Below are 111,889 nucleotides of genomic sequence, written 5' to 3'. Positions count from 1 at the left end.
CGAAGCCGTCGATTTCCTTGAGTTCGGTGATCTCGCCGAGGCGGCGGTAGAGCGCCATGCGCAGATGCAGATCCGGCACGTAGTTGTCCGGGATCATCACAGGCGTGCCGACGGAAATCTGGGGTGACCAGCCGGTATCGGCGATCTCGTCGACACCCTTCACTTCGGCAACCGCTTCCTCGAGCATCTGCTGATAGAGCTCGAAGCCGACCTCTTTGATATGGCCGGACTGTTCCTCGCCGAGCAGGTTGCCGGCGCCGCGGATATCGAGATCGTGGCTGGCCAGCTGGAAGCCAGCACCCAGCGTATCCAGCGACTGCAGCACCTTGAGGCGGCGCTCGGCGGTCGCCGTCAGCACCTTGTTGACAGGCAGCGTGAAGAGCGCGAAGGCGCGCACCTTCGAGCGGCCGACGCGGCCGCGCAGCTGGTAGAGCTGCGCGAGACCGAACATGTCGGCGCGATGGACGATCAGCGTGTTGGCGGTCGGCACGTCGAGGCCAGATTCGACGATGGTGGTCGACAGCAGCACGTCGTAGCGGCCTTCATAGAAGGCGTTCATGATGTCTTCGAGTTCACCGGCCGGCATCTGGCCATGGGCGACGGCGACCTTCAGCTCCGGCACGTCGGATTGCAGGAAGGCGTGAACGTCTTCCAGATCGGCGAGACGCGGGCAGACGTAGAAGCTCTGACCGCCGCGATAGTGCTCGCGCATCAGCGTTTCGCGGATCACCAGGCTGTCGAAGGGCGAGATGAAGGTGCGGACCGCCATGCGGTCGACCGGCGGCGTGGTGATCAGCGAGAGCTCGCGCACCCCGGTCATCGCCAGCTGCAGCGTGCGCGGAATAGGCGTAGCCGAGAGCGTTAGGACGTGAACGTCGCTCTTCAGTTCCTTCAGGCGTTCCTTGTGCTTGACGCCGAAGTGCTGTTCCTCGTCGATGATCAGCAGGCCGAGATTGGCGAAGTTGATACCGGCGCCGAGCAGCGCGTGAGTGCCGACGACGATATCGGTCTTTCCGTCGGCGACTTCCTTCTTGGTCAGCGCCAGATCCTTGGAGCCGACAAGGCGCGATGCCTGCTGGACTCGGATCGGCAGGCCGCGGAAACGCTCGGAGAATGTCTTGAAATGCTGGCGCGACAGCAGCGTCGTCGGCACGACGACCGCGACCTGTACGCCATTCATCGCCGCGACGAAGGCAGCGCGCAGCGCCACTTCGGTCTTGCCGAAGCCGACGTCGCCGCAAACGAGGCGATCCATCGGACGGCCGGCTGCGAGATCACCGCGCACGGCCTCGATCGCCGTGTCCTGATCTTCCGTCTCATCGTAGGGGAAGCGGGCGGCGAACTCGTCGTAAAGGCCCTCCGGCGTCGTCAGCACCGGCGCATGGCGCGTCAGGCGTTCGGCGGCGATGCGGATCAGCGCATCGGCCATATCGAGCAGGCGCTTCTTGAGCTTGGCCTTGCGCATCTGCCATGCGCCGCCGCCGAGCTTGTCGAGGCTGGCTTCGGTCCCCTCGCCGCCGTAGCGCGACAGAAGATCGATGTTTTCGACCGGCAGGAAGAGCTTGGCCTCATCGGCATATTGCAGCTCAAGGCAGGCATGCGGCGCGCCGGCGGCCTCGATGGTTCTGAGGCCGATGAAACGGCCGATACCGTGTTCTGCGTGGACGACGATCGAGCCTTCGTCGAGGCCCGCCACTTCCGAGATGAAATCGGCGGCGCGCTTGCGGCGCTTCGAGCGGCGCACCATGCGGTCGCCGAGAATATCCTGTTCGCCGATGACGATCAGATCGCCGGTCTCGAAACCGGCTTCCAGGCTGAAGACGGCCGCGGCCGCCTCGCCCTTCCCAAGGCTGCCGATATCCTTCAGCGCCTCGATCGGCTTGACGCGTTCCAGCCCATGCTCGTTCAGCACCTGCAGGAGCCGCTCCAGCGAGCCTTCCGTCCAGGCCGTGATCAACACCTTGGCGCCGCCGGCGCGCTTGTCGGCGATATGCTTGACGACGACGTCGAAGACATTGACGCGTTCGGCATTACCGGCGCCTTCAGCGTTCGAGCGCGCCCAACGCTCGCCCTGGCGGGCGTCGATGTTGACGACGCGGCGCGCTTCGCCCTCATGCTCGTTGAAGGGCGACATGCGGATGGCGTTGAAGGCATCCAGCGTTGCCGCGAAGGTCTTGCTGTCGAGATAGAGTTGGCCGGGGGTGACCGGCTTGTAGGGTGTCCCCTGCGACATCTGGCCCTTGGCTGGCTGGCCGGAACTGAGGCGGGCATCGTAATAGTCGAGGACCAGCTTGGAGCGCTCTTCGGCGGCTTCTCGAACCGTATGGTCGGTGACGAGCTGAAAACCCTTCAGGTAGTCGAAAACGGTATCGAGCTTCTCATAGAAGAGCGGCAGCCAGTGTTCCATGCCCGGATAGCGGCGGCCTTCGGAGACGGCCAGATAAAGCGCATCGTCGCGAGTCGCGGCACCAAAGGACGAGAGATAATTCTTGCGGAAGCGGCTGATCGTATCCGGGGTCAGCGTCACTTCGCTCATCGGATTGAGATCGAGCGAGCGCACCTGCCCCGTCGTCCGCTGGCTGGCCGGATCGAAGCTGCGGATGCTCTCGAGCGTATCGCCGAAGAAATCGAGGCGAACAGGCTCTTCCGAACCCGGAACGAAAACATCGAGAATGCCGCCGCGCACGGCATACTCGCCGACTTCGCGTACGGTCGCGACACGATCGAAGCCGTTGCGCTCCAGGCGGCCGGCGATGTCGTCCATGCGGACCTGATTGCCGGGACGGGCCGAAAACGCCAGGCTTTCGATCACCTCCTGCGGCGCGACCTTCTGCAGCATCGCATTGACGGTGACGAGAACGATCGCCGCATGCGGCTTCTTCTGATGCGCGATCAGCCCGCTCAGCGCGGCCAGACGGCGGGCCGAGGTATCGGCGCTTGGCGAGACGCGGTCATACGGCAGACAGTCCCAGGCGGGCAGCGTCAGCACTGGGATATCGGGCGCAACGAAGCTCAGCATCTGTTCCAGATCGGCCATCCGATGGCCGTCCGAAAGCACATAGGCGACCGGGCGGCCGGCGCGCGCCACTTCGGCGAGCAGCATCGGTTCCATGCCCGCAGGCACGTTGCCGATCGTCAGCGGCTCGGCGGCGGCTGCAAGCTTCCTTGCGTCAAATCCTGAAATCATTCCGGTGTCCTGGAGGCGGTATCGGCGGGATATTCGAAGTCCGGCTTGAAGGCGGCGATGCGTTGGAACATCGGCGTCTGGAAACGCTCCGGTACCGGCCAGGTTCCCATCACCCAGCGCACCAGATCGTTGTCTTCCTCGCCCATGATGGTCTCGAGCTCATCGAGTTCGGCGTCCGATAGCGTCGCGATCTCGGCTTCGGCGAACTGGCCGAAGACCAGATCCATTTCGCGCAGCCCCCGGTGCCAGCAACGGAACAAGATCCGGCGGCGGCGCGGATCAAGCCCGGCGCTCGAGAGTGTCACACCTGTCATGGCAGTACCTTCCTGTTGATGCGCCTCTATAGCCCCTCGAAAGCGCGTTGTCAGCCTTGCCAAGGCCCTATTGTTCATCGCATTTTGCCGGCATGCGTCCCACCATTCTCGATCCGCTGTTTTCTCCCGTTTCGGCTCTTGCAGGCGTTGGTCCGAAGATCGCGGAACTGCTGGTCAAGCTTCTCGGCCGCGAGACGCCCGAGGATACGCGGATCGTCGATCTGCTGTTTCATGCGCCGTCTTCACTCGTCGACCGGCGCAATCAGCCGGGCATCGCACGGGCGCCGCAGGGGGCGATTGTGACGATCACCGGGCGGGTCGACCGGCATCAGGCGCCACCGCGCGGCAAGAGCAACATTCCCTACCGGGTGTTCCTGCATGACGAGACCGGCGAACTTGGCCTCGTGTTCTTCCGCGGGCAGGCCAACTGGCTCGAAAAGCAGCTGCCGCTCGATGAAGAGGTGACCGTCAGCGGCAAGGTCGACTGGTTCAACGGCCGGGCGACGATGGTGCATCCCGATTATATCGTGAAGGCAAGCGAGGCCGAGAACCTGCCGCTGGTCGAGCCGGTCTATCCGCTGACCGCGGGCCTATCGCCGAAGACCCTGCGCAAGATCATCGAGGCCGGCTTGCCGCGCATGCCCGAGCTTCCGGAATGGATCGATCTGGCCCTGACGCAGAAGCAGGCCCTGCCGACCATTCGCGACAGCTTCCATATGCTGCATGAACCGCAGGATGCGGCCGATATCGATCCGCAGGCGCCGGCACGCCGGCGCCTTGCCTATGACGAATTTCTGGCCGGCCAACTGTCGCTCAGCCTCGTCCGGCAGCGGTTACGCAAAGTCTCCGGTCAGCCCGTAAGTGCTACTGGAGAAATCAGCGGCAAGATATTGCAGTCGTTGCCATTTTCTCCAACAGGGAGCCAAACGCAAGCAATCGCCGAAGTGCTGAAGGATATGGCGAGCGAAGACCGGATGCTCCGCCTTCTGCAGGGCGATGTCGGTTCCGGCAAGACGCTTGTGGCACTGCTGGCGATGGCGGCGGTGATCGAAAGCGGCGGCCAGGCGGTGCTGATGGCGCCGACGGAAATCCTGGCGCGGCAGCACCATGCAACGATCTCGAAATTCGGTGCGGCCGCCGGCCTTCGCATCGAGGTGCTGACCGGCCGCACCAAGGGGCGCGAGCGCGAGGACATTCTTGAGCGCATTGCCTCCGGCGAGGCTCAGATCATCATCGGCACGCATGCGCTGTTCCAGGACAGCGTCAGCTACAAGAACCTGATGCTGGCGGTTGTCGACGAGCAGCATCGCTTCGGTGTTCACCAGCGCCTGCGGCTGACCGCCAAGGGCATCTCGCCGCACATGCTGGTGATGACCGCGACCCCCATCCCGCGCACGCTGGTGCTCGCCGCCTTCGGCGACATGGATGTCTCGAAGCTCACCGAGAAGCCGGCGGGGCGCAAACCGATCCATACGATCACCATTCCGAACGAACGTACCGGCGATATCGTCCAGCGGCTGAAGAGCGCATTGACCGAGGGCAAGAAAGCTTATTGGATCTGCCCGCTGGTCGAAGAATCCGAAGAGCTGGATCTGATGTCCGCCGAAGAACGGCATTCGACCCTGACCTCGGCGCTCGGCCCTGGCATCGGGCTGATCCATGGGCGGATGAGCGGGCCGGAAAAGGATGCCGTGATGATGGCGTTCAAGAATGGCGAGATTCGGCTGCTCGTGGCAACGACCGTCGTCGAAGTCGGCGTCGATGTGCCCGACGCGACGATCATGGTGATCGAGCATGCCGAGCGTTTCGGGCTGGCGCAGCTGCACCAGCTGCGCGGCCGTGTCGGGCGCGGCGACGAGGCGTCCACCTGCATCCTGCTCTACAAGGGGCCGCTCGGGGAAACAGGGCACGCGCGCTTGACGATCATGCGGGAGACCGAAGATGGATTCCGGATCGCAGAGGAAGATCTGAAGCTGCGCGGCGAAGGCGAATTGCTCGGCACACGGCAATCTGGAACGCCGGGCTTCCGCATCGCCAGCCTGGAAGCGCATGCCGATCTGCTGGAGATCGCCCGCAAGGACGCGGCCTATCTGATCGAGCGAGATCCGGAACTGACCAGCGAGCGCGGACAGGCGGTCCGCACCCTGCTCTACCTATTCCGGCGCGATGAGGCGATCCGCTTTCTTCACGCGGGCTGAGAGCTTCGGCTTGACGTTCGGCTGCGGCTCAGCGCCCGGTATGACCGGCAGATGCTCAGGCGTGACCAGGCCGCCTGATATCAGCAGCTTGGCGCCATCCTCGGCACTCATATCCAGCACGAGGATCTTTTCCCGCGGCACGAAGATCAGGAATCCGGCGGTCGGCACCGGCGTTGGCGGCAGAAAGACGCTGACCATGTCCTTGCCCATCGCATTGAACTTCGAGGCGATCTCGCCCTTGGCATCGGTGGCGATGAACACCAGCGACCAGAGGCCGGCGCTCGGATATTCGATCAGCCCGACCTTCTTGAAGGAGTTGCTGCGCTCCTTGAGCACGGTCTCGAAGATCTGCTTCACGCTCTTGTAGATGCTGCGCACCAGCGGCACTCGGCGCACCAGCGATTCGCTGAACTGCACGATCGTCTGGCCGATCAGGTTCTTGCCGAGAAAACCGATGATGGTGATGAAAATCATCGCGATCAGCAGGCCGGAGCCCGGGACCGCGAAATTCAGATAGCTGTCCGGATCATAACGGGCCGGAATATAGGGTTTCACCCAGCTGTCGGCCCAGCGCACGACAGACCATGTCAGCCACAGGGTAATAGCGATCGGCGCGCAGATGATGAGGCCCGCGAGGAAATTGTTTCTGATGCGCGTTGCAATCGGCAAACGGGGAATCTTGTTCGTCATCGCTGGCGATGAACTCCCTTGAGTCTATCGGCTTTCGTGATCCGGCGCTCCCCCGTACCTTCGAAACGAAGCTGCCAGAATTCGGTTCCCCGGACAAGCCTCGTCCGGGGATTTCCAGGTTCACTCCACCGTGACCGACTTGGCAAGGTTGCGCGGCTGATCGACATCGGTGCCCATGAAGACGGCCGTGTGATAGGCGAGCAGCTGGATCGGCAGCGAGAAGATCATCGGGGCGATAATCTCATCGACGTTCGGCAGGGTGATGGTAGCCATGGTCGGCAGCTTCGAGGCGCCGGCACCGGCCTCGTCAGTGATGAAGATGATACGGCCGCCGCGGGCTGCTACTTCCTGCATGTTGGAGACCGTCTTGTCGAAGAAGCGGTCATAAGGGGCGATGACGATGACCGGCATGTTCTCGTCGATCAGTGCGATCGGCCCATGCTTGAGTTCGCCGGCGGCATAGCCTTCGGCGTGGATATAGGAAATCTCCTTGAGCTTCAGCGCACCTTCCATGGCCAGCGGGAAGCTGGTGCCGCGGCCGAGATAGAGCACGTCGCGGCACTTGGACAGCTCGCGCGACAGGCTCTCCATCTGCGGCTGGATGAGGTTCAGCACGCGGCTCATGATGCGCGGCATCTCGGCCAGATGCTTGACGAGCTCCTTTTCGTCCTTGGCGGTCAGCGTGCCACGAGCCTTGGCGGCGCCGAGTGCCAGCGAGGCCAGCACGGCCAGCTGGCAGGTGAAGGCCTTGGTCGAGGCAACGCCGATTTCCGGACCGGCCATGATCGGGAAGACGGCATCGGATTCACGGGCGATCGTCGATTCCCGGACGTTCACGACGGCGCCGATCTTCAGGCCGTTTTCCTTGCAGTAGCGCAGCGATGCCAACGTATCGGCGGTCTCACCTGACTGCGAGATGAAGAGCGCGGCCTGTGTCGGTTGCAGCGGCATTTCGCGGTAGCGGAACTCCGAGGCGACGTCGATCTCGACGGGCAGGCGCGCATAGCGCTCGAACCAGTATTTGCCGACAAGGCCGGCAAGATAGGCCGTGCCGCAGGCGGAGATCGCCAGGCTGCTGACCGACTTGAAATCGATACCTGCGGCGTTGGCGCCGACAGTGTTGTCGGCGAAGTTTACGTAGTGGCTAAGCGCGTGGGAGATGACCTCCGGCTGCTCATAGATTTCCTTCTCCATGAAGTGGCGGTGATTGCCCTTGTCGACGACATAGGCTGTTGCCTGGGAAATCTGGCGCGGGCGCTTTACGACGTTGCCGCTGAAATCGAGGATCGTCGCGCCGTCGCGGCTGATGATCGCGCAGTCGCCGTCGACGAGGTAGGTGATCTCGCTGGTGAAGGGAGATAGCGCAATGGCATCCGACCCCAGGAACATCTCGCCCTTGCCGTGACCGATGGCGAGCGGCGGGCCCGAGCGGGCAGCCATGATCGTGTTTGGATGATCCTTCAGCATCACCGCCAGCGCGAAGGCGCCGGTGACGCGGTTCAGCATCTTCAGCAGTGCTGCCTGCGGCTGCAGGCCTTCACCCAGATATTTCGCCATCAGGTGGGCGATGACCTCGGTATCGGTCTGGCTTTCAAAGACCGAACCTTCGGCGGTCAGGTGATCGCGAATTTCCGAGAAGTTTTCGATGATGCCGTTATGAACGACGGCCACGCCTTCGACGAAATGCGGATGGGCATTGGTTTCGTTCGGAACCCCGTGCGTTGCCCAGCGGGTGTGAGCGATGCCAACAGTGCCGTCGAGCGGCTCCGAATCAAGGCGTTTCTCGAGATTGAAAAGTTTGCCCTCGGCCCGGCGGCGATCCATCACGCCGTCATAGACCGTGGCGACACCGGCCGAGTCATAGCCCCGGTATTCCAGGCGCTTCAGCGCATCGACCAGACGCCCGGCAACCGGCTTGCTACCGACGATCCCAACAATACCACACATGAAATTATCCCCAACCGCTTCGAAATAGTGACGCCACTCCTATCGATTTATTCTTATTTCTCAATCGGTCAGGTGGTCACTTTGGATTTCGGGCCGTAACTCAGCCCTTGGCCTTCTTCTGAGCCTTGATCGCCAGCGCCCGCTCGCGCAAAATCCTCGCACGCTCCGGCTTTATTTCCTGGCGCGCACGTCCAAATGCAAGCGCTTCGTCCGGAACATCATCGGTGATGACGCTGCCGGACGCAATGTAGGCGCCATCCCCAATCTGGACAGGTGCAACCAACGAACTGTTCGACCCAATGAAGGCGTTGGCACCGATCCTGGTCTCGTGCTTGTTCACCCCGTCGTAATTGCAGGTGATGGTCCCTGCCCCGATATTGGTGTGAGCGCCGACGACGGCGTCGCCGATATAGGTCAGATGGTTGACCTTGGCGCCCTCGGCGATCTTGCCATTCTTCACTTCGCAGAAATTGCCGACCTTCGAGCCCTCGCCGAGATCGGCGCCTGGGCGCAGGCGTGCAAACGGGCCGACCGTGGCGCCGGCGCTGACATGGGCACCCTCGATATGCGAGAAGGCGTGAATGACGGCGCCGCTGTCGATCGCCACACCGGGTCCGAAGATGATGTTCGGTTCGATCAACGCATCCTGGCCGATCACTGTGTCATGCGACAGGAAGACAGTTTCAGGCGCGATCATCGACACGCCTGACAGCATCAGTTCGTGGCGGCGGCGCTCCTGCCAGAGGCGCTCAATGTTAGCAAGCTCGGCGCGGTTGTTGCAGCCAGTCATCTCGACTTCCGGCGCATCGACCGCCGTGACCCGGCCGCCCAGCGAGCGGGCGATCTCGACGAGGTCGGTCAGATAATATTCGCCCTTGGCATTGCTGTTACCGATGCGGGAAAGCAGATCCAGCGCCTTGCGGCCGTTGATCGCCATCAGGCCGCTGTTGCACCAGTTTACGGTGCGCTCGGCATCGGTCGCGTCCTTTTCTTCGCGGATGGCAATGAGTTCGCCGTCCTTGACGAGCAGACGACCGTAGCCGGTCGGCTTGTCCGTATGGAAGCCGATGACGACGATGTCGCTGCCATCAGCGAGCCCCTGACGTGCCGCCTTCAGCGGTCCGTCGGTCTGCAGCGGAACATCGCCGTAGGTGACGAGGATGTCGTCATAGCCGCGGGCGATCGCCTCGCGGGCAGCGAGAACCGCATGACCGGTGCCAAGCCGCTCCTTTTGCAAATGCGCCTCGACGGCAACGCCGCTGACCGATGCGGCTTTTGCCACTTCGTCGGCGTCGCGGCCAACGACAAGTGCCACTGAGGAAATGCCGGCCTTCGAGACCGCGTCAACTACATGGGCGATCATCGGCCGGTTGGCGACGGGATGCAGCACCTTCGACTTCGAAGACTTCATGCGGGTGCTGTCACCGGCGGCGAGGATGACGGCAAGGCAGGTGCGTTCCATATGCAGGCTCCGGGAATCCGTTGTTCGGCGCTTTTGCTGTGACATAGCAGCAACGCGAAGCGACGACAAAGATGAAAAATGGATTTACGCCGCTAGGCCGATGCGCGGCTCATCGTGAGGAATGCTTCGTGGACGTGATCGCGCCCATCGATGATCACATCCTCCATCGCCTTGCGCGCGCCGGCGACGTCGCCAGCGGCGATCGCATCGACGATCCGCATGTGGGTATCGGCGATATTCGAAAAGCCGTTCTGCGATGGCGGTGTGCTGATGCGGAACATGCCGACAAGGGCTGCCTCGATCAGGCTGCCGAGCGTGCGCATGAAGGGGTTGTGCGAGGCATCGGCGACCGCCAGATGGAACCTGAGGTCGGCGAGCGCCAAGCTCTCGGTGGTGTGGCCGGGTTCCGCCATGACCAGTGCCAGTTCGCGCAGATGCGCGATGTCATCGCCGGTGGCGCGCTCGGCGACGAGGCCAGCCGCGAAGGGTTCGAATGCCAGGCGGATATCGTAGAGCTGCAGCAGGAATTCTTCGGTGGCGCCGTTATCGAAGTGCCAGGCGATGATCTCGCTGTCGAACATGTTCCAGAGGTTCTTCTCCGTCACACGCGTTCCGACGCGCGCCTTGGCAACGACCATACCCTTGGCGGCAAGCGTCTTCATGGTTTCGCGAAGCACCGTGCGGGAAACCTTGAAGCGCTGGGCGAGCTCCACGTCACCGGGCAGGATCGAGCCGACCGGATATGTTCCGGCGACCATGGCTCTGCCAAGCTCGTCCACGACCTGTGCGTGGCTTGTCCGTGTCTTCCGCCCCGTTCTGCGGGTATCAATCATTCTGTTGCGCAAGCAACACGTCCTCCGTCAGGCCTACCTCTTGTTCAGGCTGGAAAGGAACAGAATGGCCTTCTGCATCAGAATGAATGCAAAGAGCAGAAGCCCGATCAAGATCTTCGTCCACCAGCTCGACAAGGTCCCGTCGAAGGTGATGTATGTCTGAATGAGCCCCTGTATCAGGAGACCGATGAAGGTCCCTGCTACAAATCCTGCACCCCCAGTCAGCAGCGTCCCTCCGATGACGACCGCTGCGATGGCATCGAGCTCGACGCCCACCGCTGCAAGGGAATAACCGGCCGACGTATAGAGCGAAAAAACGATTCCGGATAGGCCCGCGAGAAAGCCCGAAAGCGCGTAGATCTGGATGGTCGTCTTGGCGACCGGAACCCCCATCAGCTCGGCGGTCTGCACCCCGCCGCCAAGCGCATAGACGTTGGCGCCGAAGCGTGTGCGGTGGGCGACAACGATTCCGGCGATGAAGACGATGAGCATGATGCCGCCGATCAGCGTCAGGCGGCCGCCGCCCGGTAGGCGGTAGTAGATGCTGGTCAGCGTCGAATAGTAGTCATGTTCGATCGGGATGCTGTCGATCGACAGCACATAGGACATGCCCCGCGCCAGGAACATGCCGGCGAGCGTGACGATGAAGGGCGGCATCTTCAGATAGTGGATCGCCGCGCCCATCAGCCCGCCGAAGACGGTGGTGATAACAAGCACCAGCACGAAGGCGAGCAGCGGGTGAATGGAGGTGTCGCGCAGAATGACGGCGAGGAAGACGCCGGTGAAGGCGATGACCGAACCGATCGACAGATCGATGCCGCCGGAAATGATGACGAAGGTCATGCCGACGGCGGCGATGCCGAGAAAGGCATTGTCGGTCAGAAGGTTTCCGGCAACGCGCGTCGACAGCATGTTGGGATACTGCAGCGCGCAGGCCGCATAGGCCAGGATGAAGATGACGATGGTCGCGAGCAGCGGCAGGTATCGGGAATTCATTTCGGCTGCTCCGCTCTGGACTTGCGGCTGAAGAAGACAGCGGCAGACTGCAGCGCCGGCGACTGGATGATTAGGATCACCAGGATGATCACCGCCTTGATGATGAGGTTGAACTCCGGCGGGAAGCCCGACAGCAGGATGCCTGTGTTGACCGACTGGATGATCATCGCGCCGATCAGCGAACCGAGAATGCTGAACCGCCCGCCGAGCAGCGAATTGCCGCCGACGACGACAGCCAGGATGGCGTCGAGCTCCAGCCACAGCCCGGCGTTGTTGGCATCCGCGCCCTTGATATCGGCGGCGACGATGATGCCGGCGATTGCTGCGCAAAGGCCGCTCAGCATATAGACGGCCATCAGCAAGACAGGTGTGCGAACGCCGGAAAGTGTGCTGGCTCTTCGGTTTATGCCGACTGCTTCAACCAGCATGCCAAGAGCGGTGCGGCGGACCAGCGCGATAACGATCGCCCCGGCCACCAGCCAGATGACGACGGGCATCGGCAGGAAGGCGAAGGAGCCGCTGCCGAAGAAGATCAGGCCGGGATCGTTGAAGGTCATGATCACGCCTTCGGTGATCAGCTGGGCGATGCCGCGTCCGGCGACCATCAGCACCAGTGTGGCGATGATCGGCTGAATGTTGAGGACGGCAACCAGGAAGCCATTCCAGACGCCGCAAAGCAGACCGACGACCAGCGCTGCGATCAGCGTATAGCCGAGCGAGTTCCCTGAAACGATCGAGGATGCCGCGACCGCGCCGCAGATGGCGATGACGGCACCGACTGAGAGATCGATCCCCTTGGTGGCGATCACGAGCGTCATGCCGATCGCCAGCAGCGCCACCGGCGCCCCGCGGTTCAGCACGTCGATCAGACTGCCATAGAGGCGGTCATTTTGAATAACGACATTAAAAAATTGCGGAAACATGATGAAATTCAACAAAAGAATGACAGCAATCGCAATCAATTGCGGCGCTAGGCGTATGGCAAGCGCCTTCAGCGAGGAACTCATGCATCCTCCGTTTTTTTGTCAGCCGCAGCAATGGCATCGACGATGCCGGATGCGGTTATGCGGTCGCCGGTCAGCTCGGCAATATGCTCGCGGTCTCGCAGCACGATGACGCGCGAGCTATAGGCGACAAGTTCTTCCAGTTCCGAGGAAATGACGATCAACGACATGCCCTTGGCACAGAGCTCTTCGATCAGCCGGATGATCTCGGCATGGGCGCCGACATCGATACCGCGCGTCGGCTCGTCGAGGATCAGGAAATCCGGATTGGTGGCCAGCCAGCGCGCCAGAATGGCTTTCTGCTGGTTGCCCCCTGACAGCAGCCGGATCGGCTTCTCGCGGTCCGTGGTGCGGATATCCAGCGCCTTGATATATTGGTCGGCCAGAGCATTCTGCTCGCTGCGGGAGAGCGGCCTCGCCCAGCCGCGGCGCGCCTGGAGCGCCAGCGCGATATTTTCGCGGATCGACAGGTCGCCGATGATGCCATCGGTCTTGCGATCCTCGGGGCAGAAGCCGAAGCCATGGCGGATTGCCGCCCTTGGATTGGCCAGCGCGACCGGCTTGCCGTCAACTTCGGCCTTGCCGCTATCGGCATTCTCGATGCCGAACAGCAGTTCCGCGGTCTCGGTGCGGCCGGATCCGAGGAGACCCGCGATGCCGACGACTTCCCCGACGCGGACATCGAGGTCGAAGGGCTTCACCTTGCCGCGCTTACCGTAACCCTCGAAGCGGTACTTGACCGCGCCCGCGGCAATGCTGCGCTCCTTGGCGGCCTCTTCGGCATGCGCCAGTTCGCGGCCGAGCATCATCGAGATCAGACCCTGCCGGGGCAGGTCCGCCTTGTCGCGGGTGCCGACCAGCTTGCCGTTGCGCAGCACGGTGATGCGATCGCTGATCTCATAGACCTGCTCAAGGAAGTGGGTAATGAAAACAATGCCTAGTCTCCGCTCCTTCAAGTTCTTGATGATGCCGAAGAGCATCGCCACTTCCTGGGTGTCCAGGCTGGCGGTCGGCTCGTCGAGGATCAGGACCTTGCCTGAGAGATCGACGGCGCGGGCAATGGCGATGACCTGCTGCACGGCGACCGAGAAGCGATCGAGCTGTGCGGTGACGTCGATGGTAAGACCGTATTGTGCCAGCAGGTCGCGCGCCTGCCGGTTCATCGCGCGGATATCCAGCATGCCGAAGCGGCGCGGCTGGCGGCCGAGAAACAGGTTTTCTGCGACGCTGAGATTGGCGAGGAGGTTGACCTCCTGATAGACCGTGCCAATGCCGAGCTTCTGGGCTGCCAGCGTATCGGCAGGATCGATGTGTTGGCCATCGAGCGACAGCGTGCCTTCATCGCGGCGATAGGCGCCCGTCATGCATTTGATCAGCGTCGACTTGCCTGCCCCGTTTTCGCCGAGCAGCGCATGCACTTCGCCCTTGCGCAGCGTGAAATCAACCTTATCCAGCGCCACCGCGCCGGGGAAGAATTTCGATATGCCAGACGCGACGAGGACGTTCTCGAAATCGTGAATCATGGTCCGGTCTTTTCCTGATATTCAGCCGTCTTGCCGTTGCAGGCGCGAGACATGATGTCCCGCGTGCAGAGGCAGGTCCGCACCGGTCCATGATGGGCCGGTGCGGGTTCAGTGCCGATCAGTAACCGAGACCCTTCTTGGACTCGTAGACCTTCTTCGGATCGTCAGCCTGGGTATAGAGCTTCGATTCCGTCTGGATCCACTTCGGCGGCGCCTTCTTGTCCTTCAAGTAGGCGTCGAGGGCGTCGAAAGCCGGGCCTGCCATGTTCGGCGTCAGCTCGACGGTCGCGTTGGCCTCACCTGCGGCCATGGCCGTGAAGATATCCGGAACGGAGTCGATCGAGACGACGAGGATATCCTTGCCCGGCTTCAGGCCGGCTTCCTTGATCGCCTGGATGCCACCGACGGCCATGTCGTCGTTATGGGCGTAGAGGGCGCAGATATCTTTGCCGCCATTCTCCGCCTTCAGGAAGCTTTCCATGACTTCCTTGCCCTTGGCACGGGTGAAGTCACCCGTCTGGCTGCGGACGATCTTGAAGTTCTTGTGGCCGGCAATGGCTTCCTCGAAGCCCTTCTTGCGGGCGATCGCCGGCGAGGAGCCGGTGGTGCCCTGAAGCTCGACGACGTTGCACTTCTTGTCGCCAACATTCTTGACGAGCCAGTCGCCGGCAACCTTGCCTTCGTGGATCTGGTCCGATGTCACAGCCGTCAGATATAGATCATCCGGAGCCTTGATCGTGCGGTCGAGAAGGATGACCGGGATTTCGGCTTCCTTGGCTTCCTTCAGGACATCGTCCCAGCCGGTTTCGACAACCGGTGCGAGAAGGATGGCGTTGACGCCCTGCGCGATGAAGGAGCGGATCGCCTTGATCTGGTTTTCCTGCTTCTGCTGAGCATCGGAGAACTTCAGGTCGATGCCGCGCTTCTCGGCTTCCTGCTTGGTGACGGTCGTCTCCGCCGCACGCCAGCCCGACTCCGAGCCGATCTGCGAAAAGCCGACGACGAGCTGGGCCGCGTTGGCCGAACCGAACATGCAGGCAGCCAAAACCGTGGCACTCAAAAGTGCAGTTTTCAATTTCATGATTGTCTCTCCCAATTGCCGCTCCTCGCGGCAGGCTCAAAAAATCATATAGTATTACTTTTGTAAATGGACATTTTAGCATGCGCTGCAGCAAAAAAGGCGCTCCTTTCGGAGCGCCTTTCGCAATCGCAAAAGTTGCGGCCAAATATTATTGCGGCAGCTTGTCGTCGACGCCTTCGACGTAGAAGTTCATGCCGAGCAGCGTGCCGTCGTCAGCCTTTTCGCCAGCCTTGAGCCACGGCGTACCGTCCTGCTTGTTGATCGGGCCGGTGAACGGATGCAACTCGCCGGACTTGATCTTGGCTTCGGTTTCCTCGGCCATCTTCTTCACGTCATCCGGCATGTTCGTGTAGGGCGCCATCTTCAGGATGTTATCCTTCAGACCATCCCAGCTCTGCTCGGACTTCCAGGTGCCGTCGAGCAGCGCGTGCACGCGCTTGGAGTAGTAGTTGCCCCAGGTATCGACGATTGCCGTCAGCTGCGCCTTAGGGCCGGCCGCGATCATGTCGGATGCCTGACCGAAAGCGTGGATGCCGCGCTCTTCGGCAACCTGCATCGGCGCGGTCGTGTCGGTGTGCTGGGTCAGAACATCGACGCCCTGGTCGATCATCGCCTTGGCAGCGTCGGCTTCCTTGCCCGGGTCGAACCAGGTGTTCACCCAGATGACCTTGAGCTTGAACTCCGGATCGACGGACTTCGCGCCCTGCTCGAACGCGTTGATACCCATCACGACTTCAGGGATCGGGAAGGAGGCGATGTAGGCCGCGCCGTGCTTCTTCGATGTCTTGGCGGCGATCTGGCCGAGGATATAGCGGCCTTCATAGAAGCGCGAGTTGTAGGTCGCGAGATTCGGGCCGGACTTGTAGCCAGTGCCGTGCTCGAACTTCACATCCGGGAACTTGGCAGCAACCTTGACGGTCGCATCCATGAAGCCGAACGAGGTGGTGAAGATCAGCTTGCAGCCCGAACGGGCGAGACGCTCGATGGCGCGCTCGGCATCCGGACCTTCCGGAACGTTTTCGAGATAAGGCGTGTCGATCTTGTCGCCGAATTCCTTCTGGATCTGCTGGCGGCCGAGATCGTGCGCCTGCGAGTAGCCGCCGTCGGTGTGCGAACCGACATAGACGAAGCAGATCTTGGTCTTGTCCGCAGCCTGAGCCGAGCCGACGCTGATCAGCGCGGCAGCGGAAGCAGCGAGTGCGAGTGCTATTTTCTTCATGGTGACCCCTGTTGGTTTTGAAGAGATTTCCGGAAACCCGTCTGATTCTTGTTCTTTTATCGCTCCGGGACGAAGGCTTTGCCAAGCGACGCGGGCGTGTTGATCAACGTCGTGCGCCGATTATGAGAAATGATGATGAGAACCACAATAGTGGCCGCATAGGGCAGCATCGACAGGAACTGCGCCGGAATGCCGATGCCGAATGCCTGGGCATGCAGCTGCAGAATGGTGACGGCGCCGAAGAGATAACCGCCAGCAAAGACGCGTAGCGGCCGCCAGGAGGCGAAGACGACCAGTGCCAGCGTGATCCAGCCGCGCCCGGACGACATGTTCTCCACCCATTGCGGCGTATAGACCAGCGACAGCTGAGCGCCCGCCAGACCGGCGCAGGCGCCGCCGAAGATGACGGCGAGATAACGGGTTCTGATGACATTGATGCCGAGTGCATGGGCCGAGGCGTGATTGTCGCCAATGGCGCGCAGCTTCAGTCCGGCACGGCTGCGAAACAGGAACCAGCTGACGCCGATCAGCAGTGCAATCGACAGGTAGAAGGTCAGGTCCTGGCGGAAGAGCACCGAGCCGATCACGGGAATGTCAGACAGGAACGGGAAGACGATCGGGCTCAGCCGGATGCCGGGGACGCTGACGAAGGATTCGCCGAGCATGCCTGAAACACCGAGGCCGAGGATCGTCAGCGCCAGACCTGTCGCGACCTGGTTGGCGACCAGCGTCAGTGTCAGGAAGCCGAAGAGCAGCGAGAAGAGCGCACCGGCAGCGATGCCGCAGATCAGGCCGATATAGGGCGAACCGCTCAGTTGTGCACCAGCAAAGGCGGCGACGGCACCCATGATCATCATGCCCTCGACGCCGAGGTTAAGGACGCCGGAGCGCTCCGCCACCAGTTCGCCGAGTGCCGCGATGACGAGCGGTGTGGAGGCGGTGATGACGGTGAGAAGAATGGCTTCGAAGATGCTCATGCCGCACCTCCCCGGACCCGCGACCAGATAATGCGGATCTTGTAATAAATCAGCGTATCGCAGGAAAGCACGAAGAACAGCAGCAGCCCCTGGAAGACGCGCGTCACCTTGTCGGAAACGCCGATCGAGAGCTGCGCCGCCTCGCCGCCGAGATAGGTCAGCGCCAGCACCAGGCCCGAGAGAATGATGCCGAGCGGGTTCAGTCGCCCGAGGAAGGCGACGATGATCGCGGTGAAGCCATAGCCCGGCGATATCGCCGGCTGCAGATGCCCGATCGAGCCGGAGACTTCCGAAATACCGGCAAGCCCCGCAAGCGCGCCGGAGAACAGGAAGCCGAACCAGATCATCCGCTTCGAGGAAAACCCTGCAAAGCGCCCTGCCCGTTCCGACTGGCCGAGCACAACGACCTCGAAGCCCTTCAGCGTGTATTTCATCATGAACCAGACGAGCACGGCGGCGACGATCGCGAAGATGAAGGCCCAGTGGGCGCGGCCGGATTCCTCCCATATCGCCGGAAGCGTTGCCTCCGGCGGGAAGCTGACGCTTTCAGGGAAGTTGAAGCCCTGCGGGTTGCGCCAGCGGCCGCGGATCAGCCAATCGAGGAACAGCTGGGCGATATAGACCAGCATCAGCGAGGTCAGGATTTCGTTGGTATTGAAATGCGCCTTCAGCAGCGCCGGGATCGCGGCAAACAGCGCGCCACCGATCGCGCCCATTATCAGCATCAGCGGCAGCACCATCGGCGAATGCCATTCGGTAAAGACGATCGGCAGGATAGAGCCGGTAATGGCGCCGACCGTGAACTGACCTTCGGCACCAATATTCCAGTTATTCGAGCGGTAACAAACGGACAGGCCGACGGCGATCAGGATCAGCGGTGCCGCCTTGATCGCCAGCTCATGCAACGACCAGACCTCAAGCAGCGGCTCGATGAAGAAGGCGTCGAGCGCCTGGATCGGGTCCTTTCCGAGGATCGCGAACATGATCGCACCGGCAATCAGCGTCAGTGCCAAAGCCAGCAGCGGCGAGACGAAAGCGTAGAGCTTCGAGACCTGCGGGCGCTTTTCGAGTTCAATGCGCATGTGCGGCCTCCGCAGCGGGCTTGCTGTCGTGCAGGCCGCCCATCAGCAGGCCGATCTTTTCGCGCGTCAACTCGCCAGCCGGGAACGGCGGCGACAGACGTCCCTCGGAGATGACGGCGATCTCGGTCGCCACCTCGAAGATCTCGTCGAGATCCTGGCTGATGACGATCACGGCCGAACCGGCGCGCGCCAGATCGACGAGCGCCTGGCGGATGCGGCTTGCCGCACCGGCATCGACGCCCCAGGTCGGCTGGTTGACGACGAGTACGGCCGGCTGGCGGTCGAGTTCGCGGCCGACGATGAATTTCTGCAGATTGCCACCTGAGAGCGATCCGGCTGCGGGATCCTCACCGCTCTTGCGTACGTCCATAGCTTCGGAGATACGGCGCGCAGCATTTTTCACCGCACCATGGCGGATGACGCCGAGAAAGCCGCCACCAAGGAACGACTTGCGGTCGGACTGGCAGCGCGCCAGGACGAGATTGTCGGAAAGCTTCATGGCTGAGACAGCCGCGTGGCCGTGGCGTTCCTCGGGAACGAAGCCTGCGCCCAGCAGGCGGCGCGCGGTGATCCCCACGTTGCCGACGGGCTTGCTGCGGATGACGACGGCCGATGGCTCGGAGACCGGATACTCGCCCGATAGCGCGTCGAAGAGTTCGCCCTGGCCATTTCCGGCAACACCGGCGATCGCGAGGATTTCACCGGAGCGCACCGCAAGCGAGACATCCCTCAGAGGCATCGCAAAGGGCGTGCGCGCGGCAACAGAGAGGCTGCTGACTGCAAGCTGCACCTCGCCCTTGTTGCCGCGATCGGGATGCGTGACGGCTGCGACATCGCTGCCGACCATCATGCGGGCGAGCGATGCCGGCGTCTCCTGCTTCGGATCGCAGGCACCCGTCACCTTGCCGTGGCGCAGCACTGTTGCGCGGTCGCAGATGCGCTGCACTTCCTCGAGACGATGGCTGATATAGAGAACCGACCGGCCCTCGGCCTTGAGCTTGAAAAGCGTTTCGAACAGCTTGTCGGCTTCCTGCGGCGTCAGCACCGACGTCGGCTCGTCGAGAATGATCAGCTTGGGGTTCTGCAGCAATGCGCGGACGATCTCGATGCGCTGGCGCTCGCCGACCGAGAGATCGGCAACATGGGCATGCGGATCGAGCGGCAGACCGTAAGCTGCCGACAGCGTGCGCGCCTCTTCGGCGATCTTGCCGATCGGAATGGTGTCAGCGAGGGAAAGCGCGATGTTTTCGGCAACGGTCAGCGCCTCGAACAGCGAGAAGTGCTGAAAGACCATGCCGATGCCGAGATTGCGGGCTTCACCGGGAGAGCCGATCGATACAGGCTTGCCTTGCCAGAGGATGTGACCTGCCGTCGGCTCCAGCACGCCGAACAGCATTTTCACCAGGGTCGATTTGCCGGCACCGTTTTCTCCAAGCAGGGCATGGATTTCGCCGGGCGCAATATCGAGGTCGATTTCATTGCAGGCAGCAAAGCTGCCGAAGTGCTTGGTCAGCTTCTGGACCGACAGTAACGCACCAGACGACGGCGCATTGGATGACGACACGTTCCCCTCATTTCTCTCTGCCGATCCGTCCTTTTTGCACGGAATCCCTATGGGATCAGCAGCGTAGTTCCAGTCGTTTTTCTTGTTTCCAGATCCGCGTGAGCCCGTCCCACCTCACGCAACGGATAGGTTTGATTGATATTGATACGCACTTTGTTGCTCAGCACAACAGCAAATAGCGCGTTTGCACAATCCTTAAGCTCCTGCGGTGTCGCAATATAGCTGAAGAGCGTCGGCCGGGTGGCGTAGAGCGAGCCCCGTTGCGCCAGCGCCGACATGGTGAAGTTCTCGATGGCGCCCGAGGATTGGCCGAAGGAAACGAACAGGCCGCGCGGCTTCAGGCAATCGAGCGATTGCGGAAAGGTGTCGCGGCCGATCGAGTCATAGACGACGTCAACGCCCTTGGCCGCTGTTATTTCCTTCACACGGTCGAGGAAGTTTCCGGCCTTGTAGTTGATGACGTGGTCATAGCCGTATTCAAGCGCCAGCTTGACCTTGTCGTCGGAACCGGCCGTGCCGATAACCGTCGCGCCAAGTGCCCTTGCCCACTGGCCGGCAATCAGGCCAACGCCGCCGGCGGCGGCGTGAAACAGCAGCACCGTTTCAGGTCCAACCTTGAAGGTGCGGTTCAGGAGATATTCGGCGGTCATGCCCTTCAGCATCATCGCCGCCGCGGTCTCCAGGCTGACACCGTCGGGAACCTTGACGAGATGCTTGGTCTCGACGTTGCGCTCAACGCTATAAGCGCCGTCCGCGCCGGCATAGGCAACGCGGTCGCCGACGGCAAAATCGGTGACGCCGGGCCCGACCGCGGTAACAGTTCCCGCAGCTTCCTTACCGGGAACGAAGGGCAGATGCGGCGCCTTGTAGGTGCCGTCGCGGAAATAGACGTCGATGAAATTCAGGCCGATTGCGGCATGCTTCAGCTGCACTTCACCGGCAGATGGCGGCGGCAGATCGACATCAACATATTCCAGAACCTCTGGTCCGCCATTGCGGCTAAATGCGACTGCCTTCGTCTTTGCCATCATGCCTGTCCTTATGCCGATTTTCCGAGCGCCGGGAAAAACTGCAGCACGGCGCCGATGCAATAGAGATAGATACCGCTGATGATGAAGAGAACAACCGCCCAGTGCGGAATGCTGAAATGCATCAGCAGCGCATAGATGCCGATCGCTGACCAGAGGAAGAAGACGCCGAGATTGAGCGGCCGCAGCCGCTTGACGCGGACCGGGTGCAGGAAGTTGATCGGCAGGAAGGTCAGGACCACAGATACGGTGACGACGATCATCGCGGTCAAGGCGCTGGCATCCATGACGAACAATGTGAAGACGATCATGTTCCAGACGACGGGGAATCCGGAGAAGAAATACTCTTCCGTCTTCATGCCCATGTCGGCATAATAGATGGCGCTGGAGACGACGATCATGCCGGCCGCGGCAAAGGACCAGGGCTCGCCGATCATGCCGCTCTGATAGAGCGCAAATGCTGGTAGCAGTACGTAGGTGACGTAGTCGATGATGTTGTCGAGCGTATCGCCAGACCAGTTGGGCAGCACTTCCTTGACGCGGACCTTGCGTGCGATCGGGCCGTCGATACCATCGACGAGCAGTGCCAGACCCAGCCACCAGAACATATCGATGAAGCGATGCTCTGCAGCGGCGACGACACCGAGAAAAGCCAGAAATGAGCCGGAAGCCGTCAGAATGTGGACGGAAAAGGCGCGCATTTCCGCATAGGGCACGCGCTTGTAATTGAAAATCTTCATGTTTCCCCGTACCGCCTGCCGCCCCCATTACTACCGGGCGCGTTTTGGCCCTAATATGCATCCTTTGCCCCGCTCCGCCAGATCAAAAGCGAAAAGAGCCCACAGGGCATTGAATCATGAGAATGACATGCATATTTCGCGGCTGGCACGCGGCAGAGAATGGATTGCCTTTAATTTGCGGTGGTTTTGTAATATCAGCCTCGCAATAGAATTATCGTGCGATGAATACGGGATCCGATACCGAAATGAACGCCCCTGCAAAGACCGAAGACTTCGCCTCCTCCATTCCGGCAAACGTCTATGCCGAAACGGTGCTGAGCGTCACGCATTATACCGACCGGCTGTTCCGCTTCACGATGACCCGGCCGCAGGGCTTCCGTTTCCGCTCCGGCGAGTTTGCGATGATCGGCCTGATGGTCGAAGGCAAGCCGGTGTTCCGCGCCTATTCGATCGCAAGCCCCGCTTGGGCCGAAGAGCTCGAATTCTTCTCGATCAAGGTTCCGGATGGTCCGCTGACCTCGCATCTGCAGGGCATCAAGCCCGGCGACCAGGTGCTGATGCGCAAGAAGCCGACCGGTACGCTGGTTCTCGATGCGCTGACCCCCGGCAAGCGTCTCTACATGTTCTCGACCGGCACCGGCATCGCGCCCTTCGCCAGCCTGATCCGCGATCCCGAGACCTATGAGAAGTTCGAGGAAGTCATCCTCACCCACACGACCCGCGACGTCGCCGAACTGAAATACGGCTTCGACCTCGTCGACGAGATCCGCAACGACGAGCTTCTCAGCGAAGTCGTCGGCGACAAGCTGCGCCACTACGCGACCGTCACCCGCGAAGATTTCGAGCGCACCGGCCGCATCACCGACCTGATTGAATCCGGCAAGCTGTTCACCGATCTCGGCATCCCGCCGATCGACCCGGCCATCGACCGCGGCATGATCTGCGGCTCTTCGGCGATGCTGAAGGACACCAAGGAACTGCTGGAAAAGGCAGGCCTTGAAGAAGGCGCCAACAGCAAGCCGGCAGAATTCGTCATCGAGCGCGCCTTCGTCGGCTGATAGGCCCAACTGGATTTCAGGATAATAACGGCTCCGGAAACGGGGCCGTTTTCATTTCTGGCTGAGATAGTCGATCAGCACGGTCATCGTATCGCGAGCAGCGTCGGTGCGGCCTTCGCGGATCGCCTCGATCGTTGCGACGTGAAGCGCGATGGAACGCTCCATGCGCGACGGGTTTGCCGTCGAGTACCAGATGCGGCGAGCGTGGGTCTGGACCGGGCCGAGCGCTGACGTGATGAAGCGGTTCGGGCAGGCCTCCTCCAGCACTTCGTCGAACGCCTTGTCGGCGGCAAAGAAGGCGGAGAGATCGCCGCTGTCGGCGCAGGCGCGCATGGTGTTCTCGCAGCCGGCCAGCGCCTCGCGCTGGTCCTCGTTCGCATGCTCGGCGACCAGTGCAGCGGCAATTGGTTCCAGCTCGCGACGCACCTGCATGACGCTCGCGTGATCATCGGGGCCGATCTCGGCGATCTGCAGGCCGACGCGCGGGCGCACGATGATCAGTCCCTGCCAGGCGAGCTTCTGGATCGCCTCGCGGACCGGCGTACGGCCGTGGCCGGTCATGTCGATCAGCTGCCGTTCGGTCACCATGGCGCCAGGCTTGACCGCGAGCGTGACGATCGCGTGCTCCAGCGCCAGATAGGATTGGTGACTTTGCGAATTCTGCATCTCAGATCCGGGGCACAAGTTACTGATATATCATCCCTTGCACGCATCCCGCGCGATGGCAAGGTGACGTTTGAGGGATGACATATCAAACTGCGGTGACGTCACCTCACTCATGGCGCAGGGCCTCGATCGGGTTCAGCTGGGCGGCGCGGCGGGCCGGGAAATAGCCGAAGATCATGCCGATCGCTGCCGAGAAGGCAAAGGCAACACCGATCATCAGCGGGCTGACGACGAAGGGAACCTTGAGTAGGGTCACCGAGACGAAGCCGATCCCCATGCCGAGCACGATGCCGGTGATGCCGCCGAAGAGCGACAGCGCCACCGCCTCGACGAGGAACTGCATCAGCACCTGCGTTTCCAGCGCGCCGATCGCCAGGCGAATGCCGATCTCGCGGGTCCTCTCGGTGACCGAAACAAGCATGATGTTCATGATGCCGATACCGCCGACCAGCAGGCTGATGGCCGCGACCGCGCCGAGCAGGCCGGTCAGCAGCGTCGTCGTGCCGGTCATCGCCTCAGCGATCTGCGTCATGTCATTGACGTTGAAATCGTCCTCGCGGCCGGGAATGATCTTGCGCCGCTCACGCAGCAGGTTCTCCGTCTCATCCTGGATCTTCGACGTCGGAACGCCGTCGCGGGCCGAGATGACGATCATCTGCACGTTGGCGTTCGCCTTGCCGCCGATGCGGCGCTGGTAGACCTTCACCGGCATGATGACGACATCGTCCTGGTCGTTGCCCATGCCCGACTGGCCACGCTTGGCGAGAACGCCGATGACGCTGCAGGAAACCTTGCCGACGCGGATCTGCTGGCCGGTCGGATCGGCTGCTCCGAAGAGCTGCGAGCGTACGGTCTCGCCGAGAATGCAACGCGCCCTGCCGCGTTCTTCCGCCGCATCGAAGGTGCGGCCAAGCGCCATGTCCCAATCCTGCGCCACGAAATAGTCGTTGGTCGTGCCCATGACGCTGGTCGAATGGCTCTGGCCCCCATAGATGACCGTCGCGGTCGTCTGGTTGAGCGGGGCAACGGCGCGCAGGCCGCCGACCTGATCGCGGATCGCCTCGACGTCCTTGACCGTGAAGCGGCGCGCTTCGGTACTCGCGCGTCCGGGACCGAACTGGCCGGGCCTTGCGAAAAGCATGTTGGTGCCGAGGCGCTGCAATTCGGTCGTGACCTGTGCCGTCGTGCCGTTGCCGATCGTCACAAGGGCGATGACGGCGGCGACGCCGATGACCACGCCGAGCACAGTCAGGAACGATCGCAGCATGTTGCGGGTGATGGCCCGCAGGGCAAGTTTCAGCGTTTCAAGAAACATGGCCTGCCCTCGCCTGATGCACAGTTTCGGTTTCGAGCTTACCATCGACGAAGCGCAGCAGCCGCCGCGCATAGGCGGCGATGTCAGGCTCGTGCGTGACCATGACGATGGTGATCCCCTGTTCCCGGTTCAACCGGGTCATCAGGTCCATGATTTCGACGCTGGTCCTGGTGTCGAGATTGCCAGTCGGTTCGTCGGCGAGCAACAGCGCTGGCTCGGTGACGATGGCGCGGGCGATGGCGACGCGCTGCTGCTGGCCGCCGGAGAGTTCCTGCGTCTTGTGGTTTTCGCGGCCAGACAGGCCGACCAGCTTCAACGCCTCCCTGGCACGCTCGTGCCGTTCGCCGGCCGCCATGCCGCGATAGATCAGCGGCAGCTCGACATTCTCGACAGCTGATGTGCGCGACAGCAGGTTGAAGCCCTGGAAGACGAAGCCCAGCATGTGGCGCCGCAACAGGGTCAGCTGGCTGCGATCGAATCCGCCGGTGGAGATGCCCTGAAAGACATAGTCGCCCGATGTCGGCACATCGAGGCAGCCGAGGATATTCATCGCCGTCGATTTGCCGGAGCCCGAGGGGCCCATGATGGCGACGAACTCATGGGCATTGATCGTCATGTCGACATGGTCGAGCGCGCGGATTGCCGCCTCGCCCTCGCCGTAGACTTTCGACACCTGCTTGAATTCCAGAAGCGGCGGATTGCTCATCGCTCTGCCGCCTACCGGGTCTTCGCCGTGGCGTCGGTCACAAGCGCGTCGCCTTCCTTGACGTCGCCCGGCGCCACCTGCGTGAACTGGCCATCGGAGGAACCCACCTGGATCACCACGGGTACCTGCCGCTCTCCCCGGAGAACCCAGATGCGGCGCTTGTTTCCCGTCAGCGCTTCACCGCCGGCACCCGAACGCGGACCCATGCGCGGTGGCCGGAAGAGACCGAGCAGTCCGCGGTTGCGGCCGGAGCCCGCTTCCGGCGGGGCATAGCGCAGCGAGGCGTTCGGCACCATCAGCGTGTTCTTGACGGCCTCGACCGTCACGTCTGCGGTCGCCGTCATGCCGGGGCGCAGCAGAAGATCTGCATTGTCGACCGACAGTACCGCCTTGTAGGTGACGACATTGTTAGTGGTCTCGGAGGCAAAGCGGATCTGCTCGATTTCAGCCGGGAACGTGCGGTCGGGATAGGCGTCGACGGTAAATGTCGCCTTCTGCCCAACGGCGATCTGGCCGACATCGGCCTCATCGACATCGACCTGCAGCTCCATCTTCTTCAGATCGCCGCCGATGACGAAGAGAACGGGCGCCGACAGCGATGCGGCGACCGTCGCGCCGGGATCGACGGAGCGGGTCAGGATGACGCCGTCGATCGGCGAAACGATACGCGACTTTTGCAGATTGACCTCGGCAAGCTGGAGATCGGCCTCGGCAGACAGGACGTCGGCCTCGTTGATCTGTTTGGCGGCGACGGCGGAATCATACTTGTAGGTCGCGTCGTCGAGGCTCTGGCGGGTCGTGACGTTGCTCTGCACGAGGTTCTTCACGCGATCCAGCGAGGTGCGGGCCGATTCGAGATCCGCGCTAGCCTTGGTGACATTGGCCTGTGCCGATGCCAGCTTCGCTCGTGAGCTCTTGGCATCAGCCTCCAGCTTGGTGGTGTCGAGAACGGCAAGCACGTCGCCTGCCTTGACGGTGCTGTTGTAATCGACATTGACGTCCCGGACGGTGCCGGACAGCTCGCTCGATATATCGACCTGCTCGGTCGGCTGGACGGAGCCGGTCGCGGTCACCAGAACCGTCAGATCGCCGCGCTTCACCGGCTGGGTCGTGTAGCTATATTCGTTGCCGCCGCGGCCGGCATAATAATAGGCCGCGCCGCCGCCGATGATGATGATTGCCACCGCTGCCAGCAGCCTGCCGCGCCACCGGCCGGACCGGCGCTGCTTGCCCGACGCGGCGAGAACGGCTGCCAGATCGGCATGGCCGGGCGCTTGCGGGGCAGACAGTTTCGGGCCGGTTCCAGATTCGGAATCGCTCATGAAAGTCCTCAAACAGAGATATAAGAGCATCTGCTCGGTTCAGCCCTAGATACATAGGCAAGATGAACCGGAGATTAGCGATAGAGGCGCATTGCCACGGAAAGCGGGCGATGTGCAATTAAATCTTGGTAATGAAAATCCGGTTTTAATCCGCATCGCCGGGAAACTGACCAGCACCGGCGATTGGATGCAGCCAGCTTTCGCGCCGCTTCGTCCAGATCTCGTGGTCGGGCTGGATCTCGCCCGGCGCGTCATCGAGGGAACCCAATCGAATCTCAGCCTTGTCTTCCGTCAGGCAGAAAAGCCGGCCGCCGCAGAGCGGGCAGAAACTGCGGCCAGCAAAGACCGATACTCTACCCGAATAGGACAGCGCGGCGCGTGGCCAGATGGCGAAGGCTGAAAACAGGGAGCCGCTTTCCTTGCGGCAATCCGCGCAATGGCACAGACCGGAGAGCAAGGGCGCGCCGGCAATGACGTATCGGACGGCGCCGCAGAGGCAACCGCCTGTTTGCGATAGGCTCACATGCGGACACCCGGCGCCGGGAGCGGCGGCTTGCGCTTGGCCGCCATCAGCAGGTCGAGTTCGGTCGCCGATGGTCCGAATTTCTCGAACAGCCGTTTCGCCTCTTCATCGTCGAGCCGGTATTTGCGGGCGAACTCGCTGATGCTGTAAGGGCGCCCGCGCAGCACTTTGCGGGGCGCAGTGATCCCCTCGCCCGATTGCTCTGACATGAAACATCCCTCCTTCGGTTCAAAAGGAAACTAGGGCGCGGCCACATGATGGAAAGGACAGCCCAGCCAGGAAGGTGAAAGTGCAACCTTCAATATTTTCAGGAATTATACTTATGGTTGGTGAGATGAAATGCCACGTTGACTAAGAATTTCGTCCGGACCGATAGTTTACCCGTACAAGGTACAATCGGAGGATGGACCAATGCTTAATCGTGCAGTTCTGCTGACCTCGCTTGCGTTTCTCGGTGCCACCGCCTTCATGGCAACGCCGGCTTCGGCACTGACGATGAAGGAATGTAGCGCCAAGTATAAGTCCGCGCAGACGGATGGTTCGGCCAAGGGCGTCAAGTGGAACGACTTCCGCAAGGCGCAGTGCGGCGCGGATGCTACCGCCGAGCCCGATGTCTCGCTCAACACCAACGAAGAGCCGGAAAAACCCACCACGGCAGCTCCGTCAGGCGTCAAGTTCCCGACGGCGATCTCGACGAAATATGCCAGCGAAAAACCCGGTAAGGCACGCATGCATACCTGCGTCGACGCCTATAACGAGGACAAGGCCAGCAATTCGCTTGGCGGTCTGAAGTGGATCCAGAAAGGCGGCGGTTACTACAGCCTCTGCAATGCGAAGCTAAAGAGCTGAGCATAGCCTGATGTGATGCCATGCCCCGCTGCGCGTTCAGCGGGGCATCCCCAAATCTCACGATATCCTGAAACGCGGCCTTCGATCATAACTATGCCATCCAAACGCGCGATGGCGGTCGCGCCAGGATAGAGCGGTACCCGAGGCGGGGCCGCAAAACGAGGGATCAGGCCATGTGGGATATCATTACGATCGTCGCAATCTTCAGCATCTTGTTCATCGGCCGCGAGGCGCAGACGGTGGTTGCGAAGGCACGCGCCTCGGGCTGGAACGACTTTCCCCGGCGCTGATCCAGCAATTTCTTTTGACAGCTGGAAACAAAAAAGCGCGCCCTGACGGCGCGCTTTTCTTTTGAGGCTTGTCTGCGATCAGCGGCAGACGCGCATGCTCTCCATATGCCAGCCGCCATCATAGGCGTTGGGTACGCGACGGTCCTCGAACCAGCAGCGCGGCGGAGGCGGTGGTGGCGGCTCGACATAGCGCGGACCATTGTTATTGACGATCGCGCCACCGATCATGCCACCGATCACACCGGCAGCCAGGCCACCGGCAATCGCAGCACCGGTATTGTCATGGTGGCGGCGGCGCGGCGGTGGTGGTGGCGGGTAATAGCCGCGGTCACGCCGCTGCCATCCATAATCCTGAGCGACGGAAGCCGGCGCGGTCGCCAGCATGGCGCTTCCCGCGATGACCGCCGCAAGGGTCGAAATGAGTATCTTCTTCATCATGTCTCCAGTCGAGCTTCCGCGCTTCGCGCACCGCACTCAAACATGGAAACAATGGCATCATTGCGATTAATCCAGCATTAACGACGTGCGCACCGTGCACGCCTTTCCTACCGCATCGCGGTCACGAGAACTCGCCCGCCCGAGGGCCTGCAAGCGTCACGCGCCAAACCGATCGCGCCCGGAAATCTTGGGTTGCCAGGAAGGTGTAAGGCGTACGCTGCCAAGGCCGCACCGCATTCGTCAGATTATCGAGCACGTAGTCGCTGCCATCGGTGCGGGCAATCAGCACGACGTGATTCTGATCGTGCGGGCCAATCACCACCGACAGCGCCAGCCGGTCCGCCGGGAAACCCGCATCGATCAGATCCTTCATCTTCTGCAGCGCGTAGTCTTCGCAATCGCCGCGGCCGCCTGTCGGCAGCGACCAGTCGTCGCCATTTGCGGCCAGCGGACCATCATTTTGCGGAATGACCCGTCCGTTTACGGCACGGTTGACTTTTTGCAGCAACGGCACACCGGCGCCCTCACCGGCCTGATGCGACGACGTCTTGTGACAAAGCCACCTGTACTTGGCGCAGGCCGACGCGAATCCGACGGGCGCGCCGATACTGCGCGTGACCGGCAGGAACTGACCCGCAAAGGCTTGAAATTGCAGAGAAAGAAACAAAGCGAAAACAGCAGCAATAAGACGAATCATATGTAAGCCCCTCTATTTGCGGCGGGACAATAACATGCTTTTTATTAGAGCTTTAGTAAAATTTTATACTTACGTAATTAACTATAGATTAAGATCTCATCCGGTTATCCACAAATATTTCTTCATATTAATTAGTTGCTAATATAAGAATTGTCTCCGTTAGCATTTCGTTAACCTTGGGAGACAAATCAATGATCCGCAAAGCAGCGAAGTACAGCGTCGCCGTTGCTTACCTATTGGCCAGCAGCAGTCTCGCATTTGCAGCGCCTACCACCCTCCTGAACTGCAGAATTGCCAAGCCAGGCACGCTTGAATACCGGCTCTGCAAGCCGACGGAGTCGATCCCGGACGCTGGTTACGGCGGGTCGAACGATAGCAAGGGCGGCAGCCAGGGCAGCAGCAGAGGCCAGCAGTCATCCAACGCCGGGACGGCCGGCGGCGATGGCAATGGCAATGGCGGCAATAGCGACAACGGCGGCGGCGGTGACAACGGTGGCGGCGGTGACAACGGTGGCGGCGGTGACAACGGTGGCGGCGGTGACAACGGTGGCGGCGGAAAGCCGGGCCATGACAAGCCCGGCGATGGAAAGCCTGGTCATGGCAAGCCCGGCGACGGAAAGCCTGGCCACGGCAAGCCCGGTGACGGAAAGCCTGGTCATGGCAAGCCCGGCGACGGAAAGCCTGGCCACGGCAAGCCCGGTGACGGAAAGCCTGGCCACGGTAAGCCCGGTGAGGGAAAGCCTGGCCATGGTAAGCCCGGTGAGGGAAAGCCTGGCCATGGTAAGCCCGGTGAGGGAAAGCCTGGTCATGACAAGCCGGGCAATGACAAGCCTGGTCATGACAAGCCGGGGAATGACAAGCCAGGCAATGACAAGCCAGGCAATGACAAGCCGGGCAATGACAAGCCGGGCAATGACAAGCCAGGCAATGACAAGCCAGGCAATGACAAGCCAGGCAATGACAAGCCAGGCAATGACAAGCCAGGCAATGACAAGCCAGGCAACGACAAGCCGGGCAACGACAAGCCAGGCGACGACAAGCCAGGCAACGACAAGCCAGGCAACGACAAGCCAGGCAACCGCGGCGGTTCCGGCCCCTCACCGGTCTGACGCAGCCTGACCGGAAGACGCTAACCGGCTATTCCATGGGCTTGCACCGGCGCTACGGTGCAGGCCCATTGCATTTCAGGCAAAGCTTAGAACGACACGCGGACAACCCGGCGCATCGATTGCGAAAAACAAAGCTTGAAGTGTGTGGTGGCTGCGCTGGGGTTCGAACCCAGGACCCTTTGATTAAAAGTAAAGTGCCACCCATAAATTCGGGTAACATACCCTAACATCAATTACACGAAACGTATTGCGCTACATGGGTTTTTCGAAATATGTTAGCACTTGATATAAACAATGGATAACGTCTGCTAACACGAGATTTGTGTTACCCCGCGTTACCCCAGAGGGCAGTTGTCATATGGCTGGACGGGTCGCAAAATCGCTCACAATGCTGACTGTAAAGGGCGCTCAGGGTAACGGGGTAACGCGCCAGGAATTGCCAGATGCCGCCCTCCCCGGTCTCTATCTCGTCATTCAGCCAGGCGGCCGCAAGAGTTGGGCCTTGCGCTATCGTCAAGGCGGCAAGCCTGCCAAACTAACTCTTGGCCCGGTGCTCTCAGAGAGAGAAACGCCCCTCGATGAGGAACCGAAGATCGGCTCCGCGATGACGTTGCCGGAAGCCCGAGCCGTCGCGCGTCGCCAGATCCAAGCCCTCACCGAAGGACAAGATCTTGCTCGGCGGAAAAAGGAGGAAGTCATCCAGGCCGCGCATGCCGCCGACAGTGAGAAGGATTTTCTAGTCGAGGCCCAGGCTCAAAAATTCATCGAGCGCTATGCCAAAAAGAAGAACAAAAGCTGGCAGGAGACAGAGCGTCAATTCGCGAAAGAGATCGCCGGCTACGAGCCGAAGCGGGATGAAGATTACAAGCGCCGGCCGTGGGAGGGGCGTGACGTCCGAGACATCCGCAAGGCCGACGTCGTGAAGCTGCTCGACGCTATTGTTGACCGCGGGAGCCCGGTCACGGCCAACCGCATTTTTGCGACGCTTCACACATGGTTTGACTGGATGATTGGGCGCGACGTGCTCAAGTCTCACCCTATGGCCGGCATGAAAAAGCCGACCCCTGAAAACTCACGCGAGCGTGTTCTCACCCATGATGAGCTGCGTGTGTTCTGGCAGGCCGCTTCGGCAGCGGAATACCCTTTTGGGCCAATGTGGAAGCTGCTTGCCCTTACAGCCCAACGCCGACAAGAGGTTGCCGGAATGGAGTGGAAGGAATTGACCCTGTCGGGTAACTCGCCACGCTGGCTAATCCCTGGGGAGCGCACGAAGAACGGCCGCGAAAATCTCGTCCACTTGTCCGCGACCGCGCTAGCGCTCATCAAAGGCGTCACTCGAATAGGCAAATGCGCTTTCGTTCTTACGACTACGCTGAAAAGCCCGGTCTCTGGGTTCTCACGTTCGAAAGCGCGTTTAGACACCGCAATGCTTGAGATCATGAAGAAAGAGGCGGCAGAGCAAGGACGCGATCCCGATGATGTCAAACTCCCACAGTGGGGCTTACATGATCTCAGGCGCACGGCGGCAAGCGGCATGGCGAGTCTCAAAATAGGCCCGCATGTTGTCGAAGCGATCTTGAATCACAGCAGCGGCGAGATTTCTGGGGTTGCCGCTATCTACAATCGTCATTCCTACGAAGACGAAAAAAGAGAAGCTCTCGATAAATGGGAAAGCTATCTTCTGCAGATCGTGGGCGAAACTACATCGAACGTTGTATCTCTTAGAGCGTAAACAAATACTAATTGTAGTCGAACCAACAAGTTATAAGTTTATGCCAAGCGATATGAACTTTCTTTGCATATTTTAATATGAACCAGTATTTTCAATACTATGCGTATTAAGATTGTTGTTTACAGAACGAAAAAAGAGACAATTATGCAGATCACCCGAAACCAAGGAGTGATCAATGACAATCAACCTCTCCCCGAAAGAAGACGCGTCCCCCCTGCCCGGCGCCAATAGGCGCTATCTCACCGCCTCATCGGTCCGTCGCCGCTACGATGATATCAGCGATATGACGCTTTGGCGCTGGATCAAAGACGAGAGTGTTGGGTTCCCCGCACCAATCAAGATCGGGCAGCTACGGTTTTTCGACATTGAAAAACTGGAGGCTTTCGACGCTGCTCGGGGAAAAGCACAATGACCAACCTCGCCCCAGAAATAGCAGAGTTCATCGTAAGAGCCCGGCGTCGCGGAAGCTCGCGCGCTGTCACGGCCGAAATGCTGAAGTTCTACTTCCCTCGCGCCAACGAAGAGCAGATCGAGGCGGCAATCTTGCTGGCTGTTGAAGCGAATGACGCGGAGGTTGCCCAAGATGCCAATTGAAAATGAAAAGACCGGAGCGGTTTGCCCTCCGCTCCGGTCTCAAACAAGACATCAAACTGCAACATCTGATGCGAAAAGAATAATCCGAAGCCCCTTTGGAATCAAGGGGCAAAGGTCTTTTCACTGGCTGAAAGTGACTGCACGCCAGCGCTTTAACGAGCTTGGCCGGTTGATTTCCTATCGCAGGGAGCACGGACTCGACATGGGACCGGTTACCGGGTGGGCCGTCGTCTTGGCTAACCTTACGGAATGCCTTGGCGTTACCGCCGACGTTCAGACCGTTGGCGAGCTTTGCCAGCGCCTCCGCCTTCCTGTCATCGATCCTGACGTCGTCGCACCGGTCTGCACTCCAGCCGGGTTCAAGCTGCTTGGCCAGGCATATGTCGGCGCCTTGCTGGAGGTCACTGCCCTTGAGCGCGAGGATCTTCGGCTGCTTCGGATCGAAGCCTGCGACGAGCCCGCGGCCGATCGTCGGCGCCGTCTCGATCGCGCCCGCAAGCGCCGTGTCCGCCGCACCCTTACAGGGAACAAGATATGTGGTGCGGACAAACGGCCATCATTGGCTTCGCCCCGCCTTCGGCGACTTCGATCTACGATCTCGTATGGCCTTCCGGCAGCGCATGAACCGCACCCTTTTCTTTTCCCTTATGGGAAAAAAGATCGGGGACGCACAACAGCAGGCGGGGCCGAGCATCGCGAGGACGTATGCGAAGCATGGCCGAAGGCCCAGACGCCGGACCACATCACCAATCACGAGGTTACCGAATGCACTCCCTTACCGCGCGATATGAAATCCAACGTTGGCGAGGCGGAACGACAGTCTGGAAATACGAGATCCTGCGGTGGGGCGTCGTCGTCAAGACGATCCAAACCCATGACATCACAGTCAGCTGGAAGATCGAACGCTACCTCGCCAAGGCAAACATCGAGCGCATCTACGGTCTCGGAGAACAGATATGAAGCTCACTCCCAGATCGTTTGACCAGATGGTCCAGCCGAAGCCCCGTAGCCGCATTCTCTGGGGCGCCAAGCGCATCGCCCGGCATCTAGGCTGCAGCGAAGACTTCGTCACGGGCTCGCTCGCTGAAGAACCCGGTAGCCCGATTCGGAAAAGAGGTAGCCGTTGGTGCGCCCATGAAGACGCGCTGATGCGTTGGTTTGGTGATGAGCGGTAGATAGACCTGTTTGAGCGGTGTCTGGCCGAATAGTTCTCCCGGAGCTGTTCGGCCAGAATCGTCTCATGAGATTTTGGCCATCCCGATCAGAACCTATCGAGACCCGTGACACGCCCGTCGCCGACCCTAACGTCGCCGATGTAGACGATGTCCTTCATGCCCTATGGTCGGGCATGGCAAGCGGCTCTGTGGCCGTCTCCGGCGCCGCTGCGCTACGAGTGCCAGCCGTTGCCGCTGCCGTCCGGGTGATCTCGGAAGCTGCCGCTACTCTCCAAGTGCGTGTCATGAAGCGCGCTGCCGACGGCACCGAAGAGGAAGACGTCAATCATCCGATCGGCACCATGCTCCGGGCAGACGTCAATCCCTGGACATCCGGCTTCGAAGTTATCCGAGATCTTACGGCCGACGCGCTGACTCGAGACTGGGGCGGCCTGGCTTACATCAACCGGATCGGCGGAGAGATCCGCGAGGTGATCCGATATCAGCCGTCCGCTATCAGCGTGCAGCTTGATCCACATACCGCAGAGCCAACCTACCGGCTCGACGGCCAGATCGTCCCGTCCAGCTCTATCCTTCACGTTCGCGGCCCGTTCGACCGGTCACCGCTCACGCTCGCGGCAGAAGCCGTCGGCGTGGCTCAGGTGATGGAATCGCACGCATCTTCACTCTTCAAGAACGGCGCGAAACCGGGCGGCCTCATCGAGACGCCTTCCAAGCTCGGCGCTGCCAGCGTCAAGGCGATGCTCAAAAGCTGGAAGCTGTCGCAGGAAGGGCCTGCCAACGCTGGCCGAACCGGCATCCTCTGGGAAGGCGCCACCTTTAAGCAAATGGCGCTGACAAGCGTGGACTCTCAGTTCCTGGAGCTACGCAAATTCCAGATCCTCGAAATCTGCCGCGCCTTCCGTATCCCGCCTTCCATGCTCTTCGAGCTCGATCGCGCGACGTGGTCCAATAGCGAGCAAATGGGCCGCGAGTTCTTGGTTTACTGCTTGGAGCCATGGCTCCGGTCGCTGGAGACAGCCTTCACCCGCGCGCTGCTGACACGCGAAGAGCGGCAGACGCACCGCATCCTCCTTGATCGCGACGATCTCACCCGCGCCAGCCTGACAGAGCGCGCCACGGCGATTAGCTCTCTCGTGTCTGCTCGAGTCATCAATCCGAACGAAGCCCGCGGGTGGCTCGATCTCGCGCCTTATGCCGGCGGCGACGAGTTTGCAAACCCTCACATCAATCCGACCGAAGCTCCGAAAGCAGCCGAGACCGAACCCACGAACAAGGAGCCGGTCGAATGACGCTCGAAGAGATTGAATGGAACACTGAAGACCAGGGACGCGGCGCCGACTGCCATATCGTCAGCCCGTTCGATGGCCAGCCGACCGGGATCATCTTCCGCATTTGCGGTCCGGACTCTTTGGCCGCGCAGCGCGCGCAGCTCCTGTTCAACGATGAGCGCGTCGAAGCGGCGGAGGGCTCTACCGGTCGCGTCAGCGCCGCCGAGTTCGAGAGCCTCTACATTCGCCACCTCGCTCGCCTCGTGGTCGATCTGACTGCCGAGGAGACCGCTGGAAAGCGCCTCGCTCTCTCGACCGAAAACCTCACCAAGCTTTTGCGCGTGCCGTGGCTTCGTGCCCAGGTCGATGAGTTCGCGGGTAACCGCGCCAACTTTGCTCCGGGGGGGCGCTGATGTCCGAACACCTCGCATGGTTCGCGTTCGGCATCCTTGTCGCGCTCTTCCTCACCTCACTCTGCCGCCGGAGACCGTAATGGATCATTTGGACCTGACACTTCGCTTCGAGGCGCCGAACGATGCCGGTGAGTTCTCCGGCTACGCGGTGATCTGGGGTGAGAGAAATGCGCACAACGAGATTGTGCAGCGTGGCGCGTTCTCGAAGAGCCTCCTTGAACACCGCGCCGCCGGCACCAAGCCGGTCATGCTTTGGGCACACGACCCGTCCGCAATCATCGGCGTCTGGACGGAAACCCGCGAAGACGACAAGGGCCTTTTCGTCCGCGGCCAGCTTGTCATCACCACCCCGCGCGGCCGCGAGGCGTACGATCTCTTGAAGGCGGGAGCGCTGAACGGCCTTTCCATCGGCTTCCGGGCTCGTGGCGACAAGCGTGGGCCTGCCGGCGTGCGCCTGCTCACTGACATCGACGTCCGCGAAATCAGCCTCGTCGGTATGCCGTCGGCCGGCAATGCCCGTATCACCTCAGTTCGCAGTACTGGCCGCTCAAATGAGAGCGCGGCGGCCTTCGTCGAGGCGTGCCGTAAGGCCGCTGCTGCTCTCGCAACCAAGGGAAAGTAAAATGGAACACTTCAAGCTTGAAACCCGAGCCGTGCCGGACAATCAGGACGATCCGATGACGGCCGCAACGCAGGCTGTGGAAGCTCTGCGCACCGGCTTCACCGAATTCCAGACTCGAGCCGACCAGCGCTTTGCCGGCCTCGATGCGCTCACCCAGCGCCTGACGGATCTTGAGACGCGCGCGAACCGACCGAACGGCGGCACGGCCGTTAATCAGGAAATCACGATCGAGCGCCGTGCTTTCACGAACTTCATGCGCTACGGCCGCGAAGTCATGGAACTCGAAGAGGTCCGCGCGCTGATCGTCGGCGAGGACGTCAAGGGCGGATACCTGGCACCGGCGGAATTCCAGGCGGAAGTCATCAAGGGCATCCTCGATATTTCCCCGATCCGCCAGGCGGTCCGCGTAGGCTCAACGTCGGCCGGTTCTGTCATCCTGCCCAAGCTCACAGGAATGCCGGATGCGCAGTGGGTCGGCGAAGAGGAAACCCGCCCGGAAACCACGGCCACATATGGTCAGCTGGAAATCCCGATTCACGAGCTCGCTTGCTACATCGACGTGTCGAACCGTCTGCTCGAAGACTCGGCCATCAACATCGATTCCGAGATTTCTTCGATGCTCGCTGAGAAGTTCGAGGAGAAGGAAAGCCTTGCCTTCTCGAACGGTGACGGCGTGAAGAGGCCGCTCGGGCTCCAGAAGGCTGCCGGCATCGCCGAAGTTCTCAACGGCAGCGGCACGACGCTCAATGCCGACAAGCTCATCGGCCTGATGTACTCGCTGCCGCTGGCCTATCGCAACAGCGGCTCCTGGATGATGAACGGCACCACGCTCGGCATTGTCCGCACGCTGAAGGACGGCCAGAACAATTATATCTGGCAGCCAGGCCTCCAGGCCGGCCAGCCTTCCACGCTGCTCGGCCGCCCGGTGATCGAGGACAAGACCATGCCGGACATCGGCGCCGGTGCTTATCCGATCCTCTACGGCGATTTCTCGAAAGCTTACCGGATTTATGACCGCGTTGGCCTCTCGGTTCTTCGCGATCCGTTTACGCAGGCGAACCGCGGGATGGTTCGCTTCCATGCCCGTCGCCGTGTCGGTGGTGGCCCGGTCCTCACCGAGGCGCTGCGCAAGCTGAAAATGGCCTAACCGCCAGAACCCCAACAGGAGTATTCACCGTGCGTGATATTGTGAACAACCTCGCCGTCATCTCGGCAATTGCACCGGCGGTCTACGCTGCCGACAACACCCCCAGCGTCATCGATTTGCTTGGCTTCGACTCGGCAATGATTGCCATTCATGTCGGCGCCGGCGGCATCACCTTCACGGCCTCGAACAAACTCGAAATGGTTCTGTCGCACTCCGACGACGGCACCAACTTCGATCTCGTCACCGACGCGGATCTTCAGGCCATCACGGGCGTAGCGGGTGGCATCATTGCCTCGTTCAAAGCCGCTCACCCAGACCCGACGGTCCACGAGGTCGGCTACAAGGGCAACCGTCGTTACCTGAAGCTGCTGGCCGATTTCAGCGGCACGCACGGCACCGGAACTCCGCTCTCTGCCGTCGTCATCAAGGGCAACGCTGCCGTCCGTCCGGTATCGTAAGGGGCGAGCCATGGTCGATACCGTCACTGTAAAAAGAACGACCCCAGGTTCTCAGTTCGAGCGCGAGCTGGACGTGAGCTTGAGCGACCTGGCTCGAAATACCTTTGCAGATCCGGAGTGGATCCCCGCCGGGCCGCTCATCCTATCGGCCAAGCATCAGGGAAAATGCCTCGTCTTCGCAGGGGCGAGCACCGTGACCATTCCGTCCAGCCTCCCGGAAGGTTTCTCGTGCGGTTTCGTCCAGGCGGGCGCCGGCCAGGTCACTTTCGTGGCTGGGGCCGGTGCCACCGTCAACTCGCAAAGCGGTCTGCTCAAGACTGCCGCACAATGGGCGGTCGGTGGAATGTCCTCACTCTCTGCCGGCACGTTCCTCCTGTACGGAGGCCTCGCCTGATGCCAACCCGCGCACCTCGTATTTGTTCATGCGGCAAGACGGTCCCGTCAGGGGCCCTTTGCGCCTGCCAAGAGATGCGCGCCAAGCAACGCAAGGCTCGCTTCGACGCAAAGCGACCCAGCGCCCGCGAGCGTGGGTATGACGCTGAATGGCAACGGGAATCGAGGAGTTTTCTCTCCGTTTACAACTCGTGCCGCCGTTGCGGTCAGCGTGCCACGCTCGTGGATCACATCAAGCCTCATCGAGGCGACAAGATCCTCTTCTGGGATCGTTCGAATTGGCAGGCGCTCTGTGTTCCCTGCCACAGTTCATGGAAACAGTCGCAGGAGCGACGCCCTAACAAGGAAACAAGCAAATGACCCTCATGGCCACAGGTGGTTCCAAGGTATTCATCGGCGGCGTGCTGGCGTCGAAAAATTCCGATTTTGTCGTAGCTGATTTCAGCGCTGTCACATGGGTGGAGATTGGCCAGCTCGAGTCAATCGGCACCTTCGGCGATACCGCCGCCGAAATCACGTTCGACAATATTGGCCTTGGCCGAACGCAAAAGCTCAGAGGCAACAAGAACGCGGGCAACATGGAGCTGGTGATGGGTATCGATGCGGCCGATGCCGGTCAGATTGCCCTGCTTGCCGCGTTCAACACGAACTATGACTACGCCTTCAAGGTCGAATTCACCGACAAGCCGAACACAGGTGCGAGCCCCAAGAACAGCACAAGACAGTTCATTGGCAAGGTCATGTCGGCTTCCGAGGCGCTCGATACGGCTAACAGCGTTGCAAAGATGACCGCGTCTATCGGCGTCAACAGCAACGTGGTGAGAACCGCAGCATCGGCAACGTAATCGACCATTGGTGAAACACGACGCCGAAGGCGGAGAGACACATGGCTCAGTACGTTTACACAGTGAAGACAACACGCGCTCCAGAGGTTCGCGAGGCGCTCGCCTCGCACCTCAAGGGCATGCCCGTTGCCATAGCCGAGCGGTCACTCGCTGATATCACAACGTTCCTGATCAAGACGCGTGCTCGCTTCAGTCTGGATGTGTCTCTGGTCAGTGACATCTTCACTCGCCATGGGGGGTGGTCCTGAACTTTGGACCATCTCTAGGGACCGGCGGGGACAGTCACGCGCGGGATATATCCAATTAAGGACTACTTTTTTAACAGCCAAAAAGGCCGGTTTCGATGATCGTCACAGTCGCAGAACTTCGCGAGCAGCTGAACATAACGGACGATCTTGGCACCGCGGATAACGCCTTGATCGGCCGTACGATCGCGGCCGCTCAGAGCTTGCTGGAAAGTCAGCTCGGTTTCGCGATCGAGGCGACCTATGGGGGCACCGATCAGGAAGCCATCCCGCCGGCTCTCGCGCAGGCGGTCTCGCTGCTGGCCTGTCATTGGTACGAGAATCGCGAGGGCACGTTGATCGGCGTCACGGCGTCGGAACTGCCGTTCGGGATCTGGGAAATCGTCCGTGAATTCCGGAGTTATCAGTTTGGCTGACGACGGCGGGCTAGGCACTTTCCAGCGTCGTATGCGTGCTATCCCCGTGGCCGTGAAAGAGGCAGCGCGTGCCGCCATGGCAAAGGGTGCAGACGAGATCGTTGCCGCGGCTAAGGCCTACGCTCCGGTTGATGATGGTGCTCTTCAGGACTCGATCGGCTGGACGTGGGGCGATGCGCCGGAGGGATCATTTGCCATTGCCACGCAAGGCACGGGCGATCTGCGGATCACGATCTACGCCGGGAACAAAGACGCGTTCTACGCTCGATGGGTCGAGTTCGGAACCACCGAAAACACGGCACAGCCATTCTTCTTTCCGGCCTATCGGCTGCTGAAGAAGCGCACGGCCAACCGGGTGAAGCGAGCGATCAACAAGGCCATCCGCAAGGCTTGGGCGAGCTAGTGCGGTGGTTTCATTACACCGCAGCCATCGTTCTGGCCTTTGGCGCCGGGATGCTCCTGACAGCAATCTTGAGGGTTTGAAATGACAGCAGAACTTGCCCTTCAGAAGGCCCTCTATGACCGGCTTCTCTCGGAGACCGGCGTCACCAGCCTTGTGCCGGCAACGAATATCCGCGACCGCAGCCAGCGCCCGGTGATCAATCCGTCAATCATCATCGGTGAAATGACCGCCCGCGATGACGGCGATGCGATCAGTCGCAACCGCGTCCACGTCTACGCCGATCTCCACGTTTGGAAAAAAGAGGAAGGCACCACCGGCGTAAAAGCCGTGGGGGGCGCTATTCGGGCAGCGGTAAAGCGCGGCCGGCTGCTTCTGGACGCGGGATTTCACTGTGTCGACGCCTTCGTTTCGGGCGTTCGCGTGCTTCGAGACCCCGATGGCGAGACCGCTCATGCCGTCGTCACCGTCGAAGCCATCGTTCAGGAGCTGTGAAATGCGCTCTGGGAAGCTCGATCGCACCCTCCGAATAGATCGTTTCAGCTCGGATTCAGCCGACGAATACGGCGTTCCGGTCAATGGTTTCACGCCGCTCGCCACGCTTCGCGCCCAGATTATCCAGGCGAATACCGAAGAGGCGATCCGCAACGGCGCTGAAGACACGACGCTCGTCATCTTCCGGACCCGCTGGCTGGCCGGGGTGACGACTGCCGACCGCGTCGTCTACGAGGGCCGGTTCTTCAATATCAAGGAAACGCGCGAAATCGGGCGCCGCGAGGGCCTCGAAATCAGGGCGGTGGAGAAGGTATGAGAGGCAAGAAAGCCCACCTCAAAGCAGTAGACGGTGGCCTAAGCGGCGTTCCGAAGGCACCGGCTTGCATTCCCGACGAGCTCGTTGCCGAGTGGGATGCGTGCGGCGCCGATATGGCGGCACGGCAGATACTCACGGCCTCCGCACTCGGCTTGCTCGAAACCTATATCCTTGCCCGCTACCAAGTCCGCGAGTGCCATGCGGCTATCAAGGATCATGGGCTCCTCGTGCCGACGGCGCACGGTATGCGAAAGCCCAATCCCGCCTCCGGGATGCTGAAGGCCGCCCTGGAGGCCGTAGCGCGCCTTTCCGCCGAGCTTGGTATTTCGCCCGCCGCTCGCTCGAAGCCTGCTTTCAACCCAAAGGAAGGAGGCAAGGACGATGGATGGTCTGACATGGATCTCTGATGACAGCCCGATTGCCGATCCTTTCGGATATGGCGAGCGCGCGGTGAAGTTTCTGCGGATGCTGAAGCACCCGAAATCCCGCCTGCCGGACAAGGCATTTCAGCTTGATCCGCCGTTTGAGCGCATCGTGAGGGCTATATACGGGCCAGCCGACCAGAACGGCGCCCGCACGGTCCGGACTGTCTATCTCCAGGTCGGCAAGGGGAGCCGCAAGACGTCGCTCAGCGCGGCGCTGGCACTCCTGCATACCTACGGGCCAGAGCGCGTGCCACGCGGCCAGAATTTCGTCGTCGCGGCTGACAAGGGCCAGGCTCGCGTTGCCTTCGAAGAGGCCATGAGCATCGTGGACGAAATCCCACAGCTCGCCGGCGCGTCCCGTCCCGTCGACTCGAAGAACCGTCTCACGCATCCGAAGAGCGGCAGCTTCTTCGAGGCAATGGCAAGCGATGGCTCCCGAGCCCATGCGCGTACACCGATGTTTGTGCTCGTTGATGAGCTTTGGGCGCACAAAAAGGCCGACCTTTGGCAGGCTATGAGGCTTGGTGCGTCGAAGGTTGCCGGATCTTTGGTGATTGTTGCCACTACGGCAGGACGCGGCAACGAGAGCCCGGATTTCCCGGTCTACGAATATGCAAAGAAGGTCCAGCGTGGCGAGATCATCGACCCGACCTTCCTGCCGATCATCTTTGAGGGTGACCCGGACGAGCCATGGGACGACGAAAGCACTTGGGCCAAGGTGCTGCCCGGCCTAGCCTATGGATACCCCGATCTCCCGTCTCTCCGACAGCTTGCGATCGAGGCGAAGGAACGGCCGTCGGACCGCGCCGCCTTCGAGCAGTTCTTTCTCGGCATTCGCCAGGACAACAGCCTCTCGCCATTTGTCGAGATGCGTATCTACGACGAAGGCTTCCGGCCGGTCGATCTGGAGGAGATGGAAACCGAGCAGCATCCTTGCTGGCTTGCGGTGGATCTGTCGAGCACGAGCGATTTGACGGTGATCGTCGCCTGCTGGCGCATCGATGACGAGTTTATGGTGTGGCCTTGGTATTTCTGCCCGGGTGATAACCTCCAGCGCCGTGCGGACCGCGACGGGGTGCCTTATCCGCAGTGGGCCAAGGACGGATTCATCACCGCGACGAGCGGCAACGTGGTCGATTTCGACGCGGTGGAAAATCAGGTTCGTGAGCTGGCCGCTCGCTTCAACGTCCAGGAAGTCGCCTTCGACCCTCATCTCGGACGGCAGATGATGAGTGCGCTCCTCGCGGACGATATCCCGGTGGTCGAATTCAGGCAGGGATGGGTATCGATGGGCCCGGCAGTCAAGGAGCTGGAGCGGGCCATCGTCGGCCGCAACTTCCGACACGGCGCGCACCCGGTTCTCCGGTGGAACTTTGACAACGTCGCCATGGACACGTCGAAGACGGACGTGCCGACCTTCCACAAAGGCAAATCGAAAGATCGCATTGACGGTGCCGTCGCAACCGCGATGGCCGTCGCCCGATGTGCTGAAGGCGATACCGGGATCTCGTCTTACGAAACATTCCAGGGTGACCTGGAGGAATGGAGCTACGTCTGATGGCTAGAGACGACGAAACACAGCTGTATCTGTCGCTCGAAGCACGCTTCGCGGACTTCGAAAAGAGGATCCAACGCGCCGAGCGGACGGGCACGCGATCATTCCAGGAGCTTCAGCGCGCCTCGCGCACGGCGACGGCGGCACTGGAGCGCGATACCATCCGCGCCACGACGCGCATTAATCAGGCTATGGCGACGACGTCACAGCGCATTGGTGGCTTCGGAAAGGCTTTCGCGCTGGCATTCGCTTCCAGCCTTAGCTTCGCGTCCTTCCAGAAGTTCTCTGACTCGGCCACGAAAATCACCAACGCGCTCCGGGTTGCCGGTCTCGAAGGCGAGAAGCTCAATGACACCTTCGAGACCCTGTATTCGTCCGCCCAGCGCAACGGCGCGCCGATCGAGGCTCTCGCACAGCTCTATAGCCGCGTTAGCCTCGTGCAAAAGCAGCTCGGGGTGTCGAGTGAGCAAATTCTTGGGCTTACGGACACCGTCGCCAAGGCTATCAGGGTGAGCGGCGGCGATGCCGAAAGTGCGTCCGGAGCGCTTCTACAGCTTGCGCAAGCCCTTGGCTCCAGCCGTATCCAGGCGGAAGAATGGAATTCTCTGATCGATGGCATGCCGGCGCTTCTCCAGGCGGCCGCTGCTGGCATCCGGCAGGCGGGTGGCGACGTCTCGAAGCTCACTCAACTCGTGAAATCCGGCAAGATCTCGAACAAGGCATTCTTTGACGGTATCGCGGCGGGCGCGGGCGTGCTGGACGAAAAGCTTGCCGGCACCACGCAAACAATCGGCCAGATGGGGACCGAACTTGACAACGCCCTGACCCGGTTCGTTCGCAGCTTCAACGCTGCTTCCGGCTCGGGCACCGCATTCGGCAATACCGTCGAGGGGATCATCAACTACCTCAACACCGTGAACGTGGACAATCTTGTCGAGCAGATTGGCCGCATCGTGAGTGCTGTCGAGACCGCGACGGCAGGATTCATGAAACTGCTGAACGCTGCCAACCAGGCCGCCGGAATCGACACGAACAGAATCCTCGACTCCATCGTACCGAAAGCCGGAGACACGACGGGCTCGTATCTATATCGCAGCCTATTTGGCACCGACCCAGCGCAGGACAAGGCTAAGAGCAACGCTGAAGCTCGACTTGAAATCGAGCAGAAGATCGCGGAGCTCCGAGAGCAATCAGGTGGCGCCGATGACTTGAACGTCCAGCTCAATATCCAGCGCCTCGAAGGCGATCTTGCGCAAATCAAGTCCGACTTCGTCCAGCCGCGGCGACCAATCTCGCTTACGCCTGCCCAGAAGCCAGCCCCTTTCCAAGGTCCGAACAAGCCCGCCTTCACGGCAACCCCGATCGATATCAACGATCCGAAATATGCTCCGGGCGGGAGCGCGTCGGGGAGCAAAGGCAGTAAGTCACGCACCAGTGACTTTGACCGTGCGACCAAGTCGATACAGGAGCGTATCACGGCGCTGAACGCGGAAACCGCTGCGCAGGCAGGGGTCAATCCGCTGATTAATGATTATGACAGAGCCATCAACCGGGCATCGGTCGCACAGGATCTGCTATCCGCCGCCCAGGAGTCGGGAACGGCTGCCGGCAAGGAACTACACGACGTTGCGCAGCTTCTGGCTGGCAACTTCGACGGCCTATCACCGAAGGCCCGCGAGCAGGCGCAGGCGATGCTTGCGCTGGCGAATGGCTACGCCGATGCCCGCGCCCAGGCCGACCAACTGGCCGAAAAGCAGGAGCATCTCCGCCGCACGGCAGAAGAATGGCGCGATGTCAGCCAGTCGGCGACGAAGGCCTTCATCACCGATCTTATCGAGGGCAAGAGCGCCGCTTCTGCCCTGACAGGCGCTCTGCAGAAGATTGCCGACGTACTGCTCGATCAGGTGCTCGACTCCATCTTCCAGGTGAAGAGCGCCGGGGGAGCTGGCGGCGGCGGTATCGGCGGGATCTTTGGCAGTATCGTTTCCTTGTTCTCCGCAAAGGGCAACGCCTTCGACAACGGGCACGTCCAGCATTTCGCCAAGGGCGGCGCTTTCACCAACGGCGTCGTCAACCGGCCGACTAACTTCAATATTGGACAGATGGGCGAAAAAGGTCCGGAGGCGATCTTGCCGCTCGCCCGGGATGGGAGCGGCCGTCTCGGCGTCTCCGCTCACGGTGGTGGCGGCCAAGGTAGCACCAACGTCCATGTCACGGTCGGTATCGATATGGACGAGGACGGGCGATGGCAGGGCTACGTCAAGAACGTCGCGCAGACCGAGGCCAGCAGCGCAGCAAACGGCGCTGTCGGCCAGTATGACAAGGCTTTGCCCGGCCGCGTCCAGCAGATTCAACGAAACCCGAGGAGACGCTAATGACCGTCACCTATCCTTATCCGCTGCCGTTCCTGGCCGATCTGCTTTCAATCGAGAGCGTAACGTGGGACATCCAGCGCAACGACGAGCTTTCGGGCTCCGGCGACGGCCGTGTGTGGCAGGCGGAGCTGGCGCCGCCGCTTTGGACCGGAAACGTCTCGCTGAACATCGGCTACCACAATGATCTGAAGCAGATCGCTGCCAAGATCCGAAAGCTCCACGGCGCGCAGAATTCGTTCTTCCTCTGTGATCCGTTGTCGGAGTATCCACAACTAGACCCCGATGGATCGATCCTGGGGGCCTCTGTGGTGCGCGTCGGCGCAATCGCCACCGATCGGGCGGGAATGAGCCTCACGGGCTTGCCGGAGGGCTACACGCTCCTGCCTGGCGACAAGATGGCGATCAGCTACGGCACGTCGCCCGTGCGGTATGCATTCCTCGAGTTTTCGGAAGTGGCTATAGCCGCTCCAGACGGCACAACAGACGTCGTCGGCGTCTTCCCGAACATTCCGCTCGGCGTTGTCGCCAACGCTGTCGTGACGCTCGCAAAGCCCGCCTGCAAAGTCATTATCCTGCCGGGCTCGCATAACCCGGGATCTGGCAGCGGACTATTCACGTCGGGCGCCGGCTTCAAGGTGATGCAGAAGAAATGACCCGTGACCGACTAAAGAAACTCCTCGTCGAGGAACTGAAGCGCAACATGGTCCAGGGCGGCCGCCCACGCCTGCCAGAAGGCGGGAAGCTGCTCTGGGGCATCTTCCTCGATCTTGACCGCGGGAGAAGCCTGCACGCCTCCGGTGCCAATCCTATCGCGGCCACCGATATCGAGGCGTATGCACGGCTTCACCGGTGGCCGTTGCAGCCTCACCATGTCGATATCCTCGTCGCCATGGACCGCGCCTTCCTGGAGGTCAGCTATGAGCAGATGCGCCAAGCGCGGGACGGCAAGACGTCCGACGGAACGAAGGTGCTCCCGCGCCGCTCCTCGCACGCGGTGACTCCGCAGGTATTCGACGCAATGTTTGGGTGATTCATGGCATACCTCGACGGCTACCTCCGCAACGCACGCTCCCAACGCCTGAAGGCCTCGCAAGGGATCATCAAGGGCGATCGCCGCCGGCATGTCATTCATCGCATCATGGATATGCTGGAGGACTTCGAGGTTACGCCCTGGGAGCACGAGGGGGCGATCCGGCATAATATGCGGTCAGCCCTATGCCTTCTTGGACACGATTGGGCTCCGGCCGATCACGAGGCGGCTGGCGTCATAACCGCGGCTCTGAACAAGCTCGGCGTATCGACACGGCCGACATGGGCGGAGGGGCAGCGCGATTACACGGTGTCACGGGATTACTGCCTCCGCTGCCATACCGGCCTAACTACCGACCAGCAGGCGCAAGGGATGCCGTTCTGCAGTTCGGCTTGCGCTAGGTTGATGCTGGACTACCGCGGCTACGAGCGCGGCTGGATGGAAGATCCAATCGGCCGGAAGGCATACGACATGATCCGCAAGAGCCGGACCGTACCTCGCTCGTGCGAGGGATGTCAGAAGGAATTCAGGGTGAACCATGAGTCGAAGGAGAACCGCTTCTGCTCAAAGCCTTGCCGGAATGCCTCCCTGCGGACTCGAGAGCTTCGGCCGTGCGAGCTTTGCAGCATGCCCTTCCTGCCGTCGTTGAAGATCAACCGCTTCTGCTCAAAGGCTTGCGCTGCCGAGGCAGGCCGATCGCAGAAATACATCCGGACTTGCGAAGTGTGCGATACCGCCTTTGCATCCGCCATGCCGTACGCCAAGCACTGCTCAGGACGCTGCAACGCCAAGGCTCATTATTGGCGCAAGAAGGCTGCCAAGTCGGCACCATCGTCCAAAATCAGGACGATGGCAGACACCACTGCGTCTGAAATCACGACGCAGTCAGCAGGCAACGTCGTCTACCTGACGCCCCAGATCTTCGACGGGTGGTTTCGGGAGGCGGCTTGAGATCAATTCGGCTTTATAACGTCAGCCCTCTGCAGATCCACGAATTTCATGAAGTCTTGACCGAATTCTGAAACCGACGCCACGTTATCGTTGAGGTTGATCAGCCCTTGGCCAAAGAGGAAGGCTGACCACTTTTCAAAAGTCATTTCGACTGATGGATGCCAAAGCGGCGGAACGTGGTCGTCGAACCATTTAACAACGTCCGGCATAGGTGTGTGACCATTCCCTATGAGGAATCGGAGAACACTAAGCTGGCTCCCGAAGATGGCACCAAATACGAACTCGAAGCGCGCTACCGCCTGCGTTTCCGCGAGCGCTCTCACCAGACGCACTATGTGCTCTTGTTGCGGGATCTTTTCGAGATCGTCCTCAATGCGTCTTTCTTGATCATAGACAACTTGAAACACAGGCTCGTGTAGCGGCTGCGACGCAGGCCCGGTCGTTACTGGAGGTTGATCCGGTTGAATTGGTTCTTTGAATTTTGCTCCAGTCGGGCCTGCCTCGATGAGATCCTTGAGTTTTTCCGCGATCTGAGTTTTGAACATGCGAACCATGAGGAAGATCGCCAGGGGCCAGGCGATACCCTTGATGAGGTCAAAGACGAGCTTCGCCCATTCCATCCAAACAATGCTGTTGAGCCAGATCCAAACGTTGCGCACAGTGTCCATGAATCACTCCTGTGGAGCGAATTAGTTCACGGCCGCGCGCAACTGGCAATCGAGCCTGTGGATAACGCTCGCCAAAACGGGCGAGCGTTTGATCCGCCAATTTTGGCAAATCAATTAACGCCAGACCTGGCGTTAATTCCCGAGAGGCATTTTGCGACCTTCCCGTAAAACCCGCTCGCCCCTTTTGGCGACCGGGACTTTAGGTCTTTTCTGACCGAAAGGGGGTGGCGGATCACCACCCCCTTTTTCGGCTTTTCCCGAAATAGTCACGCGAAGGTTTCCTCAAATTGAGGAAGCCTGAAAGCGCGAGCCGGCAACTCTCCCCGTTGGGGGAAGTTAACTTCCTCAAACTGAGGACGTTGATCTTTCACCAATGGCGGGAGATCAAAAAGGGGGTCGGGAAATGCGACCCCCTATGTCCATCCGCGAGACTCCCACCATTGGCGGGAGTGTGAGATGCGTCCAAACTTGGATGCATCTCGCAAGCCCTCAAATTGAGGACATCCACCAACGGTGTACGTCCGCCCTCAGATTGAGGATGAACCCCCAACGGGGGAACACCGGTACCACCCCCAATGGGGAATGGAGGTTAAACCTTACCGTTTCTATCTTCCGAAAACTTAGTGACCGCGTCTTGGAAATCGGAGAAGCTCTCGCCCCATTTCCTGTAAGCTACCTGGAAACCATCGTTGACTTTATCTAGCTGGAGGTTCAGCCGGCGAAATCCAGCCTCCGACATCCAAGCCTGATATTGTGTCGAGGCGAGATCAAGCGCTCTCAGGGGTCCGACGAGTTCGCGGAAATGTAAGAGAGCGATCGCCATCGCTTTGTTGATAGGCGCCGGTCCGGTAACCGTGCCTTCTCCGAAAACTTTTGCAAGCTTTTGCAATTCGAGCCAGTGCTCGTGTTCGTACGCGGCCGCGAGCATCTCTTCAAAACGACGGCGCCGCTCCGCTTGGTGCGCGCTTTTTACGCTGAAGTAGTGCGCCACAGCAGGGACGATAACGCTGCCCGCCAGCGTTAAAACTCCACCCACCAAGGCAGGGATTAGCACCGGCCAAACTTCAGTTGTAGACGATACTACTTCGCTCACGGAAATCTCATCCTGTCGCGCGGGCCTCCGAAATCGAAAGTTACCCTATACGTTACCCTGGTTGGCCTGCGAACTTTCAAAAATACCGTTCGGAAAGTCTAAGTATTTGATTGGAATGGTGGCTGCGCTGGGGTTCGAACCCAGGACCCTTTGATTAAAAGTCAAATGCTCTACCAGCTGAGCTACGCAACCTAACCCCAAGAACAGCATTTTTGCTGCCCCTGCCGGAAGTGCGCGGAACATAGGCAGGCGACCCATTGCGGTCAACCGAAAAATCATGACTTTCACAAGCGTTAGGCACATTTCTTGCGGGAGCGCAAAAAGGTGATTGGCAATCGGCAGGTCGCAGCGCTAGACAACGGCCTGGATTGCAGCCGGAGAGAATGCGTGTCGATTGCCGATATTTCCTTGTGGAGCGCGTTGATCGCCGGCGCCCTCTCATTCCTGTCTCCCTGTGTCCTGCCGCTCGTTCCGCCCTATCTCTGCTATATGGCAGGCATTTCCGTCGATCAGTTCCGTGGCGGCGCGGCGGTGACCGTCGCGCCCGATGTACGCCGCAGCGTGTTCTTTTCGGCGCTGTTCTTTACACTTGGATTTGCCACCGTTTTCGTGGCGCTGGGTGCCGGCGCCTCCAGTATTGGCATGGCTCTTCGCCAGCACCTTGATCTGCTGTCGAAGATCGGCGGGCTGATCATCGTCATCATGGGGCTGAATTTTCTCGGCCTCTTCCGAATCGGCCTGCTGGCACGTGAGGCGCGGTTCCAGAGCGGCGGCAAGCCGGCGACGCTGACCGGTGCCTATGTCATGGGCCTTGCCTTCGCCTTCGGCTGGACGCCGTGTATCGGTCCGGTACTGGGTGCGATCCTTGGTGTTGCCGCTTCGCGCGAAACGGTCGGTTCCGGGGCTGGCCTGCTGGCGATCTATTCGCTCGGGCTTGCCATTCCGTTCTGGATTGCTGCGGGCTTTTCCGGCGCGTTCATGCGCTTCCTGGCACGCTTCCGCCGTCACCTCGGCACTGTCGAGAAGGTTCTCGGCGCATTTCTGGTGTTGACGGGGCTGGCCTTCATGTTCGGATTCATCAGTCAAGCCGCAATCTGGTTCCAGCAGACCTTTCCAATCCTGATGCAGATCGGCTAAGCCGGAAGCATAAGCTTCGCACTGCAACATCATCGGACGGTCCCGTGACCGACATCATTAGCCTTCTTCTGCCGTTCTTCGGCCTGATCCTGATCGGCTATATTGCCGCAAAGGCGACCAAGCAGCCTGCAGAGGCGCTCGGGTGGCTGAACACCTTCATCATCTATGCCGCGCTGCCTGCGCTGTTCTTTAAGCTGGTGTCGCGGACACCGGTCGAGGATCTGGCGCAAATCGACTTCATCGCCACCGATCTCGCCGCCACCTATTCGATCTTCATCGCACTCTTCGTCATCGGCCGTTATGTCCGGAAAAGCCGCATGGACGAATCGACGATCCAGGCCTTCGCGGGTGCTTACGGTAATATCGGCTATATGGGGCCGGGTCTGGCGCTGATCGCCTTCGGCGACAAGGCGGCCGTCCCGGTGGCGCTGATCGTCTGTCTGGAGAATGCGATGCATTTCATCGTCGCGCCGGCGATGATGGCGGCGGCTGGAGATGACGATCGTTCACGCGGCCAGATCGCCGCCGATATTATCAGGAAGGTAGCGCTGCACCCGTTCATCCTTTCGACGGCAGCAGGCTTTCTCGCAGCCGCATTGCAATTCGAGCAACCGTCAGCGCTGCGGCAGTTCGTCGATTATCTGGCGCAGGCCGCCGCGCCCTGTGCGCTGTTTGCGATGGGTGTGACACTGGCGCTTAGACCGCTGAAGCGAATCCCGCCCGAAATCGGCTATATCGTTCCGGCAAAGCTGATCGTGCACCCGCTCGTCGTCTATGGAGCGTTGACACTGGTCGGCGGGTTCGATCCGATCTGGGTTTATGCCGCGATTCTGCTCGCGGCGCTGCCGACCGCGACCAATGTCTTCGTCATCGGCCAGCAGTATCACGTCTGGCAGGAACGCGCCTCGGCAACGATCCTCATCGCAACGGCCCTTTCCGTCGTGACGGTGTCGGTGTTTCTGATCGCGATCAAATCAGGCTTTCTGCCGGCTTAGCCTTTCCTTCAGCGCAGCCGGTATGCCGCGCAGACCCCGGCCTGGCTCTATGCCCTCGCGCATCACGATGCTGCGCAGCGGCGGGATGGCTGACAGAATATGCAGCCCAGCGGCCCGCAGCATCTGTACCGGCAGGAAATCGGACAGCAGAGACCGGTTCAACAAGTCGACGCTGGCGGTGCGCGTCATGATGTCGGCGCGGCGTTTGCGGTCGAACTGATCGCCCGAATCGGCTGCCACCGGCAGCTCGGCGCGGCTGCAGAGAATGTCGGTCAGCGCCATGATATCGCGCAGGCTGAGATTGAGGCCCTGAGCGCCGATCGGCGGGAAGACGTGCGCGGCCTCGCCGATCAGCGCGATCCGGCCCTTGCCGAAGCGATGCGCCATCATGCCGGACAACGGCCAGACCTGGACGCCCTCCTCGACGCTGACCCTGCCAAGCATCGACTGCATACGCTCCTCGACGAGGCGGCTCAAATCCTCCAGGGAGAGCTCCGCATTCGCAGCCGCCTCCGCCGGGTTCTGGACCCAGACCAGGCTGGAGCGGCTTCCGGGAAGCGGGACCTGTGTGAACGGCCCATGCTCGGTGTGGAATTCGGTGGAGATATTTTGATGCGGCACGGAATGACTGAAATTCAGCACCATGGCCGACTGCGGGTAGGACCAGTTGCGCACATCGATACCGGCCGTCTCGCGCAACTTCGATTTGCGGCCATCGGCGCCGATGGCGAAATCCGCGTTCACCATGTCGCCATCCGCCAATGTGATCGTCACCGTATCTGCGCCGATCTCGATCGTCTCTGCGAAGGCCGTGAAGCGGGTGATATTGCCCTCGCCCGCGATGGCGGCCTCAAGCACCGCCATCAAGGCGGCATTCGGGAAATTGTAACCGAAGGCATCGAGGCCGACTTCTGGGGCGCGGAAGGTCGTCGCCGGTGCGCGCAGCAGGCGATTCGTGCCGTCGATGATGCGCATGCTGGTCAGCGCCGCAGTGGCCGATTTCAGCTTGTCCCAGAGGGTCAGGCGGTCAAGGAAGCGGATCGACTGATCCATCAGCGCCGTGGTGCGCCGGTCTTCCTTGGGCGCAGGCGGCGCAATCAGCGCCACATTGCGGCCGCCGCGGGCAATCGCAACCGCGGCAACCATGCCGGCGAGACCGCCACCGATCACCGCCACTTCGAAATTCTTCATCGCATCGCTTCCGTCATCAGATGACGGCGAGCCGGCCTTATGCCGCCGGTTTCGCCTGACGGCGCCAACTATAGCCCTTGCCACTGTCCGCGTCACGCACAGCAGGCTGATAATGATGCTGAATTCCCGGAAGACGGTTTTCGGACAGACGCTTCAAGGCCGTCTCGTTGGTGACAGCAAAGCTGTCGATACCGACGCGCAGCATCAGCGGCACCTGGTCGATCAGCACGTCGCCGACGGCCCGCAATTCGCTCTTGTAGTCGAGGCGATCACGCAGCAGCGAAGCATGGCTGAAGGCGCGGCCATCGTTGAATGCCGGAAAGGCAACCGCGATGATCGCGAGGCGGTCGAGATAGGGCTCGAGCTTGCGGACATCGTCGGCCGGCTTGATCAGCACGCCGAGGCCGACATCGTTGCTCTCCTGCACTTTGGCAAACAGCTCATCGAGGGGAAGCAGCGGCTTCTGATCGCCCGTTGCCTTGACCTCTTCGGTTTCGATCACCCAGGCATCGTTTTCGACGAAGCCGGTTTCTCTCCAGATCTTGGTCATCATCCCCTCCTTATGCCGCTTCCGCTGCCGAGCCGTAGAGCGCATCCTTGAAAGGCTGCGGTCCGACGCGGCGGTAGGCTTCGAGGAAGATTTCCGACTGGTCCTTGCGGATCTTCAGATAGGTATCGACGATCGTCTCGATCGCATCCGTCACCTTCTCGGGCTCGAAGCCGCGGCCGATGATTTCGCCGATCGAGGTGTGCTCGTCGCCCGATCCGCCAAGGGTGATCTGATAGAGTTCGGCACCCTTCTTTTCCACGCCCAGCAGGCCGATATGGCCGACATGGTGGTGACCGCAGGCATTGATGCATCCCGAAATCTTGATCTTCAGCTCGCCGATCTCGGCCTGACGCTCGGCATCGCCGAAGCGGCGTGAGATTTCCTGCGCTAGCGGGATCGAGCGCGCATTGGCAAGCGCGCAATAGTCCAAGCCGGGACAGGCAATGATGTCGGTGATCAGGCCGGCATTGGCTTCGGCCAGATTGATGGCGACGAGGCCGCGATAGACGGCTTCGAGATCGGCCAGTGCTACATGTGGCAGAATGAGGTTCTGCTCGTGGCTGACGCGAATCTCGTCGAAGGCGTATTCCTCGGCGATATCGGCGATCGAATCCATCTGGCTGTCGGATGCGTCACCCGGGATGCCGCCGATCGGCTTCAGCGAGATCGTCACCATGCCGTAGTCTGGGTTCTTGTGCGGCTGGACATTCTGCTGGACCCAGCGGGCGAATGCCGGATCGGCCTTCTTCCAGCGAGCCAGATTTTCCCAGCCTTCGGCGCGCTGCGGCAGGGCGGGCGGCGCGAAATAGGCGGTGATCGCCTCGACATCCTGCTCGGGAAGCCTAAGCTCGGTATCCTTCAGCTGCGCGAACTCGACCTCGACCTGGCGGGCGAGTTCCTCGGCGCCGGTCTCATGGACGAGGATCTTGATGCGCGCCTTGTACTTGTTGTCGCGGCGGCCGTGCAGATTGTACACGCGCATGACTGCGGTCGTGTAGGAGAGCAGATCCTCTTCCGGCAGGAAGTCGCGGATCAGCTTGGCGACCATCGGCGTGCGGCCCTGGCCACCGCCGACGTAAACAGCAAAACCGATCTCACCCTTGTCGTTCTTCTTCAGATGCAGGCCGATATCGTGGACCTGGATCGCCGCGCGGTCACGCTCGGCACCGGTCACTGCGATCTTGAACTTGCGCGGCAGGAAGGAGAATTCCGGGTGGACCGACGACCACTGGCGCAGGATTTCCGCATAGGGCCTGGGATCAGCGACTTCGTCAGCGGCGGCACCGGCGAAATGGTCGGCTGTGACATTGCGGATGCAGTTACCCGACGTCTGCATCGCGTGCATCTCGACGGTTGCCAGCTCGGAGAGAACCGCCGGCATGTCGGAGAGCTTCGGCCAGTTGAACTGCAGATTCTGGCGGGTGGTGAAATGGCCGTAGCCGCGGTCGTAGGTGCGGGCGACATGGGCGAGCATGCGCATCTGCTTGGAGCTCAGCGTGCCATACGGGATCGCGATTCGCAGCATGTAGGCATGCAGCTGCAGATAGACGCCGTTCATCAGGCGCAGCGGCTTGAAGGCATCTTCGGAAAGCTCGCCGGCGAGACGGCGCTGGACCTGATCGCTGAACTGCGCAACGCGCTCGGCGACAAAGGCGTGGTCAAATTCGTCGTAACGGTACATCTGCTTCCTCAGACTGCAATGAATTCCGGATCGGCAGGCTTGTAGCCCGGCGCATATTCCATGGTCGGCCCTTGCGCGCGAATACGTTCGCGCAGGCGCAGCGGCCACAGAACTCCGTTGGTTTCCTGAACTTCGATGACATTCACGTCAACAACCTTGTTGTCGGCGTAAGCCTTCTTGCCGATTTCCTCCAGCGCCGTCACCGCTTCGGCATGGCGGGCAATCAGCGCATCTTGCAACGAGGTGACCCAAGCGCCATTGGCATCGAGCCAGACGGCAATGCCATCTGTCAGGCGGTTGGCGGTCAGTACCTTGTCTACCATAATCAGCTCCTTGCAAGTTCCGGCACGGTCGCCTGACGGCGCACCAGAGGCTCGGACAGTTCGAAATTGGCGCCTGCGACCGCATCGCCGATAATGACCATGACGGGACCCGTCAATTCGTCACGATGCTGCAGGTCGGGAAGATCGCGCAGAATGCCATGCAGCAGGCGTCGATCGGCGCGGCTGGCATTCTCGATGACGGCGACCGTAGTCTCCGCCGGAATGCCGGCCTCCATCAGCCGCTCGGCAACCGAGGCCGCAACGGTGCGGCCCATGTAAACGGCAATTGTCGCGCCGGAGACCGCAAGGCTTGCCCAATCGGGCAGCACATCGCCGGTCAGATCGTGGCCGGTGGTGAAGACCAGCGACGAGGCAACGCCGCGCAGGGTCAGCGGCAGCTCGAAATCGGCGGCGGCAGCGAAAGCCGACGTGATGCCGGGGACGATCTCATAGGCGATGCCGGCAGCGCGTAGCGCCGCCATCTCCTCGCCTGCCCGGCCATAGACCAGGGGATCACCGGACTTCAGGCGCACGACGCGCTTGCCGTCGCGGCCAAGCTGCACCAGCAGATCGTTGATCTCTTCCTGCGACTTCGAATGGCAGCCCTTGCGCTTGCCGACAGAAATGCGCTCGGCATCGCGGCGGCCCATATCGACGATCGCCTGCGGGACCAGCGCATCGAAAACCAGAACATCGGCTTCCATCATGACGCGCTGGGCACGCAGCGTCAGAAGATCTTCGGCACCCGGACCGGCGCCGACCAGCCAAACGCGGCCCTGCGCCTTGCCGGTTTCCTGCAGCAGCGCATTGGCGGCGCGCTTGGCTTCGGGCAGATTGCCGTTTGCAACCGCATCGGCCACCGCTCCGGAAAAGAAACCGCGCCAGAAGACGCGGCGGGAAACGCCGCGCGGAATTAGCTGCTCGACGGCGCGGCGGTAGCTGGTTGCCAGTGTTGCAAGGCGTCCAAGCGACGGCGACAGCAGCTGATCGACCTGCGCGCGGATCATCTGCGCCAGCACGGGACCGGCGCCTTCGGTGCCGATCGCAACGGCGACGGGAGCGCGATTGACCAGGGCCGGCGTATAGAAATCGCAATAGTCGGGCTGATCGACGGCATTCGCCGGGATCTTTGCGGCGCGCGCGGCATCGACGATCGCGCGATCCTGCCCGGCCTCGCCGGTGGCGGCAAAGACGAGCGCTGCGCCATTCACCTGATCAGCGCTGAAATCCGCGCGAACCGTCTCGATGCGATTGGCAATGAGGAAGGCGTGATAGCTGGCCTCAGGGCGGTCGGCATAGGCAACGATCCGCGCCTGCGTGTTCAGCAGCAGGCGCACCTTCGCATAGGCCTCGTCTCCGTTGCCAAAGACGGCTGCGACCCGCCCTTCCACACGGAAGAAGGCAGGGAAAACCGATAGCTGTTCGCTCTTGGAAGGCATTATCATTCCACTTCGAAGTTGCGCCAATATGCCTGTAACGGGCAAGGCGTTGAAGAAACAGAAATTCGAAAGCCTACGCGGTCCGCGTAATCTTTTGCCTGCATGCCACTGATTTGAGAAAAGTCGCCCGAGCGACGCCGTTGTCGCTGCAGTGCAATGTAAAGCCTGTGATCAAAAACGTCCATCTGGCATTTCGGCATTTTTCTTCTTGCCCGGGCGGGATAGACTTCGGGGCATAAGGAGAAAGCCATGGCCTCAAAGACGATCGCCCCTCGCCTGCTCGACGTGATGGAGCGCGATATCCTGCCGCTGACCGAGCGCGGTGTCGCGTCCGGGAACAAGGTGTTCGGCGCGGCGATCCTGCGCAAGTCCGATCTCTCGCTTGTCATAGCCGAAACCAACAACGAGCTCGAAAATCCGCTCTGGCATGGCGAGGTCCATACGCTCAAGCGCTTCTACGAACTTGGCGAGAAACCGGCGACGAAGGACCTGATTTTCCTGTCGACCCACGAGCCCTGCACGATGTGCATGTCGGCAATCACCTGGGCGGGTTTCGACAATTTCTACTATTTCTTCAGCCACGAAGATTCGCGCGACGCATTCGCGATCCCGCACGACCTGAAAATCCTGAAGGAAGTCTTCGGGCTGGAGCCCGGCGGCTACCGCAAGCAGAACGCCTTCTGGAACAGTTTTGCGATTGCCGACCTGGTGGAAACCGAGGAGCGCGCGCTGGGCGCTGAACTCAAGGAACAGACGGCCAGAATCAAGGCGCGCTACGCCGGGCTGTCCGAGAGCTACCAATCCTCAAAAAGCGCCAACGACATTCCCCTGAATTGAGCGATCATGGAACCTTCGAAAGACATTTCACGCCTCATCGAGATCATGGCGGCGCTGCGCAATCCTGAGACCGGCTGCCCCTGGGACATCGTCCAGACCTTCGAGAGCATCAAGCCCTATACGATCGAGGAAGCCTACGAGGTCTCCGACGCGATCGAGCGCAACGATATGGACGATCTCTGCGACGAACTCGGCGACCTGCTTCTGCAGGTGGTCTTTCATGCGCGGATGGCCGAGGAGGCCGGCGAGTTTTCCTTCGGCGATGTCGTGGAAGCGATCACCCGCAAGATGATCCGCCGCCACCCGCATGTGTTCGACCGCTCGGATGCCGATACGCCCGCGCGGGTGAAGCAGCAGTGGGACGAGATCAAGCAGGCCGAAAAGCGCGAACGCGCTGAACGCCGCGCCAAGCGTGGCCTGAGCGAGGATTTCAATGCCGGACATCTCGGCTCCGTACAGCGCAGCTTTCCTGCACTGACGGAAGCGCTGAAGCTGCAGGAGCGCGCCGCCAAGGTGGGTTTCGACTGGTCGGCGCCGGAGCCGATCCTCGACAAGATCGAGGAAGAGATCGGTGAGCTGCGGGAGGCGCTGGCGCATGGCGACAGGGCCAAGGTCAGCGACGAGCTAGGCGATCTGATTTTCGCCGTCGTCAATATCGGCCGCCATGTCGATGCCGATCCGGAACAGTCTCTGCGCGGAACAAACACCAAGTTCAGGCGCCGTTTCAATCATATAGAAACGGTTCTTGAGAAAGAAGGCGAGACGTTGCAGGTTGCCAGCCTGGAGCGGATGGAAGAAATCTGGCAGGCCGCCAAGGCCATCGAACGGCAGCTTGGCTGAGGCGCCATGAAGCTCGCCGGCCTTGAGATCGCGATTGCAGGCGCCGGGATCGGCGGACTGTCGCTTGCGGCACTCTTGGCGCGGCATGGTGCCACCGTGACGATCTACGACCAGATGGCGGCACCACAGCCGGTTGGATCGGGCTTCGTGTTGCAGCCGACGGGATCGGCCGTTCTCTCTGCGATGGGTCTGCTTGATAAGGTCGATTAACGCGGCGCCAGGATACGGCGCATGCACGGAAAGCTGTCGACGACGGGCCGCACCGTGCTTGACGTGGGCTACCGCAACGGCGCCTCCGGCATCGCCATCCAGCGTGTCGCACTTTTCGACCTGCTGCTTGATGCAGCGGTCGCCGCCGGCGTCGGCTTCGAGACTGCATCGCGGGTGACGGCGATCGAGCCAGGCGTGCGGCCACGGTTGAAGCTCGGCAATGGCAAGACATCAGCCGCATCCGAACTCGTCGTCGATGCCATGGGTGCCAGTTCGCCGATCGGTTACAAATCGTCAACAGAACTCGACTATGGCGCACTCTGGGCCACCGTTCCCTGGGATGGGTCCGGCACCTTCCGCTCCGACGAACTGGAGCAGCGCTACCACCGCGCCAGCCAGATGGCGGGTGTCCTGCCGGTCGGTACGGCGAAGGATGGCGCGGCGCCAATGGCAACCTTCTTCTGGAGCATCCGCAACAAGGATGTGGCGGCTTGGCGGGACGCCGGGCGCGAGGCCTGGATGGAGGCCGTGCATCGCTTCTGGCCCGAGGCGGCGCATTTCGCGGCGGCGGCCGAGCCAGTCCATGCCCGCTACCGGCATCATACGCGGCTACCGCTTGCGGCAGTAAACAGCGTCAAGATCGGCGATGCCTGGCACGCGACAAGCCCGCAGCTCGGACAGGGTGCCAATATGGCGCTGCTCGATGCTGCCTCTCTTTGCGCGGCGCTCGCCCGTGAGCCATCGGTCAGCGACGCGATCGCCCGCCATCTCAGGCAACGGCAATTGCACATCCGGTTCTATCAACTGTTGAGCCGGGTGCTGACGCCCTTCTATCAGTCCGACAGCCGTCTCCTGCCGATGAGCAGAGATGTGATGATCGGTCCGGCGACCAAACTGCCACTGCTCCGAAACCTGATCACGACGCTGGTCACCGGCGAGCTACTCGATCCGGTCGGTCGCATTGGCCTAGAGTGGCTTTCGCCCCGCAGCGAACTGCCTTGAGTAATCAGACGGCGCTGCTATAGCCGAGCGCGGAGAACTGCTGCTGGAACCACCAGTAGCCTGCGGCCGTCAGAGCGGCGACGATGGCAAACAGTATCCAGCCGGTTACCGTCAGCTTTTTCGCGGCGGCATCGCGATAGTTGAGCTTCGCACCGGCGACCAGAAAGCCGAGGCCGAAGACGAGGCAGGCGGGTACGGCAAGAAAGGCTTTCAGCTGATAGCTGACTTCGGGAACACCGGCCTGCGCTTCCTCAAGCGGCTGCAGGAGAAAGAACCAGGCGATCGCGCATCCGAGCGCAATCAGCAGCAGCCCTCCGGCGCGCGCCTTGATCTCAGCCATGCCATCCCCTCCATGAACCGGAAATACAGCTAGAGCCTTGGAGCGCTCAGCGCTCCCAATCTTCCTTGGCCTTCGATCCGCTGCCGAGCCGCCCTTCGAGGGCGGTAGCTTCCGTCTCCGACAGGCGCAGATCGAGCGTGATCGACCCGTCTTCATTGTCTTCGCGGGCATCGACGATGGCGTGCTCGTAAATCCATGGCAGAAGAGCAAGCTTGCCGACCGGGATCGTGATGGTTGCTTCGGTCATGACGCCGGACAGGCGGCGGCTGATTTCTTCCATCAGCTGATCGACGCCCTCGCCGCTGACGGCCGAAACCGCCACGACATTCTTGGTACCGCCGGCCTTCTGGACCATGACGTCATGCGTTTCCGGTTCCAGCCGGTCGATCTTGTTCCAGACCTCGATGATGCGCTTGGCGCCTTCCGCCTCGTCGATGCCGAGGTCGTTGAGGATGCGCAGAACGTCGGCGCTCTGAGCCGGATTGTCGTCATCGGCCATGTCGCGGACATGCAGGATGAGATCGGCTTCCAGCACTTCTTCAAGCGTCGCGCGGAAGGCTGCGACCAGATGCGTCGGAAGATCGGAAATGAAGCCGACCGTGTCGGAGAGAATGACGGTGCGGCCATGTGGCAGCTTCATGCGACGCAGCGTCGGATCGAGCGTTGCGAAGAGCATGTCTTCGGCGAGCACGCCAGCACCGGTGATGCGGTTGAACAGCGTCGACTTGCCGGCATTGGTATATCCGACGAGAGCCACGATCGGATGCGGCACCTTGCGGCGCTTGGCGCGATGCAGCTGGCGGGTGCGCACCACCTGCTCCAGCTCGCGCTCGAGCTTGATGATCCGGTCTTGCAGCATGCGCCGGTCGGCTTCGATCTGGGTTTCGCCCGGACCACCCATGAAGCCGCCACCGCCGCGCTGGCGCTCAAGGTGGGTCCAGCTGCGGACCAGACGGCCCTTCTGGTAGTTCAGATGCGCCAGATCGACCTGCAGCGTGCCTTCCTTGGTGGACGCACGGCGGCCGAAAATTTCAAGGATCAGCCCGGTCCGGTCGATGACCTTGACGTTCCATGCCTTCTCGAGATTGCGCTGCTGTACCGGGGTCAGCGGGTGATCGACGATCACCAGGCCCGAATCGTATTCCTCGAGCTTGGCCTTGATCTCTTCGATCTTGCCGGTCCCGAGCAGCGTTGCGGGCCGCGGATCGCTGATCGGCACGATGGCGCCGTAGACGACATCGAGGTCGATGGCTTCGGCGAGGCCGCTGGCCTCTTCGAGCCGGCTTTCAGGAGAGCGGGTGACGGTGATCGCACCGTCAGCGGATGCGCCGCGTCCGCGTGCCTGCTTGAGAACAGGCACGACGACGGTCGCGTTCATATCGTCCCGGAGCTTTTCGGCTTCCGGGATGATGGAATCATTCTTCGTATCGCGTGTCGAAATAACGTCTGATCCTATCAGGAAGCGGCTTCTTCGCTCTCGAACATCTGCATCGGCTGGCCCGGCATGATGGTCGAGATCGCGTGCTTATACACGAGTTGCGAATGACCGTCACGGCGAAGAAGAACACAGAAGTTGTCGAATGAAGTGACAACGCCGGTCAGCTTAACGCCGTTAATAAGAAAAATTGTCAGGGAAATCTTTTGTTTGCGAACAGTATTGAGAAATAAGTCCTGCAAATTCTGAGAACGTTCCGCCATCGCGCCGCTTCTTTCTTTATTGCCGACATGTCTCAGCCGGTGGAATACTAATCAGCCTCTCCAAGCCATCAGCAGGTACCCTCATCCCCTGCGTCCAGCAAATCTTGGTATCAAATCGCAATCTTTTCCGCAACGTCGAAAAAGGCTTCCCGGATATTCTGGGAGACGCTGCCGGGGTGACCGTTGGCAATCGTCTCGCCATCCAGGGAAACGACAGGAAAACAAATGCTTGTCGCGGCGGTGATGAAGACTTCACGGGCCGCCAGCATGTCGGCGACGGTGAACTTGCGCTCGGCGATCTTGAGGCCGAGCTTGGCACCGACATCGATCAGCGTCGTGCGGGTGATGCCGCGCAGGATGCCGTGTTCAGCCGGACGGGTGATCAGCGTGCCATCGGCATCGACGATCCAGACGTTGGTGGCAGCGCCCTCAGTAACGAAGCCGTCGCGATCGACATAGATCGCTTCCTGGGCACCGGCTTCCTTGGCCTGCTGGCGGGCCATCGCATTCGGCAGCAGGCCAACGGTCTTGATATCAACACGGTCCCAGCGGTTGTCAGGCATGCTGATGGCCTTGATGCCGCCGGCATTCTTTTTGGCAATGATCGACGGATCCGTGCTCTTGGCGGTGATGACGATTGACGGCTTGGTGCCCTCGGCCGGAAAAACGTGGTCGCGCCGCGCCACGCCGCGCGTCACCTGCATGTAGAACAGGCCGTTCTTCACCTTGTTGCGGCGAAGCGTCTCGCGAATCACGGTGACCAGTGCCGCGCGGCTCATCGGCGCTGCGATCCGGAGTTCACTCAACGAGCGGTTCAGGCGGTCGAGGTGGCGGGTGATATCGACGATATAGCCGTGCCTGACTTCGCAGACCTCATAGACCCCATCGGCGAACTGGTAGCCACGATCCTCGATGTGAACGCCCGCCTGGGCATGGGGAACATACTGGCCGTTGACGTAGGAAATTCTTGGCATCGGGAAACCTGGCTGTGGGGCAATGAAGAGAGCCGGCGCGGGCTTGCGCGCCGGAAAATGATCAAACGCCGAGCGACTTCAGCTTGCGATGCAGCGCCGAGCGCTCCATGCCGACGAACTCGGCCGTGCGCGAGATGTTGCCGCCGAAGCGGTTAATCTGGGCGATGAGATAGTCCTTCTCGAACATCTCGCGGGCCTCGCGCAGCGGCAGCGTCATGATGTGGTAGTCGTTCTTGGCAGAGACCTTCGGCAGCATGTCGCCGAGATCGGTCGGCAGCATGTCGGCGGTGATCGGCGCGTCGGGACCGTCGGAGCGGGCAAGGATCATCAGGCGCTCGATATTGTTGCGCAGCTGGCGGATATTGCCCGGCCAGTCATGGGCCTGCAGCACCGCCATCGCGTCGTCGCCGATCCGGCGCAAACGAATGCCGGCCTGTTCGGAGATCTGGCGCATCAGCTGATCGACGAGGAACGGAATGTCCTCGCGGCGCTCGGCCAGTGCCGGCACGCGAACCGGGACCACCGCCAGGCGATGATAGAGGTCTTCGCGGAACCATCCTTCGGCAATGCGGCTTTCGAGGTTATAGGCCGTCGAGGAAATGATGCGGACATCGACCTTGACGCGCTTCGAGCCGCCGACGCGTTCGAACTGCTGGTCGACAAGCACGCGCAGGATCTTGTTCTGTGTCTCGCGGGGCATCTCGCCGACTTCGTCGAGGTAGAGAATGCCGCGATGCGCTTCCTCGAGAGCGCCCGTCTTGCGGGCCTGGCCGGGTGAACCTTCCGTGCCGAAAAGCGCGATTTCCATGCGATCTGGCGTAATGTTGGCTGCATTCAGCGCGACGAACGGGCCGCTGGCGCGCGTCGACTTCTTGTGAATCATCCGCGCCACCAGCTCCTTGCCGGAGCCGGATGCGCCGAAGATCATGATGCGGCTGTTGGTCGGCGACACCTTCTCGATCGTCTGGCGAAGCTGGGAGACGGCAACCGAAGTACCGATCAGCTCGACGGCATCGCCTGCCCGCTTCTTCAGTTCCGAGACTTCGCGCTTCAGCTTGGAATTCTCGAGCGCGCGCTCGGCAATCAGGATCAGGCGATCGGCCTTGAACGGCTTCTCGATGAAATCGAAGGCGCCGCGCTTGATGGCGGAAACCGCGGTTTCGATATTGCCATGGCCGGAAATCATCACCACCGGGATATCGGGATGGCGGGTCTTGATCTCGTCGAGCAGTGAAAGGCCGTCGAGCTTGCTGCCCTGCATCCAGATATCGAGGAAGATCAGCCGCGGGGCGCGATCGGAAATCGCCGCCAGCGCGCTGTCGCTGTCATGCGCCGTGCGCGTTTCGTGACCTTCATCCGAAAGGATGCCCGAGACGATCTCGCGAATATCGTGCTCATCGTCGACGACGAGAATATCAGAGGCCATAAACGCTTTCCTTGTCGGTTTCAGCAGGGGCGGACGAAGCCGGCTCGAGACGCGGCAGATGCACGCGGATCATGGCTCCTCTCCCCTGGTCAAAATCTGCGGGCGCATCATGCAGCTCAAGCTGCCCGCCATGCTCTTCAATAATTTTCTTGACGATCGCCAAGCCGAGCCCGGTGCCCTTCTCGCGCATCGTCATATAGGGCTCCAGAATGCTGTGCCGGTTTTCGACAGGCAGGCCGCGTCCGTTGTCGATGACATCGACGGTGAAGCGGTCCCGGCCCTCGTCCATCCCGGCGCGCACAAGCACCTTGCGCTCGTCGCGCTCCTCGCTCGGCACCGACTCGATGGCCTCGACGGCATTCTTGATGAGGTTGCCGAAGGCCTGGCCGAGCATCCGGCTATCGAACATGCCTTCGAGCGGCCGTTCGCCGAGATCCTGCAGGAAGCTGACATGGGTATTGCCCATCTCGCGCAGGAACATCGCGTCGCGCAGGATATCGCGCAGGTCGCTCTGCTCCTTGGTCGGCTTCGGCATGCGCGCAAAGGCCGAGAATTCGTCGACCATGCGGCCGATGTCGCCGACCTGGCGGATGATCGTATCGGTACACTGGTCGAAGACGGTCTTGTCGTCCTGATTGATCTGCTTGCCATAGCGGCGCTGGATGCGCTCGGCCGATAGCTGGATCGGCGTCAGCGGGTTCTTGATCTCATGGGCAATGCGGCGCGCCACGTCACCCCAAGCGGTCGAGCGCTGGGCAATGACCAGATCGGTGATGTCGTCGAGCGTGATGACGTAGGATTCGGCGCCATCGCGCACCTCTTCACGCGTCACCTGGACGCTGAGAGTACGAACGGTACCGCCCCGCACCAAGGCGATCTGCTTGCGGAAATCGCCGCGATAGCGCTGGGCGGCTTCGGTCAGCACCTGATCGACCTCGGGGGCGATCTCGGCCAGCTGCTTGCCGAGCATGTCGGACGCGTCGAGCGTCATCAATGCCTCGGCCGAACTGTTGACGATGGTGATTGCCCGGTCGCCCTCGACACCGATGACCGCAGCGGTGACACCGGATAGGACCGCCTCAATGAAACGGCGGCGGTCGTCGACCTCGTCTTTCGCTTCCAGAATTTCGTCCCGCTGGGTGCGGATCTCGGAGATCATCTTGTTGAAGGTGCGCGACAGATTGGCAACGTCGCCATCGACGGCGTGCACGGGCACGACGATGTCCATGTTGCCCGAGGCAACGCTGTCGGCTGCCGTGATCAGCAAGCGGATCGGCCGGACGATACGGTCGGCAACGGCAATCGCCGTCCAGATGGCGGCAAGCAGAACGATCAGTGCGAAGCCGATATAGAGAACCGCGAAGGCGATCTGCAGCGAGACCCGGCCCGCCTCCATCGACTGATATTCGTTGGCGTTTTCCTGCATGAGCCGCATCGCGCCCATGACCTTCGGATCGACCGCACGCACGGTGTAGAGGAAAGCATCCGGAATGGACTCGAGCTTGATGATGGCGCCGACAAGGTTGGTCACGCCCGGCGGAATCAGCGTCGGCTGGCCGGCAGCGGCCTTGGTCAGCGCATCCGGCGGGATCGCCGGCAACGGCTTCTCGGTCTTGATATCGGCTTGCGTGATGACATCGCCGTTGCTTTCGACGAGGAAAGCTCCGAGCAGGCCGCGGCCACGCGCCTGGCGGGTCATCAATTCCGCAAAGCCGGTCCGATCGAGATTGTAGAGCGTGCGATTGCGCTCCAGATCATTGGCCATCGATACGGTCTGGCCCTGGAGATAACTTGCGTTCTCCATCATGTAGGCCTGGCCGACATTGCGGGACGAACTGACGATCGACTGAGTGCGGAGCGCGAACCAGCGATCGAGACCGGCATTCAGCGTGATACTGGCGAAGAGTGCGACGAGGATCGCCGGCGTGATTGCCACGAGCGAGAACAGCACGACGATGCGGATGTGGAGGCGGGCGGCCGCCCTTCCGCGCGTACGCGCCTTCATCAGCCGTGCGACCTCGCGGCCAATCAGCGCCATCAGGCCGAGAACGAAGAACGAATTGACGACGACTGAGGTGATGACCACGCGGGAGGTCGGTTCGATCGGCGTGAAGCCGAGAAGCACGAAGAGTGTGGCGGTGGCACAAAGAAGCGCACCACCGGCCAGCATGAGACCGGGCAATGCAAAGAGCGCGCGACGATCGGTGACGATTGCCACTCCTTCGTCTTCTGCCGCAGGCGATGCCGCATCCTGCTTCATCTGGTCATTCTCCTGGCGGCAAGCCGCCACGCCACATCTGCAATCACCGGGCCGAAAAACCATCAGCGCCCGCGCAATCCCGGTCTATCGAGATCAGCGGCACAGACCATCTGTTATGGTTACGATTGTCCAAACCCTATGCGTGACCTTTAAGCAACGCATTGTGGCGAAAATGCAACGCATGCCGCCACATTGTCAAGCTGTGCGGGAGCTCCGGTAGACCGAAACGCCAAGCTCGCGGATCTTTTTGCGCAGCGTATTGCGGTTCAAGCCCAGCAGATCGGCTGCCTTGATCTGGTTGCCGCGTGTCGCCGTCAGGGCCGCGAGGATCAGCGGATATTCGAGTTCCGTCAGTACACGGTCATAAAGCCCAGGTGGCGGCAAATTCTCGCCAAAACTTGCAAAGTATGTGCGCATATTCTCTTCGACAGCCTGCGCGATGGTCATCGAACCCGAGCGGATCGGACCCTTGTCGATCGGGCTGTCGGGGACGTCGGAGCGCAGCTCGCTTTCGATGATTTCGCGGCTGATCACATCCTGTGGATAAAGTGCCATCAGACGGCGAATAAGGTTCTCAAGCTCGCGCACGTTGCCGGGCCAGGCATAGGCCTTCATCAGCTCCAGCGCTTCCTGATCGAATCGCTTGGTGCCTAGGCCCTCCTTTTCAGCCTGCTGGATGAAGTGGCGGACAAGATCCGGAATATCTTCGGCGCGATCGCGCAGCGGCGGCAGGCGCAGCGGCACGACGTTGAGGCGGTAATACAGATCCTCGCGGAAGAGGCCCTGGTTGATCGCCTGCTTCAGGTCCTTGTTGGTGGCGGCGACGATGCGGACATCGGTGCGGATCGGCGTACGGCCGCCGACCGTGGTGTACTCGCCCTGCTGCAGCACGCGCAGAAGGCGGGTCTGTGCATCCATCGGCATGTCGCCGATTTCGTCGAGGAACAGCGTGCCGCCCTCGGCCTGCTCGAAGCGGCCGGTCGAGCGGTTCTGCGCACCGGTAAAGGCGCCCTTCTCGTGACCGAACAATTCGGATTCGATCAGGTCGCGCGGGATTGCGGCCATGTTGATGGCGACGAAGGGGCCATTGCGGCGCTTGCCGTAATCGTGGAGCGCGCGGGCGACGAGTTCCTTGCCGGTACCGGATTCGCCGGTGATCATCAGCGTCAGGTCGGTCTGCATCAGACGCGCGAGGACGCGGTAGATTTCCTGCATTGCCGCCGAACGGCCGACCAGGGGCATGCCGTCCTGCATGTCCTCGTCGAGTTTCGCGGGCTTCTTCTTCGGCTCGGAAAGCGCCCGGCCGATGATGCCGATCAGTTCCGTCAGGTCGAACGGCTTCGGCAGGTAGTCGTAGGCACCCTTTTCGGAGGCCTTGATCGCCGTCATGAAGGTATTCTGGGCGCTCATGACAAGCACCGGCAGGTCCGGCCGCGCCTTCTTGATGCGCGGCAGCAGATCGAAGGCATTCTCATCGGGCATGATAACGTCGGTCACCACAAGATCGCCCTCGCCTGCCGAAACCCAGCGCCAGAGCGTGGCGGCGTTCGAGGTAATGCGAACATCGTACCCGGCCCGGCTGAGCGCCTGATTGAGCACCGTACGAATGGCCGCATCATCATCTGCGACGAGGATCGTTGCTGTCATCGAGAAGTTCCTGTGGGGTTTGCAATTGCCGCGTCATCGGAAGAGGCATCCTTGGATGCGGGCATCAGGACGCGGAAGGTGGTCTTGTTGTTCTGGCTGTCACATTCGATGATGCCGCCATGGTCGCCGATGATCTTGGCGACCAGCGCCAGACCGAGGCCGCTGCCATTGGTCTTGGTGGTGATGAAGGGATCGAAGAGATGCGGCAACAGGTCGGAGGGAACGCCGGGGCCGTTGTCCTGCACGCAGAATTCCAGCGGCAGCGAAATCTTCTCGCGGGTTCCGGCGACGGAGAGGCGGATACCCGGACGATAGGCCGTCGTCAGCAGGATTTCGCCATCCTGCCGTTCGCCGACGGCTTCTGCCGCGTTCTTCACCAGATTGAGGAACACCTGCACCAGCTGGTCGCGATTGGCGTAAACGGCCGGAAGCGAAGGGTCGTAGTTCTCGGTGATGCGAATCTGGCGGGCGAAGCCAGCCTTGGCCACGGCTTTCACATGATCGAGAACGGAGTGGATATTGACCGGGACGCGATCGACGGGGCGCTCGTCCGAGAAGACTTCCATGCGGTCGACGAGCGATACGATGCGGTCAGTCTCGTCGCAAATCAGCCGCGTCAGCGCCCGGTCCTCATCGATGGCGGATTGTTCGAGAAGCTGGGCCGCGCCGCGGATGCCCGACAGCGGGTTCTTGATCTCATGCGCCAGCATCGATGCAAGGCCGGTTACCGAGCGGGCAGCGGCGCGATGCGTCAGCTGGCGGTCGATCTTGTCAGCCATCGAGCGCTCCTGGAAGACGACGACGACGGAACCCGGCGCGCTGATCACCGGCGCCACATAGAGATCCACCAGCTTGTCCTGGCCAAGGCGGGGCGAGCTCAGATCGACGCGGTATTCATTCACCGGTGCGCGGCGTTCGCGGACCTGATCGATCAGCGCCAGCAGCGGACTGCCGAAGGGAATGAAGGTCGAGATTTTGTAGCGCGCCAAATGCGAGGCGCTGGCGCCGAAGAAAGCCTCGGCCTCCCAATTGGCAAAGGCGACGAGACCGGCCTCGTCCACCATGATGACAGGGTTCTGGATGGCATTCAGAACCGCCATCGCCACACCACCCGTCTGATCCGCCTGCGTCTTGTCGGTCATGCCGCCTCCCGGCTTTCAGCTGCTTCTGCCTCTGCAGAGAGCGCATCGTAAAGCCGCCGCTCCACCTCCAGCGGCTGCTTCGAAGTCATGATCACGGCTTTGTCGTCCTTTGACAGCGCTGGCGCATAGCGCTCCAGGTACCAGCCGAGATGCTTGCGCGAATGGCGAATGGCGACATGTTCGCCGTAGAATTCGAGCATCATCCGGTAATGTTCGACGGCGATATCAGCGATTTCCGGGCGCTTCGGACCGGCGGCACCGGCAATGACGCCCGCGTGCCAGGGGCGGCCCTGACAGCCACGGCCGAGCATTACCGCATCGGCGCCCGAGCGGCGGAGGATTTCCTCAGCATCCTCAGGCGTGTTGACATCGCCATTGGCGATCAGCGGCACGGAAATGACATCGCGGACGGCGCGGATCGCATCCCAGTCCGCCTTGCCTTCGTAAAATTGCATGCGGGTGCGGCCATGGATGGTGATCAGCTGGACGCCGGCATCCTCGGCGCGCTTGGCAATCTCGGGAGCGTTCAGCGAATTCTCGTCCCAGCCGAGGCGCATCTTCAGCGTGACAGGCACATTGACGGCCTTCACCGTCGCCTCGATCAGTGTGAGAGCATGATCAGGATCGCGCATCAGCGCCGAGCCCGAATAACCGCCGATGACCTTCTTTGCCGGGCAGCCCATGTTGATGTCGATAATATCGGCACCTGCGTCGGCAGCGACCTTTGCCGCCTCTCCCATCCAATAGGCCTCGCGACCGGCAAGCTGCACCATATGCGGCTTGAAACCGGCGGCTTGCAGCCGTGACCAGGATTCGGCGGCGTTGTTGACCAGTTCACGGCTCGCAACCATCTCGGTGACGACGAGACCGGCGCCGTATCGCCAGGCCAATTGCCGGAACGGCATATCGGTGACGCCGGACATGGGCGCCAGCGCAACACGGTTGCGCACGGAGACGTTTCCGATCTGCAAAGGCGCTGCTAGGTTCACTCGATGCAATTGATTATCTTTCAGGCACACAATATGGCTGCACTATTTTTAGCCATAGACGAATGGCTTGCCAAGAGGCTTTGGTTAGAATTGATATTTTTCGGGCAGAAGCTGGAAAGCCGGTAGCCGAGCCTATAGAGCACATGTGTCGCTTTCTGCTTATTTTAGGGATTTATGGCGCAAATGCATTCGAAGCAACCATTATCGGCCGGTATCGTCGTCGTTGCCGCCGGGCGCGGCGAGCGTGCAGGCGCGTCCACCGAGGGTCCGAAGCAGTACCGGATGATCGGCGGCAAGCCGGTTATTGCCCACACGCTTGAAAACTTCATGACATGGGAACATGCCTCGCAGATCGTCGTCGTCATTCATCCCGACGACGAGGCGCTGTTCGACAAGGCGCTGCGCCATATCCTCTCGGCAACGCCGATCGTGGCAGTTCATGGCGGCGCGACGCGCCAGCAGTCGGTCCTGGCGGGTCTCAGGCATCTCAAGGACAGGGGCATCACCCACGTGCTGATCCACGATGCGGTACGGCCGTTCTTCGACCATGACCTGCTCGATCGCATTGCCGGTGCGCTAACCGACGGCGCGCCCGCGGTTCTCCCGGCAACACCGGTCGCCGATACGCTGAAGCGCGCCAACAAAGACGGAACGGTTCTCGAAACCGTCTCGCGCGACCATCTCTTCGCAGCGCAGACACCGCAGTCCTTCGCCTATGATGCCATTCTTGCAGCTCATGAGAAGGCCCATTCCGCAGGCCGCATCGATTTCACCGACGACGCATCGATTGCCGAATGGGCCGGAATGCCGGTAACCATCGTGGAAGGATCGGCTGACAACATGAAACTGACCGTCAAACGCGATATCGCCCTTGCCGACAACCGGCTGTCGTCGTCTGCCTTACCCGATGTTCGCACAGGCAATGGCTACGACGTCCACCAGCTCGTGCCCGGCGACGGGGTGACGCTCTGCGGGCTGTTCATTCCGCACGACCAGAAGCTCAAGGGCCATTCGGACGCCGATGTCGCGCTGCATGCCTTGACGGACGCGCTGCTTGCCACATGCGGCGCCGGCGATATCGGCGATCACTTCCCGCCATCCGACCCGCAGTGGAAGGGTGCCGCCTCGCGGATTTTCCTTGAGCACGCGGCGAAAATCGTCCGCGACTGCGGCGGCACGATCATGAATGCCGACGTCTCGCTGATCGCCGAAGCGCCGAAGGTCGGCCCTCACCGCGATCAGATGCGCGCCAATCTGGCCGAATTCCTCGGTATCTCGATCGGCCGCTGCTCGGTCAAGGCGACCACCAACGAAACGATCGGCTTCGTCGGCCGCCGTGAAGGCATCGCGGCAATTGCCACGGCCACGGTTGTCTTCCGTGGCACGAAGGAGTGACGATGTTTCCGGCTGATATCCTTGCTCTCTCAGAAAAGATCATCCGGGAGTTTTCGGCCGCCGGCCTGATGGTCTCGACGGCCGAGTCCTGCACCGGCGGATTGATCGCCAGCGCCCTGACGGAGATTTCCGGGTCGTCAGCCGTCGTCGACCGTGGCTTTGTGACCTATACGAATACCGCCAAGATGGAGATGCTCGGCGTTCACGACGAGGCGCTCGCCCGCTTCGGCGCGGTCTCCGAGGAGACGGCGAGGCAGATGGTGCATGGCGCCCTCTTCCGCTCGCGCGCCGCTGTGGCGGTTGCCGTTACCGGCATTGCGGGCCCTGGCGGCGGCTCGCCGGAGAAGCCTGTCGGTCTCGTGCATCTCGCAGCAAAATCACGGCGCGGCGAACTCCTCCATCGCAAGATGCTCTATGGCGATATCGGCCGCGAACAGGTTCGGCTCGCGACCGTTGCGACAGCACTGGAAATGCTGCTGTCGCTGAAGTAGCATGCCGGAACAAAAGTCTTCTGCTACCGTTCCTGCCGCGTTGCCGGCCAATGCCGGTTTTGAAGGATTGTTCCCATGCGATACTTGGCCGTCTTCGGCGTTGCATTGAGCCTCGGCTGCATTTCCGCCGCGGAAGCACCGTCCAATTACCAGACCTATACCGGCATCCGTGTCGATTCCGATCCGGTGCTGCTGGCGCGTTACGACCGCGCCCTCTCCTATTGCGAGCGAGAATCGGTGTCGTGGCGCGGTTCACCCGACACGCGCAGCCTGCGCTACAATACCGCGCTGAGGAACTGCCTCTACCGCCGTAGCTTCGTCGATCGCGGCTACTATGCCTATCCGGCAACGCAGGTCTTCGACCACTTCCTCGACCGCTGAGCTCAGCTGCCGTAGATCGCCGCCGCGCGCTTTTCGAAGGCTTCCGTGAACATGCGGAACGCCCTGTCGAACATCGTGCCCATGAGCGCGCCGAGAATGCGGCTCTTGAACTCGTAGTCGATGAAGAAATTCACCGTCGAGCCGTTGGCGGCGTCGGTGAAGCTCCAGCGGTTGTCGAGATACTTGAACGGGCCGTCGATATATTTGACGTCGATGACGTGTTCGGCCTTGTTGAGCAGCACCTGGGTCGTGAAGGTTTCGCGGATCGCCTTGTAGCCGACCGTCATGTCGGCCACGAGCAGGATCTTGCCATCGCGCTCCTTGCGGCTGCGCACGGTCAGTGCCTCGCAGAGCGGCAGGAATTCCGGATAGCGTTCGACATCGGCAACGAGGTCGAACATCTGCTCGGCACTATGGGGAACGGGGCGATGCGTTTCGAATTGCGGCATGAAGGGCAGTTAAGCGGGCGCATCGAGAAGATCAAGAAGGCGGCTCACCTCTCGCCGGCTTTTCAGCTGGAAAACCGGGACATCGGGGCCGTGGCGATCGATACCGGCGATGACGAGCGGTGCGAACCGCCGCTCGAACGTCCAGATATAGGTGAGGAACTCGCGATCCGGCAGCTGTTCCCGGCATCCGGGCGCCATATCCGGCCGCGTCTTGCCGAGATGAAGGAAAGCGCGCTTGCAGATGCCCCATAGGCAAAGCCAGCGCGGCATGCGCACCCAGAGGATCAGTTGCGTGCGCGGGACGCGGATATCGAAGGTCGATGGGCCGGTTCCGTCCATCAGCCACCCATCGCCGTTGACGGTATCGGTGATCAATTGCCGTTCCTCGGCTTTCTGGCGCTTCACCCAGCCCGGCAGCCAGAAGAATTCCCTGTCCATCGAGATATGGGTGAGACCCAGCCTGGCGGCAAGCTTTCGTGACAGCGTGCTCTTGCCGCCGCCAGAGCAGCCGATGACCATGATCCGGGAGGACCGGCGCGCAAGGCGGACGGCTTCACCGATATCGTCGATATAAGCAGGCATCGCGTCTCTCGCTCGCAAACAAAAAGCCGCGGCGAAAATCGCCGCGGCTTTCAGAAAATGCAAGCAGGGATTTTATTCTGCGGCGATCAGCGTCTTCTTTTCGCGCGCAGCTTTCAGACGGGCGAAGTCGTCGCCGGCGTGATGCGAGGAGCGCGTCAGCGGGCTGGAGGCGACCATCAGGAAGCCCTTGGTATAGGCGACCGTCTCGTAGGACTTGAATTCCTCCGGCGTGACGAAGCTCATGACCGCATGGTGCTTTTTGGTCGGCTGCAGGTACTGGCCGATCGTCAGAAAATCGACGTCGGCGGTGCGCAGGTCGTCCATCAGCTGGAGGACTTCATTCCGCTCTTCCCCGAGACCGACCATGATCCCTGATTTGGTGAACATCGTCGGGTCCAGTTCCTTGACGCGCTGCAGCAGCCGGATGGAGTGGAAATAGCGGGCGCCCGGACGAACGGTCAGATAGTTGCCCGGCACGGTTTCCATGTTGTGGTTGAAAACGTCAGGCTTGGCGGCGACGACGCGCTCCAGGGCACCCGGCTTCTTCAGGAAGTCAGGCGTCAGGATCTCGATCGTCGTCTGAGGAGACGCGGCGCGGATGGCCCAGATCACCTTTTCGAAATGCTCGGCGCCGCCATCGGCCAGATCGTCACGATCGACCGAGGTGATGACGACGTGCGAAAGGCCCATCTGCTTGACTGCCTTGGCGACATTCTCGGGCTCGGCCATATCCAGCGCATTCGGCTTGCCTGTCGAGACATTGCAGAAGGCGCAGGCACGGGTACAGATCTCGCCCATGATCATGAAGGTGGCGTGCTTCTTGTCCCAGCACTCGCCAATATTCGGGCAGCCGGCTTCCTCGCAGACCGTGACGAGCTTGTGCTCCTTCACGATCGAGCGCGTCTCGGAATACCCCTTCGACGTCGGCGCCTTGACGCGGATCCAGTCCGGCTTGCGCAGCACTTCCTGGTCCGGCCGGTGGGCCTTTTCGGGATGGCGCACGCGCTTTACATCGGGATTGATCGTGTCGAGGATAGTGACCATTGCAGTTTCAACTTTCCGCCGCCCCATGCGGCTTCATCATCAGTCTGCACATAAGTGTTTTACTCAGATCTTACAATCGAGCCGTCATGTGCATCATCGCCGGACGAGCCGGGCGAGGAAAATCAGCAGGCAGGCGCCCAGGAAGCCGGTGACGAAGTAGCCGAGCCGCCCGCCGGCCACTTCGATATGGAATTGCGCCAGAATGGCGGTGGCGACGACGGAGCCGACGATGCCGAGCACGATGTTCAGCAGAATGCCGTACCGTGCCTCCATCAGCTTGCCTGCGAGCCAGCCCGCAAAACCGCCGATGATGATTGCCGCTATCCAGCCGACGCCTTCCATATGGATCCTTTTCCCTACGCTATCGCCCTTGCGATCAGCACCACGATGATGGCACCGACCGTGGCGTGAATGATCTGTACCACCAACGCATTTTCAATGCCGAGCGAGATGCCCAGTGCATTGAACAGAAACCCGCCCACGAAGGCGCCGATGACGCCGCTCAGCAGGCACCGTTCAGCCCGCCCCCACCGACCACGAGGCTTGCCAGAAAACCGGCGACAAGCCCGATCAGCAGGAAGATGAGCAATGCCTGCGTACTCATTGACATGATGATTTCCTTTCGTTTTTCCCTCTTTCAGGGATGGCCTCTGCCATCCTCAAGAAAGAGGGCGGAAACGGAAATTATCAAGCGTTCAGCACGCGTCCGTAAGCGTCGAGCACGGCTTCCTTCATCGATTCTGAAACGGTCGGATGCGGGAAGATCGTGTGCATCAGTTCTTCTTCGGTCGTCTCCAGGTTCATGGCGACGACGAAGCCCTGGATGAGCTCGGTGACTTCGGCGCCGACCATGTGGGCGCCAAGCAGTTCGCCGGTCTTCTTGTCGAAGATCACCTTGACCATGCCCTGGTCTTCGCCGAGCGCAATCGCCTTGCCATTGGCGACGAAGGAGAAGCGGCCGACGCGGATATCGCGGCCCTCAGCCTTGGCCTTGGCTTCCGTCAGACCGACGGAGGCGACCTGCGGGTTGCAATAGGTGCAGCCGGGAACCTTGCTCTTGTCGGTCGGGTGTACGTTCGGCAGGCCGGCGATCTTCTCGATGCAGACGACGCCTTCGTGTTCTGCCTTGTGAGCGAGCATCGGCGGGCCGGCGACGTCGCCGATGGCGTAGATGCCGGGGACATTGGTCTTGCCGTAGCCGTCGATGACGACGCAGCCGCGGTCGGTCTTCACGCCGAGCGCCTCGAGGCCGAGGTTCTCGATATTGCCCTGAACGCCGACGGCGGAGATCATGCGATCGGCGGTGATCTGCTGCACCTTGCCGTCAGCCGTCTCGACATGCGCCGTGACGCTGTCCGCCGATTTCTCGACCTTGGTGATCTTGGCGCTGGTGAAAATCTTCAGGCCGCGCTTTTCCAGCTGCTTGCGGGCAATCGCGGTGATCTCGGCATCTTCGACCGGCATGATGGTCGGCATGACTTCGACGACGGTGACGTCGACGCCCATCGAGCGGTAGAAGCTGGCGAACTCGATGCCAATGGCGCCCGAGCCCATGACGATCAGCGACTTCGGCAGAACATCCGGCTTCAGCGCTTCGAAATAGGTCCAGATCAGCTTGCCATCCGGCTCGATGCCCGGCAGCGCGCGCGGGCGGGCACCGGTGGCGATGATGATGTGCTTGGCAGTGTAGGTGCCGCCTTCGGCCTTGATGTTCCTCGGCAGCGGATGCTGCGGCTCGACGACCGGCTTCGACGACTTGGAGACGACAATCTCGCCGGGCTTGGTGATCTTCGCCTCGCCCCAGATGACATCGACCTTGTTCTTCTTCATTAGGAAGCCGACGCCGGCATTCAGGCGGCCGGAAACGGCGCGCGAGCGGGCGACGACAGCCTTGGTGTCGGCCTTGACCGAACCTTCGAGAACGAGGCCGTAATCCTTCAGGTGGTTCGAATGATCGAGGATTTCGGCGGAGCGCAGCAGCGCCTTGGTCGGAATACAGCCCCAGTTCAGGCAGATGCCGCCCAGATGCTCGCGCTCGACGATCGCGACCTTCAGACCGAGCTGACCGGCGCGCACCGCAGCGACATAACCGCCCGGACCAGAACCGATGATGATGACGTCGTAATTCTCAGCCATGTTTTCCTGCCTTTTTATCCGGCGAGGCGGGTCAAAAGCACCCACTCGTGTTTCTTGCTGCTCTCGAAAATCGGCACGGCATCCGCGCGATCCGCTTCCGAGAAACCATTCTTCTTGTACAGCGCCAGCGCTGCCTCATTGTCGCTCGATGTGATCAGGCTGACCGGCAAGCCATTTGCCTTGTCGATCTGATCGCCGAGCAGTTTCATTCCAATGCCGATGCCGCGCAGATGGCGGTAGACGGCCAGCGTACCGATGAACCAGCCGCCGGCGACCGTCTTCTGCATGGTGATCACAGGCACCAGCGCCGGACGATCCGTTTCGATGGCGCTGATGCCGGCGCCGAGTTCGTAACCCACCGCCGCTCCGGCGATCTCACCATAGGCTTCGGCGACAACAGCATTCTGCCAGCTGCCCCACTCGCCATCCCGGCTCATCTTCAGCCGGCCCTGCTCGAGGGGTGTATCGACCTTGCCGCCGGAGACTTCGGAGAACCAAAGCCAGGAGGCGAAACCGTGAGAGCCGATATCGACGAGGATCGCGAGTTCCGCCGCATCCCGCCGTTCCGCCGGCCGCAGCGCGGCGAAGGTGCCCACGGTCACACTCCCAGCATCATCCGGACGACCGATTCCAGACCGCGCCCGAGAGCGCGGGTATTTTCCGCATCGAGATGCACGCCATCGAGCGGCGTGGTTCTCGCAACCGAACTGCCGTCGAAGAAACCACAGCCGAGTTCGTCGGCGAGATCGCGATAGAGGGTCGCGAGCTTTGCAGACTCCTCGACACCACCGGCAAAGGACGCGGCAAACGGCGCGTTCGCCGTCTCGCACAGAACCGGCGGCGCGACGATCAGGATATCCGGCCCGTCGAATTCGAAGGGCCAGGCATGATTGCGGATCAGCCGCACCAGGCGGGCGATGCCCTGGCAGGCGGCAAAGGCCGAACCTGCCACCACGGGCTTCATGTCGTTGGTGCCGAGCAGCAGGATGACGAGATCAAGCGGCGCATGCGTCTGCAGGATGGTCGGCAACACACGGGCACCGTTGCGGTCGCAATCGGCCAGATGGTCGTCGAAGGCGGTGGTCCGGCCGTTCAAGCCTTCAGCGATGACGCGCGTGCCGTTGCCGAGCGCTGCCTGCAGCACGCTCGGCCAACGATCCTCGTAGGCATGGCGGCCGATCGTCTCGGCGCTGTAGCCCCAGGTCAGCGAGTCACCATAGCAAAGAACGGTCTTCGTCATTTCCGCCTCCGCTCAATGCTCAGACGAGCATGCCCATCGGGTTTTCGATATAGCCCTTGAAGGCCTGCAGCAGCTGCGCGCCAAGCGCACCGTCGACGCAGCGATGGTCGGTTGACAGAGTGACGCTCATAACCGTTGCAATGGCCATTTCGCCCTTCTTGACGACAACGCGCTGCTCGCCTGCGCCGACCGCCAGGATCGTTGCATGCGGCGGGTTGATGACGGCTGCGAAATCCTTCACGCCCATCATGCCCATGTTCGAAACCGAGGTCGTGCCGCCCTGATATTCCTCAGGCTTCAGCTTGCGATCCTTGGCGCGCTTGCCGAGGTCCTTCATCTCGTTGGAGATGGCAGACAGCGTCTTCAGCTCGGCCTTGCGGATGATCGGGGTGATCAGACCGCCTGGGATCGAGACCGCGACGCCGACATCGGCATGCTTGTGCTTGACCATGTTGTTGTCGGTCCAGGAAACGTTCGCATCCGGAACGTCGCGCAGCGCCAGAGCCATCGCCTTGATGACCATGTCGTTGACCGAGAGCTTGTAGGCCGGTGCGCTGTCCTTGCGGGGCGCTGCATCGTTGAGCTGCGCACGAAGCGCCATCAGCGCATCGAGTTCGCAATCGACGGTGACGTAGAAGTGCGGCACGGTCTGCTTCGATTCCACCAGACGGCGGGCAATCGTCTTGCGCATGTTGTCATGCGGCACAAGCTCGTAGGAACCCTGCTCGAAGAGCTTGAGAACGGCTTCTTCCGAAGCACCCTTCGGGGCTGCGGCAGGAGCGGCAGCGGCCTGAGGTGCAGCGGCAGAAGCAGCAGGCGCAGCCGCCTTGGCACCACCACCGGATACGGCAGCTTCGACATCGCTCTTGACGACGCGGCCATGCGGGCCGGAGCCGGTGACAGCGGCGATATCGATACCGGCTTCCTTCGCGAGGCGGCGTGCCAGCGGCGAAGAGAAGGTGCGGTTGCCAGACGATGCGACAGCAGCAGGCGCTGCGGCCGGAGCGGTAGCGGCAGGAGCGGCGGCTGCCGGGGCAGCTGCGGCTTCAGCCTTCGGTGCAGGGGCAGCTTCTGCCTTCGGAGCCGGCGCGGACGAACCGGCGCCGCTTGCGGCAGCCTTCACGTCTTCGCCATCGGCTGCCAGAACAGCGATCAGCGCGTTGACCTTGACGCCTTCCGTACCAGCCGGAACGACGATCTTGGCAACCGTGCCTTCATCGACAGCTTCGACTTCCATCGTCGCCTTGTCGGTTTCGATCTCGGCGATGACATCGCCGGACTTGACCGTGTCGCCTTCCTTGACCAGCCACTTGGCCAGGTTGCCTTCTTCCATCGTCGGAGAGAGGGCAGGCATCGTGATGTTGATAGGCATCGAAATACCCTCCCCTTATTTGTAGCAGACGGTCTTCACTGCCTGGACGACTTCGTCGACATTCGGCAGCGCCAGCTTTTCGAGGTTTGCGGCGTAGGGCATCGGAACATCCTTGCCGGCGATCGTCAGGACCGGTGCATCGAGATAGTCGAAGGCCTGCTGCATGACGCGGGTGGCGATTTCGGTGCCGACCGAGTTCTGCGGGTAGCCTTCTTCGACGGTGACCAGACGGCCGGTCTTCTTGACCGATTCGATAACCGTCGGAAGGTCCATCGGGCGCAGCGTGCGCAGGTCGATCAGCTCGACATCGATGCCGATCTTTTCGAGTTCGGCGGCTGCCTTCGTGGCATAGGTCATGCCGATGCCGAAGGAGACGATGGTGACGTCCTTGCCCTGGCGGTGAATGCGGGCCTTGCCGATCGGCAGGACGAAATTGTCGAGCTTCGGCACATCGAAGTGCTGACCGTAGAGAATTTCGTTCTCGAGGAAGACGACCGGGTTCGGATCGCGGATCGCAGCCTTCAGCAGGCCCTTGGCGTCGGCTGCCGTATAAGGCATGACGACCTTGAGGCCGGGGATCTGGCTGTACCAGGAAGCGTAATCCTGGCTGTGCTGGGCGCCGACGCGTGCGGCTGCACCGTTCGGGCCGCGGAAGACGATCGGAGCGCCCATCTGACCGCCAGACATGTAGAGCGTCTTGGCAGCGGAGTTGATGATCTGGTCGATCGCCTGCATGGCGAAGTTGAAGGTCATGAACTCGACGATCGGCTTCAGGCCGGCCATCGCAGCGCCGACGCCGACGCCGGCAAAGCCGTGCTCGGTGATCGGGGTGTCGATGACGCGGCGGGCGCCGAATTCCTGCAGCAGGCCCTGGGTCACCTTGTAGGCGCCCTGATACTCGGCCACTTCTTCGCCCATGACGAAGACGTTGTCGTCAGCGCGCATTTCTTCGGCCATGGCGTCGCGAAGCGCTTCGCGAACAGTCATCGAGACCATCTCGGTGCCAGCGGGGATTTCCGGATCGTTCGGTGCTGCTGCCTTCGGCTCAGCCGGAACCGGTGCTGCGGCAGGCTTGGCTTCTGCGGCCGGTGCGGGAGCAGCGGCAGGTGCCGGTGCAGCAGCGGGTGCTGCCGACGAGATGTCGGAAGCCGATTCGCCGTCCTGCAGGAGGATCGCGATCTTTGCGTTGACCTTCACGTTTTCGGTGCCGGCCGGAACCAGCAGCTTGCCGATCACGCCTTCATCGACAGCTTCGACTTCCATCGTCGCCTTGTCGGTTTCGATTTCGGCAATCACGTCACCCGAGGCGACCTTGTCGCCTTCATTCTTGAGCCACTTGGACAGCGTGCCTTCTTCCATCGTCGGAGAGAGGGCGGGCATGAGGATATCGATAGGCATTGGTTCCCTCCCCGATTAGAGCAGAATGTCGGTGTAGAGCGCGGATGCATCCGGCTCCGGATCGTTCTGGGCGAAATCGGCGCTGTCGGCGACGATGTCGCGGACGTCCTTGTCGATCGCCTTCAGATCGTCTTCGGAGGCCCAGCCCTTTTCGACGAGGCGCTGGCGCACCTGCTCGATCGGGTCATGCTCCGAGCGCATCTTCTGCACTTCGTCCTTGGAACGGTACTTGGCCGGGTCCGACATGGAGTGGCCACGGTAGCGGTAGGTCAGCATTTCCAGGATGATCGGGCCCTTGCCGGAGCGGCAATGCTCGAGCGCCTCGTCGGCGGCAGCCTTGACGGCGCGCACATCCATGCCGTCGACCTGTACACCCGGAATGCCGAAGCCGGAGCCGCGCAGCGAATAGTTCGACTGTGCGGTGGCGCGAGCCGTGGAGGTGCCCATGGCGTAGCGGTTGTTTTCGACGATATAGATGATCGGCAGCTTCCAGAGTGCCGCCATGTTGAAGCTTTCGTAGACTTGGCCCTGGTTGGCCGCGCCGTCGCCGAAATAGGCAACGCTGACCGAGTCATTGCCGCGGTAGCGGTTGGCAAATGCCAGACCGGTGCCGAGCGAGACCTGCGCGCCGACGATGCCGTGTCCGCCGTAGAAATGCTTTTCCTTGGAGAACATGTGCATCGAACCGCCCTTCCCGTGGGAATAGCCGTTGCGGCGGCCGGTCAGTTCGGCCATGACGCCGCGGGCGCTCATGCCGGTTGCCAGCATGTGACCGTGGTCGCGATAGGCAGTGATGACCTGATCTCCATCCTTCTGTGCCATCTGCATGCCGACGACGACAGCTTCCTGGCCGATGTAAAGGTGACAGAAACCACCGATGAAGCCCATGCCGTAAAGCTGACCGGCCTTCTCTTCGAAGCGGCGGATCAGCAGCATCTCGCGGTAAGCCTTGAGCTCCTCGTCACGATCGAAATCGGCGACAGGACCACCATTCGAGGCCTTGGCTGCGGATTTTGCGCTGGTCTTGCGGCTGGAAACGGTCGCGTTCTTTCGCGGCGCCATTCAACCCTCCCTATGGGTTTGTGGTTCTTAGGTGGCGCGTACCATAGGGAAGAAATATGGCCACAGCAATGCCATAAATGCATGGCACGTATTCAGGATTAAGCCACTGATAATTCTATATAATTAACGATTAACTTGTTTTCGGTTAATTGGAATATGAATTGAATATGACGACCTCGTCGGCACGTGACATGTTCAGCTGGTAACGGGCTTTTTCGTCCAGCATATCCTTGTCGAGAGAGCCATCACTCAGGAGCGCGACCTGCTGCTCGATATGCTCGCGCTTGGCTTTCAGCGTCGCAAGCTCCTTCTCGCGGGCGATGCGCCGCTGCTCGAAGACTTCGGTCGCACGCAGGCCGTAATCGCCATGGATGCAATGATAGCCGAAATAGGAGAGAAAGGCGACCGTCATAGCCGGAACAACGAACCGGCCGATCTTCTTTTTCTTATGATGCTTTGTCCACATACGCACACATGCTCTAAAACGCATTACCTATGCGATGAGAGTAGCGCCCAGAGATTAACCGTCCGTTGACTATGAATTCTTGCGGACAAGAAAAAACCCGCGCTGGTGAAGCGCGGGTTTCAAGGCATTGATCGCTAACGGCTATCAGCCGCGGATGATCGAGCGGCCGGCGTAGCGGGCCTGCGGGCCGAGGCCCTCTTCGATGCGGATCAGCTGGTTGTACTTTGCCAGACGATCCGAGCGCGACAGCGAGCCGGTCTTGATCTGACCGCAGTTGGTGGCAACTGCGAGATCGGCGATCGTGGAATCTTCGGTTTCGCCAGAACGGTGCGACATGACGGCGGTGTAGGCAGCCTTGTGCGCTGTGTTGACGGCGTCGAGCGTTTCCGTCAGCGAGCCGATCTGGTTGACCTTGACGAGGATGGAGTTGGCAACGCCCATCTTGATGCCGTCGCGCAGGCGGGCCGAGTTGGTGACGAAGAGATCGTCGCCGACCAGCTGGACCTTCTTGCCGGCCAGATCGGTCAGGGCCTTCCAGCCGTCCCAATCGTCTTCAGCCATGCCGTCTTCGATCGAAATGATCGGATACTGGGCAGCGAGCTGCGCCAGGTATTCGGCCATTGCGCCCGGCTCCAGCGTGCGGCCTTCGCCTTCCAGAACGTACTTGCCGTCCTTGAAGAATTCGGTCGAGGCGCAGTCGAGGCCGAGATAGATGTCTTCGCCCGGCTTGTAGCCAGCCTTTTCGATCGACTTCATGATGAAATCGAGGGCTTCAGGCGCGCTCTTCAGGCCCGGTGCGAAGCCGCCTTCGTCGCCGACGTTGGTGTTGTGGCCCTGAGCCGAGAGTTCCTTCTTGAGGACGTGGAAGACTTCCGAACCCATGCGGACGGCTTCACGGATCGAGTCGGCACCGACGGGCAGGATCATGAATTCCTGGAAGTCGATCGGATTGTCGGCATGAGCGCCGCCGTTGATGATGTTCATCATCGGAACCGGCAGCAGGTGGGCGGAAGCGCCACCGACGTAACGATAAAGCGGCAGGCCGGCAGCTTCAGCGGCAGCCTTGGCGACAGCGAGCGAAACGCCGAGGATGGCGTTGGCGCCGAGGCGCGACTTGTTCGGCGTGCCGTCCAGCTCGATCATGATGTTGTCGATCTGGATCTGGTTTTCAGCGTCGATGCCGCCGATGGCGTCAAAGATTTCCGTGTTGGCGGCTTCGACAGCCTTTTCAACACCCTTGCCGAGATAGCGCTTGCCGCCATCGCGAACTTCGACGGCTTCGTGCGCGCCGGTCGAGGCACCCGACGGAACAGCCGCGCGGCCCATGCTGCCATCTTCCAGATAAACGTCGACCTCGACGGTGGGGTTGCCACGGCTATCGAGAATCTCGCGGGCGATGATATCGGTAATTGCAGTCATGGGTTTCTTCCTGCTCGGTGGGTGGGATAAATCGTTTGAAATCGTCTTAATCGAAGGCACGCAAATTACAATGGCCGTTTTTGAGCCGCCTAACATGCCTTCGTTTCCGGCCTCATCCGAGGCCTATTACAGGATCATGTCAGCCTTTTGAACGTCAGGCCGCTTTGGCGATGGCGTCGAAGGCGAGAAGCTTTTCGAGAAGCCGCGGCATGTCCTTCAGATAGACCATGTTCGGTCCGTCAGACGGCGCATTGTCGGGGTCTTCGTGCGTTTCGACGAACACACCGGCGACACCGACGGCAACGGCGGCACGCGCCAGGGTCTCGACGAATTCGCGCTGACCACCGCTCGAGCCGCCCTGCCCGCCCGGCTGCTGCACGGAATGCGTGGCGTCGAAGATAACAGGAGCGCCAAGTGCAGCCATGATCGGCAGCGAGCGCATGTCCGATACCAGTGTGTTGTAGCCGAAGGAGGCACCGCGTTCGCAGAGCAGGATGTTCGGATTGCCGCTGGCATTCAGCTTGGCGAGAACATTCTTCATGTCCCAGGGCGCCAGGAACTGGCCCTTCTTGACGTTGACGATCCGGCCGGTCTTGGCGGCGGCAACGAGAAGGTCGGTCTGGCGGCTGAGGAAGGCCGGGATCTGCAGGATGTCGGCGACGGTTGCCACCTGCTCGCACTGCTCTTCCGTGTGGATATCGGTCAGAACAGGAAAGCCGAATTCCTTTTTCAGATCGGAGAAGACTTCGAGCGCCTTTTCAAGACCGATGCCGCGCTCGGCGGAAAGCGATGTCCGGTTCGCCTTGTCGAAAGACGACTTATAGACGAGGCCGATACCGAGCGACTTGCAGAGTTCGCTCAAAACACCGGCGACCATGAAAGCGTGGTCGCGGCTTTCCATCTGGCAGGGACCGGCGATCAGCGACAGCTTGCCCGTATTCGAAAAGGTAACGCGGCCAGCACCCTCGCCGGCGACAACTTCTGCATTGGTATTTGTCATTGGGTCTCCTCGAAGGCGAAGATTGCGCCCTGTCCCGGCGCCGGCTTCACCAACAGACGATTGTTCATACTGACATGGGTGATCCCGTTAGCAGCCAAATGCGCCGCTGTCACGGCCAGATCACCGACCGAAAAGACGATTGCGCGCGCCCTGAGGCCGTTATCGGTGACAAGTGGCTCGGCATCGAAATAGGCCTCCATGCCCTCGTTCGAGAAGATGGAAAGTCTCCCGTTCGGCAATTCGAAGGATAGGCCGAGTGCCGCCTCCTTAGGCTCCACTCCACCGCTGGCCGTCTCCAGAAATTCGGCGAAGGCCTGCGGATCCTCAGCGCTCAGCGCGATCTCGCTGATGCCGGTGACGCCGTTTGCATGGGTTTCCAGTGCATTGCGATCGGCCGGAAAGGCGTTGATCCGCTGGCAGGCGAAGAAGAAGACATCGGGTGCCCGAAGATCGGCGGCAAAGGCGAGCTTGAAGGCGCCTGTCGCCTGCGTTCCGTCGGGCATGACGATCGGCCGCGAGAATTCGACCATATCGCCGCCGCTCAGCTGCGCGCCGTCATAGGCAGCCTTGTCCGCATCGGCACTATCGGTGCCGAAGACAACAGCCGAAAAGCCGTCATCGCCGCAGCGGAAGCGGAAGGCCTGATCGCGGGCGACAAAGCTGTTGCCCTTTGCGACAGCCGCGTCGCAGTCCGCCTGGCTCGCAATACCGAGCGGTTCGAGATAGGTCTTGTCGGCCAAGAAGACGCAGGCATTCTCCGTTCCGAACGGATGACGGCCATCGGCCGCGACGGTGAAACCGAGACGCCCGAGTCGCTCGCGGGCAACGTCGATATGGGTCACGGGCAGTACCAGATGATCGAGCGGACGCGTCATGGCGGTTCCTCCGGTGAAGCCGGCAGAGATTTGCACGCCCTGCCCGGCAAAGCGCAAGCGTGGATCACCAATCCGGCAAATAAACTTTCAAAAACGACGAAAAATCATCGGAAGTTTTACCGATATTTAGGCACTTGCGGAACACATATGGAACATATAGTGTCCGTTCTGGCTTTGTTTCACGAATCTGGGGAAAAACTTCGATGCTGACGCGCAAACAACAGGAGCTTCTCCTCTTCATTCACGAGCGCATGAAGGAGTCCGGCGTTCCGCCATCCTTCGACGAAATGAAGGATGCGCTCGATCTGGCTTCCAAGTCGGGCATCCATCGCCTGATCACGGCTCTGGAAGAACGTGGCTTCATTCGCCGCCTACCGAACAGGGCGCGCGCACTCGAGGTCATCAAGCTTCCGGAAGCCTACAGCCCGAGCATTCAGCCGCGCCGCGGCTTCTCGCCGAGCGTCATCGAAGGCAGCCTTGGCAAGCCGCAGCCCGTCGCGCCGCCGAAGCCGGCGAACGAGGACAATCACACGTCGATCTCCGTGCCGGTCATGGGCCGGATCGCAGCCGGTGTGCCGATTTCGGCGATCCAGCAGAACACCCACGACATTACAGTTCCCGCCGACATGCTCGGAAGCGGTGAGCACTATGCTCTTGAGGTCAAGGGCGACTCGATGATCGAGGCCGGCATCTTCGACGGCGACACGGTCATCATCCGCAACACCAATACCGCCAATGCCGGTGATATCGTCGTTGCTCTCGTCGATGACGAAGAGGCAACGCTGAAGCGCTTTCGCCGCAAGGGTGCATCCATTGCGCTCGAAGCTGCCAACCCGGCTTACGAAACCCGTATTTTCGGACCGGACCGCGTCAAGGTTCAGGGCAAGCTCGTTGGCCTTATCCGCCGCTATCACTGAGCGTCTCGCTTTCACCAAAAGTGCCGCTGCGCCAATCGTAGGCGCGGTGGCGGGTCCAGGGCCGCTCGAGACCCTCGAATGATGTGGTGATTTCGGCGATCCCATTGGGGAAACGAAGCTCGACAGCGCCTGTCTTTCGCAGTGTCTCCCCGGTGAAAAGCAGGGCGCCTGAGCGGCAGGTATCGAGGCGCAGGCGCACCGGTGTGACGACGATATCGGATATGTCGCAAGCTGGGCCAAGGAACGCCGCATTCTCGATCACGGTCAAGATCGAACCGTTGTCGAGCTTCGCTGTACACCAGGCCTTTTTCACGCATGAGAAGCGCTCGCCCGTCGCACTGGCCTTGATCGCGTCCATCGTTTCGTTCTGCTGTGCCTCCGTCAATTTCAGCCTTTCACCGCGCGGTGCGGTGGGAATATCCGGGAGCGCCGGGAACGCCGGTGGTAGATGCTCATCGAGCACCAGCGCGCGCCTCCATTGATCAAAGATGAAGCCCGGTGGCCGCTCGCGATTGGTGGCGAGGCCGTTGTCGCTGACGATGCCCGCCATGCTCCCGTCCTCGGCAATCACGATTTTCGGCGGCGGAGGACCTCCAAACATCGCGGCGGCTGTCGTCGATGCCATCAAGATCGCGGTGCCGAGATGCCGCATGCGGCTGCGCAGCAAAGTCAGCAGCAGGAAACCCGTCACCGCCGCGGGAAAGTACCAGGACGCCAGGCGCCCGACGCCGATATCGCCGCCCCATGAGGCAACCGTCCTGGCGATGGCGATCACCAGATCGAGCCCAAAGCCCGTCACCTGCCACGCCCATGCATCGAGACCGAAGGGCATCAGCAGCATGGCAATGAGGCCGAACGGCATGATGATGAAGGAGATGATCGGCATGGCGGCGAGATTGGCTGGCAGGCCATAGGCTGTCAGCCGGTGGAAGTGCTCGACCGAGAACAATGCAGTCGAGAAGCCGCCGATGACGGAGGTCAGCAGGATGCCGCCGAAGAACGCAGCGGCGGAAGACAGCATCCTGACGACGCGAAACTTTGCGAAGGGCCGGTCGCGCACCGGCCTCTCCTTCCAGAGCGCATAGCCGGCGACGAGGGCCAGTGTCGCGGCGAAGGACATCTGGAAGCTTGGCCCCATGATCTCCGAGGGTGAGAGGACAATGATCACCAGCGCCGATAGGGCGACGTTGCGCAGACTGATCGACGGCCGGTCGAAGAAGACCGCCGCCAGCATGATCGCCATCATGATGAAGGCGCGCTCGGCGGAGACTGCGAAGCCCGAGATCAGGAAATAGGCGGTGACGGCGGCAAGCGCACCGGCTGCGGCGATCTTCTTGACGGGATAGGCCTGGACGACAGCCGGAAACAGGCTGAGCACGGTGCGGAAGCCGACGAAGAAGATGCCTGCCGACAGCGCCATGTTGAGACCGGAAATGGCGATGATATGCGCAAGGCCGGATTGGCGCAGCGCCTCGGTCGTCTCGCTCGAAATGGCGCGGCGCTCGTCCGTGACCAGAGCGGCGGCAAAAGCGCCGGTGTCGCCAGGCAGGATGCCTCTAATACGGTCGCCGATGCCGCTTCTCAAGCGGTAGAGCCATTCAAGCGCGCGATCCTGCATCGATGCGGGCCCGGGTTCGACCGCCGGAACCACGGCAGGGGCACCATAAAAGAAACCGTTGCCACCGACACCGTCGAAATAGGCACCGAACGAAAAGTCGTTGAGGCCGGGAAGAGCGGGGCCTGACGGCGGCGTCAGCCTTGCCCTGCCCTTCAGCCAAGTCCCGGTTTCGAACTCCGCTTTCTGGCCGCGCGCAATCACGGTCACCTGCTCTGGCGGCCGCTTCAGCGCCGGGTTCTCCGTCGCCTTGAGCGCCAACAGATACCGCCAGCCGCCGCGGCCATCGCTTTCCCGCCGCTCTACGCGGCCTGTCAGCGTCGTCGTTACCGCCGAATCGAGAACGACAGTACCGGCTCTCCAGGTCTCGAATTGTGCGGCGAGGATGCCAACAGCGATCAACATCATGGAGACCAGGCATATCCGGCTCCACTCCCTGCCGCGATCCGTCACTGCGAGCAGCAGAAGTAGCACGACCGCGCATGAAAGCGGCACAGCCGGTGAAATGTCTGCGCCGCAGGCAAACCAGAGAACGGAGCCCAGTCCGAGCGCCACCGGCGCAAACAACATGCGGCCGCCATAAGCCAGCTCTTCGACAGCGCAGGCCGGCAGGCTTTGCACAACACGGCGCTGCAGCGACCGAAGAGCATGAATAGAAAGCTGCCGGCGGTGACCTAGATTAACAGGTGCGAGGAGAGTCCCCGCTGCAGGCGGCATCAGCGGCGTCTGCGGCAATTTGGCCGCGGCACCGATGGTGATCGTGCTGACGTCGCTGGTTTTCAACTCCGGCATGCAAAGAGCCTGATGACCCGATAGAATACAACCAGAATGCAACCCTGCGCGCGTTTCAGCAACAATAATCGATTGAAAAATGATGAAAAAACGTGAGTGCAAAAAGCCTAAATAAATCATCAGCTTCCGCTATGCGTTTACAGCATCGCAGGAGTGCCTAAAAGTTGATACTGCGATGCACAAAATGGCGTCACGGTAACTTGGCATTAGGCGCGCTATCATATAGCAATCTGAGCGGACGCTTAACCCTATGGCGCTTTTATGGCGCCGCCGCCAATTTGGAGGATCAGAATGACGGATCAAAGCGCAACAATCAAAATCGGCGACAAATCCGCCAATCTTTCCGTAAAGAGCGGAACGATTGGGCCTGATGTCATCGATATCGGCGCACTCTACAAGAACACCGGTTCCTTCACGTACGATCCTGGTTTTACCTCGACCGCATCCTGTGAATCGAAGATCACCTACATCGATGGCGATGAAGGCGTTCTGCTGCACCGCGGCTATCCGATCGAGCAGCTGGCCGAGCACGGCGACTTCCTCGAGGTCTGCTATCTGCTGCTCTACGGCGAACTGCCGACCGCAGCGCAGAAGAAGGACTTCGATTACCGCGTCACGCACCACACCATGGTGCACGAGCAGATGAGCCGCTTCTTCACCGGCTTCCGCCGCGATGCGCACCCGATGGCCGTCATGTGCGGCTGTGTCGGCGCCCTGTCAGCCTTCTATCACGACTCGACCGACATTACCGATCCGCACCAGCGCATGGTCGCTTCGCTGCGGATGATCGCCAAGATGCCGACGCTGGCCGCCATGGCCTACAAGTATCACATCGGTCAGCCCTTCGTTTACCCGAAGAACGACCTCGACTATGCGTCGAACTTCCTGCGCATGTGCTTTGCCGTCCCTTGCGAAGAGTACACGGTCAATCCGGTTCTCTCCCGCGCCATGGACCGCATCTTCATCCTGCATGCGGACCACGAGCAGAACGCTTCGACCTCGACCGTTCGTCTCGCGGGCTCTTCGGGCGCAAACCCGTTCGCCTGCATCGCGGCCGGCATTGCCTGCCTCTGGGGCCCTGCTCACGGCGGCGCCAACGAAGCAGCGCTCAACATGCTCTCGGAAATCGGCTCCGTCGATCGTATCCCTGAATATGTCGCACGTGCCAAGGACAAGAACGATCCGTTCCGCCTGATGGGCTTCGGTCACCGCGTCTACAAGAACTACGATCCGCGCGCCAAGATCATGCAGAAGACGACGCATGAAGTTCTCGGCGAACTCGGCATCAAGGACGATCCGCTTCTCGAAGTGGCGATGGAACTCGAGCGCATCGCGCTCACCGATGAGTATTTCATCGAGAAGAAGCTCTACCCGAACATCGACTTCTATTCGGGCATCACGCTGAAGGCTCTCGGCTTCCCCACGACCATGTTCACGGTTCTCTTCGCTCTCGCCCGCACCGTCGGCTGGATCGCGCAGTGGAACGAGATGATCGAGGATCCGCAGCAGCGCATCGGCCGTCCGCGCCAGCTCTATATCGGCGAGGCGGAGCGTAACTACGTTCCGGTTTCCAAGCGCTAAGCTCCTATATCAGCTAAGCAAAAAACCCGGTCATTTCTGACCGGGTTTTTTCTTGTCCAGAGTCTCGAGAACGACCTCGGCCGCCTTTTGTCCCGGCGGCTTGTCCGTCTGCATGCGCTGCCAGACGAGATCGAAACCCTCGATCATCGCGCGGCGCTGCAGCGTATCTGCCGACAGCCGCTCCATCCATCGCGACAGGCTGCCGCCGCGGACAACCTCGTTGATATATTCAGGCACGACCGCGTAGTCGGCGATCAGGTTCGGAATGGCAGCCGTCCAGGTCTTGATGCGACCCGTCAGCAGTTTCATGATCCAGTCGATCTTGTAGGCCGACACCGTCGGCACGCCGGCAAGTCCCAGTTCTAGGATCACCGTTCCGGATGCGGCCATCGCTGCGTCGGCTTCGGCGAATGCCCGCCACTTCGCCTCGCCGCCGACAAGTATCTCCGGATTCACCGGCCAATCCTTGATCATCTCGCGCACCTGCGCCTCGCGCCTCGCAACGGTAGGCAACATGAACCGCATCTCGCCGTTGCGCGAGACGAGCTCATTCACCGCATCGCCGAAATGCGGCAAAAGACGGTTGATCTCCGAGGCCCTCGAGCCCGGGAGCAACATGATCGACTTGACGGCGGGCTGGGCAGCGTTTGCCCTTGCGCTGCGCGCGTTTCGTGTCGCGATGAGATCCTGATCTGCCGTCAGCCGGTGGCCGACATAGGTCGTCGGCGGCCCGCCGAGTTCCTTCATCACGCCGGGCTCGAATGGCAGCACCGCCAGAACATGATCGACATATCCCAGCATGCGTTGTGCGCGGTATTCCTTCCACGCCCAGACACTCGGACAGACATAGTTGACGACAGGCAGATCCGGGAGAGCCACGCGTACGCGTTTGGCGACGCGATGGGTAAAGTCGGGACTGTCGATGATGACGAGAACATCAGGCTTGGCGGCGATGATTGCCGCCGTGGTCTGGCGGATCAGCCTGTAAAGCGTCGGCAGCTTGGCGAGCACCTGGCTGATGCCCATGATAGACAGTTCGGAATAGTCGAAAAGCGATTTCAGGCCCTGGGCTTCCAGCGCTTCGCCGCCGACACCGACAAGCTCGACCGGGCCGTTGTGGATCTGTTTCAGAGCAGCGATCAGATCGCCGCCCAGCAGGTCGCCGGAGACTTCTCCGGCAATGATGCCGATTTTCAGATTAGTGCTCACGTCAGCCCCCATCCCGGCAGGCCGCGGTCGATGCCGCACACGAAAAGGCCAGCCTGATCCGCCGCAGCGATCATCTCATCTCTCTCCAGAATCAGTGCCCTGCCAGCCTCGACGGCGACGCCTGCAAGACCGGCTTTCTGTGCATTCACAATTGTCGACACGCCGATCGATGGTAGATCGGCGCGCAGATCCTGCTGCGGCTTGCAGAGCTTGACGAGAACGCCCTTGCGGCGCGCCGATATCCGCCCTGCATTGCGCAGCGACGCGACCCGCTCCAGCATACCGTCGGTACCTTCCGGTCCCTCTAGCGCGACGACGCGTCCACCCACAGAGACGGCACCCTGCCCGACATCGAGCAATCCCAAGGCATTGGCGGCCTCGGCAGCCTTCAGCATGTCGGAGATATCATCCTTGCCCGGCGCCACCGCACCAAGAGAGCCGACAGAAGCCAGAAGATCGGGGGCAATCTCCTGGGCGCCGATCACGCGGCGGCCGTTATTTTCGATAAGCTTGATCACCATCTGCAGCACGGTGTCATCGCCGCCGGAGATCAATGTTCTGACGACCGACGGGATCTTGACGATGGACTTCCAGGTCGGGCGTATTTCCCGCCATTCCGGACGGCGGCGGACGCCACCGGACATCACGACGCGGCGGATGTCATGCTTGCTGAAGATCCCCTCGAGCGCGGAGACATCGCCGACGCCGATGACGGCATGGTCGTAGCCCTGCCAGGAACGGTCGACCTCGCCCTTCAACGAGATCACGAAGGGCTCATCGCCGGCGGCACGTGCAGCCTGGGCGACGTAAGCCGGCAAAAGGCCGTTTCCAGCGATGATCGCAAGACGGCCCTTCGCGGTGTCGCCGGAAACGGACACGCTCAGCCTTTCTGTCCCCGCGTCGGCGAAGACAGCGCCCGATCGCTCTCGGCGGCAATGAAATCGAGGATTTCGACAACCTGAGGGCAATCGGCGTATTCGGCGCGGATTGCGGCTGCGTTATCGCGAACCGAACCGGAGCCTTCGAAAATCGCCTTGTAAGCGCGTCGTACCGTGTGAATGACAGCGCGATCAACGCCGGCACGCGTCATGCCGACGACGTTCAGGCCGCCGAGCAGCCCCGGATTGCCGTTCAGCATGCCGTAGGGAATGACGTCGTAGCTCACGGCGGAGAGGCCGCCGACAAAGGCCTGACGGCCGACGCGCGTGAACTGATGCACCGCCGAACCGCCGCCGAGAATGACGCGATCTTCGATCGTCACGTGACCTGCAAGCATGACGTTGTTCGACATGATGACATTGTTGCCGACGCGGCAATCGTGGGCGACATGCGAATTGGCGAGGAACAGATTGTTGTCGCCGACGATGGTCTTGCCGCCGAAATCGCTGGTGCCGGTATTGATCGTCACACCTTCGCGCATCGTGCAATTTTCGCCGACGGTCAACGTCGTCTCTTCACCGGCGTGATGGACGCTTTGCGGATCGCCGCCAATGACGGCCATCGGAAACACCCTCGAACCCTTGCCGAGAATGGTCCGACCGGTGACGATGGCATGGGGATGAAGCTCGACATTGTCATGAAGCGTCACCTTCGGACCGACATAGGCGAAGGGACCGATGGTCACGTTCTCACCGACGACGGCGCCGTCTTCAACGACGGCCATCGGGTGAATGCGTGCGCTGGCAGCAACCGTGCTCATGCCTTGTCCTTGCGTAGGATCATTGCACCGATATCGGCTTCCGCGGCCAGGTTACCATCAACCTTGGCGTCACAGTGGAACTTCCAGATATTACCGCGCTGTTTCAGCTTCTTGACGTGAAATTCGACGCGATCGCCGGGGATGACAGGCTTGCGGAAGCGGGCATTGTCGATCGTCATGAAGTAGACGAGATTGCCGCTCGTGCAGTCCTTGCGCGCACAGATCGCGCCGGCCGTCTGAGCCATGCCCTCGACCAGAAGCACGCCTGGCATGATCGGCGAATCGGGAAAATGGCCGGTAAATTGCGGTTCGTTGGCTGTGACGTTCTTGATACCGATCGCGGAATCGTCACCGTCGATCTCGATGATCCTGTCGACCATCAAGAAGGGATAGCGATGCGGCAGGAGTTTCATGATCTCGATGATGTCTGCCGACGAAAGAGAAGCCTTTGCTTCTTCAGTCATTCTTGTCTCCCGTTTTGTTCGCCCGTGCCGCCGAACGTGCCATGATCTCGGCAGATTCGCGCAGGAAGTGCTTGATCGGCCTGGCCGGAATGCCACCATAACGCTCGCCGTCCGGAATGCTTTGTACCACACCGCTCTTGGCAGCGATCTGAACGCCGTTGCCAATGGTAATATGGCCATTAATCCCGGTTTGACCACCGATCTGCACACCATCGCCGATCACGGCACTGCCGGCGATGCCAACTTGCGAAACAACCGCGCAGTGGCGGCCGATCTTGACGTTGTGACCGATCTGCACCTGATTGTCGATCTTGGTACCTTCACCAATGACCGTGTCGTCCATCGTACCGCGATCGATCGTCGAGTTAGCACCGATCTCGACATTGTCCTGAATGATGACACGGCCGATCTGAACGATCTTGATCATGCCACGCGGACCCGGCGCATAGCCGAATCCATCCTGGCCGATACGTGCGCCATTGTGGATGATGACGTGATTGCCGAGAAAAGCACACAGCACGCTTGCGCCGCTGGCGATCGAACAATTGCGGCCGATCTTGACACCGGGGCCTATGATCGCGCCCGCCCCGATCCGGGTGCCCGAACCAACTTCCACACCGGCGCCGATGACAGCCAAAGGCTCGACGATGACGCCGGCTTCCAGCTTGGCGGTCGGATCGACCACGGCGCCAGTGCCGATGGCGCTGTCAACCGACATGGATGGCAACGGCTGCAGAGCCGACGGATGCAAATATCCGCCAGCCATTGCAAATGCTGCATGGGGATTTTTTGAGACGAGCGCCGGTATATGCGCCGGGATTGCAGAGAGCAAAGCCGGATCGCACAGAACAGCCGATGCCTCGCATGTTTCCAGCTCGGCGCGGCTCCTGCGCGAAATCACATAACAGATGTCACCAGCCTTGGCACGGCTCACAGGAGCCACGGAATGGATGATGACGTCTGCCTTGGACGAATCGGGGAGTTCTGCCCCGAGATATTGAGCGAGCTCAGAGAGCTTCACCCCATCCCGAGGCTTAAAGAACGAATTTTGCTCCATCGGCAATGCTCCAGAACGGAATTCCAGTATGGTTCCGGACTGCCGATATCAGAATTGGTTGTTGATGCCAAACTTGAAGTACTGCGTCTTGTCGTAGTCCTTCTTGACGACCGGGATCGCATAGTCGACGCGAAGTGCACCGAAAGGCGACTGCCAGATCAGGCCAAGGCCGACGGAAGCGCGCAGAGCTGCGTTATCACCATCGACGGTCGCACTGCCGACGTCCACATCGTTACCAAAAAGCGTACCGGCGTCCGCGAACACTGCACCACGCAGGCCGAAGTCACGCGGGAAGCCCGGCATCGGGAACGACGCTTCAGCAGACACAGTAAAGTACGTGGTGCCGCCGAGCGGATCGTCTGGCTGAGATCCGCCCATCCGCGGACCGATGCCCTTGTTTTCAAAGCCACGAATATCGCTGTTGCCCAGGGTGAACTGGTCAAAGATATTCAGGTTCTTGTCGAAACCAACAACATAGCCAGCGCCTGCGGCGAGCGAACCGATGATGTCTGCATCGTCAGCAAGCAGATGGTAATAGCGGGCCTTGCCGTAAACCTTGTAGAACTGCGAGTCACCGCCGAGGCCAGCGATTTCGTTGGTCAAGGTTGCGTAGATACCTTCACGCGGCAACGTCATATCGTCGAGCGTGTTGTAGGTGAAAGTCTGCGAGATCGACGACTTGATCCAAGGACCGTTGTTGACCAGATCCTGATACGGCGTGGACAAATCGGTCAGATCGCTGCCGCTGGAGTCGTAGTCCATCCGCTTGAAGTTGTAACGGAAGGTCGACGCCAGGTCTTCGGTGATCGGCGCTGTTGCGCGCAGCACAAGACTGTCTTCGGTGTAGTCGTAGTTGTCGTTGCTCGAGGTTTCGCTGTGGTTCAGGTCGAAACCGGTCGCAAGACGATAGCCGAGGAAGTAGGGCTCGGTGAAGCTCAGGCCGTAGCTCTGCGATCCCTCGAGACCACCACCGGCAGAAACCTTGATGTACTGGCCACGGCCGAGGAAGTTCTTTTCTTCGATCGAGGCTTCGAGAATGAGGCCGTCGCCACCAGCGGCGTAACCGGCGCCGATACCGAACGAACCGGTCGACTGATCCTGAACATCGACGACAACGACGACGCGGTCAGCGGCACTGCCCGGCTGCGTCGAGATATTGACGGACGAGAAGAAGCCAAGCGCTTCAAGGCGGCGCTTCGCCTTGGTGATCATCTGCTGATTGAAGGCGTCGCCTTCGGAGACGTCGAATTCGCGGCGGATGACGTAATCGCGCGTGCGGCTGTTGCCGCGGATTTCGATACGCTCGATATAGGCGCGCTCGCCCTGGTCGACGAGATATTCGACGCCGATCGTGTTGTTGCCGAGGTCGCGGTTACCGCGCGGCGTGACACGGGCGAAGGGATAACCTGCCGAAGCGACCTGGTCGGAGATGGCTTCCATCGACTGCTGAACGCTCTTGGCGCTGTAGACTTCGCCTTCGTGCGTCTTGACGAGGCCCTGCAGCTGTTCGCCGCTGACGCCATCGACCGTCGACTGAACCGTAACGGGACCAAAATTGTAGCGCGGACCTTCTTCGATGTTGAAGGTGAGCGTGTACTTGTTCGTGGTTTCGTCGAACTGAGCGTCGGACGAGACGACCTTGAAGTCGGCATAGCCACGGTTGAAGTAGAACTGGCGCAGCGCCTCTTCATCGGCGTGCAGCTTGTCTTCGTTGTAAACGTCCTTGCGCGTCAGGAACGACAGGAAGTTCGAACGCTTCGTCGAGATGACAGCAGCCAGGCGGCCGGCGCTGTAGGCGTTGTTACCAACGAAGTTGATGGAATCGATCTTGGTGCGGTCACCCTCGTCGATGACGAAAGCAAGGTTCACGCGGCCTTCGCCGAGCGGAACGACCTGCGTCGTGACGTTGACTTCGCTACGGCCGGTGGCAGCATAAGCTTCCTTGATGGCGGCGATGTCAGCCTGGATCTGCGCATCATTGTATGGGCCGGAGGCGTGCGTGCCGACAACGGAGGCCAGCTTGTCGTCCTTGACCTTGCGGTTGCCGTTGAAGACTACCTGGTTGACGAGCTGGGCTTCCTGAACCTGCACGACGAGCGTGCCGCCGGAGACGGAAATCTTGACGTCGGAGAAATAGCCAGTGCCGTAGAGCTGCTTCACCGAGTCGTCGATGTCGGTGTTGGAGAAGCTCTTGCCTGGTGCGATGGTCAGGTTGGAACGCACAGCCTCAGCACCGACGCGGCTTGCCCCGCGTACATCGATGCGCTGAATGACTGCGGCTTCAGCCGCCCCCGCAGAGATGATTGTAATGACACCTGCGCCGGAAGCCACAACACTTGCAGACAGCGCAACCGCCGATACTGCGTTCAAAAATCTTGAACCAGCCTTCATTTCACCCATTACCTTTTTTCTCGTCCCCGTCGCCGGGAGAACCCGATTCCGGCCACGTGTGTCGTTTTACCCGCTTTTGACATACAAGCAAGGTAGCAAGTTAATTTCTGTTTACTTCATTTCGAAGCGTGACCCATTCGCCACTACAGCTTTGAAACATCGTAAATAAACGGTAATTTTCCCTCACCGCACGCGCTATCCAATTAGCGCGCTTATGTCATTCCAGGTGGCAAAAACCATAAGCGAAAGCACCATAGCCAGGCCGATGCGAAATGCAATTTCCTGAGCCGAGGACCCCAAAGGTTTTCCCCTCACCGCTTCAATCGCATAGAACATCAGATGCCCGCCATCAAGTACCGGTACAGGCATCAGGTTAAGCAATCCAATAGAGACGGACAATACTGCTGCGAGTTGCAGCAAAGCAGCAACGCCGAGCGTCGCCATCTGGCCGGAGGCCTGAGCGACGCGGATCGGGCCGCCCAGCTGATCGGGCTTCATGTATCCGGCGAACAGGTTGCCAATATACTTGAACGTACCGGTGACGATATGCCAGGTCTGGATCGTACCCTCTTTCAGGGCTGCGACCGGAGTATAGGTCTGGACGCGGAAATGGCCGACTTCCTGATTGGTGACGATACCGATCAGGCCGATCTCGATCTTGTTGCCGAACTGGTCGGTCATGTCGGTACGCTTCGGCACCATCGGCAGGTCCAGCTTTTCGCCATTGCGCTCGATGCTGACGACGATCTTCTGCTCCGGACGGATGCTGACATAGCGGCGCACGTCATCAAAGGTCTCGACCTTGCCGCCATCGATGGCGATCAATAGGTCGCCCGGCAATATACCAGCTTCAGCAGCCGCACTTTCGGGCTTGACCTCGGCAACGACCGGATCGGCGACCGAGCGGCCGTAGATCGAAAACAGTACGGTAAAGATGGCGATCGCGAGGATGAAATTGGCGATCGGACCCGCCGCCACGGTCGCGGCCCGTTTCCAGAGCTTGGCGCCTGCGAAAGACCGCGCCCTGTCCTCTTCGGACATGGCATTCAGAACGCTGGTATCAGGCTTGCTCGATGCATCCTCGTCGCCGAAGAACCGCACGTAACCGCCGAGCGGAATGGCGGAGATCTTCCAGCGCGTGCCGTGGCGGTCGCTGAATCCGATGATCTCAGGGCCGAAGCCGACAGAAAAAGCCAGGATGCGGATGCCGCTCCAGCGGCCGACGAGATAGTGCCCCATCTCGTGCACGAAAACGAGCAGCGAGAGAACGAGGACGAAGGGGATGATATACCCCGTCAGGAAGCCGAATATTCCGGTCAAGCCTTCCATAAGTTTCTTCCGCCGCCTTTCCGCGAATTCAAAGTCCGAACAACGCCGCGCCAAGCGGCGCTGCTGTGCCGCCTCTTATCAATGAAAAACACGTCGCAAGCAAGAAAGCCGCAAAGCAGGCGAAAATCAGGCCATCGACGCGGTCCATGACGCCGCCATGTCCCGGAATGAGACGGCTGGAATCCTTGACGCCGAAGCGGCGCTTGATGAAGGATTCGAAGAGATCTCCGGCCTGGCTGCAGATCGACAGGATGAACGCGACCGCAGCGGCAACCAGCCAATCGGCCTCAGGCACCAGGAAATAGGCAATCAGGCTGCCAGCGATCACAGCAGAGACCGCGCCGCCCATCGCGCCCGACTGGGTCTTTCCGGGAGAAATCTTCGGTGCCAGCTTCGGCCCGCCGGTTGCGCGGCCAACGAAATAGGCGAGGATATCGGTCGCCCAGACCACGGCAAACAGGAAAAGCATGGCATGCAGGCCGCCTGTATCGGCGCCACGGATCTCAGCCAGCGCAATGCCCGTCAACCCGGCATAGACGACGCCTGCCGGAAACCAGCGGCTGACGCCACGCAGCAGCGTGAAGCCGATGGCGACGATGAAAACTGCCAGGAGAAGTCCGAGGGCCCAATCGAAGCGGCCAAGGAGGATTGCGAGGGCGATCGCACCCTGCCCGGCCCAGCCTGCGGCATTGGCAATCGGCTGCTCGGCGCTAAGGCGGGTGATTGTCGACCATTCATAGTAGATCAGCAGCCCGATCATCGCCGACAACGCCTGGAACGCCAATCCACCGTACCAGGTCGCCGCAAGCACGATGATGGCGAGGATGATGCCCGAGATGATGCGAAGCTTCAGTTCCTGCTGCATCAAGTACCCACTGCCGCGGCTTGCGACGACAGTCCACCGAAGCGGCGGTCGCGGGCGGCGTATTTCTCGAGCGCCGAATAGAACAGCTCGCGTCCGAAATCCGGCCAGTATTCCGGCACGAAAATCAGCTCGGAATAGGCGGCTTGCCAGAGCAGAAAGTTGGACAGCCGCTCTTCGCCGCTGGTGCGGATGATCAGGTCAGGGTCGGGAATCCCCGCCGTATCGAGCCGGGCGTTGATCAGCGCTGGCGTAATGTCCTGCGTCCGCAGACGGCCGGCCTCAACGTCCTTGGCAAGGCTGACCATGGCTCTCGCCATCTCGTCGCGCGAGCCGTAGTTGAAAGCGATGACCAGCGTCAGTGCAGTATTGTTGCTGGTCGTCTCTTCGGCTTCGAGCAGCAGGTCGAGAATGTCGCTGCGCAACGTGTGGCGGTCGCCGATGATGCGGATGCGGACATTCTCCGAGTGAAGCTCGGCGAGATCGCGACGGATGAAGGCCTTGAGAAGGCCCATCAAGTCGGAAACCTCGGCCTCAGGCCGGCGCCAGTTTTCGGACGAAAATGCAAAAAGGGTCAGATACTTGATGCCAGCGTCACCGGCAGCGCGGACGGTCGCACGGACCGCCTCCACGCCCTTGCGGTGCCCCATGGCGCGCGGCAAGCCGCGTTGCTTGGCCCAACGGCCGTTGCCATCCATGATGATGGCAACATGTTCTGGCATGCTCACGAATGCTGGTTCCGACATTTCCCGTCCGGTCTCTTGGGGCGCAGGCGAAAGCCTAGACCTGCATGATTTCCTTTTCCTTCTCGGCAAGCAAGCGATCGATTTCGGAAATCGTCTCATCCGTCATCTTCTGCACACGATCGGATTGCGCCCGGCTTTCATCCTGGCCAATGACACCGTCCTTTTCGGCTTTCTTAAGGCCGTCCATGCCGTCGCGGCGAACATGGCGAATCGCCACCTTGCTCTTTTCGGCATAGTCGTGAGCAACCTTGACCAGCGACTTGCGGCGCTCTTCGTTGAGCTCAGGCAGCGGAATGCGGAGATTCTGGCCGTCGACGATCGGGTTGAGACCGAGGTTCGATTCGCGGATCGCGCGATCGGTGGCGCCGACCATCGACTTGTCCCAGACGGAGACCGACAGCATGCGCGGCTCGGGAACGGTGATGTTGGCCACCTGGTTCAGGGGCATGCGCGAACCATAGGCTTCGACAGTGACCGGATCCAGAATGTTGGCCGAGGCACGGCCGGTGCGCAGCGATGCGATATCGCTCTTGAATGAGGAAACTGCGCCATCCATGCGGCGCTTGATTTCCTTGATGTCGATGCCTTCGCTCATAGTCATGCTCCCGTCTCAGTCGGAATCGCGCCGTGTCTGCGGCGCCGTCTTTGTCAGTTGTCGGACACGATGGTCTTGAGACCACCGCCCGTCAAGATTTCAGCGAAACCGCCCTTCTCGTGGATCGAGAAGACGATAATCGGAATGGAATTTTCGCGGGCGAGCGCGACGGCTGCCACGTCCATAACCGCAAGGCCCTTGTCGAGCACTTCCTTGTGGGTCAGGCGGTCAAAGCGCGTCGCATCGGGGACCTTCTTCGGATCAGCCGAATAGATGCCGTCAACCTGCGTGCCCTTGAAGATCGCTTCTGCGCCCATTTCGGCGGCGCGCAGTGCTGCAGCCGAATCGGTGGTGAAGAAGGGATTGCCAGTACCGCCGGCGAAAATCACCACGCGGCCAAGCGACAGGTGATAGAGCGTCGCGCGCTGGGAGAAGCTTTCACAGATCTCCGGCATTGCGATAGCCGACAGCACCACGGTGTCGATATTCAGCTTGCGTAGCGAGGTTGCCAGCGCCAGCGCGTTGATGACGGTTGCGAGCATCCCCATGTGGTCGCCGGTCACCCGGTCGCCGCCCTTGGAGGCTACGGCAACGCCACGGAAAATATTGCCGCCGCCGACGACGACGCCGACCTCAACGCCCATATGGCGGGCTTCCGCGATATCGGAAGCAATGCGGTCCGCGACCGCTACGTCGATGCCAAAACCCTGGCTGCCCATGAGGGCTTCGCCGGAAGCCTTGAGTAGAACGCGTTTGTAGACAGGCTCTCGCGACATCTTGGCTCCTCGTTTATCACCGCTGACTGCCGGATACACGAAGGGCATCGCGTTGTCACGCGATGCCCTTGCGTTTTCACATGTAAGAGAGGCTATCAGCCCTTGGCGACAGCGGCGACTTCGGCAGCGAAGTCGCTCTCTTCCTTTTCGACGCCTTCACCGAGCAGGAGACGTGCCATGCCGACGACTTCGATCTTGGCGCCAGCTTCCTTTTCGGCAGCCTGGACAGCAGCACCGACCGTCAGGTCAGGGTTGATGACGAAAGCCTGCGAGAGAAGAGCGACTTCTTCGAAGAACTTGCGCATGCGGCCTTCGACCATCTTTTCGATGATCGCTTCCGGCTTGCCGGATTCGCGGGCCTGTTCGATGAAGACGTTGCGTTCGCGCTCGGCGACAGCGGCATCGACTTCTTCAGAGCGGATGGCGAGCGGGTTGGTCGCAGCGATGTGCATGGCAACCTGGCGGCCGATCGACGTCAGGACAGCCTTGTCGCCTTCCGACTTCAGCGCGACGAGAACGCCGAGCTTGCCGATGCCGTCGCCGGCAGCGTTGTGGATGTAGGTCGCGACAACGCCGTGCTCGACTTCGAGCTTGGCAGAGCGGCGCAGCGTCATGTTCTCGCCGATGGTGGCGATCGCGTCCTTGATGGTGTCGATAACCGGCTTGCCGGATGCCGGGTAGGTCGCAGCCGCGATGGCTTCAACCGTGCCGTCGGTCGCAAGCGCAACGCTGGCGATACCGCGAACGAGGTCCTGGAAGGCGTCGTTACGGGCAACGAAGTCGGTTTCCGAGTTGAGCTCGACGACAACGGCCTTGTGGCCAGCGCCGGCGATGGCGATCAGGCCTTCAGCAGCAGCGCGGCCAGCCTTCTTGTCAGCCTTGGAGATGCCCTTGGCGCGGAGCCAGTCGATCGATGCTTCGATGTCGCCGTTGTTTTCGAGCAGCGCCTTCTTGCAGTCCATCATGCCTGCGCCAGACTTTTCGCGCAGTTCCTTCACCAGTGCAGCCGTAATCTCGGTCATAAGCTTCCTCTTTGTCGGTTCAACGGTGGCCCGCGAAACGCGTGCGGCACCGGATTGAGGCACGAAATGTACCTGTATGTATGACAGCGTGATGAATGACGCGCCATAACGAAACATGTCAGGCAATGGCGGATGCCTTCGCCTGAAAAGGTCAAGGCCGCCGGAACTTCGCAAAGTCTCGCGCGGCCTTTTCCCAATTCAGTCAAGCAAAGCGGACCGCAAGATCCGCCGCTTGTTTATCAGGCCTGAGCCGTCTCATCGAGCGCCGGCTCGGCCGGAGCTTCGAAGGAAGCGCCGAGGTCACGGCCAGAGGAGCTCTGCTGACGCGCAATGCCGTCGAGGGCAGCGCGAGCAATCAGGTCGCAGTAGAGAGCGATGGCGCGCGACGCGTCGTCGTTACCCGGGATCGGGTAGTCGATGAGGTCCGGATCGCAGTTCGAGTCGATGATGGCGACGACCGGGATGCCGAGGCGCTTGGCTTCGTCGATCGCGATCTTTTCCTTGTTGGTGTCGATGATGAACATCAGGTCCGGCGTGCCGCCCATGTCCTTGATACCACCGAGGGCCTTGTCGAGCTTTTCGCGCTCGCGCTCAAGGTTCAGACGTTCCTTCTTGGTGAAGCCGGAGGCGTCGCTGGAAAGGATTTCGTCGAGCTTGCGCAGGCGCTGGATCGAGTTGGAGATCGTCTTCCAGTTGGTCATCATGCCGCCGAGCCAACGCGAGTTGACGTAGTACTGAGCGGAACGCTTGGCCGAGTCAGCGATGAGCTCGGAAGCCTGGCGCTTGGTACCGACGAACAGAACGCGGCCACCACGGGCAACCGTGTCGCTGACGATCTGCAGAGCGCGCGACAGCATCGGAACGGTCTGAGCCAGGTCGATGATGTGGATGTTGTTACGATCGCCGAAAATGTACGGCTTCATCTTCGGGTTCCAGCGGTGCGTCTGGTGGCCGAAGTGGACGCCTGCTTCGAGGAGCTGGCGCATAGAGAAATCGGGCAATGCCATGCCTTGTTATCCTTTTCCGGTTGAACCTCCGCAAGGCGAACAGCATCCTCTTCGAGAATGCCACCGGGCGGAACAATCCGGATTTCTCCCGGACAGTCCTATGCCTTACGTGTGGAATGCGGGTGCCCTTACAGTCGATTCACCTCGATTGCAAGGGTTTCTCCGAAAAAACCGACGCCCGGAGATCTGAGCGCCGGGCCTTACCGGCATCAGTTGGGCTCTGCGGGGCACGGCCAATCTGTGGGAGCCTTCAGCCCCGAGGGCAGCTTCGTGGTCGCGTCGCCGCATGCGAGATCGATCTGCGCCTGTTCCAACCCGGTCGCAGTCGAAAGATCGACGCCTTCGATGCGCGTCAGATACATGAAGGCGCGGTCGAAACTGACCTTTCCGCCAAGCGTCGCGCCAACCAGATTGGCGCGCGACAGGTTTGCCAGCGCGAACTTGGATTCGCTGAGCGTCGCCTTCGCGAAGTTGGTGCGGCCAAGCTCGGCCTTCTCGAAGCTGGCGCCTGACAACTGTGCACCGGTGAAATCGGCACGCTGCAACTCGGCCGCGGCGAAGGATGCCTTCTGCGCCGATGCGCTCTGGAAGACCGAGCGATAGGCTTCGATCTTGTCGAATTTCGCACCGTCGGCCTTGGCATTCTCGAGCCAGGCGCGGATCAGGGTCGCCTTTTCGAAATTGGCTGATGTCAGGTTGGCACCCTTGAGGCTCGTTTGCGACAGGTCGGCATCGGCCAGGTTGGCGCCTTCGAAGTCGCTCGATTCGAGCATAAGGTTCTTCTTGTTGCAATTGCTCCAATCAACGCCGGACGCTGGCGTCTCGCCGCAATCGGCAGCAAATGCCGGCATGGCTGCGCAGAAGGCTGCGAGCGCAATGACCGAAGAAGCAAGCATTTTCACTGGCATGCGGGTCATGCCATCCTCCCCCGGAAAAAGACCTGCCGCGTTGAAGCGGCTATCAGCTACTTACAGGTCTCGGGCTTCTTGTCGAGCATTTCCAGCTTCGCGAGCTTGCCGGTCAGGACGAAATCACCGTAGTCCATGGTGAGATCGCGGGTAATGCCGTTCTCGTAGAGCTTGAACGACATCCGGTAGACAGGCAAGGCGTCCGTCTTGCTGTTCTCGTTGAAGTAGGAAATCGTCACCGGCCAGAAAGCCTGCTTGGCGAAGGCGCCGGCATTGCCGGCATCGGCCTCGTCGCCCGCCTTGGGGCTGATCTGCTTGCCGACGACGGTCGTCGTCGCCAGCGCCTTGTCGCCATCATCGGAACCGTCGAAGACGCGGGCCTCAAAGAAGCGTTTGCCAGACTTGGCGTTCTCGATCACGTCGAGCATGTGTTCCGTAGGGAAGCGGCTTTCGGCCAGCTGCAATTCCTTCGTCTGCGGACTCGTCAGGTCGACGGTCACGCCATTCGGCTTGTCGCTGGCCGCGCCGTTGACTTCCTTGTCCAACTGGTCGTCGGTGAAGGACTTTGTCTCGAAGGTGAATTTTCGGTCCTTGATATTCTCGAAGGTCTTGGTCTGCTGGTCGCTGACCCGGGTGTTCTCACCCGTATCGATCTGCGTCACGAAACGGAAATTCGTGGTGAAGCCTTCGCAGTAGCTACCGTTGAATTCATAGACCATTCGGCCGGACATGCCGGCGATGCCTGAACGTTCGGATGCGTCCTTGAGTTCGAGATCGTAGATCGCGCGATGCGCCACGAGGCCCGACGCGATCGCAGCGCCCGCCGCGGGCGCGGCGGCTAGGGCCGGTGCGGAAACGCTTGCGAGAAGCAGAGCGGCAAGACTCGATCGGAACATCCATTATCTCCTGTTGGACTCGGCCGCGATGTTATAAGAACGCTTTCGGCCAAATCGAGGCTGGAAGCTGTCATACGCAACATTCTAGTCTTGATGCATAATTTTTGAAGCATTGACAATGAAAGTGGAGGCGAAAATGTCCGACCAGATTGCCGCAAAACTCAAGGAAATGGGGATAACCCTGCCGCAAGCTGCTGCTCCGGCTGCCAATTATGTTCCCTATGTGATCAGCGGCGGCCTTCTCTACATTTCCGGCCAGCTCCCCATGGAAGGCGGCAAGGTCGCCGTCACCGGCCATCTCGGCAAGAATGTCGACGTCGCAGCCGGCCAGCGCGCCGCTGAGCTTTGCGCCATCAACATCCTGGCGCAGGCCAGTGCCGCACTCGGCGGCGACCTCAGCCGTATCAAGCGCGTCATCAAGCTCAACGGCTTTGTCGCGTCGGCGCCTGAATTCGTCGAGCAGCACCTCGTCATCAACGGCGCTTCCAACCTGATCGCCAACGTTCTCGGTGACGCCGGCAAGCATGCCCGCGCTGCCGTCGGCATGGCCGCGCTGCCATTCAACGCCGCCGTCGAAATCGATGCCATCTTGGAAATCGCATAACATGACCTCCGCCGACTGGATCAAGGAACTGCCTGTCGCGCATCGCGGCTATCACGATACCAACAAGCTCGTCTGGGAAAACACGCTGACGGCGTTTTCGCGCGCCGTCGAGGCGGGCTTCGCCATCGAGTGCGATCTGCACTATGCCTCCGACGGCGTTCCGATCGTTTTCCACGACGAGAACCTCGAGCGCCTCTGCAACATGCCGGGCGATATCCGCGAGCGGACCTCCAAGGAGCTCGGCCTGCTCTCCGTCGGCGGCACCGCCGACAAGATCCCGACGCTGAAGCAACTGCTCGATCTCGTTGAGGGCAAGGTTCCGCTGGTGCTCGAGCTCAAGGGCCGTGAAGCCGATGACGAAGGCTTTGCCGAAACCGTGCTCGAAGTGCTGGAAGGCTACCAGGGCAAGGTTGCGCTGATGAGCTTCGACCACTGGCTGCTGCGCGACCTGAAGGAACTGAAGGCGCCCTACCCCGTCGGCCTGACGGCTGGCGGCAACAAGCCGGAGGAATTCGAGGTTCATGAAAAGGCGATGGAGCTCGGCCTCGACTTCATCTCCTATTTCTTCGCCGATCTGCCGAACCCGTTCATCTCCGGCCAGCGCGACAAGGGTATCCCTGTGATCACCTGGACCGTGCGCGACGAGAAGGCCCGCAAGCATACATTCGAAAATGCCGATCAAATGACTTTTGAAGGCTTTGATCCCCGCGCTTCGGTTTGATGCTCGCTTTTTGGACAAGATCATGCGCAGACTGGAAGAGAGCCACTTTCCTCCCCCAACGGCCTCGTCTTTTGCTCCATGACTGATGAACTATCGATCCGCGTCGAGCGGTCCTTTACCGCGATTTCCCCGGAGAGCTGGTCACGGCTTTCCGGGACATCGAAAACGGCAAACGCCGTCCCCTACAATCCATTTCTGTCTCACGCCTTTCTCTCCTCGCTTGAGGAATCGGGCTCTGCAACAGCAGAGACCGGATGGCTCGGCCATCACCTGCTTCTAGAGACGGAAAAGGGCGAGCTGATCGGCGCCCTGCCCGGCTATCTCAAGAACCATAGCCAGGGCGAATATGTCTTCGACCATGGCTGGGCGGATGCCTTCGAGCGCGCCGGCGGGCACTATTATCCGAAGCTGCAATGCTCGATCCCGTTCACGCCGGCGACCGGCCCGCGGCTGCTGGTTGCCGAAGGATTCGAGCGGCGGCCGGTCCAGAGCGTCATTGCCGAGAGCCTGAAGGAAGTCGTGCGTCAACTCGGCGTCTCCTCGGCGCATGTCACCTTCGTGCCCGAGGATGAGATCTCAGTCTTCGAGACCGACGGCTATCTGCATCGGACCGACCAGCAGTTCCACTTCATCAATGAAGGCTATGCCGATCACGACGCCTTCCTGGAAACGCTGGCGTCACGCAAGCGCAAGGCACTGAAGAAGGAGCGCCGCGCCGCGCTCGAGAACGGCATCAGCATCGACTGGCTGACCGGCAGCGACCTGACCGAACGGATCTGGGACCAGTTCTTTTCCTTCTATATGGATACCGGCAGCCGCAAGTGGGGCCGGCCCTATCTGACCCGTGAATTCTATTCGCTGATCGGCCAGCGGATGCCCGACGATATCCTGCTTGTCATGGCCAAGCGCGAGGGGCGCTATGTGGCGGGCGCTATCAACTTCATCGGCGGCGACACACTCTACGGCCGCCACTGGGGATGCATCGAGGATCACCCCTATCTGCATTTCGAGGTCTGCTATCATCAGGCGATCGATTTCGCCCTCGCCAAGGGCCTGAAGCGCGTCGAGGCCGGAGCGCAGGGCGAGCACAAGCTCGCCAGAGGTTACCTGCCGGTGACAACGCATTCCGCCCATTATGTCGCCCACGCCGGTCTGCGCCGGGCGATCGCCGATTATCTCAAGCGCGAGCGTGAGGATGTCGAGCACATGAACGAAATCCTCACCGACCACAGCCCGTTCCGCAAGGGAGAGCGGCAGCAGGAGGATTGACGCACTCGCCGTCACCGCGCTACCCGATTGCAAACACGAGGAGATTTCACCATGACCAGCGCCGCCTATGACGACAACAACATCTTCGCCAAGATCCTGCGCGGCGAAATCCCTTCGCACCGGGTGTATGAAGACGACCATACGGTTGCCTTCATGGATGTGATGCCGCAGGCCCCGGGCCACGTCCTCGTTGTTCCCAAAGCCCCGTCCCGCAACATTCTCGATGCCGATCCGGCCGCCCTGTCGCAGGCGATCGCCGTCGTCCAGAAGATCGCCAATGCGGTTCAGGATGCCTTCGATGCCGACGGCGTCTTCGTCTGCCAGTTCAACGAACCGGCCGCGGGACAGACCGTCTTCCACCTGCACTTCCACGTCATCCCGCGCCACGAAGGCGTGGCGCTGAAGCCGCATTCTGGCACGATGGAAGACGGTGCGGTGCTGGCTGCGAATGCCGAGAAGATCAGAGCCGAACTCGCCTGAGCCGCGGCAGAACCTGGAGATAAAGATGATCCGTCATACGGTGGCATTCCGCCTGAAGCATCCAGCCGGCTCGCCAGAGGAAAAGGCTTTCCTCACCGAAGCACTGTCGCTTGCGGCCATTCCGAGCGTGCGCAATTTCGAGCAACTGCGGCAGACCAGCGGCAAGAATGCCTTCACCTTCGGCTTCTCGATGGAATTCGAGAACCAGGCCGGCTACGACGCCTACAATATCCACCCGGCGCATACCGCTTTCGTGCGCGACCGCTGGGTTCCGGAGGTCGAGGACTTTCTGGAGATCGACTACGCGCCGCTCTGAAACACGCACCAGCAGACACAAAAAAGGCCGCATCACTGCGGCCTTTTTCAATTCACCATGCGGTGACGATCAGCTCTTGCGCGGAACCTTCGGAACCGTGCTGCTCTTCTTCGGCGCCGCCTTCACTTCCGGCTCGGCTTGCGCCTTGGCCTTCTTGACCGTCGCCTTCTTCGGCTTGGTCTTCAGCTCGCCATCATCCTCGCCATCGGCGTCCGGATGGATGACCTCAGCCTCTGGCTTCGGCTTGATCGGTGCCAGTTCCGAAACGGAATTGAGCACGATGCCGGGCTTGCCGTCTTCCTTCGGACCGACGGTCACGGAAACCACGCCGCCCTTCTTCAGCTTGCCGAAGAGGATTTCGTTCGCTAGCGGCTTCTTGATGACGTCCTGGATGACGCGAGCCAGCGGGCGGGCGCCCATCTTCTCGTCATAACCCCGTTCCGCCAGCCAAGCGATCGCATCCTCGTGCAGGTCGAAGGTCACATTGCGTTCGGAAAGCTGCGCTTCCAGCTGCATGATGAACTTCTGGACGACCTTGTGGATGACAGCCGTCGGCAGCGATGCGAACGGAATGATCGCATCCAGACGGTTGCGGAACTCCGGTGTGAAGAGGCGGTTCAGCGCTTCCTCGTCTTCGCCCGACCGCTTGGACGAGCCGAAGCCGAAGGCAGCCTTTGCCATTTCAGATGCGCCCGCATTGGTCGTCATGATCAGGATGACGTTGCGGAAGTCGATCTTCTTGCCGTTGTGGTCGGTCAGCGTACCGTGGTCCATGACCTGCAACAGGATGTTGTAGATGTCAGGGTGCGCCTTCTCGATTTCGTCGAGAAGAACCACGCAATGCGGATGCTGGTCGACGCCGTCGGTCAGAAGACCGCCCTGGTCGAAGCCGACATAGCCGGGAGGTGCACCGAGCAGACGCGAGACCGTGTGCCGCTCCATGTATTCGGACATGTCGAAGCGCAGCATCTCGACGCCGAGCGACGATGCAAGCTGCTTGGCAACCTCGGTCTTGCCGACGCCTGTCGGGCCGGAGAAGACGTAGGAGCCGATCGGCTTGTTCGGTTCGCGCAGGCCGGCACGCGCCAGCTTGATCGCGGTCGACAGGGCTTCGATCGCCGTATCCTGGCCGTAGACCACCGAGCGCAATTCCTGCTCAAGATTAGCAAGAACGGCTTCGTCATCCTTCGACACCGTCTTCGGCGGAATGCGGGCCATCGTGGCGATCGTCGCTTCGATCTCCTTTTCGGTGATCAGCTTGCGGCGGCGCGACGGCGGCAGCAGCATCTGCGCTGCACCCGTCTCGTCGATGACGTCGATCGCCTTGTCCGGCAGCTTGCGGTCCGAAATGTAACGGGCCGACAGCTCGACAGCCGACTTGATGGCGTCGTTCGAATAACGCAGGTGGTGATATTCTTCGAAATAAGGCTTCAGGCCCTTCATGATTTCGATCGCATCGTCGATCGACGGCTCATTGACGTCGATCTTCTGGAAGCGGCGGACCAGAGCCCGGTCCTTTTCGAAGAACTGGCGATATTCCTTGTAGGTGGTCGAACCGATGCAACGGATCGCACCGGACGACAGAGCAGGCTTCAGCAGGTTCGACGCATCCATGGCGCCGCCCGAAGTGGCGCCCGCACCGATCACGGTGTGGATTTCGTCGATGAACAGCACGGCGCCCGGATATTCCTCGAGCTCCTTGACGACCTGCTTCAGACGCTCTTCGAAGTCGCCGCGATAGCGGGTGCCTGCGAGCAGCGTGCCCATATCGAGCGAGAAGATCGTCGCGTCAGCCAGCGCTTCCGGAACCTTGCCTTCGACGATGCGCTTGGCGAGACCTTCGGCGATCGCCGTCTTGCCGACGCCGGGATCACCCACATAAAGCGGGTTGTTCTTCGAACGGCGGCACAGAACCTGGATCGTGCGGCTGACTTCGGCATGACGGCCGATCAGCGGATCGATCTTGCCGGTCTTGGCCTTCTCGTTGAGATTGACGCAATAGGCCTTCAGCGCATCCTGCTGCTTCTTGCCTGCGGTATCGTCCTCTGCGCCGCCGCGCGATGCGCTCGGTTTGCTCTCGGATTCATCCTCGGCACCGCGCGGGGTGCGGCTTTCCGACGAGCCCGGCCGCTTGCCGATGCCGTGCGAGATGTAGTTGACCGCGTCGTAGCGGGTCATCTCCTGCTCCTGCAGGAAATAGGCGGCGTGGCTTTCGCGTTCGGCAAAGATCGCGACGAGGACGTTTGCCCCCGTCACTTCTTCGCGGCCCGACGACTGGACATGGATCACGGCACGCTGGATGACGCGCTGGAAGCCGGATGTCGGCTTGGAGTCCTCGTCATAGCCAGTGACCAGATTGGAGAGTTCATTGTCGATATACTCGATCAGTGTCTTGCGGAGCGCGTCGAGATCGACGTTGCAGGCACCCATGACCGCGGCCGCATCGGAGTCGTCGACAAGGGCGAGCAGCAGATGCTCGAGCGTCGCATATTCGTGATGCCGCTCGTTGGCAAAGGTCAGTGCCTGATGGAGCGCCTTTTCTAAGCTAGGCGAAAATGTTGGCACGTTGTGATCCTCACTTCTTTTCCATGACGCATTGCAGCGGATGCTGATGCTGCCGGGCAAAGTCCATCACCTGGCTCACCTTCGTTTCCGCTACCTCGTATGTGAATATCCCGCACTCGCCGACGCCGTGGTTATGGACATGGAGCATGATGCGGGTGGCACTTTCGCGATCTTTCTGGAAAAACCGCTCCAGGATGTGGATGACGAATTCCATGGGAGTGTAGTCGTCATTCAGGATGAGCACGCGGTAGAGATTAGGCTTCTTGGTCTTCGGCTTCGTACGTGTAATGACCGAGGTTCCGCGATTTCCGTTGTCCCCGTTCCTTTCGCCATCGTTTTGCATCCGGATCGGCTTTGCGATCATTTTCATTCATTCCTCGATCAGTCCGATGGTGCATGGGAGGATGCTTTACCCACCGAATATCTGAAACACTAACTTAGTTCATAATGCTGCGATTTTAAGCCCCTTGTTCCCGACTGCAATCACAATTCCGCAGGACTTGACGCAAACGCCAAAAAAGTCCCGGACTATTTCTTGAACAGAGCAGAAAACAAAAAAGACCGGCCGCAAGTGCGTAGCCGGTCTTCATTTTTCAAGGGGTGCGCCACAGGGCGCATGGAATCAGGCAGCGGCGGGTGT

115 protein-coding genes, 1 tRNA gene and 2 pseudogenes (2 of these 118 cut by a window edge) are annotated in these 111,889 nt (G+C 60.9%); 43 read left to right on the top strand and 75 right to left on the bottom strand.

The genetic code is table 11. From position 1 onward, the window contains the following. Window positions 1-3,187 carry the 5' portion of a transcription-repair coupling factor gene (mfd, locus tag J2X43_RS26220; RefSeq protein ID WP_310299343.1) on the bottom strand. 320 nt of this gene lie to the left of the window's left edge, so 3,187 of the gene's 3,507 nt are visible here — the first part of the coding sequence; its start codon is at window positions 3,185-3,187; its stop codon lies off the left edge, out of view. Next, window positions 3,184-3,501 (bottom strand): succinate dehydrogenase assembly factor 2, encoded by a 318-nt coding sequence (locus J2X43_RS26215; RefSeq protein ID WP_310299340.1) that lies wholly within the window; start codon window positions 3,499-3,501, stop codon window positions 3,184-3,186. The genes mfd and J2X43_RS26215 overlap by 4 nt, the downstream gene beginning before the upstream one ends. A 92-nt stretch (window positions 3,502-3,593) precedes the next feature. On the opposite strand from J2X43_RS26215, the gene recG reads away from it, so the two are divergent. Then, a complete protein-coding gene (gene recG, locus J2X43_RS26210; protein ID WP_310299338.1) occupies window positions 3,594-5,699 on the top strand; it encodes an ATP-dependent DNA helicase RecG in 2,106 nt (701 codons plus the stop codon). Here the strand turns inward: recG and J2X43_RS26205 are convergent. The 14 genes from J2X43_RS26205 to pcsA all read right to left on the bottom strand — a co-directional run bounded on the left by J2X43_RS26205 (window position 5,655) and on the right by pcsA (window position 21,845). Further along, window positions 5,655-6,389, bottom strand: coding sequence for a DUF502 domain-containing protein (locus J2X43_RS26205; RefSeq protein WP_310299335.1), 735 nt, complete (start codon window positions 6,387-6,389; stop codon window positions 5,655-5,657). The two genes, recG and J2X43_RS26205, sit on opposite strands and share 45 nt — an antisense overlap. A gap of 120 nt (window positions 6,390-6,509) precedes the next feature. Continuing rightward, entirely contained in the window at window positions 6,510-8,336 is a 1,827-nt protein-coding gene (gene glmS / locus J2X43_RS26200) for a glutamine--fructose-6-phosphate transaminase (isomerizing) (protein ID WP_310299332.1), read from the bottom strand. Between the two features lie 100 nt (window positions 8,337-8,436). Then, on the bottom strand, window positions 8,437-9,798 hold the full coding sequence (glmU, locus tag J2X43_RS26195; protein ID WP_310299329.1) for a bifunctional UDP-N-acetylglucosamine diphosphorylase/glucosamine-1-phosphate N-acetyltransferase GlmU: 1,362 nt from the start codon (window positions 9,796-9,798) through the stop codon (window positions 8,437-8,439). A 92-nt stretch (window positions 9,799-9,890) separates the two neighbouring features. Beyond that, complete coding sequence (locus J2X43_RS26190) at window positions 9,891-10,631, bottom strand: FadR/GntR family transcriptional regulator (RefSeq protein ID WP_405049648.1); 741 nt, start codon at window positions 10,629-10,631, stop codon at window positions 9,891-9,893. A gap of 33 nt (window positions 10,632-10,664) precedes the next feature. Continuing rightward, on the bottom strand, window positions 10,665-11,627 hold the full coding sequence (gene yjfF, locus J2X43_RS26185) for a galactofuranose ABC transporter, permease protein YjfF (RefSeq protein WP_310299326.1): 963 nt from the start codon (window positions 11,625-11,627) through the stop codon (window positions 10,665-10,667). Further along, the gene (locus J2X43_RS26180) at window positions 11,624-12,634 is read right to left on the bottom strand and encodes an ABC transporter permease (RefSeq protein WP_310299323.1); all 1,011 of its coding nucleotides are present in this window, start codon (window positions 12,632-12,634) and stop codon (window positions 11,624-11,626) included. Before J2X43_RS26180 ends, yjfF begins: the two co-directional genes overlap by 4 nt. Continuing rightward, the gene (ytfR, locus tag J2X43_RS26175) at window positions 12,631-14,154 is read right to left on the bottom strand and encodes a galactofuranose ABC transporter, ATP-binding protein YtfR (protein WP_310299320.1); all 1,524 of its coding nucleotides are present in this window, start codon (window positions 14,152-14,154) and stop codon (window positions 12,631-12,633) included. Before ytfR ends, J2X43_RS26180 begins: the two co-directional genes overlap by 4 nt. Before the next feature lie 118 nt (window positions 14,155-14,272). After that, entirely contained in the window at window positions 14,273-15,235 is a 963-nt protein-coding gene (gene ytfQ / locus J2X43_RS26170) for a galactofuranose ABC transporter, galactofuranose-binding protein YtfQ (protein ID WP_112387421.1), read from the bottom strand. A 148-nt stretch (window positions 15,236-15,383) separates the two neighbouring features. Continuing rightward, window positions 15,384-16,454 (bottom strand): BMP family ABC transporter substrate-binding protein, encoded by a 1,071-nt coding sequence (locus J2X43_RS26165; RefSeq protein ID WP_310299314.1) that lies wholly within the window; start codon window positions 16,452-16,454, stop codon window positions 15,384-15,386. A 56-nt stretch (window positions 16,455-16,510) separates the two neighbouring features. Next, entirely contained in the window at window positions 16,511-17,431 is a 921-nt protein-coding gene (locus J2X43_RS26160; protein WP_112387423.1) for an ABC transporter permease, read from the bottom strand. Further along, a complete protein-coding gene (locus tag J2X43_RS26155) occupies window positions 17,428-18,513 on the bottom strand; it encodes an ABC transporter permease (RefSeq protein ID WP_310299311.1) in 1,086 nt (361 codons plus the stop codon). Before J2X43_RS26155 ends, J2X43_RS26160 begins: the two co-directional genes overlap by 4 nt. Beyond that, a complete protein-coding gene (locus J2X43_RS26150; protein WP_112539468.1) occupies window positions 18,503-20,077 on the bottom strand; it encodes an ABC transporter ATP-binding protein in 1,575 nt (524 codons plus the stop codon). The genes J2X43_RS26155 and J2X43_RS26150 overlap by 11 nt, the downstream gene beginning before the upstream one ends. Before the next feature lie 47 nt (window positions 20,078-20,124). After that, window positions 20,125-21,105, bottom strand: a complete 981-nt coding sequence (locus J2X43_RS26145; RefSeq protein ID WP_310299306.1) for a quinone oxidoreductase — start codon at window positions 21,103-21,105, stop codon at window positions 20,125-20,127. Window positions 21,106-21,116: 11 nt separating this feature from the next. After that, window positions 21,117-21,845, bottom strand: a complete 729-nt coding sequence (pcsA, locus tag J2X43_RS26140) for a phosphatidylcholine synthase (RefSeq protein WP_112387426.1) — start codon at window positions 21,843-21,845, stop codon at window positions 21,117-21,119. Window positions 21,846-22,090: 245 nt separating this feature from the next. Here pcsA and J2X43_RS26135 point away from each other — a divergent pair, with 245 nt between their 5' ends. Further along, window positions 22,091-22,903, top strand: coding sequence for a ferredoxin--NADP reductase (locus tag J2X43_RS26135; RefSeq protein WP_112387494.1), 813 nt, complete (start codon window positions 22,091-22,093; stop codon window positions 22,901-22,903). 51 nt (window positions 22,904-22,954) lie between these two features. On the opposite strand, the gene J2X43_RS26130 is transcribed toward J2X43_RS26135, so the two are convergent. The 6 genes from J2X43_RS26130 to J2X43_RS26105 form a co-directional block, all read right to left on the bottom strand. Then, complete coding sequence (locus J2X43_RS26130; RefSeq protein WP_310299301.1) at window positions 22,955-23,569, bottom strand: GntR family transcriptional regulator; 615 nt, start codon at window positions 23,567-23,569, stop codon at window positions 22,955-22,957. A 106-nt stretch (window positions 23,570-23,675) separates the two neighbouring features. Next, complete coding sequence (locus tag J2X43_RS26125) at window positions 23,676-24,884, bottom strand: ABC transporter permease (protein WP_310299298.1); 1,209 nt, start codon at window positions 24,882-24,884, stop codon at window positions 23,676-23,678. Beyond that, entirely contained in the window at window positions 24,874-25,590 is a 717-nt protein-coding gene (locus J2X43_RS26120; protein WP_310299295.1) for an ABC transporter ATP-binding protein, read from the bottom strand. The genes J2X43_RS26125 and J2X43_RS26120 overlap by 11 nt, the downstream gene beginning before the upstream one ends. 11 nt (window positions 25,591-25,601) lie before the next feature. Next, window positions 25,602-26,912 (bottom strand): efflux RND transporter periplasmic adaptor subunit, encoded by a 1,311-nt coding sequence (locus J2X43_RS26115; RefSeq protein WP_310299291.1) that lies wholly within the window; start codon window positions 26,910-26,912, stop codon window positions 25,602-25,604. Between the two features lie 145 nt (window positions 26,913-27,057). After that, the gene (locus tag J2X43_RS26110) at window positions 27,058-27,435 is read right to left on the bottom strand and encodes a GFA family protein (RefSeq protein WP_310299288.1); all 378 of its coding nucleotides are present in this window, start codon (window positions 27,433-27,435) and stop codon (window positions 27,058-27,060) included. Next, window positions 27,432-27,644: a hypothetical protein gene (locus J2X43_RS26105; protein ID WP_112518449.1), complete on the bottom strand. Its 213-nt coding sequence runs from the start codon at window positions 27,642-27,644 to the stop codon at window positions 27,432-27,434. Before J2X43_RS26105 ends, J2X43_RS26110 begins: the two co-directional genes overlap by 4 nt. A 202-nt stretch (window positions 27,645-27,846) precedes the next feature. Between J2X43_RS26105 and J2X43_RS26100 the strand changes: the two genes are divergently transcribed. Then, window positions 27,847-28,284 carry a hypothetical protein gene (locus J2X43_RS26100; RefSeq protein ID WP_112387433.1) on the top strand — a complete coding sequence of 146 codons (438 nt, stop codon included), beginning with the start codon at window positions 27,847-27,849 and terminating at the stop codon, window positions 28,282-28,284. Between the two features lie 368 nt (window positions 28,285-28,652). On the opposite strand, the gene J2X43_RS26095 is transcribed toward J2X43_RS26100, so the two are convergent. Both J2X43_RS26095 and J2X43_RS26090 read right to left on the bottom strand, forming a co-directional pair. After that, window positions 28,653-29,009, bottom strand: a complete 357-nt coding sequence (locus J2X43_RS26095; RefSeq protein ID WP_310299284.1) for a hypothetical protein — start codon at window positions 29,007-29,009, stop codon at window positions 28,653-28,655. 124 nt (window positions 29,010-29,133) lie between these two features. Then, entirely contained in the window at window positions 29,134-29,709 is a 576-nt protein-coding gene (locus tag J2X43_RS26090) for a transglutaminase-like cysteine peptidase (RefSeq protein WP_112387435.1), read from the bottom strand. Between the two features lie 191 nt (window positions 29,710-29,900). Here J2X43_RS26090 and J2X43_RS26085 point away from each other — a divergent pair, with 191 nt between their 5' ends. The 25 genes from J2X43_RS26085 (at window position 29,901) to J2X43_RS25965 (ending at window position 47,676) form a co-directional block, all read left to right on the top strand. Then, window positions 29,901-30,818: a hypothetical protein gene (locus J2X43_RS26085; protein ID WP_310299281.1), complete on the top strand. Its 918-nt coding sequence runs from the start codon at window positions 29,901-29,903 to the stop codon at window positions 30,816-30,818. A gap of 358 nt (window positions 30,819-31,176) precedes the next feature. Then, on the top strand, window positions 31,177-32,550 hold the full coding sequence (locus J2X43_RS26080) for a tyrosine-type recombinase/integrase (protein ID WP_310299278.1): 1,374 nt from the start codon (window positions 31,177-31,179) through the stop codon (window positions 32,548-32,550). A 175-nt stretch (window positions 32,551-32,725) separates the two neighbouring features. Next, on the top strand, window positions 32,726-32,962 hold the full coding sequence (locus J2X43_RS26075; RefSeq protein WP_310299275.1) for a DNA-binding protein: 237 nt from the start codon (window positions 32,726-32,728) through the stop codon (window positions 32,960-32,962). Continuing rightward, complete coding sequence (locus J2X43_RS26070; protein ID WP_310299272.1) at window positions 32,959-33,144, top strand: hypothetical protein; 186 nt, start codon at window positions 32,959-32,961, stop codon at window positions 33,142-33,144. Before J2X43_RS26075 ends, J2X43_RS26070 begins: the two co-directional genes overlap by 4 nt. A 765-nt stretch (window positions 33,145-33,909) precedes the next feature. Beyond that, window positions 33,910-34,104: a hypothetical protein gene (locus J2X43_RS26065; protein WP_310299269.1), complete on the top strand. Its 195-nt coding sequence runs from the start codon at window positions 33,910-33,912 to the stop codon at window positions 34,102-34,104. Beyond that, window positions 34,101-34,319 (top strand): hypothetical protein, encoded by a 219-nt coding sequence (locus J2X43_RS26060; protein ID WP_310299267.1) that lies wholly within the window; start codon window positions 34,101-34,103, stop codon window positions 34,317-34,319. The genes J2X43_RS26065 and J2X43_RS26060 overlap by 4 nt, the downstream gene beginning before the upstream one ends. A gap of 65 nt (window positions 34,320-34,384) precedes the next feature. Next, entirely contained in the window at window positions 34,385-35,611 is a 1,227-nt protein-coding gene (locus J2X43_RS26055) for a phage portal protein (RefSeq protein ID WP_310299264.1), read from the top strand. After that, window positions 35,608-36,003, top strand: a complete 396-nt coding sequence (locus tag J2X43_RS26050; protein WP_310299262.1) for a hypothetical protein — start codon at window positions 35,608-35,610, stop codon at window positions 36,001-36,003. Before J2X43_RS26055 ends, J2X43_RS26050 begins: the two co-directional genes overlap by 4 nt. Before the next feature lie 79 nt (window positions 36,004-36,082). Continuing rightward, a complete protein-coding gene (locus J2X43_RS26045; RefSeq protein WP_310299259.1) occupies window positions 36,083-36,625 on the top strand; it encodes an HK97 family phage prohead protease in 543 nt (180 codons plus the stop codon). 1 nt (window position 36,626) lies between these two features. Then, window positions 36,627-37,772 (top strand): phage major capsid protein, encoded by a 1,146-nt coding sequence (locus J2X43_RS26040; RefSeq protein ID WP_310299257.1) that lies wholly within the window; start codon window positions 36,627-36,629, stop codon window positions 37,770-37,772. 29 nt (window positions 37,773-37,801) lie between these two features. Continuing rightward, the gene (locus J2X43_RS26035; protein ID WP_310299255.1) at window positions 37,802-38,230 is read left to right on the top strand and encodes a hypothetical protein; all 429 of its coding nucleotides are present in this window, start codon (window positions 37,802-37,804) and stop codon (window positions 38,228-38,230) included. Between the two features lie 10 nt (window positions 38,231-38,240). After that, window positions 38,241-38,624 carry a hypothetical protein gene (locus J2X43_RS26030; RefSeq protein WP_310299252.1) on the top strand — a complete coding sequence of 128 codons (384 nt, stop codon included), beginning with the start codon at window positions 38,241-38,243 and terminating at the stop codon, window positions 38,622-38,624. Continuing rightward, window positions 38,558-38,983, top strand: a complete 426-nt coding sequence (locus tag J2X43_RS26025; RefSeq protein ID WP_310299249.1) for an HNH endonuclease — start codon at window positions 38,558-38,560, stop codon at window positions 38,981-38,983. The genes J2X43_RS26030 and J2X43_RS26025 overlap by 67 nt, the downstream gene beginning before the upstream one ends. Beyond that, window positions 38,980-39,468, top strand: a complete 489-nt coding sequence (locus J2X43_RS26020; protein WP_310299246.1) for a hypothetical protein — start codon at window positions 38,980-38,982, stop codon at window positions 39,466-39,468. Before J2X43_RS26025 ends, J2X43_RS26020 begins: the two co-directional genes overlap by 4 nt. Before the next feature lie 41 nt (window positions 39,469-39,509). Beyond that, window positions 39,510-39,716, top strand: a complete 207-nt coding sequence (locus J2X43_RS26015; RefSeq protein WP_310299243.1) for a hypothetical protein — start codon at window positions 39,510-39,512, stop codon at window positions 39,714-39,716. 95 nt (window positions 39,717-39,811) lie between these two features. Next, window positions 39,812-40,129 carry a head-tail connector protein gene (locus J2X43_RS26010; protein WP_310299240.1) on the top strand — a complete coding sequence of 106 codons (318 nt, stop codon included), beginning with the start codon at window positions 39,812-39,814 and terminating at the stop codon, window positions 40,127-40,129. Continuing rightward, window positions 40,122-40,532 (top strand): HK97-gp10 family putative phage morphogenesis protein, encoded by a 411-nt coding sequence (locus J2X43_RS26005; protein ID WP_310299236.1) that lies wholly within the window; start codon window positions 40,122-40,124, stop codon window positions 40,530-40,532. The genes J2X43_RS26010 and J2X43_RS26005 overlap by 8 nt, the downstream gene beginning before the upstream one ends. A gap of 81 nt (window positions 40,533-40,613) precedes the next feature. Then, window positions 40,614-41,024, top strand: a complete 411-nt coding sequence (locus tag J2X43_RS26000; protein WP_310299233.1) for a DUF3168 domain-containing protein — start codon at window positions 40,614-40,616, stop codon at window positions 41,022-41,024. 1 nt (window position 41,025) lies between these two features. After that, complete coding sequence (locus tag J2X43_RS25995; RefSeq protein WP_310299231.1) at window positions 41,026-41,340, top strand: phage head closure protein; 315 nt, start codon at window positions 41,026-41,028, stop codon at window positions 41,338-41,340. Continuing rightward, complete coding sequence (locus J2X43_RS25990) at window positions 41,337-41,747, top strand: phage terminase small subunit P27 family (protein ID WP_310299228.1); 411 nt, start codon at window positions 41,337-41,339, stop codon at window positions 41,745-41,747. Before J2X43_RS25995 ends, J2X43_RS25990 begins: the two co-directional genes overlap by 4 nt. After that, entirely contained in the window at window positions 41,722-43,323 is a 1,602-nt protein-coding gene (locus tag J2X43_RS25985) for a terminase large subunit (protein WP_405049646.1), read from the top strand. Before J2X43_RS25990 ends, J2X43_RS25985 begins: the two co-directional genes overlap by 26 nt. Beyond that, window positions 43,323-45,695, top strand: a complete 2,373-nt coding sequence (locus J2X43_RS25980; RefSeq protein WP_310299222.1) for a tape measure protein — start codon at window positions 43,323-43,325, stop codon at window positions 45,693-45,695. The genes J2X43_RS25985 and J2X43_RS25980 overlap by 1 nt, the downstream gene beginning before the upstream one ends. Then, window positions 45,695-46,348 (top strand): hypothetical protein, encoded by a 654-nt coding sequence (locus J2X43_RS25975; RefSeq protein ID WP_310299219.1) that lies wholly within the window; start codon window positions 45,695-45,697, stop codon window positions 46,346-46,348. The genes J2X43_RS25980 and J2X43_RS25975 overlap by 1 nt, the downstream gene beginning before the upstream one ends. Then, the gene (locus tag J2X43_RS25970; protein WP_310299217.1) at window positions 46,345-46,725 is read left to right on the top strand and encodes a hypothetical protein; all 381 of its coding nucleotides are present in this window, start codon (window positions 46,345-46,347) and stop codon (window positions 46,723-46,725) included. The genes J2X43_RS25975 and J2X43_RS25970 overlap by 4 nt, the downstream gene beginning before the upstream one ends. A gap of 3 nt (window positions 46,726-46,728) precedes the next feature. Continuing rightward, window positions 46,729-47,676, top strand: a complete 948-nt coding sequence (locus J2X43_RS25965) for a hypothetical protein (RefSeq protein ID WP_310299214.1) — start codon at window positions 46,729-46,731, stop codon at window positions 47,674-47,676. Window positions 47,677-47,678: 2 nt separating this feature from the next. Here J2X43_RS25965 and J2X43_RS25960 read toward each other — a convergent pair whose 3' ends face one another. The 3 genes from J2X43_RS25960 to J2X43_RS25950 form a co-directional block, all read right to left on the bottom strand. Then, window positions 47,679-48,344, bottom strand: a complete 666-nt coding sequence (locus tag J2X43_RS25960; protein WP_310299212.1) for a hypothetical protein — start codon at window positions 48,342-48,344, stop codon at window positions 47,679-47,681. Between the two features lie 589 nt (window positions 48,345-48,933). Further along, window positions 48,934-49,437 (bottom strand): hypothetical protein, encoded by a 504-nt coding sequence (locus J2X43_RS25955; RefSeq protein ID WP_310299209.1) that lies wholly within the window; start codon window positions 49,435-49,437, stop codon window positions 48,934-48,936. Window positions 49,438-49,553: 116 nt separating this feature from the next. Next, a tRNA-Lys gene (locus J2X43_RS25950) sits at window positions 49,554-49,629 on the bottom strand. A 195-nt stretch (window positions 49,630-49,824) separates the two neighbouring features. On the opposite strand from J2X43_RS25950, the gene J2X43_RS25945 reads away from it, so the two are divergent. Together J2X43_RS25945 and J2X43_RS25940 are read left to right on the top strand one after the other, a co-directional pair. Beyond that, the gene (locus J2X43_RS25945) at window positions 49,825-50,574 is read left to right on the top strand and encodes a cytochrome c biogenesis CcdA family protein (RefSeq protein ID WP_112387438.1); all 750 of its coding nucleotides are present in this window, start codon (window positions 49,825-49,827) and stop codon (window positions 50,572-50,574) included. 44 nt (window positions 50,575-50,618) lie between these two features. Next, entirely contained in the window at window positions 50,619-51,569 is a 951-nt protein-coding gene (locus J2X43_RS25940) for an AEC family transporter (RefSeq protein ID WP_310299203.1), read from the top strand. Here J2X43_RS25940 and J2X43_RS25935 read toward each other — a convergent pair. Genes J2X43_RS25935 through cysG form a run of 5 tightly spaced genes read right to left on the bottom strand, consistent with a single transcriptional unit; the run spans window position 51,549 to window position 56,753 of the window. After that, window positions 51,549-52,760: a UbiH/UbiF family hydroxylase gene (locus tag J2X43_RS25935; protein ID WP_310299200.1), complete on the bottom strand. Its 1,212-nt coding sequence runs from the start codon at window positions 52,758-52,760 to the stop codon at window positions 51,549-51,551. The two genes, J2X43_RS25940 and J2X43_RS25935, sit on opposite strands and share 21 nt — an antisense overlap. Window positions 52,761-52,797: 37 nt before the next feature. Further along, entirely contained in the window at window positions 52,798-53,310 is a 513-nt protein-coding gene (locus J2X43_RS25930; RefSeq protein WP_310299198.1) for a DUF934 domain-containing protein, read from the bottom strand. 10 nt (window positions 53,311-53,320) lie between these two features. Beyond that, complete coding sequence (locus J2X43_RS25925; RefSeq protein WP_112518587.1) at window positions 53,321-54,991, bottom strand: nitrite/sulfite reductase; 1,671 nt, start codon at window positions 54,989-54,991, stop codon at window positions 53,321-53,323. A gap of 8 nt (window positions 54,992-54,999) precedes the next feature. Next, window positions 55,000-55,314 carry a DUF2849 domain-containing protein gene (locus J2X43_RS25920; RefSeq protein ID WP_310299194.1) on the bottom strand — a complete coding sequence of 105 codons (315 nt, stop codon included), beginning with the start codon at window positions 55,312-55,314 and terminating at the stop codon, window positions 55,000-55,002. A gap of 2 nt (window positions 55,315-55,316) precedes the next feature. Further along, the gene (cysG, locus tag J2X43_RS25915) at window positions 55,317-56,753 is read right to left on the bottom strand and encodes a siroheme synthase CysG (RefSeq protein ID WP_310299191.1); all 1,437 of its coding nucleotides are present in this window, start codon (window positions 56,751-56,753) and stop codon (window positions 55,317-55,319) included. 249 nt (window positions 56,754-57,002) lie between these two features. Between cysG and J2X43_RS25910 the strand changes: the two genes are divergently transcribed. The 3 genes and pseudogenes from J2X43_RS25910 to J2X43_RS25900 all read left to right on the top strand — a co-directional run bounded on the left by J2X43_RS25910 (window position 57,003) and on the right by J2X43_RS25900 (window position 59,642). Then, complete coding sequence (locus J2X43_RS25910; RefSeq protein WP_310299188.1) at window positions 57,003-57,590, top strand: nucleoside deaminase; 588 nt, start codon at window positions 57,003-57,005, stop codon at window positions 57,588-57,590. A 6-nt stretch (window positions 57,591-57,596) separates the two neighbouring features. Next, window positions 57,597-58,430: a nucleoside triphosphate pyrophosphohydrolase gene (mazG, locus tag J2X43_RS25905; RefSeq protein WP_310299185.1), complete on the top strand. Its 834-nt coding sequence runs from the start codon at window positions 57,597-57,599 to the stop codon at window positions 58,428-58,430. A gap of 6 nt (window positions 58,431-58,436) precedes the next feature. Then, a pseudogene (locus J2X43_RS25900) lies at window positions 58,437-59,642 on the top strand (FAD-dependent oxidoreductase). A gap of 4 nt (window positions 59,643-59,646) precedes the next feature. Here J2X43_RS25900 and J2X43_RS25895 read toward each other — a convergent pair. The 9 genes from J2X43_RS25895 to dusB form a co-directional block, all read right to left on the bottom strand. Further along, window positions 59,647-59,982, bottom strand: coding sequence for a hypothetical protein (locus J2X43_RS25895; protein ID WP_310299182.1), 336 nt, complete (start codon window positions 59,980-59,982; stop codon window positions 59,647-59,649). A 46-nt stretch (window positions 59,983-60,028) separates the two neighbouring features. Next, window positions 60,029-61,360, bottom strand: coding sequence for a GTPase HflX (hflX, locus tag J2X43_RS25890; protein ID WP_310299179.1), 1,332 nt, complete (start codon window positions 61,358-61,360; stop codon window positions 60,029-60,031). A 77-nt stretch (window positions 61,361-61,437) separates the two neighbouring features. Continuing rightward, on the bottom strand, window positions 61,438-61,680 hold the full coding sequence (gene hfq, locus J2X43_RS25885; protein WP_003539403.1) for an RNA chaperone Hfq: 243 nt from the start codon (window positions 61,678-61,680) through the stop codon (window positions 61,438-61,440). Window positions 61,681-61,790: 110 nt separating this feature from the next. Next, window positions 61,791-62,654 (bottom strand): D-amino-acid transaminase, encoded by an 864-nt coding sequence (locus tag J2X43_RS25880; RefSeq protein WP_310299176.1) that lies wholly within the window; start codon window positions 62,652-62,654, stop codon window positions 61,791-61,793. Window positions 62,655-62,715: 61 nt separating this feature from the next. Beyond that, on the bottom strand, window positions 62,716-64,080 hold the full coding sequence (locus tag J2X43_RS25875) for a sigma-54 dependent transcriptional regulator (protein WP_112388140.1): 1,365 nt from the start codon (window positions 64,078-64,080) through the stop codon (window positions 62,716-62,718). Continuing rightward, a complete protein-coding gene (locus J2X43_RS25870; RefSeq protein ID WP_310299173.1) occupies window positions 64,070-66,340 on the bottom strand; it encodes a PAS domain-containing sensor histidine kinase in 2,271 nt (756 codons plus the stop codon). Before J2X43_RS25870 ends, J2X43_RS25875 begins: the two co-directional genes overlap by 11 nt. A gap of 195 nt (window positions 66,341-66,535) precedes the next feature. After that, complete coding sequence (ntrC, locus tag J2X43_RS25865; RefSeq protein ID WP_112388138.1) at window positions 66,536-67,987, bottom strand: nitrogen regulation protein NR(I); 1,452 nt, start codon at window positions 67,985-67,987, stop codon at window positions 66,536-66,538. Beyond that, window positions 67,984-69,129, bottom strand: coding sequence for a nitrogen regulation protein NR(II) (locus tag J2X43_RS25860; RefSeq protein WP_310299170.1), 1,146 nt, complete (start codon window positions 69,127-69,129; stop codon window positions 67,984-67,986). The genes ntrC and J2X43_RS25860 overlap by 4 nt, the downstream gene beginning before the upstream one ends. After that, window positions 69,126-70,148 (bottom strand): tRNA dihydrouridine synthase DusB, encoded by a 1,023-nt coding sequence (dusB, locus tag J2X43_RS25855; protein ID WP_310299167.1) that lies wholly within the window; start codon window positions 70,146-70,148, stop codon window positions 69,126-69,128. Before dusB ends, J2X43_RS25860 begins: the two co-directional genes overlap by 4 nt. A 144-nt stretch (window positions 70,149-70,292) precedes the next feature. Here dusB and J2X43_RS25850 point away from each other — a divergent pair, with 144 nt between their 5' ends. The 3 genes from J2X43_RS25850 (at window position 70,293) to J2X43_RS25840 (ending at window position 72,385) form a co-directional block, all read left to right on the top strand. Further along, a complete protein-coding gene (locus J2X43_RS25850; protein ID WP_310299164.1) occupies window positions 70,293-71,513 on the top strand; it encodes a bifunctional 2-C-methyl-D-erythritol 4-phosphate cytidylyltransferase/2-C-methyl-D-erythritol 2,4-cyclodiphosphate synthase in 1,221 nt (406 codons plus the stop codon). After that, on the top strand, window positions 71,510-72,004 hold the full coding sequence (locus tag J2X43_RS25845; protein ID WP_112518599.1) for a CinA family protein: 495 nt from the start codon (window positions 71,510-71,512) through the stop codon (window positions 72,002-72,004). Before J2X43_RS25850 ends, J2X43_RS25845 begins: the two co-directional genes overlap by 4 nt. Before the next feature lie 75 nt (window positions 72,005-72,079). Beyond that, window positions 72,080-72,385: a hypothetical protein gene (locus J2X43_RS25840; RefSeq protein WP_112388133.1), complete on the top strand. Its 306-nt coding sequence runs from the start codon at window positions 72,080-72,082 to the stop codon at window positions 72,383-72,385. A 2-nt stretch (window positions 72,386-72,387) separates the two neighbouring features. On the opposite strand, the gene J2X43_RS25835 is transcribed toward J2X43_RS25840, so the two are convergent. The 15 genes and pseudogenes from J2X43_RS25835 to J2X43_RS25765 form a co-directional block, all read right to left on the bottom strand. After that, window positions 72,388-72,834: a type II toxin-antitoxin system RatA family toxin gene (locus J2X43_RS25835; protein ID WP_310299160.1), complete on the bottom strand. Its 447-nt coding sequence runs from the start codon at window positions 72,832-72,834 to the stop codon at window positions 72,388-72,390. Between the two features lie 9 nt (window positions 72,835-72,843). After that, complete coding sequence (locus tag J2X43_RS25830; protein WP_310299157.1) at window positions 72,844-73,416, bottom strand: AAA family ATPase; 573 nt, start codon at window positions 73,414-73,416, stop codon at window positions 72,844-72,846. A gap of 72 nt (window positions 73,417-73,488) precedes the next feature. After that, the gene (gene lipA, locus J2X43_RS25825) at window positions 73,489-74,460 is read right to left on the bottom strand and encodes a lipoyl synthase (RefSeq protein WP_310299154.1); all 972 of its coding nucleotides are present in this window, start codon (window positions 74,458-74,460) and stop codon (window positions 73,489-73,491) included. Between the two features lie 93 nt (window positions 74,461-74,553). Beyond that, window positions 74,554-74,802: a GlsB/YeaQ/YmgE family stress response membrane protein gene (locus J2X43_RS25820; protein ID WP_112388129.1), complete on the bottom strand. Its 249-nt coding sequence runs from the start codon at window positions 74,800-74,802 to the stop codon at window positions 74,554-74,556. A 14-nt stretch (window positions 74,803-74,816) separates the two neighbouring features. Then, window positions 74,817-75,070, bottom strand: a pseudogene (locus tag J2X43_RS25815) (GlsB/YeaQ/YmgE family stress response membrane protein). 77 nt (window positions 75,071-75,147) lie between these two features. Next, complete coding sequence (gene lpdA, locus J2X43_RS25810; protein WP_310299150.1) at window positions 75,148-76,596, bottom strand: dihydrolipoyl dehydrogenase; 1,449 nt, start codon at window positions 76,594-76,596, stop codon at window positions 75,148-75,150. 14 nt (window positions 76,597-76,610) lie between these two features. Continuing rightward, entirely contained in the window at window positions 76,611-77,192 is a 582-nt protein-coding gene (locus J2X43_RS25805; protein ID WP_112388127.1) for a GNAT family N-acetyltransferase, read from the bottom strand. 2 nt (window positions 77,193-77,194) lie between these two features. After that, window positions 77,195-77,836: an SGNH/GDSL hydrolase family protein gene (locus J2X43_RS25800; protein ID WP_112539530.1), complete on the bottom strand. Its 642-nt coding sequence runs from the start codon at window positions 77,834-77,836 to the stop codon at window positions 77,195-77,197. A 19-nt stretch (window positions 77,837-77,855) separates the two neighbouring features. Continuing rightward, on the bottom strand, window positions 77,856-79,208 hold the full coding sequence (locus tag J2X43_RS25795) for a pyruvate dehydrogenase complex dihydrolipoamide acetyltransferase (RefSeq protein ID WP_310299145.1): 1,353 nt from the start codon (window positions 79,206-79,208) through the stop codon (window positions 77,856-77,858). A 15-nt stretch (window positions 79,209-79,223) separates the two neighbouring features. Then, a complete protein-coding gene (locus J2X43_RS25790) occupies window positions 79,224-80,606 on the bottom strand; it encodes a pyruvate dehydrogenase complex E1 component subunit beta (RefSeq protein WP_310299142.1) in 1,383 nt (460 codons plus the stop codon). A gap of 15 nt (window positions 80,607-80,621) precedes the next feature. Next, window positions 80,622-81,668: a pyruvate dehydrogenase (acetyl-transferring) E1 component subunit alpha gene (pdhA, locus tag J2X43_RS25785; protein ID WP_112388123.1), complete on the bottom strand. Its 1,047-nt coding sequence runs from the start codon at window positions 81,666-81,668 to the stop codon at window positions 80,622-80,624. A gap of 145 nt (window positions 81,669-81,813) precedes the next feature. After that, window positions 81,814-82,134 (bottom strand): septum formation initiator family protein, encoded by a 321-nt coding sequence (locus J2X43_RS25780; protein ID WP_112518610.1) that lies wholly within the window; start codon window positions 82,132-82,134, stop codon window positions 81,814-81,816. A gap of 144 nt (window positions 82,135-82,278) precedes the next feature. Then, window positions 82,279-83,553: a phosphopyruvate hydratase gene (gene eno / locus J2X43_RS25775; RefSeq protein WP_112388121.1), complete on the bottom strand. Its 1,275-nt coding sequence runs from the start codon at window positions 83,551-83,553 to the stop codon at window positions 82,279-82,281. Between the two features lie 154 nt (window positions 83,554-83,707). Continuing rightward, a complete protein-coding gene (gene kdsA, locus J2X43_RS25770) occupies window positions 83,708-84,553 on the bottom strand; it encodes a 3-deoxy-8-phosphooctulonate synthase (RefSeq protein WP_310299137.1) in 846 nt (281 codons plus the stop codon). Then, entirely contained in the window at window positions 84,550-85,428 is an 879-nt protein-coding gene (locus tag J2X43_RS25765) for a VOC family protein (protein ID WP_310299134.1), read from the bottom strand. The genes kdsA and J2X43_RS25765 overlap by 4 nt, the downstream gene beginning before the upstream one ends. A 203-nt stretch (window positions 85,429-85,631) precedes the next feature. Here J2X43_RS25765 and lexA point away from each other — a divergent pair, with 203 nt between their 5' ends. Beyond that, the gene (lexA, locus tag J2X43_RS25760; RefSeq protein ID WP_310299132.1) at window positions 85,632-86,345 is read left to right on the top strand and encodes a transcriptional repressor LexA; all 714 of its coding nucleotides are present in this window, start codon (window positions 85,632-85,634) and stop codon (window positions 86,343-86,345) included. Here the strand turns inward: lexA and J2X43_RS25755 are convergent. After that, window positions 86,326-88,530: a ComEC/Rec2 family competence protein gene (locus J2X43_RS25755; protein ID WP_310299642.1), complete on the bottom strand. Its 2,205-nt coding sequence runs from the start codon at window positions 88,528-88,530 to the stop codon at window positions 86,326-86,328. The two genes, lexA and J2X43_RS25755, sit on opposite strands and share 20 nt — an antisense overlap. Window positions 88,531-89,043: 513 nt before the next feature. Between J2X43_RS25755 and gltA the strand changes: the two genes are divergently transcribed. Beyond that, on the top strand, window positions 89,044-90,333 hold the full coding sequence (gene gltA / locus J2X43_RS25750; protein WP_112388116.1) for a citrate synthase: 1,290 nt from the start codon (window positions 89,044-89,046) through the stop codon (window positions 90,331-90,333). A 30-nt stretch (window positions 90,334-90,363) separates the two neighbouring features. Here gltA and lpxB read toward each other — a convergent pair whose 3' ends face one another. From lpxB to J2X43_RS25675, 15 genes are all read right to left on the bottom strand, one after another. Then, complete coding sequence (gene lpxB, locus J2X43_RS25745; protein ID WP_310299127.1) at window positions 90,364-91,554, bottom strand: lipid-A-disaccharide synthase; 1,191 nt, start codon at window positions 91,552-91,554, stop codon at window positions 90,364-90,366. Continuing rightward, complete coding sequence (locus J2X43_RS25740; protein WP_310299125.1) at window positions 91,539-92,420, bottom strand: LpxI family protein; 882 nt, start codon at window positions 92,418-92,420, stop codon at window positions 91,539-91,541. The genes lpxB and J2X43_RS25740 overlap by 16 nt, the downstream gene beginning before the upstream one ends. A 2-nt stretch (window positions 92,421-92,422) precedes the next feature. Continuing rightward, window positions 92,423-93,241: an acyl-ACP--UDP-N-acetylglucosamine O-acyltransferase gene (lpxA, locus tag J2X43_RS25735; RefSeq protein ID WP_112444974.1), complete on the bottom strand. Its 819-nt coding sequence runs from the start codon at window positions 93,239-93,241 to the stop codon at window positions 92,423-92,425. Further along, a complete protein-coding gene (fabZ, locus tag J2X43_RS25730; protein ID WP_310299121.1) occupies window positions 93,238-93,705 on the bottom strand; it encodes a 3-hydroxyacyl-ACP dehydratase FabZ in 468 nt (155 codons plus the stop codon). The genes lpxA and fabZ overlap by 4 nt, the downstream gene beginning before the upstream one ends. Continuing rightward, a complete protein-coding gene (gene lpxD / locus J2X43_RS25725) occupies window positions 93,698-94,762 on the bottom strand; it encodes a UDP-3-O-(3-hydroxymyristoyl)glucosamine N-acyltransferase (RefSeq protein ID WP_310299118.1) in 1,065 nt (354 codons plus the stop codon). The genes fabZ and lpxD overlap by 8 nt, the downstream gene beginning before the upstream one ends. 48 nt (window positions 94,763-94,810) lie before the next feature. Continuing rightward, a complete protein-coding gene (bamA, locus tag J2X43_RS25720) occupies window positions 94,811-97,153 on the bottom strand; it encodes an outer membrane protein assembly factor BamA (RefSeq protein WP_112539799.1) in 2,343 nt (780 codons plus the stop codon). Between the two features lie 195 nt (window positions 97,154-97,348). After that, on the bottom strand, window positions 97,349-98,482 hold the full coding sequence (rseP, locus tag J2X43_RS25715; RefSeq protein WP_310299115.1) for an RIP metalloprotease RseP: 1,134 nt from the start codon (window positions 98,480-98,482) through the stop codon (window positions 97,349-97,351). A 28-nt stretch (window positions 98,483-98,510) separates the two neighbouring features. Further along, complete coding sequence (locus tag J2X43_RS25710; protein WP_310299108.1) at window positions 98,511-99,347, bottom strand: phosphatidate cytidylyltransferase; 837 nt, start codon at window positions 99,345-99,347, stop codon at window positions 98,511-98,513. After that, window positions 99,347-100,090, bottom strand: a complete 744-nt coding sequence (locus J2X43_RS25705) for an isoprenyl transferase (RefSeq protein ID WP_112388108.1) — start codon at window positions 100,088-100,090, stop codon at window positions 99,347-99,349. The genes J2X43_RS25710 and J2X43_RS25705 overlap by 1 nt, the downstream gene beginning before the upstream one ends. A gap of 34 nt (window positions 100,091-100,124) precedes the next feature. Continuing rightward, window positions 100,125-100,685 (bottom strand): ribosome recycling factor, encoded by a 561-nt coding sequence (gene frr, locus J2X43_RS25700; protein WP_112388107.1) that lies wholly within the window; start codon window positions 100,683-100,685, stop codon window positions 100,125-100,127. A gap of 53 nt (window positions 100,686-100,738) precedes the next feature. Further along, on the bottom strand, window positions 100,739-101,461 hold the full coding sequence (gene pyrH, locus J2X43_RS25695) for a UMP kinase (RefSeq protein WP_112388174.1): 723 nt from the start codon (window positions 101,459-101,461) through the stop codon (window positions 100,739-100,741). A gap of 95 nt (window positions 101,462-101,556) precedes the next feature. Further along, the gene (gene tsf, locus J2X43_RS25690; RefSeq protein ID WP_112388106.1) at window positions 101,557-102,483 is read right to left on the bottom strand and encodes a translation elongation factor Ts; all 927 of its coding nucleotides are present in this window, start codon (window positions 102,481-102,483) and stop codon (window positions 101,557-101,559) included. Window positions 102,484-102,722: 239 nt separating this feature from the next. After that, window positions 102,723-103,490 carry a 30S ribosomal protein S2 gene (gene rpsB / locus J2X43_RS25685; RefSeq protein ID WP_112388105.1) on the bottom strand — a complete coding sequence of 256 codons (768 nt, stop codon included), beginning with the start codon at window positions 103,488-103,490 and terminating at the stop codon, window positions 102,723-102,725. A 209-nt stretch (window positions 103,491-103,699) separates the two neighbouring features. Then, window positions 103,700-104,407 carry a pentapeptide repeat-containing protein gene (locus tag J2X43_RS25680; RefSeq protein WP_405049645.1) on the bottom strand — a complete coding sequence of 236 codons (708 nt, stop codon included), beginning with the start codon at window positions 104,405-104,407 and terminating at the stop codon, window positions 103,700-103,702. Between the two features lie 47 nt (window positions 104,408-104,454). Beyond that, window positions 104,455-105,294 (bottom strand): cell envelope integrity EipB family protein, encoded by an 840-nt coding sequence (locus J2X43_RS25675; RefSeq protein ID WP_310299102.1) that lies wholly within the window; start codon window positions 105,292-105,294, stop codon window positions 104,455-104,457. A gap of 136 nt (window positions 105,295-105,430) precedes the next feature. On the opposite strand from J2X43_RS25675, the gene J2X43_RS25670 reads away from it, so the two are divergent. From J2X43_RS25670 to J2X43_RS25650, 5 genes are all read left to right on the top strand, one after another. Continuing rightward, window positions 105,431-105,898 (top strand): RidA family protein, encoded by a 468-nt coding sequence (locus J2X43_RS25670; protein ID WP_310299097.1) that lies wholly within the window; start codon window positions 105,431-105,433, stop codon window positions 105,896-105,898. 1 nt (window position 105,899) lies between these two features. Next, entirely contained in the window at window positions 105,900-106,619 is a 720-nt protein-coding gene (locus tag J2X43_RS25665) for a glycerophosphodiester phosphodiesterase (protein WP_310299094.1), read from the top strand. Between the two features lie 78 nt (window positions 106,620-106,697). Next, window positions 106,698-107,888: a GNAT family N-acetyltransferase gene (locus J2X43_RS25660; protein ID WP_310299091.1), complete on the top strand. Its 1,191-nt coding sequence runs from the start codon at window positions 106,698-106,700 to the stop codon at window positions 107,886-107,888. A gap of 51 nt (window positions 107,889-107,939) precedes the next feature. Continuing rightward, complete coding sequence (locus tag J2X43_RS25655) at window positions 107,940-108,368, top strand: HIT family protein (protein WP_310299088.1); 429 nt, start codon at window positions 107,940-107,942, stop codon at window positions 108,366-108,368. Window positions 108,369-108,393: 25 nt separating this feature from the next. Next, window positions 108,394-108,684: a Dabb family protein gene (locus tag J2X43_RS25650; protein WP_310299085.1), complete on the top strand. Its 291-nt coding sequence runs from the start codon at window positions 108,394-108,396 to the stop codon at window positions 108,682-108,684. Window positions 108,685-108,753: 69 nt separating this feature from the next. On the opposite strand, the gene clpA is transcribed toward J2X43_RS25650, so the two are convergent. The 3 genes from clpA to J2X43_RS25635 form a co-directional block, all read right to left on the bottom strand. Beyond that, window positions 108,754-111,249, bottom strand: a complete 2,496-nt coding sequence (gene clpA / locus J2X43_RS25645; RefSeq protein WP_112388098.1) for an ATP-dependent Clp protease ATP-binding subunit ClpA — start codon at window positions 111,247-111,249, stop codon at window positions 108,754-108,756. A gap of 10 nt (window positions 111,250-111,259) precedes the next feature. After that, window positions 111,260-111,613 carry an ATP-dependent Clp protease adapter ClpS gene (clpS, locus tag J2X43_RS25640; protein WP_112388172.1) on the bottom strand — a complete coding sequence of 118 codons (354 nt, stop codon included), beginning with the start codon at window positions 111,611-111,613 and terminating at the stop codon, window positions 111,260-111,262. 258 nt (window positions 111,614-111,871) lie between these two features. Continuing rightward, window positions 111,872-111,889, bottom strand: partial view of a phasin family protein gene (locus J2X43_RS25635; RefSeq protein ID WP_112388097.1) — the 3' portion only. It continues 354 nt past the right edge of the window; 18 of the gene's 372 nt are visible here — the last part of the coding sequence; its start codon lies beyond the right edge, outside the window — the gene reads right to left on this strand; the stop codon is at window positions 111,872-111,874.

The organism is Rhizobium sp. BE258 (assembly GCF_031457345.1).
Taxonomy (GTDB): domain Bacteria; phylum Pseudomonadota; class Alphaproteobacteria; order Rhizobiales; family Rhizobiaceae; genus Rhizobium.
The sequence above is the reverse complement of the archived record's forward strand: the minus strand, read 5'-3'. Positions and strand labels throughout refer to the sequence as shown.

What these genes read in the sequence shown, in the direction of transcription:
- J2X43_RS26215 (WP_310299340.1), bottom strand. Translation starts at nt 3,501, where the DNA reads ATGACAGGTGTGACACTCTCGAGCGCCGGGCTTGATCCGCGCCGCCGC.
- recG (WP_310299338.1), top strand. Translation starts at nt 3,594, where the DNA reads ATGCGTCCCACCATTCTCGATCCGCTGTTTTCTCCCGTTTCGGCTCTT.
- J2X43_RS26205 (WP_310299335.1), bottom strand. Translation starts at nt 6,389, where the DNA reads ATGACGAACAAGATTCCCCGTTTGCCGATTGCAACGCGCATCAGAAAC.
- glmS (WP_310299332.1), bottom strand. Translation starts at nt 8,336, where the DNA reads ATGTGTGGTATTGTTGGGATCGTCGGTAGCAAGCCGGTTGCCGGGCGT.
- glmU (WP_310299329.1), bottom strand. Translation starts at nt 9,798, where the DNA reads ATGGAACGCACCTGCCTTGCCGTCATCCTCGCCGCCGGTGACAGCACC.
- J2X43_RS26190 (WP_405049648.1), bottom strand. Translation starts at nt 10,631, where the DNA reads ATGATTGATACCCGCAGAACGGGGCGGAAGACACGGACAAGCCACGCA.
- yjfF (WP_310299326.1), bottom strand. Translation starts at nt 11,627, where the DNA reads ATGAATTCCCGATACCTGCCGCTGCTCGCGACCATCGTCATCTTCATC.
- J2X43_RS26180 (WP_310299323.1), bottom strand. Translation starts at nt 12,634, where the DNA reads ATGAGTTCCTCGCTGAAGGCGCTTGCCATACGCCTAGCGCCGCAATTG.
- ytfR (WP_310299320.1), bottom strand. Translation starts at nt 14,154, where the DNA reads ATGATTCACGATTTCGAGAACGTCCTCGTCGCGTCTGGCATATCGAAA.
- ytfQ (WP_112387421.1), bottom strand. Translation starts at nt 15,235, where the DNA reads ATGAAATTGAAAACTGCACTTTTGAGTGCCACGGTTTTGGCTGCCTGC.
- J2X43_RS26165 (WP_310299314.1), bottom strand. Translation starts at nt 16,454, where the DNA reads ATGAAGAAAATAGCACTCGCACTCGCTGCTTCCGCTGCCGCGCTGATC.
- J2X43_RS26160 (WP_112387423.1), bottom strand. Translation starts at nt 17,431, where the DNA reads ATGAGCATCTTCGAAGCCATTCTTCTCACCGTCATCACCGCCTCCACA.
- J2X43_RS26155 (WP_310299311.1), bottom strand. Translation starts at nt 18,513, where the DNA reads ATGCGCATTGAACTCGAAAAGCGCCCGCAGGTCTCGAAGCTCTACGCT.
- J2X43_RS26145 (WP_310299306.1), bottom strand. Translation starts at nt 21,105, where the DNA reads ATGGCAAAGACGAAGGCAGTCGCATTTAGCCGCAATGGCGGACCAGAG.
- pcsA (WP_112387426.1), bottom strand. Translation starts at nt 21,845, where the DNA reads ATGAAGATTTTCAATTACAAGCGCGTGCCCTATGCGGAAATGCGCGCC.
- J2X43_RS26135 (WP_112387494.1), top strand. Translation starts at nt 22,091, where the DNA reads ATGAACGCCCCTGCAAAGACCGAAGACTTCGCCTCCTCCATTCCGGCA.
- J2X43_RS26130 (WP_310299301.1), bottom strand. Translation starts at nt 23,569, where the DNA reads ATGCAGAATTCGCAAAGTCACCAATCCTATCTGGCGCTGGAGCACGCG.
- J2X43_RS26125 (WP_310299298.1), bottom strand. Translation starts at nt 24,884, where the DNA reads ATGTTTCTTGAAACGCTGAAACTTGCCCTGCGGGCCATCACCCGCAAC.
- J2X43_RS26120 (WP_310299295.1), bottom strand. Translation starts at nt 25,590, where the DNA reads ATGAGCAATCCGCCGCTTCTGGAATTCAAGCAGGTGTCGAAAGTCTAC.
- J2X43_RS26115 (WP_310299291.1), bottom strand. Translation starts at nt 26,912, where the DNA reads ATGAGCGATTCCGAATCTGGAACCGGCCCGAAACTGTCTGCCCCGCAA.
- J2X43_RS26105 (WP_112518449.1), bottom strand. Translation starts at nt 27,644, where the DNA reads ATGTCAGAGCAATCGGGCGAGGGGATCACTGCGCCCCGCAAAGTGCTG.
- J2X43_RS26100 (WP_112387433.1), top strand. Translation starts at nt 27,847, where the DNA reads ATGCTTAATCGTGCAGTTCTGCTGACCTCGCTTGCGTTTCTCGGTGCC.
- J2X43_RS26095 (WP_310299284.1), bottom strand. Translation starts at nt 29,009, where the DNA reads ATGAAGAAGATACTCATTTCGACCCTTGCGGCGGTCATCGCGGGAAGC.
- J2X43_RS26090 (WP_112387435.1), bottom strand. Translation starts at nt 29,709, where the DNA reads ATGATTCGTCTTATTGCTGCTGTTTTCGCTTTGTTTCTTTCTCTGCAA.
- J2X43_RS26085 (WP_310299281.1), top strand. Translation starts at nt 29,901, where the DNA reads ATGATCCGCAAAGCAGCGAAGTACAGCGTCGCCGTTGCTTACCTATTG.
- J2X43_RS26080 (WP_310299278.1), top strand. Translation starts at nt 31,177, where the DNA reads ATGGCTGGACGGGTCGCAAAATCGCTCACAATGCTGACTGTAAAGGGC.
- J2X43_RS26075 (WP_310299275.1), top strand. Translation starts at nt 32,726, where the DNA reads ATGACAATCAACCTCTCCCCGAAAGAAGACGCGTCCCCCCTGCCCGGC.
- J2X43_RS26070 (WP_310299272.1), top strand. Translation starts at nt 32,959, where the DNA reads ATGACCAACCTCGCCCCAGAAATAGCAGAGTTCATCGTAAGAGCCCGG.
- J2X43_RS26065 (WP_310299269.1), top strand. Translation starts at nt 33,910, where the DNA reads ATGCACTCCCTTACCGCGCGATATGAAATCCAACGTTGGCGAGGCGGA.
- J2X43_RS26060 (WP_310299267.1), top strand. Translation starts at nt 34,101, where the DNA reads ATGAAGCTCACTCCCAGATCGTTTGACCAGATGGTCCAGCCGAAGCCC.
- J2X43_RS26055 (WP_310299264.1), top strand. Translation starts at nt 34,385, where the DNA reads ATGAGATTTTGGCCATCCCGATCAGAACCTATCGAGACCCGTGACACG.
- J2X43_RS26050 (WP_310299262.1), top strand. Translation starts at nt 35,608, where the DNA reads ATGACGCTCGAAGAGATTGAATGGAACACTGAAGACCAGGGACGCGGC.
- J2X43_RS26045 (WP_310299259.1), top strand. Translation starts at nt 36,083, where the DNA reads ATGGATCATTTGGACCTGACACTTCGCTTCGAGGCGCCGAACGATGCC.
- J2X43_RS26040 (WP_310299257.1), top strand. Translation starts at nt 36,627, where the DNA reads ATGGAACACTTCAAGCTTGAAACCCGAGCCGTGCCGGACAATCAGGAC.
- J2X43_RS26030 (WP_310299252.1), top strand. Translation starts at nt 38,241, where the DNA reads ATGGTCGATACCGTCACTGTAAAAAGAACGACCCCAGGTTCTCAGTTC.
- J2X43_RS26025 (WP_310299249.1), top strand. Translation starts at nt 38,558, where the DNA reads ATGGGCGGTCGGTGGAATGTCCTCACTCTCTGCCGGCACGTTCCTCCT.
- J2X43_RS26020 (WP_310299246.1), top strand. Translation starts at nt 38,980, where the DNA reads ATGACCCTCATGGCCACAGGTGGTTCCAAGGTATTCATCGGCGGCGTG.
- J2X43_RS26015 (WP_310299243.1), top strand. Translation starts at nt 39,510, where the DNA reads ATGGCTCAGTACGTTTACACAGTGAAGACAACACGCGCTCCAGAGGTT.
- J2X43_RS26010 (WP_310299240.1), top strand. Translation starts at nt 39,812, where the DNA reads ATGATCGTCACAGTCGCAGAACTTCGCGAGCAGCTGAACATAACGGAC.
- J2X43_RS26000 (WP_310299233.1), top strand. Translation starts at nt 40,614, where the DNA reads ATGACAGCAGAACTTGCCCTTCAGAAGGCCCTCTATGACCGGCTTCTC.
- J2X43_RS25995 (WP_310299231.1), top strand. Translation starts at nt 41,026, where the DNA reads ATGCGCTCTGGGAAGCTCGATCGCACCCTCCGAATAGATCGTTTCAGC.
- J2X43_RS25990 (WP_310299228.1), top strand. Translation starts at nt 41,337, where the DNA reads ATGAGAGGCAAGAAAGCCCACCTCAAAGCAGTAGACGGTGGCCTAAGC.
- J2X43_RS25985 (WP_405049646.1), top strand. Translation starts at nt 41,722, where the DNA reads ATGGATGGTCTGACATGGATCTCTGATGACAGCCCGATTGCCGATCCT.
- J2X43_RS25980 (WP_310299222.1), top strand. Translation starts at nt 43,323, where the DNA reads ATGGCTAGAGACGACGAAACACAGCTGTATCTGTCGCTCGAAGCACGC.
- J2X43_RS25975 (WP_310299219.1), top strand. Translation starts at nt 45,695, where the DNA reads ATGACCGTCACCTATCCTTATCCGCTGCCGTTCCTGGCCGATCTGCTT.
- J2X43_RS25970 (WP_310299217.1), top strand. Translation starts at nt 46,345, where the DNA reads ATGACCCGTGACCGACTAAAGAAACTCCTCGTCGAGGAACTGAAGCGC.
- J2X43_RS25965 (WP_310299214.1), top strand. Translation starts at nt 46,729, where the DNA reads ATGGCATACCTCGACGGCTACCTCCGCAACGCACGCTCCCAACGCCTG.
- J2X43_RS25960 (WP_310299212.1), bottom strand. Translation starts at nt 48,344, where the DNA reads ATGGACACTGTGCGCAACGTTTGGATCTGGCTCAACAGCATTGTTTGG.
- J2X43_RS25935 (WP_310299200.1), bottom strand. Translation starts at nt 52,760, where the DNA reads ATGAAGAATTTCGAAGTGGCGGTGATCGGTGGCGGTCTCGCCGGCATG.
- J2X43_RS25930 (WP_310299198.1), bottom strand. Translation starts at nt 53,310, where the DNA reads ATGACCAAGATCTGGAGAGAAACCGGCTTCGTCGAAAACGATGCCTGG.
- J2X43_RS25925 (WP_112518587.1), bottom strand. Translation starts at nt 54,991, where the DNA reads ATGTACCGTTACGACGAATTTGACCACGCCTTTGTCGCCGAGCGCGTT.
- J2X43_RS25920 (WP_310299194.1), bottom strand. Translation starts at nt 55,314, where the DNA reads ATGGTAGACAAGGTACTGACCGCCAACCGCCTGACAGATGGCATTGCC.
- cysG (WP_310299191.1), bottom strand. Translation starts at nt 56,753, where the DNA reads ATGCCTTCCAAGAGCGAACAGCTATCGGTTTTCCCTGCCTTCTTCCGT.
- J2X43_RS25910 (WP_310299188.1), top strand. Translation starts at nt 57,003, where the DNA reads ATGGCCTCAAAGACGATCGCCCCTCGCCTGCTCGACGTGATGGAGCGC.
- mazG (WP_310299185.1), top strand. Translation starts at nt 57,597, where the DNA reads ATGGAACCTTCGAAAGACATTTCACGCCTCATCGAGATCATGGCGGCG.
- J2X43_RS25895 (WP_310299182.1), bottom strand. Translation starts at nt 59,982, where the DNA reads ATGGCTGAGATCAAGGCGCGCGCCGGAGGGCTGCTGCTGATTGCGCTC.
- hflX (WP_310299179.1), bottom strand. Translation starts at nt 61,360, where the DNA reads ATGAACGCGACCGTCGTCGTGCCTGTTCTCAAGCAGGCACGCGGACGC.
- hfq (WP_003539403.1), bottom strand. Translation starts at nt 61,680, where the DNA reads ATGGCGGAACGTTCTCAGAATTTGCAGGACTTATTTCTCAATACTGTT.
- J2X43_RS25880 (WP_310299176.1), bottom strand. Translation starts at nt 62,654, where the DNA reads ATGCCAAGAATTTCCTACGTCAACGGCCAGTATGTTCCCCATGCCCAG.
- J2X43_RS25875 (WP_112388140.1), bottom strand. Translation starts at nt 64,080, where the DNA reads ATGGCCTCTGATATTCTCGTCGTCGACGATGAGCACGATATTCGCGAG.
- J2X43_RS25870 (WP_310299173.1), bottom strand. Translation starts at nt 66,340, where the DNA reads ATGAAGCAGGATGCGGCATCGCCTGCGGCAGAAGACGAAGGAGTGGCA.
- ntrC (WP_112388138.1), bottom strand. Translation starts at nt 67,987, where the DNA reads ATGACAGCAACGATCCTCGTCGCAGATGATGATGCGGCCATTCGTACG.
- J2X43_RS25860 (WP_310299170.1), bottom strand. Translation starts at nt 69,129, where the DNA reads ATGACCGACAAGACGCAGGCGGATCAGACGGGTGGTGTGGCGATGGCG.
- J2X43_RS25850 (WP_310299164.1), top strand. Translation starts at nt 70,293, where the DNA reads ATGGCGCAAATGCATTCGAAGCAACCATTATCGGCCGGTATCGTCGTC.
- J2X43_RS25840 (WP_112388133.1), top strand. Translation starts at nt 72,080, where the DNA reads ATGCGATACTTGGCCGTCTTCGGCGTTGCATTGAGCCTCGGCTGCATT.
- J2X43_RS25835 (WP_310299160.1), bottom strand. Translation starts at nt 72,834, where the DNA reads ATGCCGCAATTCGAAACGCATCGCCCCGTTCCCCATAGTGCCGAGCAG.
- J2X43_RS25830 (WP_310299157.1), bottom strand. Translation starts at nt 73,416, where the DNA reads ATGCCTGCTTATATCGACGATATCGGTGAAGCCGTCCGCCTTGCGCGC.
- lipA (WP_310299154.1), bottom strand. Translation starts at nt 74,460, where the DNA reads ATGGTCACTATCCTCGACACGATCAATCCCGATGTAAAGCGCGTGCGC.
- J2X43_RS25820 (WP_112388129.1), bottom strand. Translation starts at nt 74,802, where the DNA reads ATGGAAGGCGTCGGCTGGATAGCGGCAATCATCATCGGCGGTTTTGCG.
- lpdA (WP_310299150.1), bottom strand. Translation starts at nt 76,596, where the DNA reads ATGGCTGAGAATTACGACGTCATCATCATCGGTTCTGGTCCGGGCGGT.
- J2X43_RS25800 (WP_112539530.1), bottom strand. Translation starts at nt 77,836, where the DNA reads ATGACGAAGACCGTTCTTTGCTATGGTGACTCGCTGACCTGGGGCTAC.
- J2X43_RS25795 (WP_310299145.1), bottom strand. Translation starts at nt 79,208, where the DNA reads ATGCCTATCAACATCACGATGCCTGCCCTCTCTCCGACGATGGAAGAA.
- J2X43_RS25790 (WP_310299142.1), bottom strand. Translation starts at nt 80,606, where the DNA reads ATGCCTATCGATATCCTCATGCCCGCCCTCTCTCCGACGATGGAAGAA.
- pdhA (WP_112388123.1), bottom strand. Translation starts at nt 81,668, where the DNA reads ATGGCGCCGCGAAAGAACGCGACCGTTTCCAGCCGCAAGACCAGCGCA.
- J2X43_RS25780 (WP_112518610.1), bottom strand. Translation starts at nt 82,134, where the DNA reads ATGTGGACAAAGCATCATAAGAAAAAGAAGATCGGCCGGTTCGTTGTT.
- eno (WP_112388121.1), bottom strand. Translation starts at nt 83,553, where the DNA reads ATGACTGCAATTACCGATATCATCGCCCGCGAGATTCTCGATAGCCGT.
- kdsA (WP_310299137.1), bottom strand. Translation starts at nt 84,553, where the DNA reads ATGACAAATACCAATGCAGAAGTTGTCGCCGGCGAGGGTGCTGGCCGC.
- J2X43_RS25765 (WP_310299134.1), bottom strand. Translation starts at nt 85,428, where the DNA reads ATGACGCGTCCGCTCGATCATCTGGTACTGCCCGTGACCCATATCGAC.
- lexA (WP_310299132.1), top strand. Translation starts at nt 85,632, where the DNA reads ATGCTGACGCGCAAACAACAGGAGCTTCTCCTCTTCATTCACGAGCGC.
- J2X43_RS25755 (WP_310299642.1), bottom strand. Translation starts at nt 88,530, where the DNA reads ATGTTGTTTGCGCCGGTGGCGCTCGGACTGGGCTCCGTTCTCTGGTTT.
- gltA (WP_112388116.1), top strand. Translation starts at nt 89,044, where the DNA reads ATGACGGATCAAAGCGCAACAATCAAAATCGGCGACAAATCCGCCAAT.
- lpxB (WP_310299127.1), bottom strand. Translation starts at nt 91,554, where the DNA reads ATGGGGGCTGACGTGAGCACTAATCTGAAAATCGGCATCATTGCCGGA.
- lpxA (WP_112444974.1), bottom strand. Translation starts at nt 93,241, where the DNA reads ATGAGCACGGTTGCTGCCAGCGCACGCATTCACCCGATGGCCGTCGTT.
- fabZ (WP_310299121.1), bottom strand. Translation starts at nt 93,705, where the DNA reads ATGACTGAAGAAGCAAAGGCTTCTCTTTCGTCGGCAGACATCATCGAG.
- lpxD (WP_310299118.1), bottom strand. Translation starts at nt 94,762, where the DNA reads ATGGAGCAAAATTCGTTCTTTAAGCCTCGGGATGGGGTGAAGCTCTCT.
- bamA (WP_112539799.1), bottom strand. Translation starts at nt 97,153, where the DNA reads ATGAAGGCTGGTTCAAGATTTTTGAACGCAGTATCGGCGGTTGCGCTG.
- rseP (WP_310299115.1), bottom strand. Translation starts at nt 98,482, where the DNA reads ATGGAAGGCTTGACCGGAATATTCGGCTTCCTGACGGGGTATATCATC.
- J2X43_RS25710 (WP_310299108.1), bottom strand. Translation starts at nt 99,347, where the DNA reads ATGCAGCAGGAACTGAAGCTTCGCATCATCTCGGGCATCATCCTCGCC.
- J2X43_RS25705 (WP_112388108.1), bottom strand. Translation starts at nt 100,090, where the DNA reads ATGTCGGAACCAGCATTCGTGAGCATGCCAGAACATGTTGCCATCATC.
- frr (WP_112388107.1), bottom strand. Translation starts at nt 100,685, where the DNA reads ATGAGCGAAGGCATCGACATCAAGGAAATCAAGCGCCGCATGGATGGC.
- pyrH (WP_112388174.1), bottom strand. Translation starts at nt 101,461, where the DNA reads ATGTCGCGAGAGCCTGTCTACAAACGCGTTCTACTCAAGGCTTCCGGC.
- tsf (WP_112388106.1), bottom strand. Translation starts at nt 102,483, where the DNA reads ATGACCGAGATTACGGCTGCACTGGTGAAGGAACTGCGCGAAAAGTCT.
- rpsB (WP_112388105.1), bottom strand. Translation starts at nt 103,490, where the DNA reads ATGGCATTGCCCGATTTCTCTATGCGCCAGCTCCTCGAAGCAGGCGTC.
- J2X43_RS25680 (WP_405049645.1), bottom strand. Translation starts at nt 104,407, where the DNA reads ATGACCCGCATGCCAGTGAAAATGCTTGCTTCTTCGGTCATTGCGCTC.
- J2X43_RS25675 (WP_310299102.1), bottom strand. Translation starts at nt 105,294, where the DNA reads ATGTTCCGATCGAGTCTTGCCGCTCTGCTTCTCGCAAGCGTTTCCGCA.
- J2X43_RS25670 (WP_310299097.1), top strand. Translation starts at nt 105,431, where the DNA reads ATGTCCGACCAGATTGCCGCAAAACTCAAGGAAATGGGGATAACCCTG.
- J2X43_RS25665 (WP_310299094.1), top strand. Translation starts at nt 105,900, where the DNA reads ATGACCTCCGCCGACTGGATCAAGGAACTGCCTGTCGCGCATCGCGGC.
- J2X43_RS25660 (WP_310299091.1), top strand. Translation starts at nt 106,698, where the DNA reads ATGACTGATGAACTATCGATCCGCGTCGAGCGGTCCTTTACCGCGATT.
- J2X43_RS25655 (WP_310299088.1), top strand. Translation starts at nt 107,940, where the DNA reads ATGACCAGCGCCGCCTATGACGACAACAACATCTTCGCCAAGATCCTG.
- J2X43_RS25650 (WP_310299085.1), top strand. Translation starts at nt 108,394, where the DNA reads ATGATCCGTCATACGGTGGCATTCCGCCTGAAGCATCCAGCCGGCTCG.
- clpS (WP_112388172.1), bottom strand. Translation starts at nt 111,613, where the DNA reads ATGATCGCAAAGCCGATCCGGATGCAAAACGATGGCGAAAGGAACGGG.